A 115,343-nucleotide genomic window follows, 5' to 3' on the forward strand; every position below is an offset into this window, starting at 1 on the left:
CCGTAGACATGCTGGCTCACTCTGTTCGACTGTTACTTCACTACCTCAAGTTCGGCGATGTCCCAGTCCCTCCACGGTTCATCCCTTAATTCAGCAATGCCAAAATTTCTTTTAAGGTACGTTACCCCTCAGTGCTCTTATCGCGTTCATTTAGTCTGTCTGGAATGCGACTTGTAAAGCAGTAAGCCCGACCCTTACGGAGCAACTGACAGTATCGGGCTGAGTAGATCGGTAGTTAACATCAGCCCCAGCTTAAAGCAGCAGTCAAATCAGACCGTATTAATTAATTTTTGCTGCCATGTGTAGCAAAATGTCAGAAGAACGGGTGCTAATAGTTACGTCTGCGCCGTTTGCCCGTAGAAGCTTAACAATTACCTCACCCTCAGCATAAATAGCAGAGATCAAAGGAGCCCGACCATTTCGGTCTACACCGCTTACGCCTGTGCCGTTTTTGAATTAGAACCGTAACAACATCTAGATTTTTTGAACGCGATCGCTGGTGGATCTGCCGTAGTAGTAGGCGCAGAGAATCTTCTTAACGACGCGTTTCAGATCCGATTATATTCGCCAGGCTGACGTAGAGCATGGAGCACCTGTGCGATCCCCAGGCTGTTGCCGGGGAGGCAAGCCTACAATCTTACTCAGAAGTAGTCCTGCGTTTGCCAGACCTGAAACGGTAAGGGTGTGCAGAAAAGTGCAAGGTGAACAATCTAGTTTGGTGTATTATGCAGAAAGTTCCCTGCAAGCTGCTGAGTTAAGAGTATGGACGAAGTATTTTGGTCTATCATCTTGCCTCCCAAAGTTTAAAGAATATTTATCTTTGGGTGTTTCTCAGGTTAATTAAAAATCTTTGCTAAATAAAAAACTTTAGCAGCAGGCTATGCGCGAAGCCAGCTAGTTAGCTTAATGCTTCGCAATACTTTAAAGCTTTGCTCAAAAAGTTTTAGCAATGATTTTTTCAAGGTTTTTGGAGTGTTACTAGATTGATACTCCAAAAAACCTAGCGTCAATTTTTGCGATATCAAACTTTTGAATCTGAGTAGCTAACGGGAGAGTCTTCTCTAGCTAAAACTGCTGTGCGAAGCAGTGTCTTTATTAGCTACTCTCAAAAAATTAAGCTATTTCAGGTGCCAGTTCATGCAAGTAATATATTTTGCCGACCTATTGGGAACCTTTGCCTTTTGTATAACAGGCATAATGGGTGGTATTCACCACAGAATTGACGTGGTCGGGGCCTTTTTTTTGGCTCTGGCCGCCGCAATGGGCGGAGGAATCATTCGGGATATGGTGCTGGGAGTAAAATCAAGCACGTTTAATGACCCACATTATCTGGCCACAGTTTTTATTGGTGTTATTTTTACCTATTTATTTGCGAATAAGATAAAAGACAGATATCAGCTTTTTATTTGCCTTGATGCATTAGGACTAGCTGTTTTTACGGTAATTGGCGTTGAAAAGGCCATTTTACTAGAAGTTCATTTCTTGGGAGCTATTCTTGCTGGCACATTGACGGCAACAGGAGGAGGGATAATTAGAGATGCGTTAATCGGTGAAATCCCGTTTATATTTCATCGAGAAATATACGCGGCTTCATCTCTCCTGGGAGGAATAACTTTTTACCTCATACATCAATCTAATTTACTGCCTCTTTCTTTTAATATTTTTCTGTCTTCTGCATTGATTTTTGGAGTTCGGCTGTGGGGGTATAAAAACAATGTCCAGATGCCACGCTTTCGTCGCTGAATCCGTTAGGCTAAACTATTTGAAGATTTTTCGATAAATGAAACAACCCGTTATGTGGCTATCAACCTTATATCCTAATTAAGCAACTAGTTGGGATGATACCTTTTGCGCTAATCCTAAGAATGGGCAGTGACACCCTCGGTTTCTCTATCCCCCCACCCTGTAATTTTGTTTTACCTATGGCGATCGCCGCTCTCCATTCCGTTAGGTTTTGCAAATCCATCACGTGGGAGACTGTATGAACTACACTACAGTCACCGTTAAGGAGAAATCATGAAAGCGATTGTCTGTACAGAATATGGATCACCTGAAGTTCTTCAGCTCAAGGAGGTAGAGAAACCCACTCCTAAGGAAAATGAAGTACTGATCAAAATCTACGCAACAACAGTGACTTCGGCAGACGTACGTATTCGAAGGGCTGATCCATTCGGCGTCAGGCTTTTTTACGGTTTCAGAAAACCCAAAAAAAACACAATACTGGGATCTGAAGTCGCCGGAGAAATTGAGGCAATTGGCAAGAATGTCAGACAATTTAAGATTGGCGATCAGGTATTTGCTGGAGCAGGAATTAGCCTGGGTGCTAATGCCGAATACATCTGCTTACCCGAAGCAGGGGCAGTTGTATTAAAGCCGACCAACATGACGTATCAGGAAGCTGCCGCCGTACCTTTTGGGTCAACAACCGCATTAGTTTTCCTAAAAAATAAGGGAAATATTCAAAATGGACAAAAAGTTTTGATCTATGGGGCTTCTGGGTCTTTGGGGACTGCGGCTGTGCAACTTGCCAAAGTGTTTGGCGCAGACGTAACTGGGGTATGTAGTACAGCAAAATTGGGGCTGGTGAAATCTCTGGGAGCTGATGAGGTGATTGACTACACCAAAGAAGACTTTACCCAGAGCGGTAAGACCTACGATATTATTTTTGACACAACGGGCAAGAGTTCGTTTTCAGGCTGTTTAAAGTCACTGAAGCGAAATGGTATCTATCTCAGAGCTGTACATATAGACTTGCTTTCAATACTTCGAGGGTTATGGGTTTCAAAGACAACCCGTAAAAAAGTTGTGGGTGGGGTAGCGATCGAGAAAAAAGAAGACCTGATTTTTCTCAAAGAGTTGATTGAGGCGGGGAAGATGAAGACGGCTATAGATAGGCATTATGCGCTGGAACAGACTGCTGATGCCCATAGATATGTTGAACAAGGACACAAGCGGGGGAATGTGGTTATCACTGTGAAACACCGTAGCGAAACCTAACGATCGCATTGCGCCAAATCTTCACCATGTCCACCAGGATCGCTGGTTTTGTTGCGTTCGGTGATCGCAACCCCTATGCCAGGTATCAAGTCTGGGTTCAGATGAGGTGACCTATTGGGCTGCTCTCTTCTGCATCTGTCTCGCTAGTGATCATCTCTTCGCGTTCTCTGCCTCACCTCACCCGGCGGCAATAGGTGCGATCGCACTAACCCCCGTGCCCTACAGCAGATGGCTCTCCGCTAAACCCGTCCTATAACTGACCAGCTCAGCGGCCCAAACCGCCTCACGTTCAACGTCTACCTAAAGGATGATTTATATTCCCGCCAGAGTCGAGTTGAATGGATTTACCGTTTATGTATACGGTTCCATTTTCCATGAAACGCAACGCGAGCGGAAAGTTTGTGAACAATTGGGAGCAAGAGACTAAACATCGAGTCAGCCTATCTCTAACCCCCACGGCTTGGCGATCGCTCGATCAAGCGGCGCAACAACGAGGTATTTCGCGCTCTGAAGTGATTGAACAGTTTGCCCGCAGCTTAGAGGCGGCGGATGCCACCGGCTCGGACGGAGAAAATGCTCAAATCGTGCGGTTGCAAACCCAACTACTTGAGCTACAGCAGCAGAACCGGTTGCGAGAGGAGCGGTTGGCCAATTCCCCAGATCAAGCAGAGCGGGCGACGGAAGGCAAAGTCGCCGCTGTTTTAGAACGCATCACCGATGCGTTTGTGGCCTTTGACCGCCATTGGCACTACACCTATGTCAATCAGGCAGCGGCTCAAATTTTGCACAAAACCCCTGAAGACCTGGTTGGCAAACATGTTTGGAACGATGTTTTTCCTCATTTGGTGGGTGGAGCCGCCTACGAGGCCATGCAGCGGGCGATCGCTGAGCAAGTTCCGGTAGCCTGGGAAGAATTTGGCGAACCCGTTCAATGCTGGCTGGAGGCAAGAGCCTATCCCTCAGCAGAGGGACTCACGGTTTATTTTCGGGATGTGACCGATCGCAAGCAAGCCGAGGTAGAGCGAGAGCAATTACTCCGCGACTTGGAGACAGAACGGGCTCAGTTTGAAGCGGTGCTCCGCCAGATGCCAGCGGGGGTTTTGATTGCAGAGGCCTCATCTAACCGATTAGTGCTGGCCAACGAGCAGGCCAAACAAATTATCGGATACGACTTTGAGCAGTCCTACGAACTGGAGGACTATGAACCGATCACGCCGTTTACAGCGTTTCGCCCCGAAGGGCAACAGTATGCGCCGCATGAATATCCCCTGCCGCGATCGCTGAGAGCCGGTGAGGTCGTGATCCATGAGGAAATGGAACTACGCTACGAGGATGGCAAGCGTACCGTAATTACGGTCAGTTCAACCCCAATACTCGATAAGCAAGGGCAAATTTTGGCAGCCGCTGTGGTGCTTCAAGACATCACCGAACACCAGCAAACCGAAAGCTTACTCAGGCAGCAGGCCGAAGATCTCGAAAACCAGCAGAAGTGGTTAGAAGCCGTCCTCAACTTGATGCCAACGCCCACCACGTTTATTGACCCAGAAACCGCAAAAGTCATTTTTGCCAACCGCATTGCCAATGAGCTAGCCGGAGGCGATCTACCCAAACACAAATCCCTGGAGGAATACGCCAACGCCTATTACTGCACCGATGCCCAGGGCGATCGCATTGCCATTGACCAAATGCCCGCCGTGCTGCTTGCCCGTGGGGAGCGGTTACAGAGCGTTGAAATGAACTGGCATACCCCCGGCGGCGTTCGGGCCACCCTCTGCTGGGGAGAAATCATGCCCGCTATGTATGGGCATCCGGCGATCGGCATTGTCATGTTTCAAGATGTGACCCGCCTCAAGCAGATTGAGGCCAACCTGCGCCAGGCCGAAGAACGCTTACATCTGGCCCTCTCATCGGCCCAGATGGTCGCCTGGGATGTGAACTTAGAAACAGAGCAAGTCGTGTGTTCTCCCAACGCCGAAGAGGTTTGGGGCATGCAGGTGGGCACCGCAGACGAGTTTCGGGCCTGCATTCACCCAGACGATCGGCCTCTGCTGAGGCAAGCGACCGCAGAGGCTCTAATGGGAGACCGGGTTTTTGCCCAAGAATATCGCGTGATCGCGGCCAACGGTGAGGTGCGCTGGCTCAAGGGTCAGGGCCAGATTTACCTTAACGAATCTGGGCAAGCCGTCCGCATGGCCGGGGTTTCGCTCAATATTTCCGATCGCAAGCACATCGAAGCCAATCGCGAGGCCCTGCTCGCAGAACTCCAGCGCAAAGAACAGCAGCAGCAATTTTTGATCGAACTGAACGATGCCGCTCGCACCCTGCAAGACTCAGAAGAAATCGTCTGGCAAGTCGTTAGCGCCACTGGCAAACATTTCAATGTCACCCGCTGTGCCTACGGTGAAATTGATGCCGCCCAAGAACATGTGACCGTCGATCGCGACTACTGCGACGGCGTCGTCAGCGTGGTGGGTGCCCATCGGATGGATTTGTTTGGGGCTGAGATCATTGCCGAGCTCAAGCAGGGCAAAACCATTGTGGTTGATGATGTCGATCGCGACCCTCGCACCGCCGGAGCCAGTGCGGCAGCCTTTGCCGCCATTGAAACCAAATCGCTGCTCTGCGTGCCGCTGGTCAAGCGAGGGCGGTTTGTGGCCCTGTTGGTGCTGCACCATGCGATGCCACGCCCCTGGACGGCAGACAATGTGGCTATGATGGAGCGCATCGCTGAAAAAACCTGGCTGGCCGTCGAGCGATCGCGGGCCGAAGCAGACCTGCGCGAAAGTGAAGCGCGGCTACAGCTCGCCCTCAATATTGGCCGCATGGGCACCTGGGAATGGGACATGCAGACCGACAGCATCCGCTGGTCGGCCAGGCATTTCACTATCCTGGGTTTCCAGCCCGACGAATGCGTGCCGAGCTACGAGCGGTGGGCCAGCCGCGTCCATCCCGACGACCTGCCGAGCGCCAAGGCAAAGCTTCAGCAGGCGATTGATGAACGCACCGAGTACTATCAGGAATATCGGCTGCGCTGGCCCGATGGAACCATTCGCTGGGTCGAATCTAGAGGGCAGTTTGCCTACGATATTCAGGGCCACCCCAAGCAATCGATCGGGGCTGTCATCGATATTACCGAGCGCAAGCAGGCAGAACAAGCCCTGCATCAGGCGCTGCAAAAGCTCAACTTCCACGTTGAAAACACGCCGATGGCCGTCGTCGAGTGGGATAGCGACTTTCGAGTGATTCGGTGGTCAGCGGGCGCAGAGCGCATTTTAGGTTGGCAAGCTGAAGAAATACTGGGCAAAACCTTAACCGAGATTCCCTTTGTCTATGAAGACGATCTAGAATCCGTCACCGATGTCTGCCACCGCCTGGTCTATGGCAAAGAGCCCCACATTTTTTCCTACAACCGCAACTACACCAAAGATCGCGCCGTGGTTCACTGCGAGTGGTACAACTCCAGCCTTAAAGATGAATCGGGCCAGATGACCTCAGTCTTGTCGCTGGTGCTCGATGTCACCGATCGCAAGCTGGCTGAGCAGGAGCGAGAACAATTGCTTGGCCGAGAACGCGCCGCCCGCTCTCAGGCCGAAGCCGCCCAACAGCAATTGGCCACTATCGTTGACACCTCCCCAGTGGGGCTAGCGCTATTAGACAGTGAGCAGCGATTTATCGCCATCAATGACGCCCTAGCTGAAATCAATGGGTTGCCCCGTGCCTATCACCTGGGCAAGTCTATTCAAGAGCTGTTTGGTCAGACTGATCCCGCCATGGTCGAGGTTGTTCGTCAGGTCTATGCCACGGGTCAGCCATTTATCTCGCCTAACCTGCCCATCAATGTACCTGGGCGTGACGATCACCGTCCCGGCTACTACAACGTTTACTACATGCCAACGGTTGACTCAAATCAGCGGGTAGAAGGGCTTTTGGCCTCGGTTGTCGATGTCACAGAGCGCGTCAAGCTAGAGCGCGCCCAACAATATCTCGCTGAGTCAAGCGCTGTGCTGGCATCGTCTCTAGACTACCAAACGACCCTAGAGCAAGTTGCCCAGCTCACCGTACCGGAATTGGCCGACTGGTGTACCGTCCACATCGTGGAAGAGAATGGTGCCATTGACCAAATTGCCGTGGCCCATGCTGACCCGGCCAAGCTGGAATGGGCCGAGCAGATTCGAGACAAGTATCCCTTAGATAAGAATGCAGAGCGCGGTGCCGCCCTGACCCTGCGCACCGGACAACCCGACTTTATCCCTGAAATTCCCGATGAGCTGTTGATCCATGCCGCCAAAGACCCTGAGCATCTAGAGATTTTGCGGCAGGTTGGCTTTAGCTCAGCGATGACGGTGGCGCTGCGCAGCCAAGACCGCATTATCGGTGCCATCTCGTTTATCTCGGCTGAGTCGGGTCGACGCTACGCCGCCGCAGACTTGCAGCTCGCTGAAGAATTGGCGCAGCGGGCTTCATTGGCGATCGAAAATGCTCAGCTCTACCAGGCGGCTCAGCGCGATCGCACCAAAGCCGAAGCCGCCAACCGCATCAAAGATGAGTTCTTAGCGGTTTTGTCCCACGAATTGCGATCGCCTTTGAACCCAATTTTGGGCTGGGTGACAATCTTGCGCAGCAAGCAGCTAGATGCGGCCAGAGCTGACCAGGCCTTAGAAACCATCGAGCGCAACGCCAAACTCCAGGCCCAGCTGATCGAAGATCTGCTCGATGTCTCGCGCATTTTGCAGGGCAAGCTGACCCTGACCGTTGCCCCAGTCAATCTAGTCACCACCATTGAAGCGGCGGCTGAAACCGTGCGCCTGGCGGCTGAGGCCAAACGGATTCAGATGCAAACTACGCTAAATGCGATCGAGGGCCAGGTGTTAGGTGACACCAACCGGCTCCAGCAGGTGATTTGGAACTTGCTCTCCAACGCAGTCAAGTTCACCCCGGCGGGGGGGCACGTGTCCATCACCCTAGAGCAGGTGGACACCTACGCTCAAATTCGGGTAAGCGACACCGGCAAGGGCATTCACCCCGACTTTTTGCCCCACGTCTTTGACTACTTTCGGCAAGAAGATGGCACCACCACGCGACAGTTTGGCGGCCTTGGCCTCGGCCTGGCGATCGTGCGTCAGCTCACCGAACTGCACGGCGGGCTAGTGTCTGCCGACAGCCCCGGCCAAGACCTCGGCGCGACCTTCACCGTGCGGCTTCCCCTCACCCTAGTCAGGCAAAATCAACCGTCGCCCGTCAAACCCCTAGACAAAGCGACCGACTTAACCGGGCTACAGATCTTGGTGGTCGACGACGAGGCCGACATGCGAGAGCTGGCGTCATTCATTCTCACCCAGGCGGGGGCACAGGTGGCGACAGCCGCCTCAGCGATGCAAGCGCTCAGCCGACTCAATCAGTCGGTGCCCGACCTCTTGCTGTGCGATGTCGGCATGCCCGAGATGAATGGCTACGCGCTGATTCAGCAGATTCGCCAGCGACGCCCCGACCAGGGGGGCAACCTGCCCGCGATCGCCCTGACAGCCTATGCCGGAGAGATCAACCAGCAGCATGCCCTGGACGCTGGCTTTCAGCTGCATCTAGCCAAACCCATCGAACCAGACCGCTTGGTGCGAACGATCGCCACCCTGGTGAAGCCACCTCCGCCAGAATGCTAGTGTCGCGTCGGCACCGGTTGCGGGGGTGGGCGATAATACCCTCGGTTTCTTTGCCCCACCACCATGCTGCAATACGTGCGATCGCGCCTGCTGCCCTACCTGCGCACCCAGGTGCTCCCGTCTAAACCTGCCCAGCTCCTGATTCAAACCTGGCTGAAGTGGGATCGCGACAACGTGCCCGGCATGGCGGCGGCGCTGTCGTACTACGCGCTGTTTTCGCTGTTTCCGCTGCTGCTGGTGGTGCTCAGCATCATCGGAGCGCTGGTGGGGCCAAACACCGAGGTGTTTGAGGCCATCGAGGCGGTGATTGTGCGCTACCTGCCCCCCGAAGTGCATGACTTAATCAAAGACACCCTTGTATCGCTCAACGAAAACAGCGTGGGGGCGGGGCTGATTGGCTTTGGCATTTTGCTGTTTGCCGCCAGCACTATCTTTGCCATGCTCAAGCGATCGGTGAACAAAATCTGGGAAACCCCCAGCCGCGTCAGCGAAGCCGGATCGCCCGCCCGCATGGCCCTCTTTTTTGTGGTGAATAAACTCTCGGCCTTTGTGCTGGTGCTGGCTACGGCGCTGCTGCTGCTGGCCTCGCTGCTGTCAGACATTGTGATTAAAATCATTCTCACCCTAATCAATACCTTTCAAGAAACCTTCGACTTTCTCACCATTGACGAAGCGATTTTGAGCAAAACCCTGGAGGCGGGCTGGTCGTTTTTGGCGCTCGGGTTTGCGATCGCCGGTCTGTTCCGCCTCCTCCCCAGCATCAAGCTCTCCTGGCGCGATATCTGGCCCGGTGCCCTGCTCACCACTCTGCTGCTGGCCGGGTTGCAGTGGCTCGTTAGCAACAGCGTCATTAGTCTGGGCAGCCGCTTCGTCTCCTACGGCGTCATCGGCAGCGTCATGATTCTCATGCTGTGGATCTTTCTGGCCTGCCAAATCTTCTTTGCGGGCTGCGAATTTTCGTTTGTCTATGCCCACCTGTTTGGCACCAAACGCCGAGCGGCGCGGTTTGGCGAGTGAAGGGGTAGGGGGAATTCAAAGTTCAAAATTAGAAAGGCAAAATTTTGAACTTTGAACTTTGAACTTCCTAACCCCCCACTCCCCACCCTCTACCTCACAAAATCTCCGTAAAGAACGCCCAGGAGCACGCCCTATGCCATGGAAAGAACTACTCATCAGCCTCAGCCTGGGCATGCTGGCGGCCTGCGCCCCTCAGGCCCCAGCCACTAGCCCATCGCCTCCGCTCTCGGCTCAGGAGCGCTTTGGCGAACGCCCCGGCGTCACCGTTCTCGCCGCTGCTCCAGCCTCGGCTGTGCAGGGGCAAACCCTCTACGTGCCGGTGTATTCCGAAATTTTTGACTCCGAAACCAACCGCGCCTTTCAGCTGACGGTGACTTTAAGTTTGCGCAACAGCGATCGCAACCAGCCCATCGTGCTCACTACGCTGGATTACTACAACTCGGGGGGCGATCGCCTCGTCACCTACCTCGATGCCCCCATTCAGCTCGGCCCCCTCGCCTCCACCGAAGTGGTGGTTGACCGCTCCAACACAACCGGCGGCGTCGGGGCTAACTTCATTGTCGAATGGCAATCCGCTGCCCCCGTCAGCGCCCCCGTCGTCGAAGCGGTGATGATCAGCACCGCCTCCCAACAGGGCATGTCCTTTGTCAGCCCCGCCCGCGTAATTGAAGACTTGCCAGCGCAGTAACCTGAGCTAGCCCACCACCGACCCTAACACCAAGATCTCTAGCCATGCTAACCATACGGTGCCAACTCACTGCCGACGACTACGTTAAAGCTCAGTATTTACACATTCGACCTAGCCCCTGGGTTAAGTACCTGGCCCTTGGTTTGCTGGGGCTGAGTCTTGTCGTGTTAGTCAGTGGCACCCTTTCCCCCTTTCTACTCACTAATCTTTTAATTGCGGCTTTACCCATTTTGTTTTTCGCAATTATCTATGGGTTTATCTTGGTGGTCATTGTGCCTAGCAAAACTCGTCGGGTCTTTGCCCAGCAAAAGTCTCTCCAGGCTCAGTACGAGATTGTGATTTCTCCAGACACCATTGAAACGACTTCAGAACAGGGCACCTCCAGGATGGCGATCGCCGATTTTTACAAATACAAAGTCGGCAAAGATTTAGTGCTTTTGTATCAATCTCAGGCGCTCTTTCACATGTTTCCGCGTCGTGTTTTTGACTCCGAGACAGACTTCAAGCAGTTTCTAACCTATCTCGAAGCCAACCTAGGTCATCCCCGCAATTAAGTCAGCGCAATTTAGTCAAGGAGCGGCCCGGCATAATAGGTCTAGCTCTACTCCTACCCCATTTCCCGCCATGGCTACTATTCACCCCTCCATTGACTTTCGCTCCGACACCGTCACCTGGCCCACCCCCGCCATGGTCGAGGCCATGGCCACCGCCGAACTGGGGGATGACGTCTACGGCGAAGACCCCACCGTCAACGAGCTAGAGGCCCTGGCCGCCAGTCTGCTGGGCAAAGAGGCGGGGCTGTTTGTCACCAGCGGCACCCAAGGCAACCTGATCGCCGCCCTCACCCACGCCCAGCGCGGCGACGAAGCCATCCTCGGCGAAGACGCCCACACCTTCTGCTGGGAGGCCGGGGGCATCACCGTACTGGGCGGCATCACCCCTCGCCCGCTACCCACCGACAGCCGGGGCCGCATGGCGATCGATCAGATCAAATCGGCCATTCGCGTGGATAATCCACACCTGCCCCATAGCCGCCTGGTGCTGCTCGAAAACAGCTCCGGCGGCAACAACGGCGCGGCGATCGAGCCTGAGTATTTCGCGGCGATCGGCACCCTGGCCCAGACGCATCAGCTCAAGGTGCATCTGGATGGGGCGCGCCTATTCAACGCTGTCACCGCCCTGGGGGTTGACCCAACTGCCGTTACCACCCATGTCGATTCGGTGAGCGTGTGCCTCAGCAAGGGGCTGTGCGCCCCGGTCGGCTCTCTCCTGGTGGGCAGCGAGGCGTTTATTCACCAGGCTCGCCGCCACCGCAAGCTGCTGGGCGGCGGCATGCGCCAGGCGGGTGGGCTAGCGGCAGCGGGCATCATTGCCCTCAAGACCATGACCCAGCGGTTGCAGACCGACCACGACAACGCCCAGGCTCTGGCCCAGGGGTTAGCGACCATCCCTGGCATTGAGCTTGACCCGATGCTGGTCGAAACCAACATGGTGTTTTTTGATCTGGCCGAGGGGATGGCGATTTCTCCAGAAGACTTGATCAAAGCGCTGAAGCTCGAGTACGGGTTACACATTGGCGGCTATGGCGATCGCCGTCTGCGGGCCGTCACCCACTATTGGATTGAGCCAGCCCAGGTCGAGCGGCTGATAGCGGCCCTGCGCACCATTCTGACCCGGCATTAATTTCAACCGCAGGACAATAGGCAGCGAGGGTGTAGGGTTTAAGGAGCGTAACGCAGCCACCCGCTGACTTTGGCTCTGGAGGAATCTAGCTACGGCGATCGCGCTGCTGGTTGCGCTACACCCCAGACCTGGCTAAACTTAGCCCAGCAAACTGACCCACCCCTCTTAACCGGCCCCCTATGGAATGGCATGTGACCGATGCCCAAAGCCTGCGCGTGATTGACTCCGAAATTGGCGACCACAGCTTCTCGCCGTCGGAATACGAAATTGTGCGCCGGGTAATCTATGCCACCGCCGACTTTGCCTTCAAAGATCTCATTCATTTCTCTGACCAGGCGTTGCAGTCAGGGGCCGCAGCCCTGGCGGCCCGCACCACCATCATTGTCGATGTGCCCATGGTGCAGGTGGGCATTACGCCCTGCATTCAAAACACCTTTGCCAACCCAGTCTATTGCAGTATGGACGCCCTGACCCGCCCCCAGAAAGGCAAAAGCCAGGCTTCATGGGGGGTAGAAACCCTGGCCCAGCGCTACCCCGAAGGCATTTTTGTGATCGGAGCTTCTGAAGCGGCCCTGTCTACCCTAGTAGATCTAATCGACGCCGAAAAGGTGCGTCCAGCCCTAGTGGTAGCCACCCCCGCCGGATTCATCGAAACCGCCGTGCTCAAAGCCCGTCTGCAAGACACTATGGTGCCCCACGTCAGCATCAATGGTCGCAAAGGCAGCGCTGTGGTGGCCGCTGCGATCGTTAATGGCCTAGTGGACTTAGCCTGGCAGGCCTACGGCAAAGAGAATCCTTAGGGGTCTGTAGTAGCTTTTGGGCCTAAGGTATAGGGTTCAAGGTGCAAAGGAATAAGCTTAGACCCGACACCTTGAACCCCATACCCTACCTACTCAACTTTCCTAAACACCGCCATTTAACAGTCGCGGTTTTCGATCGCCCCATCGGGCATAGTGGTATTGCAAAATCGCACCATGCTGCGATTGACGCCGCGCAGATTAGCGCCCTTGAGGTTGGCCCCCTCCATATTGGCGGTACCGAGGATAACGCTGAGCATGACGGCACCGCTCAGATTGGCATCGGTGAGGTCAGCGTCGGTGAGGTTAGCCTGGGTCATCTCCACGTTAGACAGATCGGCCCCGGAGAGGTTGGCATCGGGCAAGTTGGCCCCGTTCATTTGAGCCCCAGCTAGGTTGGCACCGCTGAGATTAGCCCCTTCCATGTCGCTGAGCATGAGGTTGGCGTTGCTCAGGTCGGCTCCGGCCAAGTTGGCTCCAGTGAGCACCGCAATTTTGAGGTTGGCCCCGGCCAGGTCGGCATTGCTCAGCTCGGCCTCATTGAGAATGCACACCTGGCACTTTTTGGTGTCGAGCAGCTTTTGCACATCGTCGGGAATGGCGGCTTCGGCGGGGGCAAAGCTCAGGCTCCAGAACATGAGGGCAAGGGCCAGCATGGCTGTCAAGCGTTTCATAGTCAGCAACAATCCTGTAAGGCGGGTCTTGGTTATTCTCCCATTCAATGGGATACCTGAGGGGGATACCTGGGGGCAACCGGAGCGGCTAAGCGATCGCCCTTTAAAGGGCTGATTCCCCCGAGGGAACGCCTTGCGATCGCCCCAGCCAAAACAGCTCGGGCTCAGGGTTGTGGCGGCAGGGGGGCCAGTAGCGCAGCGCGTCGGCATCGAGCTGGGGGGGCGGCATCGGCAGGTCTTGGGCCAAGCAGAGATGGGCGATCGCGCGGCTAAACTCAACGCCGTGTCCTGGCATTCTCGCAATGCCGTGGGCCAGCTCGTGGGCCACCAGCCCCGGCCAGTCGGCGGGCACAATGCGGCCCGCGTCAACCATCAGCGTAATGGGGGCGGGGCGATTCTCCCCCAGAGCTTGGCTTGGCTTATCACAACAAAACCCATCGACCCCGGCCTGGGGCGCGATCGGGGCCGCAAAAACTTGCATGTCAGGGCACAAGACTGGCTCAAAACACCCCAGCAGATCGTTCAAAATGGCGTTGAGCTGCTGGTTGACCCGGTGAATGTGCTGACCAATCCAGGTGAGGGCTTCGCCAGGGGGGTCGGCTACATGGGCTAGGGCAATCCAGCGGGGTTCGACCGACAGATCGCGCAGCATGCCTAGGTATCGTATAGCGCGCACCACGGGGTCAGCGCCGCTGGCAGGGGCCTGCTGCCAATAGGTAGCCTGGTGCTGTCGATCAAAGAAAGCATCGTTGGAACCTGGCTGGAACGGAGGATCGCTCCGATTCGGTTCCCGCTCGCGTTGCGAATCGCTGACCATGGGGAATAATTGAAGACCGAAGCAGTAGGCAAAATTTTCCCACAGGATCTCGGCGATCGGTCAGCGACGAACACTTTAAAACCGCTATTTTAGTTAGGCTAAATAAGAATCCGAAGCAATAGTTTCGGCGTTGCTATCCCCCTGACAGACCGGCTCTAGACCCAAAATCTATCCGAATAGCAGCCTTCGAAGCACAAAAATTTCCTCCGTCAACGGGGCAAAGTTATATATTTAATAAAGAACCTTTGGTAAAACGCAGCACTCCTCCCCACGATTCATGGTTGCCACTCCCAGTCTCAGCACCTTTAGCCAGCGCCCCCGCAACGGGGATGCGGAATCGCTGAGAAAAATTTTTGCCGCTGTAGACGCAACCAGTTGCCCCTATACCTACAACTTTCACATGCACACCGCTTGCTCCGACGGCAAGCTCACCCCCGCTGGCCTGATGGAGCAGGTGGTCGATATTGGCCTCAGCGCCTTTGCCATCACCGATCACCACACCGTCAAGGGCTACCAACAGGCCAAAGCCTGGCTGGAAGATTGGCAGTGGCGTCACCCCACGTCTCTCCGCAGCCGTCAGCGAGGCAAGGGCGGAGCGGTGCCCCGGCTGTTTACCGGCGTAGAAATTACCGCCATCTTGGCAGACACCGAAGTGCATGTTTTGGGCTACGGCTTTACGCCCAGCCACGATGCGATCGAACCCTATTTGCGGGGCTATGCACCCCGAGGTGAAACCAAACTCGCGGCGGCGGTCATTGCGGCGATTCAGGCGGCGGGGGGCATTGCGGTGCTGGCCCACCCCGCCCGCTACCGCACCTCGGCTAAAACCCTGGTGCCCATCGCGGCGGCCCTCGGCATAGACGGGGTCGAAACCTACTACGCCTACGCCAACCCCGAACACTGGACACCCTGCCCTCGCCACACGCCCACCGTCGAGCAACTGGCCCAAGACCACAGCCTGCTGACGACCTGCGGCACCGACACCCACGGGCCTAGTCTGCTGCGGCGACTGTAGCGTTCTAGGGTCACCTACTTTCGTGGCGCAACGGCAACTGGCGGTCACAGCCTGGGGAATGCTCTCTGGGCGCTCGCCAACTACCGCCGAAACACAAACAAGTTACCTGTAGCACCACGCCCAAACCGCAGATCTTCGTCCAGATAGGACGTGATCCACAGCGCCTCTTGGCGAAGAAATTCGAGCACCGGCACAGTAATTTGGGGCAGGTGCAGCCCGGCGATGCCCAGCAAGCGGGTAGCTTGCACCGTAAAGGCCCCAAAGCTAACGCGGGCGCTCTCGCCTTCTTCGTAGGGATTCCAAACCCCCTGGGCGGTGGCGGTGAGTTCGCCAAACAAGGGTAGCGATAGCACAGCGCCATTTTCGGTGGCGATGCCAGCCCCGGTGCCCTCGGAGTCGGTCAGCCGCTGCCAGACGCGCTGAATGCTGACCGGCAAGGGAAACTGCCGCCCCAGCCGTCGCGTGACCACGGTACCCCGCGAGGCATAGACCAACGCCCATGAGCCCAGGAGCATGGGCCAGTGTTCCTGACGTAGGGGCTGGTCAATGGGGTTCAGGGTTTCCAGTTCGCAGATGATTTGGTCAATGGCGGGATGCTCTACGGGCAAGATAGCATCTTCGATTTCTAAAGCATTGATGCTCTGGAGCAGCTGAGTTTTAAGCTGATGGCGGCGAGTCTGAAGAGGAGTCATTGCAGCAGGAACATGAAGGGAGCGGGGAACCTAACCTAGGCTGAGCTTAGGATACCCGGTGAAGTCAAACAGGCTTCTCCAACGGTAGCGGCAGATTGCGAATTGAGAAATCGAGCAGCTCCATGGGGTGAAAGAGCGGCACCGCTCTTGCCTGCCCAGCCATGTGCTGCTGAATTTGCAGCGAGCAGCCAGGATTGGAAGAGGCCACCAAAGTCGCGCCAGTGTTCAACAAATTTTTTACCTTCATCTGGCCTAGCTCTGCCGCCACGTCGGGGTGCAGCATGTTGTAGACTCCGGCACTGCCGCAGCAGAGGGCCGCATCAATGGGTTCCCGCAGGATGACGCCGGGGATTTGCTTGAGCAGTTGGCGGGGCTGAAGGCTGATTTTTTGGCCGTGGAGCAGGTGGCAGGCATCTTGATAGACGATGGGCAGAGCACCTGAGGTGATGGGGTGCAGTGGCGTTGTCAGCCCCACCTGAGCGAGAAATTCCTGCACGTCGCGGACTTTGGCTACAAAGGCTTGGGCGCGATCGCGATACTCCGGGTCATCCTGCAAGATGTGGTGGTACTCCTTCAGGGTATGGCCGCAGCCCGCCGCGTTGATCACCACGTAATCGACCTCGGCCGCCTCAAAGCAGTCGATCATGCGGCGGGCCAGCGCCTGGGCCTGGGCCGCTTGCCCCTGGTGGGCGGGCAGCGCCGCACAGCACCCCTGCTCGTGGGGAATCACCACCTCGCAACCGTTGGCGCTGAGCACTCGCGCCGTCGCCGCATTCACGTCTGAGAAAAATACGCGCTGCACACAGCCCAGCACCATACCCACCCGGTAGCGCTGAGTGCCCACCGCCGGAATCAGTTCGGGCAGGTCATCTTGAAAGCTCTCCGCGGTGATTGGGGGCAGCAGCGATTCCATGGCCGCCAGGCTGGGGGACAGTTTGGCCAGCAGCCCGGTTTTCTGCACCAGCTGAGAAATCCCCAGCTTTTGGTAAAGGTACAGGGGACCGGCCATTGCCCGCAGCCGGGTGGGGTAGGGGAAGAGGCTGAAGATCAGCAATCGCACCAACCGTTCTGGCAGCGATCGCTCATGGTTGCGCTCCACCTGGGGTCGCACCGCCGCAATCAGCTGGTCATATTGCACCCCGGAAGGGCAGGCGGTGGTGCAGGCCAGGCAGCCCAGGCAGGAGTCAAAATGCTTCGCCGAGGTGGCCGACAGAGGCGCTTCGCCCGTGTTGATGGCGTCCATTAAATAAATGCGGCCTCGGGGGGAGTCCATTTCGGTGCCGAGCACGCGGTAGCTGGGGCAGGTGGTGAGGCAAAACCCGCAGTGCACACAGGCATCAATCAGCTTGGGGTCAGGGGGGTGTTGGGCATCAAACCCGTCAGCAACACTGGCAGCGGTGGGCCAAGCGGCGGGCGCTGAAGACTCTGAGGTCGGCATGGAAACGTGGGTAAGGGGTGCTTTCAGCCTAGCGCGATTGCCCACCGAATAACCCTAGGGCAGCGAAGATCCCGCAATGATGAGCGTAGGGATAGGCTTAGGATATCGGGTGAGAGATCTCTCAGATTTCTTCTAGGGAAATTGCCTTAAAAAGCCCTTTCAAAAAGGGGCAGACCTTTGGAGATCCACCAGATTTCTGCTACAGGAATTGCCTTGAAAAGCCCCCTAGAGCGGGGGCAAGCATGGTAACTAGAAGCCTAGGCTTAATCCACCCCGCGCAGTTTGCGGGTGTTATCGTAGAGACTCTGGGCAAGGCCGTCCAACCGTTGAGAAAGTTTTTCATCAACGATCTTGCCCTGATCGTCAAAGGCTTGCCAAGCCTGGCCGATCGCCACCTGTTCGGGCACTACCCAGGTGTGCACCCAGCGCAGAATGGTACGCAGGTCGTTGAGGGCGTTGTTGTTGGACTGACCGCCGAGAATGCTGACTGCCCCAGCTACTTTGCCGTCGAGCTGGTCAAAACTCATCAGGTCTAGGGCGTTCTTGAGCACGCCGCTGACGCTGCCGTGGTACTCGGGGGTAACCAGCACAAAGCCGTCAGCTTCGAGAAACGCCTGGCGCAGACGCTCTACGTCAGGGTGGTCAGGATAATCTTTGCCGCCGTGACAGAGGGGCAGGTTCATCTCGCGTAGGTCGAGTTGCTCAACGTCAGCTCCGAGGGCGCCAAGGCGATCGCACACCAGCCCCAGCGCCAGCTGACTATAGGAGTTGGGCCGCAAACTCCCGGCGATACCGACAAACTTCACCACTGCATACCTCCTGCTCGCTTAAGCATAATCGTAATGACTTCAGGTTAATAAGGATTGTCACGATTTGTCAACTAGTCCACGCTCTCTCGATCAGCTTTGCTAAAGCTCTTCTCAATAAAACGTCCTCCAACAAAACGGCCATGCCCCACGGTTAATCGGCTATAGTGACGGCAAATTACCCCGCCGGTTGCCTTGGGTAAACCCTCACCAAACTCCCTCGAATGCGTTCGAGCCGTTGGCCCGCCGCTGGCGACCCCGGCTGCCGTTCCCTTGAGCCCGCTCACCATTGGGGGCGAAATGATTCCATTGGGTAAGCGGGTGCGGCTCGACCTGCCAGTGGCTCGCCTGACTACCGGCACCATGATGTCGCTGCCGGTGACGGTGATCAGCGGCAAAAAGCCGGGGCCACGCCTCTGGCTCAGTGCCGCCATTCACGGCGACGAGCTCAACGGAGTCGACGTCATTCGCCGGATTGCTAAGTCGCTTAGGCCCAATCGCCTGGCTGGATCAGTGATTGCGGTGCCGGTGGTGAACATTTTTGGCCTGCTAGAACAATCCCGCTACCTGCCCGATCGCCGCGATCTCAACCGCGCCTTCCCCGGCTCGGCGCGGGGCTCAATGGCCAGTCGCCTAGCGAATTTGTTTATGAAAGAGGTGGTCAGCCAGTGTACCCACGGCATTGACCTGCATACGGCTGCGATTCACCGAGTTAACCTGCCCCAGGTGCGGGCCGACCTCAACAATCCGGCCACCTATGACTTCGCCAGAGCCTTTGGAGCACCGGTGATCATCCACTCCTCCCACCGCGATGGCTCGCTGCGCCAGGCGGCGGCAAAGCGGAAAATCCCGACCCTGCTCTACGAAGGGGGCGAAGCGCTGCGGTTTGACGAAGCCGCCATTCAAACCGGGGTAGACGGCATTTACCGGGTGATGGCCTACCTGGGCATGTATACGCCACCGGCCATGGACCAGCCATCAACGTTAGAAGTGCGCGAGACTCGCTGGGTCCGGGCCTCTCGCGGCGGCATCTGGCACCGATCGGTTTCCCTGGGCGATGAAGTCAAGCAGCGCCAGCCCCTGGGCTTTATCAGCGATACCTTTGGCGACAAGCCAATGCAGGTGCGCAGCCCCATGGCCGGTATTGTGATTGGCCACGGCCAAAACCCGTTGGTCAATCAGGGCGATGCTCTGGTTCACGTCGCCAGCGTCAAGGCAGCGATCGAGCAAGAACAGTAGGATGAGCACAGCGACGCCCGCCCATCCCGCTAGACCATGCAGCGATTTACCCAGCTTTTTTCGGATATAGATGCGACCACCTCGACCAATGAGAAGGTGCGATCGCTGCAAGCCTACTTTCAAGAAGCCGAACCCGCCGACAAAGTCTGGGCGCTCTATCTGCTGCTGGGCAAAACCCGCCGCCGCATGGTGACCTCGCGGACGCTGCGGGACGTATTCTTGCAGATTTCCGACATTCCCGAATGGTTGTTTAAGGACTGCTACGCCCAGGTGGGCGACTCAGCGGAGGTGATTGCGCTGCTGCTGCGGGATGTGGATCTGCCCAGCCAGTCCTTGGCGGCTGGGGTTTCTAAAGGAGAGGGCAGCCAAACTAGCGACGTTTCCGCTAGGGGCGCACAGCCCTCTCAGGCAGATCGCCCCCCCTCTATTTCGCTGCACCAGTGGATGGAGGACGTTATTCCCATGTATAAAGCCATGGAGACCGACGATGAACGGCGCGATTTGATTGTCTCCTGGTGGGCGGCACTGGACAATACCGGGATCTTTGTACTCAACAAGATTCTCACTGGAGCCTTTCGGGTCGGTGCATCGGCAAAGCTGGTGATCAAGGGCCTCGCTGCTGCCACGGGTGTTTCTGAAGCCGTGCTGGCTCACCGGCTGATGGGCGATTTTAGCCCCACGGTCGAGTTCTACACCAGCCTGACTAGTGAAGCGGCCACGCAAAATGCTCCCAGCCAGCCCTACCCGTTCTTTTTGGCCACCTCTCTGGACGAAGAAAAATTTCAGGGCGAAGACTGCTCCCGCTGGCGGGCGGAGTGGAAGTGGGACGGCATTCGCGCCCAGGTGATTAAGCGGGCCGACCAGGTATTTGTCTGGTCGCGGGGCGAGGACCTGGTTACAGACCAGTTTCCGGAAGTGGAGGCGATGATGGCCACCTTCCCCAACGGCATTGTGATGGATGGGGAAATTCTCTGTTGGCAAGACGGCATGCCGCTGTCGTTTAACCACCTGCAAAAGCGCCTAGGCCGCAAGAAAGTCAGCAAAAAGGTAATGGAAGATAGCCCTGTCCACTTCATCGCCTACGACCTGCTGGAGTACGGCGGCATTGATATTCGAGAGAAAAGCTGGAGCGATCGCACCCAGTCTCTCTCTACCCTGCTGGCTGTGCACACTGCCCCCAACCTGCATCAGTCTGTGCCCCTTGAGTTTCAGTCCTTTGCCGAACTGGCAACCCTGCGCCAAAATTCCCGCCAGCAGGGGGCCGAGGGGCTGGTGGTGAAGGCGATCGACAGCCCCTACCTGGTGGGCCGCAAGCGCGGCTACTGGTGGAAGTACAAGGTCGACCCGATGAGCCTGGATGCGGTGCTGATCTACGCCCAGGCGGGCAGCGGCAAGCGGGCCAACCTCTTCACCGACTATACCTTTGCCCTCTGGCAGGGCGATACGCTGGTACCCTTCGCCAAAGCCTACAGCGGGCTGGACAATGCCGAGATTGACGCGCTGGATAAGTGGATTCGCCGCCACACGACGGAGCGGTTTGGGCCAGTGCGATCGGTCGAGCCGATTCACGTCTTCGAGATTGGCTTTGAAGGCATCGCCGCATCGACCCGCCACAAGTCGGGCATTTCGGTGCGCTTTCCCCGCATTCTGCGCTGGCGTAAGGACAAACCTGCGATCGAAGCCGATACGTTAGAGACTGCTAAAGATATGCTGACAGCTTTTCGCTGATAAGCATTGGTCTAGACATCTGTTTATCTATAGTGCTCAGGTTCTGCTCAGATCTTTGAAATATCAAAATGGCGTGGTGAGTTAGTGTCAACTCACCACACCGACGATCTTCAAATAGAATTTACAGACTAGATACGCCCACGGTCTCTAAACACCCAAGCTTCGCCTCCTCCAAATGTCAATTCTCCCAGTCCAATTCCGTCTATGGACTCTCCACGAGAGAGTCTTGCTGTAGAGCCTACTATTTCATGAAAGCCAGGACTGGTGCTTGTCGCCGCTAGAGAACCACAGAAGGTCAAATCATTGGCAAAACCCGATCCAAGATTATGGAAATTGCGCTCATTGCCAATTTCGACAAACTGTATAACTGATCGCCTAGAGTTTCCAGCATTAATATTCCCAAGCCCGAAAACATCAAGGCGCTCATGATCCCAAGCAACGGCTGCTAGGGTGTCATTATCGCTAAGTCGAAAGAATCTTGCTGACTCAGGCCCACGTCCAAGATTGGAAGCTTGCCAGCGATTTCGCCATGAAAACCTAAGGAGATTATTTGATCGGTCAAGCCCGAAAATATCAATTTCATTATGCTTTCGGGAAGCCGCTGTTATTGTTGATGGGATGATTCTAGTACTCGAGCCCCACGGATTTCCTAGATTAAACCAGCGCCACCCACCATTATGGGATATTTGTAAGAGGTTACCACTCCCATCAACACCGAAGATATGGAAGACGTCCTCACTCCAAGCACAACCACATAAATGGCCTGTTGGAAGCGCATTTCCAGGAAACTGACGGATAAGCCTTTCCCACCGCCATCCTACATTGTTGATGTGCCACTGACGGATAATATTTCCTGTATTGTTTTCAACAAAAAAGTTGTTTATCAAATACTTGCCAGCACCTCTGTTATGAGTGATCGAGGCTGGTCTGTGCCAACTTGGAATATCGGTGTCGAACGGCGGTGAATGGGTTAAAACGTCGACTCGCCCAGTCACTTTATCTCCAGATCTCTTATACTCAAGGATGTTACCTGTCAGCCCAACGCTAAATGTGTGAATAGAGTTGGGTGATGGAGCTACTGCAGCCATTTGGTTTACAACGACTTCTGACAACTCCCAAGAGAAAGTGAGCCTGTATGTCCCCTTAATTTTTTTCCTTTCGGAGATCTCAATGACAAATCTTTGCTCTGCAGGCGTAGGATTAGCGTCAAATGACGCGATCGCAATTGCCGTATCAGTTACAGGAAAGTAATCATTTCCCATATCTGCTAGTGCGCTCGCGAAGAGAGGCTCTATAACACTTGCAACCTTACCAATTGCTGAAGCTATCTTAAATGCAGGCCCTAGAGCACCAAACACAGAACTAAGAGCAGAATGAATCTTTGCAGACTGCTCACCATAAGTACGAATTACAGGCTCAAATTCTTTAATGTCATCATGGAGGTAGTCCTCTTCTATCAAGAAGAGATTAACACTTACACTCACTGGAAAAACAGCATCAGATCTAATAAACTTTGAGAAAAGAACTCGATTTTGCCGAAAGCTCCGTCCATCCTCATAGTTGCTTCCAAGATCTATCTTGGGAATATTAGTAATGGTCGGATTGCTTTCTCCATGTTGATCTGCAGCAATAGCTCGAAGGCGAATCGCATCGTTTGCAACCCATTCATTTTCAAGAGGCCAAACACCTTCGTGATCAGTTTCATCAACACATGTTACATCAAGTAGTCTAAGGGACAGTAGCTTGGTAGGAGCCCCAGGTTGCGTCACAGCGAAGCCAGTTGTCATCGTTCTTTTCTCCAATATACGTTGATACGCTTGCGAAATCTAAAAGCAGAACAATCTGAGTAAAATCTCTCTGAAAAAAACAAGCAAACTTCAGAGCTTTAGATAGTTACTGTCTCCTCTTAATCTTTCTTAGCCATGACCTATATTGCAGGAAACATCTTTTCAAGAAGGGTTCGGTATTAGAGTGCCAGAGTTTATTTCCAAAGACAATGCGACGATCGCCGTACCCGATTGTTAAGCTACCTCTCCTTCTGGGGAAAGTATAAAAGTCTACCAACTTTGGGTAGAAGCACTTAAGTGAATTTCTAAAATCGCTGTATCTCCTATGGGTAAACAAACGGTTGGTTGACGTGATGGTGCTAAGAATGCCAAAATCTGTTTGCAGAGACAATACGACGATCGCCGTACTCGAATGTTAAGCAGTCCTACTTTTTGAAAAAAGTGTGGAAACCCTAACAAGTGCAGACTGGCAACGCCTTAATGAGTTCTTGAAATCGCTCTACACCCTTTGCAGTCTGGAGGCTTTTCCAGCGCATCTTATGGCAGCCTTGTTAGAGATTGTTCGTGCAGATACCGCTGGAGTCACCAGTTTCAGCCTGCGTGAAAAAAACTTGCCACGCATTGTCACCTTTCCCGATCCGTCGGTGGGTGTGGCGGCGACAGCGTTTACTGCGCAGCCTGAAAACTTTTTCTCCCATCCGGTCGCCACTAACTATATTCAGACTTTGGATGGCTCAGCTTTAGCGATCTCAGATTTTTTGAGCGCGGCAGAACTGTATGTTCAAGCGCCTCTATATTCAGAGTTTCTTCGGCCCGTTGGGATAGAAGACCAGATGGGCATTTACTTTGAACTTCCATCTGGGCTAAAAACCTGCCAAAAGCTCGACTTGTTTCACCACAGGCAGGAGCATATTAGCCTTATACTCAGCCGCGATCGCCGCAATTTCACCGAGCGCGAGCGCCTCATTCTCAACCTCATTCGCCCCCACATTAAGCAGGCTTACGACACCTTGGTTGCCTTTCACCAATTGCATGACCACCTGACCCAGCAGCAATCTGCTACCGACCAAACGGCCCTTATTGCCCTATCTGCCTGCGGCACTGTGCAGTGGATCACTCAAAAAGCGGGGGAAATTTTACACCGCTACTTTCCGCCATCCAAAGCTGCGATCGCTCTGCCCGATTTGTTGCAGCAGTGGGTCGGTCGTCAGTTAGCTATGGTTGCTCAACTAGAGGAGGTTTGTAAATTAGCGCGCCCCTTGAGACTTCAGCTAGAGGGACGACGGTTGGCCATTCGTTTTAGCTTTTGCCCTAGGGCTGGGCAGCTTTATCTACTGCTCGAAGAGACTGAGCAAGAACAGTTCTCGATTGAGGCTCTACAACTTTTGGGCTTAACCAAGCGAGAGTCAGAGGTCTTGTTTTGGGTCGCAAAAGATAAAAGTATGGTGGAGGTAGCCAAGCTGTTGGGGATGAGCGATCGCACTGCCAAAAAGCACCTAGAACACATCTACGAAAAGTTGGACGTTTCAACCCGCCTCTCTGCTGTTATGTATGCCTTAGAGCATCTGGGTATTTTTGTCTGAGCAAAAATATTTCCTTTTAGAGGTTTATGGAAATCCTTACAAATGCAGATTGGCATTGTCTGAACAAATTCTTTAAATCGCTCTACATTCCTTGCGATCTGGAGACTTTTCCAAAGCGGATCATGGAAGAATTGCCAGAAATTGTCGGTACGGAAGGGACTGGGTTTGTTAGTTTTAGTACTCGCGATGTAACTTTAAATATTAGTCCTCACAATATAATCTTGCCTCAAATTATTACTTTTCCAGATCCTTCAATTGGCGTGGCAGCAACAGCATTTACTACACAGCCTGGAAATTCTTCCTCACATCCTGTAGCAACTAACTACCTTCAGACTCTAGATGGTCAGGCTAAAGCGATTTCTGATTTTTCAATTAAGTCAGAGTTTTATCGTCAAGAATCTTTGTATAAAAGCTTTCTTGAGAACTTTGGAATACAAGATCAAATGGGAATTTATATTGCTCTTTCCCATGAGCTTAAGACCTTGCCCACAGTTGATTTATTCTATCGTCAGCAAGAGCATTTAGGTCTAGTAATCAGTCGTGACCGCCGCAACTTCACTGAGCGCGATCGTCTAGTCCTAAATCTGATACGCCCTCACCTCAAACAAGCTTACGAAACTCTCGTTGCCTTTGGCCAAGTACATCACCAGCTTTCTGAGCAACAATCTGCTATGGACCAAGCCGCACTCATTGCCCTATCTGCCAGTGGTGCCGTGCAATGGATGACCCGACAGGCTGGGATGATCTTGCACCGCTACTTTCCGCCATCTAAAGCCCACATCGCAATGCCTGACCTACTGCAACAGTGGGTCAGTCGTCAGCTTTCCATGTTCGCTCAGTCAAAGGAAGTTTGTCGGTTGGCACGCCCCCTGAGATTTCAGCTAGAGGGGCGGCGGTTGGTTGTTCGCTTTAGCTACTGCCCAAAGGCCGAGCAGCTTTATCTGCTGCTTGAAGAAACTGAAACAGAGCAATTGTCGGTAGAGTCGTTGCAATTTTTGGGTTTGACTAAGCGAGAGTCAGAAGTCTTGTTTTGGACAACCAAAGATAAAAGCCCGTTGGAGGTCGCCAAACTGCTGGGCATGAGCGATCGCACTGTCAAAAAGCACTTTGAGCACATCTACGAGAAATTTGGCGTTCAAACCCGCCTCTCCGCAGTCATGTATGCCCTAGAGCATCTGGGCATTTTTAGCTAAACCAGGTTCATTGGGGACAACGCTCCGGTTCGGGTTGAGTCTACAGTTGAACTCCCATTAAGATGCTGCTCATAATGAAATCGGCGATCGCCTGGACCAAGAAGTAGTCGCATTAATTCAGGCTTGATGCAGTTGGTGAGCAGCTTTGGCAACTAGATAGACCAGGGGCGATCGCCACTGCACGGTTTTTCCTTGCAACTGCCGCTGGCAACTCTGCTGAATCGTGGCAATATCCTTGTCAGATAAGTGCTCTGCCAGCTGATCTCGGTAGCTAGGCGGAGTGCCCCCCATTGCAAACCACCGCTGTAGCAGCGCAGAAGACACATAGATACTGCTGTGCAAAACATCTTCGGTGAGCTGAACAGTAAAACCTGCTTTGAGAAAGAGGGTTTCTAGAGTGTCGGCCTGCCAATTAAAGCGAGGGTCACTGGTAGAGTGGGCGATCGCATCCTCCGCCTGGTGCCAGCGCTTGACCAAAGCCTTACTCAAGCTCGCAACATCCACCAGGGCCGAAATCCGCTGGCTGTGGCGGGGAATAGTTTCGGCCAGTACCACCACGCCATCGGGAGCTAGCAGGTGTTGCACAATCTCGATAAATCGGTCTCGGTTCACCACTTGGCCAAAGGCATTGCGGCCCACAATCCGCTCAAAGCTAATCCCTGGCGTATGGGCGGCGAGGTAAGCCGCCAGCGCTTCGTAGTCAGCATGCACAAACACGGGACGGATCAATTCGGGCAGCTGGGCAGCCTGTTCCTCTAGAGCGGCCTGGTCTTGGGCGGTGTGCACGCGGGCATAGACGCCGCCCTCGGGCACCTGACGCAGAGCCTCCCAGGTGAGCAGCCCCGTGCGGGCGTTGAGGTCGAGAATGCGGTGATGGCGCTGAGGTGAGGCCAGGGCAAAGATGCGATCGCGCACTGCCCCCAGCTGCTCGCCCGCCTGGCTGAGGGTGCGCTGTAGCCAGCGATCGCGAGCCGGGTCGTCGGGGCTGTAGGTGAGCGCTTCGGGCAGCGTACCACCGCCGTCAACCATCGCCGCCAACTGGGCCTCGCGCCGCTGGGCCACCTGGGTCTGAATAGTCGCCTCATAGCCCTGGGCCGACGGCTGGTAAAACACCTGCCCCTGCAAGCCGCTGGGCAAATACTGCTGCTCGACCCAGTGGTCGCGGTAGGCGTGGGGGTACAGGTAGCCTTTGCCGTGGCCAAAGCCTTTGCTGTCGCGATTGCCGTCTCGCATGGGATTGGGCACCTCGCGCTCGCGCTCCTGCTCGATGGCGGATAGGGCATCGAAAAAGCCCATGGTGCTGTTGGACTTGGGAGCGGTGGCCAAATACAGTGTTGCCTGGGCTAGGGGATAGCGGCCCTCGGGCATGCCTACCCGGTCAAAGGCGGCGGCGCAGCTGGTCACAACCGTCACAGCGTGGGGGTCGCCTAGGCCAACGTCTTCACTGGCCAAAATCACCAGGCGACGAAAGATAAACCGGGGGTCTTCGCCAGCGTAGACCATGCGGGCCAGCCAGTAGAGCGCCGCATCGGGGTCAGAGCCGCGCACGCTCTTGATAAAGGCGCTGATGGTGTCGAAGTGGGCGTCGCCCTCTTTGTCGTAGAGCACCGCCCGCTGCTGAATCGATTCTTCCGCCACATCCAGGGTGATTTGGATCTGGCCCTGCCCGTCGGGGGGCGTGGTTTCGACCGCTAGCTCCAGGGCGTTGAGTAGGGCGCGAGCGTCACCGTTAGCCACGTTTACTAAATGATCCAACGCAGCTGGTTCAAGCTGAATGAGGCGATCGCCGTAGCCCCGCTCCTTATCTGCCAGCGCCTGCTCCACCACCCGATACAGATCCGCCGACTCCAGCGGTTTTAGCTGAAAAATGCGCGATCGGCTGACCAGCGCCTTGTTGACCTCGAAGTAGGGGTTCTCCGTCGTCGCCCCAATCAAAATCACCGTGCCGTTCTCCACCCAGGGCAGCAGCGCATCCTGCTGGGCCTTATTGAAGCGGTGCACTTCATCGATAAACAAAATTGTGCGTCTGCCGTACTGGCCGCGCAGGTCTTGAGCCGAGGCGATCGCCTCGCGAATATCCTTCACCCCTGCCAGCACCGCATTTAGCGCAATAAAGTGGGCGCTAGTCGTGTTGGCAATGATCTGGGCTAAGGTAGTTTTGCCCGTGCCCGGCGGCCCAAAAAAAATCAGCGACGACAGCTGGTCGGCCTGAATTGCACGGCGCAGCAGTCGCCCCGGCCCCACCACGGCATCCTGACCAATAAATTCGTCCAGCGTTCTAGGCCGCAGCCGTGCCGCCAGGGGGGCATCCTGGCCAATCTGCTCCTGGCGGCTGTGGTCAAAGAGATCCATGCGAGGCAGGGCTAGCGAAACACCCCGGACGGCGATCGCGCCGCACCGTTGCTCTATGGTACCGCTGGGACTATGGGCTAGGACTCAAATCGGTGGGCAGTGCATTGCCGCTCGGTAAATTTTTTGTTTTTGCAGCGCGTCACTTGGGCCGAATAGGCAGAGCTGCGCCCTTGACGCTATGCGCCCTACGGCTGATTCGATGGGGCGGCGTGTAGCTGAAGCTCAATGCCGAATTTGCTACCCAACTCGATGACTTCGTCGGCAAAGGTGTTAGCTGCTGCTACTCCCCCAGCAATCATTGAGGCCGCTGTTAGAAGGGCCGTCAATCGCTTTTTTAGTCGAGGTATGCTGCGCTGGTCTGCGGGCTTTTGGATTTCGGCTTCAACATCGTCAATGTCAATGATGATGTCTTCTTGCACAGCGGGGGGCAACTGAACGGCGGTGTCGCGCAGGCTAGCAATGAGTTGTAGCAGCTCGGCGGTGGTAGTGCCAGTGGTTTGGGTAAAGCCGGTGGCGGTGACTTGGGCATTGCCACTGGCTTCGTTGACCACATTGCCAATATTGCCACCGTTGACCTGGGTGCCAATTTTTTGACCCATTACTTTGTCGCCTGCAATGTTGTCGCCGCTGCCGTGCTGGTAAATGGTGTTTGCCATGGTCAAAGCCTCTAAAGAAATGCGATCGGGAGCGTAATGGAGCTTGAGCAGTTGGCTGGTGTGTAGAGGCACCATGGCATAGGTTTGGCCGTCATCGTCGCTAAAGTCTACTTCGTAGACATCGGGGGCCAAGCTCTCGACTAAGGTGCCGACTTGGCCCGCAGCTAGGTTATTAGCAGGCAAGTCTTCTTTGAGAGCAACTACATCTAGCAGTTGAAATTTCGTTAGATCGCTGACCATGGGCATCACCTCAAAATGTAGCAACTCACAAGCCGAGGAAAGGTCTCGTCGGGGCGAATGATCCAAGCGGTACGAACAATCGCGGTGTTTTGGTTCCGGGTGAGTGGGAAATCAACAATGTAGCGCTGGCCATACTCGTCGGCCATACCGAGAACCGCATCGTACTGCTGAAGTGAACGGAGAATAAAAACCCTGAGCACCTCTACATCGCTGGTGGTTAACCCTAAGATAGCGGCAAAAAGGTGGGCCTTGTGTTTGCCCCGAGAGTGAGTGGGGTTAAGGCTGTAGTCTCGCAGCTTCTCCAGATCGATGTAGACTGCACCAGCATTGGGGAGTTTCATTCAGAGGCAGGGGTGTTTTTGTCGCCCTGCACCAGGTCGCCTGCTACATTGTCGCCGCTACCATGCTGATGGGTAGTGCGGCTGCCCTGGTAAATGTGAATATCTCCATAGCGTTCTTCCATATCGAGGCCGCGTTCTTTAAGGTCGGGCTGACGGCGGGCTTCTACAGGTTCGTAGCCGTCGAGGATCTGTCGCAGGTTGAGGCGCAGACGTAGTTTGCCGATAGTGACGGTCTGTTCACCCATGCCCTCCAGTCCCAATAGTTCTTGGTAGTCAAGGGGGGGATGGTCGGGGTGGTCGGGGACGGGCACCCATTCGGTGACTTCTAAATCGGCAAAGCTTTTGTGGATTTTGGTGAAGGTGTCGCGGATGAGGGCCAGAAAAACGCGGCGGGTGGTTTCGCGACCATTGATAGAGATGAAGATCTTTTTGTCTTCGGGGTCGGCTTTGACGCGGGCAATGTTGCAAACTTCGTCGCCTTCGTAGTAGGCCAACATAACGCCGCTGCGCCAGCAAGTTTGGCTGTGGATCTTCTCGTAGCTGAGCACGATAAACCGCGACAGCACGCTCTCGGGCAGAATGCGGTAGTGGTACTGAAACTCTAGGGTGTCGCCCTCTAGCCCGATATCTTCTGGTTCGTCTTTGGGTAGCAGGCCGGGGATGAGAAAGCGGGGGCAGGGGCAGTCGGGCAGCTCGAAGCAGAGCTGAAATTCCTGCATGAGTTCGGTGAGGTAGCGGTGGCGATCGCCGGGGTAGCGCTGGGGGTTAAGCACCCGGCTAAGATCGTCGTAGGTGAGAATACCTTTGCTTTTGGTTTTAAGGGTTTCGTCGCTGAGCAGAGCGTAAATGCCCTCGGTAACCCAGGCGGGGTTGAGGACGTTGGTATTTTGCAAAAAAGAATGGTCGCGAAAGTTGAGCACCAGGCCCAGGTTGTGGAGCAGGTCGATGAGTTGGGTCTGGTTGTGCTCTTCTGGAATTTGGTTTTGGTAGCAAATGCCAATGTATTCGCTGTAGCTAATAAAGTCTTTGTCGAGGGCTTCGAGCTGTTCTTTGACCTCGAACCAGGAAAGAGGCAACAGGTTGTAAACATCGTGGAGCTGGCCGACTTCTTTGGTGATCGCTTCCTGTAGCTCCTCAATGCCGTCGCCGCTCTGGCAAGAGGTTTCGAGAATGGCGCGAATGTTGGGGTATTTCTCTCGCAAGGCTTTGCGGTTGATGTCGAAAGGTTGCTCGTCTTTTTTGTTGCCGACAATGATGACTGGCGACTCGCTGCCAAAGCTCTGGATCAGCTTTAGCCAATATTCAATGCGGTTTTCGTCTTCGCTGGTGCGACAGTTGCAGACCAGCAAGTAGAGGCTGCGCTTGGTGAGAAAGAACTGGTGTGTGGCGTGGTAGATCTCCTGTCCGCCAAAGTCCCACACGTTGAGGCGTACATCTTTGCTGTTGACGTGGATACCCCAGGTACAAACGGTGAGGCCATCGGTTTGGGGCTCGCTGGGGTTATAGGTGCCTTCCATTAGCTGTTTGACTAAGGAAGTTTTGCCGACGCTGCCCTGGCCTACCAGTAACAGCTTGGCTTCGTTGAGGGATTTGACCTCGCCGCTGTAAAGTCGTTTTAGATAGTTGAAAAGATCTTCAATGTTGCCCGGATCTTCGTTGGACTCTGCGAAACCAAGCACCTCTGGAGAGATGGGTAGGGGATTGCGGCGCAGATCAAGACTTTTCAGCTTTGGGAGCGTTGCCAACCACTCGGGACAGCGTTCGATACGATTACCTTCTAAATCCAATACCTCTAGATTAGTGAGTTTCTCAATTGACTTTGAAATCCTTGCGATTTGATTTTCGTTAAGCCAAAGTGTTGTCAGACTAACAAGTTTACCTACGCACTCTGGAATTACCTTTATCTGATTTTTCATCAGGTCAAGGTGTGTTAGATTGACAAGATTTCCGATCTTACTAGGAACCGTCATAAGTCGATTATCACCAAGCCGAAGTATCGTAAGGTTTGAAAGTTGACAAACGCACTCCGGTATGGCCGTAATTTGGTTTCTAGAGAGAGCAAGTATTGTTAATTTTTTGAGCTGCCCAATGCACTCCGTTATGGTTGTAATTTGATTGTCACTAAGCCAAAGTGTTTCCAGGTTTTCGAGTTGGCCAATGCACTCTGGAATGGTCTTGATTTGATTATTAGCAAGCATAACTTCGGTCAAGTCAGAGAGCTGTCCAATACAATCCGGAATAGCCGTTATTTGATTGCTATGGAGCCACAGCTTAGCCAGGTTTTTGAGTTCGCCAATGCAATCTGGGATAGCCGTAATTTGATTGTCATAGAGCCCTAGTACCGTCAGGTTTTTGAGTTCACCAATGCAATCCGGAATAGCCATGATTTGATTGCTATAGAGTCCGAGCACCGTCAGATTTTTGAGTTCGCCGATGCAATCCGGAATGGTCGTGATCTGATTGCCAGAAAGACCCAATTTAGTCAGATTTTTGAGTTCGCTGATGCAATCCGGAATGGTCGTGATCTGATTGCTATAGAGCCATAGTGCCGTCAAGCCTTTGAGTTCGCCAATGCAATTCGGAATGGTCGTGATTTGATTGCTAGAGAGCCCTAGCACTGTCAAATTTTTAAGTTCGCCAATGTATTCCGGAATGGTCGTGATCTGATTGCAAGAGAGCCACAGTTTTGTCAGATTTTTCAGTTTGCCGATACAATCCGGAACTTCGGTTAAATTGATTGCAGCCGCCCAAAGTTCCCTCAAGCTTTGAAGTTGAGGTAGCCATTCTGGCAAGACTCCTAGGGGATTTCCGCTAACATTAAGTTCTTTGAGCTGTTGTAGATTTGAAATTATCTCCGGCAACTCGGTTAAGTGATTGGTAGAGAGCTGTAGTATGGGTGTGTCAACGTCGTCCGAGGATTCCCACTTTGTCACCTTTCCCAAAATCAGCGTTTCTAGCTGGGTGAGTTTGCCAATTTCGGGGGGCAGCTCTGTCAACCCTTGGCCGGAGAGGTCTAGCTCTGTCCAGCCCTCGGCGGCGGCCTGGTCGATGAGTTGCAGCAGCTCGTCTTGGGTCATGGCGATTTTAGATTGGCGATTTTAGATTTTGGATTGAGTGGGCGGGGGTCTCCCCTTTTATAGCCGCCATTTGGGTGGAGTGGACAAGTCACAAGGTTGTTGTTAGAAAGTTGGATATCCGTAGGGTGGGTTAGGCAGCCGCCTTACCATGCCACCACCCTTAAACGTTTTGCCCTGCCGTAACCCACCACCTACCCGCATAAAGCAGCCTGGCAACCACGGGTAAATAAGTCAACTATGTCGATGGTCAATAAACTGCCGCTGAACCGCAACGCACCCACCCACAACGAGAACCTCGTTGTGGGTGGGTGCGTGCGTTAATTGAACCCATTGATGGCTAAAGCCTTAACCGCGAGCCCGTTCTAGCAAAATCATCATGATTAGGCTGAGCAACACCTGGGTTTCTTCCTGGGGCGACAGTTGATCGATTGGCTTAACAATGAACTTGCGAGACAAAAACGATGGCTGCTTTTCGAGGCGCATCACTACGGTGCCATCGCTGCGTTTTACCAGGTATTTAGGATTGAGCACATAGCCACTCAAGGCTCCTAGAATGGGCACTTCTTGAAACAGCGAATCTAGCACTTTCACCCAGGGATTTTCTTCCTCGATGTGCAGGTTGCTGCTGGCATGATCAAACACATCGTAGTGGGCTTTCCAGAGCGATCGCATGCCCTTCCGCTTGACGCCGCCGATTACTGCACCATTGCTATCGGTGAAGTTGTAGCGAGCCGAAAAATCAATAATGCGATCGGCTTTGATGTCATAGAGCCTTCGAGTTTGGGCTTCATCCGCAAAAACACCGATCGCTTCTTTTAGCTTAAATAACTTCTGCTTAACAAAGAACACAACTTTGCCGTCAGCATTGGTAACGGTGATCTTAGGCGCAATTGTCCAAACCTTAAAATTAATCTCTAAGGGATATTGCATACCTGATAACAGCTCCGGATTTTAGACAGTAGTGCTCTCTAGTAATCCCCTGGTTAGGATGCAAATATCAACCCCAAAAGAGCAGTGGCGTAAAGTTAGTATTTCTTAAGTGTTTGATCTAAATGAGTTGGCAGCCACCTGAGATGGGGTATGCCGTGCGATCGCAAAAATGGGCAAGAGATTTTCTCCCCTTGCCCATCGGTCAGTCAATTGTCTTGCTCGCTCCTAACCAGCCAGATACGCCTTTAAATCATGGCGGGCGTAGCGGAGTTTCTTAATCGCGTCGCGCTCGATCTGGCGCACTCGTTCACGGCTAACGTTGAGCTGCTGGCCCACCTTCGAGAGCGACAGACCTTCCCCAGTGCCCAGGCCGAAGCGCAGCACTAGCACCTCTCGCTGCTGCGGCGTTAGACGATCGAGAATGCGAAAGATGTCCTGCTTGAGGCTATTTTGAGCCGCGTATTCTTCAGGCGATCGCCCCTGCTCATCCTCTAACATGTCGGCCAGCTCGGTGTCGCCCTTGTCGCCCACCAAAGCGTTTAACGACATGGGCTGCTGCGACTGCGACAGAAACTGACGCACCTGCACCAGAGGCATATCGAGGTAGTTGGCTACTTCTTCAAGGTTAGCGGTGCGCCCCAGCTCCTGGGCTAGATGGCGCTGGGCACGCTTGATCTTAGTCAGCTTCTCAAAAATGTGGATAGGCAGGCGAATGGCGCGGCTTTTCTCTGCGATCGCCCGAGTTACCGCCTGGCGAATCCACCAATAAGCATAGGTTGAGAACCGAAAACCCTTGGTGGGGTCAAACTTTTCGACGCCCCGCTGAAGACCCATGGTGCCTTCCTGCACCAAATCCATCAGATCCAGGTTGCGTTTGGTGTACTTTTTGGCAATCGAAACCACTAGGCGCAGGTTGGCTTCCACCATGCGGCGACGAGCGGCCTCTCCAGCAGCGATCTGCTGATGCAAATCAGCAACCGATATCTGAGCCGCCGAGGCCCACTCGTCTTCCGAAGGCTCACGCCCCAAAGTGTCTGTCAGTTGAGTCGATATATCAGTGAGATGATTTAGCTGCTGCACATGCTTACCCAACGAAATCTCTTCGTCGCGGGTCAGGCGGGGAATGCGGCCAATTTCCTTCAGGTATGCCTGAACGGAATTGCTAGAGGTAGAGATAGCTTGAGCCATGGGGAAATCACTAGTGGCAATCGACTTACCTGCCACTATGACAAGGGTTGCTATTCCATGCCTCTACCCAAGGGGAGGAAGGCTAAGAATACCTTAAGAGCTACAGTTAGCGCCGTCGTACTGCACCTGCACCGGCAGCCAATGGGCCCGAGGGTTGGGCCTTGGGTCAGTCTGAGGTTCAAAGCGCTGCTGCAACGCCAGCTCTAGAGCTTTTTCGTCTAGCACTGTATATCCTGTGCTATCTAGCAGTTCTGGATCCTCAACGAGTTCACCCGTAGGCCCCACAACCACTACAACCACTCCTTCAGCGGGCGGTGGCACTAGGCAGGTAGTAATGGGATAAGTGACTCGTATAGGGGCAAGTTTGCCTCCCAGTTCGGGAATCTCATCACTGCTTAACCCCTGGCTAGCCTCATCTAGCCAATTTGACAGTTCATTGAAGTAAAAGGACTGTTCGTTAGATGTCAGTGACTTAGCCAGGGCGTTGAACTGATACTGCTCTGGATCACGCAGGCGATCGTCAAGGGTCGCGGGCAGTGGTTCTGGGGGTACCGGCTCTAGATTCGCAACCTCGGTGGGTGGGGCAGGCGGCGTAGCCTCTGCGGGCTCCACCGGAGTTGGCAAGGGGGCCGGAGGTGGAGAAACCGGCGGGACGGAGCGGACAACGGGCGGCGCTTTGGGCGGGGGTGATTGGGACGGCGGAGGGGCTGGGGCAACCGCAACAGTTTCGGCAGGTTTAACAGCCGCTGGTAGCCGCAGCACACCCACAGTCGCTGCCGGAGCGGTAATTTCGGTCAAACTCTCTGGCAAACTCTCTGGGGCCTCTGGGCTAGACTCGGGCATCGGCCAAGCCAGCAGCACGCCGTGCAGCCCGATGGAGAGCAGCGCCAGCAATCCACCCCCCGACCACCGGAGAGAGCGCTTACCCACCCTGAGTTTGAAAGGAAACGTTATGCCCATGCCCGTTTTTCTGCGCCGGTAAATATTAGCGTTTGACGTTCTAAAGGTGGCACATGTTTTAGATAGTGTTATCAGTGGGCAGACAGTTTTTATATTGTCGTGATTTGCCACTACGCTAGGGCTGTCGAGGCTCTGCCCACAAAGGCTCAAAACAATGCGCCGAAAAGACTTGACCCTACTCACGGCTAGCCTGCTGCTGGTGATAACGGCCATCCTTTTAATCGCCCTGGAGCCCCGTCAGTTATCCGCTGCTCCATCCCCCGAGGCCAGTGCTGTGACCACCCGACTTTTGACCGATCCATTTTTGCAGTACCCTATCCCCGGTGCGGTGCGAGTGGTGTGGTTTACCGAGTTTGAGGGGCAGGACCACCAGGTGCGGTGGGGTTCCCCCGGTCAATCACCCGAAGCTAATTTACCCAATCGAGCCCTGGCCACTACCACCCAGCTGGCCCAAACCCGAGAAGACACTCAGTCTCGAATTGATCACCCCAATTTTGCTGAGCTACAGCAAACTGTCATACGCCCGATTTGGCGGCACGAGGCCACTGCAACAGGGTTGCCCCCAGGGCAACGGTTGCCCTATCGGGTAGCCAGCACTGGCCCCGATGGCACCGTGGTCGAAAGCCGCACGTTTACCCTGGCTGGAGCCCCCGCAGTTGGTCAGCCCACCAGGATTTTGCTCACCTCCGATCACCAAAACTTGCCGATGGTTGCCGCCAATCTGCAAAAGGTGGCAGAAACCCTGGGTCAAGTAGATGCAGTGTTTTTTGCGGGCGATCTGGTCAACATTCCCGATCGCGCCTCCGAGTGGTTTGACGACAGCCGGGGCTGCGGCTTTTTCCCTTGTTTGCAGGGCAATACTTCCTACGCGCTAGAGCGCAATGGCCGCACCACCCGCTATCGGGGCGGCGAAATCATTCAGCACGCGCCGCTGTTTCCGATTTTGGGCAACCACGAGGTGATGGGCCGCTTTGCCGCCACTGCTCCCCTGGGAGAGCAGTTTAATCAGGCCATACCGCGATCGACTGCGGTAGAGCTTTATGAGGCCAATGCCGACCTGTTTAACCCCGCTGGCGACCCCGCTCTGCGTCACCAGTGGATTGTCGACAATTCCTTCAACAGCGACACCTACGAGGCTCTGTTTAGCCTGCCGGTTACCCCGGTGCCCAACCGCGATCGCCCCGAAACCACCAGCCGCTACTATGCCGTCACCTTTGGCGATATTCGCCTGGTGTCGCTCTATGTCACGCAGATTTGGCGACCTTACAACATCAACAACACTACCCGAGGCCGCTACCAAGAGCGTGAGGCCGATCTGGGCACGCCGCAGAACTGGGGCCACGGCCAGCATATCTTTGAGCCGATTGAGCGGGGCAGCTTGCAGTATCAGTGGCTAGAGCAGGAATTGGCCAGCGAGGCCTTTCGTCAGGCGAAATATAAGGTGGTGATGCTGCACCACCCGCCCCACACCCTGGGCGACAACATTGTGCCCGCTTTCACCAACCCGGTGCGCCGCTACGATCGCGACGATGCTGGCCGTCTCACCGCCGTGCGCTATGAGTATCCCCGCGCCGACGACTACATTGCCCGCGACCTGGTGCCCCTGCTAGAGCAGGCCGGGGTAGACCTGGTGTTCTATGGCCACTCGCACCTCTGGAACCGCTTTGTGTCGCCCCAGGGCACCCACTACCTCGAAACCTCGAACGTGGGCAATTCCTACGGCGCGTTTTGGAAGGATAAATCTCGCCCGGTACCCCCCGAGGCGCTCGAGGGTTCGGCTGTGACCTATTCCTCCAGCGACTATTTAGCCCAGGGCGACCCCAATGGCCTGGAGCCCGTGGTGCCCACGATCGCCCCCCTGCGGGACGATAGCGGCAATCCGCTGCCCTACCTGGCCAGCAATGACCTCACGGCCTTTAGCGTGTTTGACACGGGCACAGGAACGATAAGCAGCTACTACTTTGATACGCGGGAGCCGAACTCAGCGGTGGTGAAGTTTGACGAGTTTGTCGTAGGTAGGTGAGTGGGTGGGTAGGTGAGTAGGCCGGTGGGATTGTCTATCTTATAAAGTGTTGGCGGCGTCAACATCTCGGTAAGGTTCAGTGGCGAGAAAGTGGCCAATGAGGTAGAGCGAGCCGCAGAGCACCTTGAGCTGAGCTGGGGACTGGGCGATCGCCATCAACCCATCCCTAAGAGAATTGTGGATTTCGCACTGGGCCAGCTCAGGGCAGACCGATCGCGCGATCGCCGCCAGATCCTCCGGTGCTGCCGTCTCGTGCCCCGGCACCGGCACCAGATGCAGGGCATCCCCTGGCCGCAGCAGAGCGGCAAAAATATCGCTGTGATCCTTGGTCGAGAGCATTCCCATCAGCCACGCTGTACCGACTGGGTTCCCCGGCTGGTCTGCCCACCAACTATCCACATACTGACGCAGTACCTTGGCGGCGGCGGGGTTGTGGGCACCGTCAATCAGCAGCAGGCATCCTAGCGAGTCCTCTCCCCAGGTCACCCACTGCAAGCGTCCGGGCCAGCGAGCATTGGCCATGCCCTGGGCGATCGCATCGTCAGAAATGTGCCAGCCCTGGGTGCGCAGGGTGAGTAGGGTGGCGATCGCGATCGCCGAATTAGTTAGCTGGTGCTCGCCCAAAAGCGCGAGGGGATAAGAAATTGCTTCATCACCATTCCCATAACGGACTGTCCCAGCCTCCAAGGGAACCGCCGGTACAGCCCACACTGCCGGGCAACTCAATTCTGCCAACCGGGCCTGCACCACAGCTTCCGCTTCGCTAGGCAGCGGCCCCACCACAGCGGGACGCCCCGGCTTTAGCACCCCCGCCTTTTCGCGGGCAATGTCGGCCAGGGTGGGGCCGAGGCGCTGCCAGTGCTCGCGGCTGAGGGAGGTAATCACGCTCACCAGGGGCGCATCCACCACGTTGGTCGCATCCAGCCTGCCCCCCAGGCCCACCTCCATCACCGCCACATCTACCCCGGCCTCCGCAAAGTGCAGCCAGGCGGCGGCGGTAAACACCTCAAACTGCGTCGGTGAGGGTTGGGCTGGATCAATAGCCACCACCACCTGCTTGAGCCGAGTGACCAAATCCTCAGCTGCAATAGGTTCCCCGTTGACCTCAATGCGCTCGCGCCAGCTCACCAGGTGCGGCGAGGTGTAGCGCCCCACCCGATACCCCGCTGCCCCCAACACCGCCGCCAGGTAGGCGCACACCGACCCTTTGCCGTTGGTGCCCGCCACATGCACTAGCGGCACCCGCTGCTGAGGACTGCCCAACGCCTCCAGCAGCCGCTGAATGCGCTCTAGCCCTAGCTCTACCCCAAACCGCCCAAAGGGGGCCAGAAGGCTCTCAATCTGTTGCTCTTGCTCGATCTGAGGCTGATACACAGGCAGTTCTCTCCGCCAGCGAGGGATAGGGTAGCTGGGCCATTAAGCATCTTAATGGAACATCTCATGAAACATATCAAGGGCGATCGGATTCTCAATCGGTTACCCAGCAATGAGCGGGCATAAAAAAGGCGCAGCCTAAGCTGCGCCGAATCGAGGCATTGGCGTCTAGGCCGGGGCTACACGGCCTCGGTGTTTTTCTCGCCGGTGCGGATGCGGATGATCTCATCTACGGGGCTGACAAAGATTTTGCCGTCGCCGATTTCGCCAGTGCGGGCGGCAGAAATAATCTTGTCAACCACGGTATCGACCTGGGCCTCTTCGACCACAATTTCAATCTTGAGCTTCTGGAGGAATTCAACGGTGTACTCTGAGCCTCGGTAGCGCTCGGTCTGTCCTTTTTGGCGACCAAAGCCGCGCACCTCCGAAACGGTCATACCCACAATACCGGCATTGACCAGGGCAATCTTGACCTCGTCAAGCTTAAAGGGGCGGATAATAGCTTCTATTTTTTTCATAGATCAAACCAGGGTGCTTCAGCGGATATCTCTTAGCTTCGGTCTATGTGTATCGGGCTTGACCCCTACAATACTGTATCGCCAGCTACAAAAAGTCAGGTAAGCAAAGTCAAAGCGGCTAGAAAAGCAAGCTATAGACGGTAATTCAGCGTTCTAACGAGAATTGCTCAGCAGCGGCTTCATAATCAAGAAACCGGCCCCAAAAGCACTGATCACGATGAGCAGGATGGTTGCAGCCAGCCACAGCCCGCTCAAGTCTGACGACTTCTGGCTGAGCTGCCCAGGACGGCTAGCATCAATGCGCTCTTCGGTGTAAAAGCGCTGGGGGGCTGCCTGGGGGCGCTTGGGCGGCATTTTGGGCGCTTTTTTCGCCTTTGGCTTCACCATTTGGGTGAGCTGGCTGGCCAGGGTCGAAACCCCTTCGCCCACCGACTCTGACAGCCGTTCTGGCAGAGAAGCCGAAGGCTCTTCAGCCATGGGGTAAGTCGCGGCCATTATTGAGGTCTCAATGCCCAGAGAGGTCGGGACAGGGCGGACGATGCTCTCTGGCTCGATCGCCTGGGGTTGACTGACCTCGATCGCCTGCTTGAGTCGGGCCGCCGAGTCCGCAAAGCGAATCATTTCCTGGCGCAGCACCTGGTTTTGCTGGGTGAGCTGCTGATTTTGCTGGGTCAGTGAATCGACCATGCCCTGGGTGGCGCGCAGTTCGGTGGCCAGCTCGCGGTACACCGAAATCGGCACCGAAGGAGCCTGACGGCTGCCCTGGGGTGCTTCTGGGGCCACGGCTCCAGAGTAAGCAGATTCGGGAGAATAAGGTACGTTCATGATGACGGTAGAAGGGGCGTTTAAGAACGAAAAAGAAGCCTGAAAATTGGTCTGCCCAAGGGTAGTTCACATTAGAGCAATTGCACCAGTTTTAGTCAAGAAAAGTTTTGGCGCTAACAAATTGGCAGGGCTGAAGGGTAGCCTGGATTGGGCTAGGGGTGAATGACTGTTTGCCCTTACGAGAGGTGTTGAATTTTGGGTTCACACCTGTATCCAGCAGTCCTATAAGTTCCATTGTGGACAGCGGATTTTAGCAACTGTCTCACCCTAGCAGTAGATTCAACTGCCCGAGGGTGCAGGAATTTGAGCCAGACTCGGAGTTCGACTGGCAAAACCTCCCGCTTGAAGCCGATACTTTACAGGTATAGCTTTTCCTAGGCTAGGCCGCTACAGAAGGCTCCAGGGCGGCGGCTAGGGCAGCGCTGTCGGCCACAAAGCCAAAGCACTGGTTGACGTTATAGACCGTGGCCTGGGCGCAGTAGTCGGGCGAGGTGGTGGCGCTACAGTCGCTCAGCAAAACGCAGTCGTAGCCGAGAAAATTGGCGTCTTGCAGGGTGGCCATAACGCACTGATCCACATTCACTCCAGCGAAGAGGAGAGTGGTTTTACCTAAATTGCGCAAGATGCTGTCTAGGGGCGTGTCCCAAAATCCGCTCATACGGTACTTATCGACCCAAATGTCTTGGGGCTGAGCTTCTAGCTCATCGACCACAGCCGCCGCCCAGCTGCCTTTGGTAAGCACGGGGGCACCGTTGGCGGGGAGCGGGTCGCCAAGTCCCACACCGGCCCCGCTGGGGTTATAGACGTGGTGGAGGCCAGCGCTCAGGTTGAGGCGATCGCGGCGGTTGCCCCAGTTGACCCACACCACCGGCACCTGAGCCGATCGCAGTTTAGGCAGCAGAGTTTGCAAGGGCTGAATTGCCTGGCGGGCCGGGTTAACGTCAACGCCAATGCTGGCTAGCCAGCCGTTGGGATGGCAGAAATCGTTTTGCATGTCGATGACCAGGCAGGCGGTTTTGGTCAGGTCAAACTGCACCTGTTTAGTCTGGGTGACGAGGGTGGTCAGCCGAAGCGGGAACGCTTGACGGCTAATGTCAGCCACCTGCTCGTTGACCCACCAGGCGTTGGGTGGGTGACCTAAAGGACGCAGCTTTGAGACATCCATGGGGTGACGCTGAGAGAAGTGGGATGCAACCTTATCTCACCTGGAGGGCCAGCACCGCTAGCACCGCTGTTACCGCATAGGCCACCGCGACAACTTGAATCTCAGACCAGCCCGATAGCTCAAAGTGGTGGTGGAGTGGAGCCATCTTAAAGAAACGCTTGCCGACGCCGTCGGGGCCTTTAGTAGCTTTGAAGTAGCCCACCTGAATGATCACCGACAGGGTTTCGGCAAAGAACAGGAGAGTTAGCACCAGCAAGGCAAACAGGTTGCCGCTGAGAATGCCCACGGCTCCTAAGGCCGCACCCAGAGCTAGAGAACCCGTGTCGCCCATAAACACGCGAGCGGGGTTGTGGTTGTGCAGCAAAAAGCCCAAGCAGGCACCGGCCATGGCGGCGCAAAACACCATCAGGTCGGGATGGGTGGGGGCAACAATGGCGGCTAGGCCCATGAAGGCGATCGCCCCAGTGCCGCCCATCAGCCCGTCGAGACCGTCGGTGAGGTTGGTGGCGTTGCTCTCGGCCACCAGCACAAACCCAGCCAGGGGCCAAAATAAGAAGCTGAGGGGTAGCCCTAGGCCCAGGGGCAGCGCCACGGTTGTAATGCTGGCGGGTTGACTGGTGAGCACCCAAAGGCAAAACAGCACTGCAACGGCAATCTGAAGCGCTAGCTTGGCGCGGGGCGAAATGCCCTTGTTAGAGCGCCGCTGAATCACCTGCCAGTCGTCAACCCAGCCGATCGCCCCGTAGGCCAGGGTGAGCAGCGATACGGCTACCGCATCGCGGGCAAAGCCGGTAGCCACTAAGGCAACCATGACCGCTACCGGCACAAAAAAAGCGCCACCCATGGTTGGAGTGCCCGCTTTTTTGAGATGGCCCTGGGGGCCTTCTTCACGAATAAATTGACCAGTTTTGAGCGCCCGCAGCAGGGGAACCGCCGAAAACCCGAGCAGGCTGCTGCCCAGAGCGGCCACAATAAAGGGAACAGTAATTGAGGCACCCAGGCTGACGGCGTTGCCTAGGGTTCCATCTAGCCCGACGGCAGCGGCGCTGAGCCCCAGACCCAGCAGCCAAAACAGCGTTTGGCCATTCAGGGATAGCCGCCCCGAGGCTAAAAACTTCGCATCCACAAACAATTCCTCACTTGCTTCACACCGCACACCATCAGGAGTCTACTGGATGATCTTCCAATTGACTACATTTAGCGCCCGGAAATAGTCAGGAAGCTTAAATGAATAGTCTCGTTTGGGAACGAAGTTTTACAACACTTAATGGCGTATTGATGCGACCTCCAGTTTTGCGGCCTCAGCCGATAGGGGCCGGCGTGTTCTCGCTAAAACCCCTTCGAGTTTCGCTACGCCCAGCGGCCAGATTCCCCTAATTACAGCGTTTTTTAGACGGGCTACACTTAGTCGTCGTCATCGTCGAGGGCGAGATCGGTATCGTCATCGTCCTCAAAGGCGTCGTCGTTGCCCATGAGATCGGAAATTTCCTCGTTTTCGGCCTCGTCGGGGATAGTCTCAACGACATCGCGGCTGCGCAGGCGACCGATACTTTCCAGCCAGTGCAAAATGGATGAGTCACCGTTGGAGGGCAAAATCGGTGCCTTGGCGTTGCGGGGCACCTGACGCAAGGACGGGTTGTAATACTTGTTAGACATAGCGGTGGTCTTGTACCGGTAACGAGGCAATATACAGACATTCCATCGTAGCAGAGACACTATTCTGCGGTGCCCGAAGTTTTGCCGTATTATGCCGGTACTGCTGTGGAGACTGGGCCATGTTGGGCAAAGCTGAGCTATTGGAGGCCGTGGCCCCCGTCAATCGGGGCATTAGCAGCAGCCCCAGCGATCGCACCGCAATTCAGGCGGCAGCCGCAACCCTAGAGGGCCGCAACCCTACCCCTAACCCGCTTCAGGCAACCGATCGCCTCAATGGTGACTGGCTACTGCTCTACACCACTAGCCGCGAACTGCTGAATATCGATCGCCTGCCTCTGGCCTCCCTTGGACCCATTTACCAGTGCATTCGCCTGGCCGAAAACCGGATTTATAACATTGCTGAGGTGAACGGGCCACCCCTGCTGTCAGGGCTAGTGGCGGTGGCCGCGACATTAGAGGCGGTATCTACCCAGCGAGTGAATGTGGGCTTTGAGCGAGGCGTGATTGGCCTGCGGCAGGCTTTGGGATACCAATCTCCGGCTCAGTTCATTGGGGCGATGCAAACTACGCCAAAATTCTCGCTCTTCCAGGGCATTGACTTTAGAATTAACCGCGATCGCCAGGCGGGCTGGCTCGAAGTCACCTACCTTGACGATGACCTGCGAATTGGGCGCGGCAACCAGGGCAGTTTGTTTGTGCTGCAAAAGGTTTAGGCGGGGCTAGGCCGCAGCTTCTACCGAGGCGCGGTTCGCTTCAACAATGGCGCAGCAGTCTGCTACCGGGGCGCGATCGCCCATGGCGGTCACCAGGGCGTCAAAGGTGTCGCGGTGCTTTTCAAGCAAAGTTTTGGCCTGGAGGGTGGCCCAGCGCTGTTTGAGGGGGGCTTCGGCGGGCGATCGCCCCAGCACCGTCCAAAACTTGCCTAGGGAGGCAGTATCGTCGCCGCCCCCCTGGGCATCGCCGTAGACCATCTGCTCGGCGGCAATGCCCGCCATACACACCTGGCAGTAGCGGTCAATGGTCTGGGGCGTGAGCCGGGCTAGGGCGGCTGGGTCACTGGGGCCAAACACCACGCCCCCCTGGCCAGGAATCCCCTGTTTCCAGGCCTCCCAGGTGTTAAGGGTGTAGGCTTCCACCGGAATATCGAGCAGCACCGCTGCCAGAAAGTGCCCGGCCTCGTGGTGCAGCACTCGCTGGCGGTGCTCAGGGGAAGCCCAGGCCACCGTATCCATCAAAATGTCGCCGATGCGGCCACTCAAGCCCAGCTGATCGACCGCAAACACCCCCAGCCCCACGGCGGCGAACACCGCCACTACGGCAGGCGACAGGTTGATCAGCGGCCCCAGCAGGCTGGCCATGGTCACCCCAAAGATGACGACAGCAATGGTGTTGAGGGTGGTGTCGCGCATGCGGTCTCTCAGCGGTTGAATAATCACTCAAAAGCTCAGGCTGCCTTCGGTAGCCGGGGGCAAAAGCTCTGCTTTATGGTAGCGAGGATAGGGAGCGAGGGCTAGGTCTCAAAATATCCCCGCTTCTAACCGTTTGGCCGTTTGCAAACTGTCTTGCAGACGATCGCGCCCCGCCTCAGAGTGCTCAATGGGCACGCTTTCCAACAGCGCTGGGAAAAACAGCGCCGTCCAGTCCTCCGGCAGCGGGCAGCGAGTGCGGCCTCGCCTCAGTACCACGCGCTGGGCTTCGGCATCCCAAACGAAGGCCGTGGCGGCCCCTAGGGCGATCGCCGCCACGTAGGGTTCACTGGGGCAACTGGCCGCATCGGCCCCATTTAGCGCCGGGGCGCGATAGCCGGGTCGGGCTACGGGCTGAAAATTTACCCGATGGTCGTGGGCCTGAATGCCTAGCCGGGTCGCCTCCACCTGGATGCCTTCAACCCCCACTACAAACAGCAGGTCGCGGCGAAACTGGGCGCTGGGAAAGCCCACATTCTGGAGCGCCGGAGGCAAGTCAGGCCGCTCTACCCCAGCAGCCAGCAGCGCGCCGGTAAGCAAAATGCGCTGAAACCCGGCCCCATCCCACTCGGTGATCAGGCCGCTGGCTAAAGCTTCGTGATACAGCCGCACCATGGCTCGAATGCGTGGGGCATCGGCGACATCGACGGCAATTAGCTCCTGCACGTTGAGGGTTTCTTGGCCATAGGCGCGCAGGGCAGCCTCAGTGCCGCCGTAGACCGAAATATCAGGGGCTTCTCTGAGGTACATGGCCAGGCTGCGGCGAAAGGCAAGGTAGCGTGGGTCAGCCGGGTCAGTGGGGGCAAAGGCCTGATCGAGCAGACGCGCCAGATGAGCCTGAAACCCTACCGCTTGCTTAAGCGTGGCGCTGACGCCAATATCCTGATCGGTGGTGACCAGGGTGCTGTAAAACGATTCGTGCAGGGTGGCTCCCTGCTGGGCCAGGTGTTGATAGGTGATGGCGTCGGCGGCGATCGCCCCAAAATGCGTCGCCAACAGCGGCTCATTTTTAGCCAAAAGTTGCCAAAAGCGGGGGCTAAAGGCGTGGTCTTTGAGCAGGGCAAACACAATGCGATCGCCCCCAGCCTGGTCTGCCCCCGCCAGCAATTCCAGCAGCAGCAGGCGGCTGTTTTGGTAGGCCGATTCCAGGCCGTAGCCCGCCTTCTCCTGGCGAGAGATCATCACCGAGAGCGTGTTGCCGCCGGTGAGGTGGGCCGCCCCACCGGGAAACAGGTGCTTGCCCATGCCCACCTGCGCCCAGTCGCGATCGCTAAACCGCAGCAGCGCAAAGCTCAGGGCCGCTCTGTGCTCGGTTGCTAAGTCCTGCATTCTGCCCGTAATCGTGGTGCGCAGGGCGTGCTTGTCGAACTCGTTTTGTTCAATTGAGGCAGCCAGCGATCGCAGTGACTCGGGATAAAGCCCCTCGCCCTCAAACCTCATCATGCCAAGGGCTAGAGCGATCGCTCCCTCCTCGGCCCCAAAGGTGACATTGGGAATTTTTGACATCAGCTCTGGGGTGCTCGACAGCCGTCGACTCTCTAGGGCGGTGGAGGCGTCGAGCTGCTTGAGCACAGCTAGACGGGCTAGCTGTCCGGTTTGCCCTGGCCCAGCCAGCAGAGGGCGAGTGAGTAACTGCTGCATCGAGAGCTGCTGCTCGCCCGTCCAAAACGAGCCCACGGTGCCTGCCCCCGAGGTAATTGGTCGAGCGTCGGGGTGGCGCAGCAGCGGGTCGTGTAGGGTGCGCAGAGAATGGTCGAGCATCCACAGGGCTTCGCCGGGGTCGAGCCCGGCTGCCCGGCTGGTCTCGGCGTAGACCGGCACAAAATACTCTAAAAAGAAGCGATCGGTGTCGAAACGCCCTCCCTCGCGATACTCCAGCAGCCTGCCCTTGGCCAGATCGGCGGCGATCGCCGTGACGTAGGGGTTAGTCTGCAAAAACCAAAAAAACTTGCGATCGAGGGCGGGGCGCAGACGGCTATCCAGTCCGCCGCTGGCCCGCTGGTAGGCGGATTCTGACAGGGGCGGCACCACGGTGCTATCGCTGAGGGTAAACCAGGCCCCGTTGCCGCGAAACCCGTAGGTTGCCCCCTCAATCGGCCCAATCCAATCGCGGGGGGGAAGCATTTGGGCTTGTAGCCCCAGAAACAGAGCTAGTCGGCTGAGATCCAGCGTGAAGCGCCCTGGAGGGGCCAAAGCCTCATCGGGGTGCAGCGCGATCGTAGGTTCTTGCAGTGCCCCAGTAATCTGCGCTTCTCCCCGCCAGGGTTGAGAGTCATCCAAAGGAACGCGATCGCCCACCAGTGACCGCAGATCGACCCCAGCGACCGGGGCCACTGTGGCCATCAGGTTGTAGCCAGCCCGGCGATCGAGGGTGCCAGCCGCATCGAGGGTGAGGGGGCCAATTTGCAGACGCGTGTCGCTCAAAGCCAGTTGCTGGCTGTCAAAAGCCCAACTGCCCTTGAGATGGTCGATGGATAGGGCCGCCTGCCCCAACTGCCCCTGGCCACTGTGGATCATTGCCGACCCTGTCACATCCCAGGCGTTGGCTCTGGGGATGCGGGTTACCGTCAGGGTGCTATTGAGGGCTCCAGTCTGAAACGCGATCGCCGACGGCAGCATGATATTAAGACTAGCTAGCGGTAAATCGTGGGTTTGCGTCGTCATATACAGCGATCGCTGCGGCCCATCCACAGTGCCCTTAGCCTCTAGCCGTGACTGCTCAACTTGCCCCTGCACCGTGAACACGAGGGGCGATTGCTCACTAGGGCGATGTAATTCAGCTTGGATGTTTTGCACCGTCAGACTAGAGCGGGGCATCGGGCTGGTCGAGACCGCGGGGGCGACCCGCACCGTGAGGACGCCCTCCTCAATGTGAATCCGGGAGAGGGCGGAAAACGAAGACTGGGACGCAGAATCGACCAGAGTGGCATCTCCCACTAGACCACCGGCTTCATCGGGCCAAACCATCACAAAGTCTGGCCGCACCAGGGTTACCGCTGCCCTCAGCGATCGCTGTTGCCAGAGCGTTGACCAGTCAATCCCCACCGCAATAGCGTCAATCTGTCCGCCAATCATGCCGGTATCGGTTGGAGAAATCACGGTTCGCCCCAGCCATATTCCTTTAGGTGAGAGGCCGCGCAATCCTCCTAATTGAACCGATCGCCCCAGGGATTCTGAGAGCGTTTGTTCTACTTTTTCATGGAAGCTTTGAAAGGCTAGTACGCCGAACAGTACGCTCCCCATAAGCACGCTAGCCATAGCCATTTTTGCCGTGATTCTTGACCATTGGATCGGTTGATGGCCAGGCAAATTAGGGGAGGCAAGAGACATGGCGCAGACACGAAAGAGCAGCCGACAAGGGTATCAGAAACATCTCAATAAAACCGTAAAGTTATTTGGATTCTTGCTTGATCAGCCTAAATTCCCAGAACAAATGATCTAGGGCGCTCCATGGGATTTTTAAATTTTCCTTAAAAATAATAGCGTCTGCTGCTGGCCTATTGCAGAGGTATAGAACTCGTTGACTTAACTTGTTAAACCCTCATTCCCTTGCTAGCCAAGGTCTTGATCGATAGCCTCTAGTCAAAATTGGGCGTTGATACCGCTTGAAATGTCAATTTTGGCCTCAGTTTGAAGCAGTTCTGAACTTTTCAAAACAGCAATTTGGAAGGTAGCTCAAACCCTAAGTCTAAAATCTAATCTATTAGAAAATGATATTGTTTACCGCAAAAAAGTAGATCATGCCTTACCTGCGTTGCAGAAACGTAGTTTTCTAGAGAGAAAAATTCGTGTAGTCTTAGCACAGTGGTTTGTTCCCTGAACCAGAGATGTTTGTCAAAACAATCTGGAGACTTCTCTGTAAGATTCAAAACTCAACACTGAGGCAAGTATGAAGCTCTTGTTTTCAAAACGATCAGGGTATTTAGCGGTAGGTTGTCTGGCTGGGTTTATGGCCTCTATGGCATTTACCCCAATTCTCTCGGGCTTTGCCCAAATTAGTGAACTTAAATCGCCTGAGGCTTTGTCTGAAGTGCAGGCGTACATCCGGCAATGCCGACGAGTCATTCCGGTCAATGGCTCTGTCGAGGTCTACGATAATACTGACCTCGAAACTAAGAAAGCAAATCGTATAGGCACTATCAATGTGGGGACAGATATGATGCTGACCGGAGTCGTACGAGAAGCGAAGGGAAACCGTCCTACCGCTGTCCAAATTTACATGCGCGATCGCAGGTTCCCGAAGCAGCAGCCAGTAGGCTGGGTGGATGCTAGCAAGATCACAAAGCCTATGCGCTGCCCCTGAATACTTAGCCGCGTCCCGCTCAATAGCAGAAGCATCTGCGTGGTTTAAGCCACTGTAGGGTGGGCAGTGCCCACCATTTGGAAACCATTTTCCACAAGTCGAATTAGGCTATGGTTGCCCCTACTTTTCCGAATGGGTCGGCTATGACTTAGTTCGATGCAAAAAGCCCATATACCGCTGCTTGGAGCGGTATATGGGCCTTTCTGGCCTATTCGCTATAAAAGGTCTCTAGGCTGATGCGATCGCCCACAAACCGCCAGTGCCAAGGCTCAAAAGCCACCCCCTGAAAATTGTCGGGCGGAAAGGACAGCTCATAGCCGTAGCGCACTGCGTTGGCGTCCATCCACTGGTAGGCGCGGGTATCGGCAAAATCGGTGTTGAGGTTAGCACCCGCCTGGTTGCCATCACCGATATCAATGGCATAGCCGGTGTGGTGCTCGCTGTAGCCCGGTGGGGCGCTGACCTCGGCGCGGGTTTCAGCATCTTGGCCGCGATCGGCCTTGAGGCTAAAGAAAATCGTCTCCTGCTCCGCCTGGGAACGAAAGCCCGACAGCGGCACCAGTCTCACCCCTTCGCGACGGGCGGCCTGGGCCATGGCCTCATACTGGCTGGCCGCAGCGGTGCGCAGACGAATGGCAGCATTGGCATTCAGCGTCACCAGCTCTTCGTCAGGGGCCTCATCGTAGGCGCGGTGGTTAAGCAGGGTGCGGCTGGAGGGAGCTAATTGCACGGCGACGTCGCGATCGCTGGTGGCCGGTTCCCCCTCGGTCTCAACAGCGGAGCGGTTGACCATGGTCTCAAAGGGCTGAGCGAACTCGACCGCAGAAAACCCATTCGTCTGGTACCAGGCCACCAGCCCGCCCGCTGCCAGGGCCAGCATCGCCAAACCTAAAAAACGCCGCAGCACACGCGTGCGCCGCAGCCAGGGGTGCTGTTCTGCGCCCGTCGAATAGACAGGGACATCGCGGGCCGCTTGGGGAATATCGTCGATAGGAGGCATGATCACTCGCTTCCGGCAAAGCTCTACCCATTATGGCCCTTGGCGGCGATGCCGTTACAACTTCTCGGCTGTAGGGGCGATGGCTATACGCAACTCCGGTCTCGCCTGTCACAATCGCAGTGCAGGGTATGGGAGGGCTGCTGTTTTGCCACCGTTTGAGGTATTGATGCGCCTGTATGGGCCGATTGGCGCTGGCATCTGCGCTGGCGCTGGTCTGGGGGCGTTGCTGTGCCGGTTTGCTCCCCACCGAGAGTCATCCCACGGGCTGTATCACCAGGTGCCTTTGCGCCTGGGGCGGTTTTTGTTTTGGCTGGGCATTCCCCTCAGCATTGTGGGGTTTATGCGCCGCGCCGACCTGTCGGGCAACTTGTACCTGGCTCCGGTGGTGGCCTGGGCCGCAATTTTGCTGGGGCTGCTGTGCAGCCGCCTGTGGATTCGCGCTGACCAGGAGGCCTGGGCGCGGCCCACCCAGGGCAGCTTTTCGTTGGCGGCGATGCTGGGCAACACCGGCTACATTGGCTACCCTGTGGTGCTGCTGTTGCCCCAGCTGGGGGTGGGGGTGTTTGGCTGGGCGCTGTTCTACGATGCCCTGGGCACGCTGCTGGGCTCCTACGGGCTGGGGGCAATTTTGGCGTCAGAAATGGGAGGACAAAGCCCCACCTCGTCGCCGCCTTGGCGGCAGCAATGGTCAACCCGGTTACGGGCGGTGGGGCAAAATCCGATTATTCTGGCCTTTGGTCTGGGGCTGGGTCTGAAGGCGATCGCCCTCCCCGCCTGGCTCGACCTGGGTCTCTACCAGTTTGCCTGGGCAATTGTCATGCTGTCGCTGCTGCTGATGGGGCTGCGTATTCAGCAGCTCAGCTCGTGGCAACACCTGCACCGAGCCACCGTCGCCGTGGCGATTAAGATGCTGGTGCTGCCCCTGGCCGTGGGGCTGGGCCTCACCGCCCTGGGCATAGACGGCCCGCCCCGGCTGGTGATGATTTTGCAGGCGGGCATGCCCTGCGCCTTTTCTAACCTGGTGCTGGCTGAGGCCTACGACCTCGACCGCGATCTGTCGGTCACCTGCGTCGGGCTCAGTTCGATCAGTTTGTTGTTCACCCTGCCCCTCTGGCTGTGGGCATTTTCTGGGGAGTGACGACCAATGATTACCCAATGGATCGCAACGTTGCGCCACAGCCGCTGCCTATTGCTAGCCAGCCTACTGGCCCTAGGCGGATTCGCCCCCCTCGCCTCTGTTGCAGCTCAGCCTGGTCTATCTACCCCGCAGAGCGTCGCCGCGACTCCCCTATTGCGAACCGAAGACCGTGGCCCCTTGGTCAATGAGCTTCAGACGGAGCTGGCGAATATAGGGCTGTTTGCAGGCGTGGTTGACGGTCACTATGGCACTGATACTGCGGCAGCGGTGCGATCGCTCCAAGCGCAGCAAGGCCTGGTCGTCGATGGCATCGCTGGTCCGCAAACCTGGCTCGCTTTGGAGAATGCTCGTCGGGCGATCGCCCTACCACCGCCGCCGCTGACCGCCAATCTAGTCACCTTTAGCCCCCTAGTGGTGGCCCAGCCCGACCCGCCGCCCCCCGCCTTTTGGCTCGCCATGATGCCCCTGGTGCCCATCACGGGTGGTGCGCTCACCTGCCTTCACCGCCGCCGCCAGCGAGGGCAGCCGCCACGCCCACTGCCCTTTAAGCCAAAACTCTAACGATCTGTAACTGACAGACCCTGCAATCTAAAGAAAAGCTACAAATACAACCCGTGATCCCAGCTGTAGAGGTCACCATAGGAGAGATTGCTGCAAACCGAATCGCAGCGCTGAGGAAGCTTCCCCAGCAGCCAGATTTTTGATCTTTCAAGCCGGAACTTGTCAGCCGGTTTATGGGTTCAGACCGAGGCCTGCCCGTGGCGCGCAGGTTTCTGGAATGCGCGGTTGTAGCCCTTAACCCACTAATGTTTCCTGGAGAGTCCTATGCTGACTGTGGCCGATATCATGACCCCCAACGTCACCACCATCGCCAGCGGTGCCACCGTCGCCGAAGCCATTGACCTGATGCAGCAGCGCCAGATTCGGGCGCTACTGGTCGAGCACCGCAGCCAAGACATGCCCTTTGGCATGGTGACCGAGCGCGATATTGTCTACACCGTGGTGGCGCGAGGCCACAATCCTGAAAAGGTGCTGGTGCAGGACATCATGCGCCAGCCCTGCATTTCTCTAGCGCCTCATCTCACGATTCAAGAAGCCTCTCAGGTGCTGTCTGACACCAGCATGCAGCGCGCCCCCGTAGTTCAAGACGGGCGTTTGTTGGGGGTGATCTCGGTCACTGATATTTTTATGCGGGGTATATCGGAGCCAGCGTTGAGTCATTAGAGAAATAGGGAAGATGAGGGAGAGATTGGTCGAACAGACGCTGAGCATCCCTACCTTCCTCACCTTCCCTATCTTCCTCACCCCCCGGTTCCCTCCCCCGCGCCTCCCGCTAATCCATTGAGGCTGTGGCCCGGTTAGAGAGTTCGGTGAGCGATCGCAGGCGATCGCTCACCTCATCTGTCAAAACTTTAGCCTCGTAGCGCCAGCCCCAGTTGCCGTCAGACAGGCCGGGGGTGTTCATGCGGCAGTCGCTGCCGTAGCCCAGCAGGTCTTGCAACGGAATAATTGCCTGGTTAGAGACCGACAGCAGCGCTAGACGAATCAGCGACCAGTGAATGCCCTCGGGGCTGATGCAGCCGAGGTACTGCTGGAGGCGATCGCGCTCGTAGTCGGGCATTTTTTCAAACCAGCCCACGGTGGTGTCGTTGTCGTGGGTGCCGGTGTAGACCACGCTGTTCTCGACATAGTTGAAGGGCAGGTAAGGGTTATCGCTGCCGCCGCCAAAGGCGAAGTGCAGAATTTTCATGCCGGGAAACTCAAACTCGTCCCGCAACGCCTCGACCTCTGGGGTAATCATCCCCAGATCCTCAGCCATGACGGGCAGTTTGCCAAAGGTTTGGCGGATGGCCTCAAACAGTTCTGTGCCTGGGGCTTCAACCCATTGGCCGTGGATGGCGGTGGTTTCGCCAGCGGGCACGCTCCAGTAGGCCTGTAACCCCCGGAAATGATCGACCCGAATAATATCGACGTAGCCCAGCAGCGCGTTGATGCGCTGAATCCACCAGTTAAAGCCGCTTTTTTTCAGCACTTCCCAGTTGTAGGTGGGGTTGCCCCAGAGCTGCCCCGTTTCGCTGAAATAGTCGGGCGGCACCCCGGCCATCTGCGCCGGAGCCAGGGTTTCTTCGTCAAGCATGAAATTTTCGGGATAGGCCCACACGTCGACACTGTCGTGGGCCACGTAGATGGGTATATCGCCGATGATCTGAATCTGGCGATCGCGGGCGTACTGCCGCAGCGCCTGCCACTGGCGGTGAAACTCAAACTGCAAAAACTTGTGGCAAAAAATATCGCTAGCCAGCTTTTCCCGCCACTCGGCCATTGCTTCGGGTTCGCGCCGGGCGATGTCACGAGGCCATTCCGTCCAGCCCGCGCCGCCGTGGGCATTTTTGAGCGCCATAAAAAAGGCAAACTCATCTACCCAAAAGTGGCACTCTTCGCTAAACTGCGCCAGCGCGGCCCGGTCTTCTGCCGAGGCCACATCGTCAAACCGAGTCGCAGCCCGCTCTAACAGCCGCATCTTAATCGGCATCACCTGATCAAAATCGACCTGGTGCGGCGAGAAATGCTCTAGCTCGTGCAGTTCATCAGGGTAGAGTAAAGAATGCTCGCACAGCTCTTCCAGGCTGATCAGCAGCGGGTTGCCCGCCATCGCCGAGTAGCAGAGGTATGGCGAGTTGCCGTGACCGGTCGGCCCTAGGGGCAGCACCTGCCAGAGATGTTGGCGAGTCGCCGCCAAAAAATCTACAAATCGGTAGGCTTCTGGCCCCAGGTCGCCAATACCAAACCGACTGGGCAGCGACGTAGGATGCAGCAAAATGCCGCTGGCTCTGGGAAAGGGCATAGCATAGCTCGGCTTAAATTCCAGTTGACTTTAACATGGCCAATGGGAGCGAGTCGGCTGTCCTAAGAGTTATTTTTGTTCCAGAAAATTTCCTTCAAGTCTCCCCCATGACCACCTATCGCAATCCCACCCCGACCGTTGACATTATTATTGAACTGCTGCACCAACCCCACCGCCCCATCGTGCTGATCGAGCGCCACCACGAGCCCCTGGGCTGGGCGCTGCCCGGCGGCTTTGTCGACTACGGCGAAAGCGTTGAAACCGCCGCCCGCCGCGAAGCCCAGGAAGAAACCGGCCTCACCATCACCCTGATCGAACAGCTCGCTGTCTACTCCGACCCCGATCGCGACCCTCGCCAGCACACCCTTAGCGTTGTATTTTTGGCCACTGCCACTGCCGACCCCGTTGCCGGTGATGACGCCAAAACTGCTGCGATCGTCAACCCCTGGGAAGTGCCGCCAAATCTTTGCTTTGATCACGATCGCATTTTGCGAGATTATTGGCAGTACCGCTTTTACGGCCAGCGACCCCGCTTTGGCAGCGACTTAGAGAAGTAGGGAGTGAGGAGTGGGGAGTACGAATACAGCCCTACCCCTCACCCATCCACCCCCTACCCCTCACCCCCTACCCCATCACCCCCAACTTCCCATGCAGCGCACCATCATCAACACCCCCACTGCCCCTGCCCCCGTCGGCCCCTACAACCAGGCCGTGGCCGTCAGCGGACAAATGCTCTTTGTCTCTGGCCAAATTGCCCTCGACCCGGCCACCGGCAAACTGGTGGGCGAGGGCGATGTAGTCGCCCAGACCGAGCAAGTGATCGCCAATTTAGAAGCTATTTTGACCGCCGCTGGGGCCAGCTTTGACAATGTGGTCAAAACCTCGGTGTTTCTCAAAGACATGAACGACTTCGCCGCCGTCAATGAGGTCTATGCTAAGTATTTTGGCGGTGACCACGCCCCGGCGCGGGCCTGTGTTGAGGTGTCGCGCCTGCCTAAAGATGTCGATGTTGAGATTGAATGCATTGCGGTGCTGTAGCCTTACTCAGCGCTACCTCATCCTTAACCGGGCCGTGGGATGCTAGAACTCTACTTGGAGTATTGAGCATCGCCTGTGAAAGTTGCCTTCATTATCGACCCGATCAACCGCCTTGACCCCGGCCACGACACCAGCGTTGCCCTTATGGAGGCGGCCCAACAGCGCGGCCACGAGGTGTGGATTACAGCGGCTAATGCCCTCAGCGTAGTGGCGGGCAAAGCCCTGGCGCTCATGCAGCCGGTGAAGCTCACCCCCGTAAACCTGGTGGATGGGCTTTGGGCGGCAGCTAACCCTTGGTTTGAGGTGGGCGCAGCGGTGCAGCTGCCGCTGGAAGAGATGGATGCGGTATTTATGCGCACCGACCCGCCCGTTACCGTACCCTACCTCTATGCCACCTACATTCTCGACTACATCGACCCGGCCAAAACCCGCGTGATCAATTCGCCCAAGGGACTGCGAGCGGCGAACGAGAAAATGTATGCCCTGCAATTTACCGAGGCGATTCCTGAAACGATTGTCACCCAGAGCAAGGCGGTAATTCGTGAAACCGTGGAGCGGTGGGGTTCGGCGGTGCTCAAGCCCTTGGGGGGCAAGGCTGGGGAAGGGATTTTGTTTTTGCAGGCGGGCGATCGCAACCTCAACTCGATGGTTGAAATTAGTACCCAGCAGGGCAAAGAGCCGGTGATGGTGCAGACTTACCTGCCCGCCGCCAAAGACGGCGACAAGCGAATTATTTTGCTCAACGGCGAACCCATTGGCGCGGTCAACCGCATCCCCACCGGCAGCGAGTTTCGCGGCAACATGGCGGTGGGGGGTCGGGTCGCTCAGGTAGACATCACCGATCGCGAACTCGACATCTGCCGCCAGCTCGCCCCTACCCTGATTCGCGACGGCCTCTACTTTGTGGGCATTGATGTGATCGGCGGCTACCTCACCGAGGTCAATGTCACCAGCCCCACAGGCATTCGCGAAATCGATCGCCTTAATAACGTGCGCCTGGGCGACCAGGTGATCGCCTGGGTCGAGCAGGGATAAAGTGCCTGCGGGTGCGAGGTTACACTAGTAACATCATGCGTTAGACCCGTAAACAACGCGATGGGGGAGCCTATGCAAGTGTTGTCAGAGCAGGAGCTACAAATCATTGACAAAATTCGGCAGTTCTCCCCTCCACAAGTTGCTGAGATAGAAGATTTTATTGACTTTCTCAGTCAGCGCTATTCAGATAGGCAGTTTGTGACGGCGGCGGCCCAGGCGGCTGAGCCTTCGTTGGCTCAGGTCTGGGAAAACCCGGAAGATGCTGCCTACGATGAACTTTGATTTTGGCCAGGTTGTGCTGGTGCCGTTTCCTTTTACCAACCAAAACGCCCAAAAGAAAAGACCTTCAGTTGTCATCAGTTCGCAAGACTACAACACAGCTCGCCCCGATCTCATTCTCATCGCGGTAACTAGCCAAGTGAGAACCCCTTTATTGTTCGGTGAGATGATGATTGCTGACTGGCAGGCAGCAGGGCTGCTTAAGCTTTCAGTTATTAAGCCTGTGATTACAACAATTCAAAAAGATTTGGTGATTCGGCAGCTAGGCGAGCTTGCCCCATCAGACAGACAGTCTCTGAATAACTTGCTGCTGCTTTTGCTTGCAGAGTCAGGTGACAACGGCTAGCCAAAGTACCGCTGGTGTTCTTCTGAGGCGAGCCAGTAGGCGCCAGCGGGTTCGATTTGAGTGACGATGGGCTTGGGGTAGTGGCCTGAGTCTTGCAGTTTGATTTTGGCCTGACGGGCGGCTTTGCCCTGCTCGGGAGTGTGGTAAAAAATCACGGAGCGGTATTGCTCACCGCGATCGCCCCCCTGGCGATTGAGGCTGGTGGGGTCATGGATGCGCCAAAATGTGTCGAGCAGAGCGTCGTAGGAAATCTCGGCGGGGTTGAACTGCACCTGACAGACTTCGGCGTGGCCGGTGATGCGCGAGAGCACGTCGAGGTAGCAGGGGTTTTCGAAGTGGCCGCCCATGTAGCCGACGGAGGTATCGATCACGCCGTCGAGTTTGCGAAAGGCGGCTTCTACACCCCAGAAGCATCCGGCCCCAAAGGTGGCAAGTTCAGCAGTAGCGGTCATTGGCTTGAAACCCTTAGGAAAACGCCCACCTCTAATTGTAGAAGGTGGCTAGATACTCATAATTTGATGCCTAGAAGCTCTCAGTAATTTTTAGGTGAAGTACTTAACTTGTTTTGGGAACACTCAATCTGACTGATGTAAGTTTTTATCTGTCAGAGTTTTGAGCGTTTGAATCACATTCGCAAGTGCAACCCCCCTCACATACGTTATGACTACAATTAGCCCCAGCATTGTTGACAACTATATAGGTTTTACGTCCTGCGACGACTGCAAGACCAGGTTTAGGGTTAAGAGCGAATACCAGAATCAGATTGGCAAACCTGTTAGATGTCCAAAGTGCAGAAACGTATTTGTGATGGAGTTGGTAGAGCCAACCCCGCTTGAAGTCGTTTCTATTCAAGCTGCTAATACTGAGGAAGAGTCAGACAATAAGAGCAATCCAAAGACAATTAGGCGGCGAACAAAGGCGGAAATTCGACAAGAAACTATAGACTCCATTCGTGATGGATTTCGCCGCCTTCACCCTCGACTAGTTGAAATTTCCAACTCACCAAAAGCCTCCGAAGAAGAAGTGAGGAGATGGTGCATTGAAGCCCTAGAGAATGTGCTGGGATACAGCAAAAATGAACTTGATACAGAGGTTAGAACACTGGGAGGGAAAGTTGACATAGCCCTCAAACGCGGTGATCATATCTTTTTGGTAATTGAGTGTAAGAATATTAGGGCGAAACTAAATAACAATGTAAGAGACCAAGCTGCTGGCTACGCTACAAGCCTTTCAGCAGAATGGGCTGTTGTCACAAATGGCCAAATCTGGCGACTTTACCGTGTTATTCCTCAGCCGGGAAGAGATCCTCGCTTTATTGAGATATTCGATGTTTCTTTACTTGATGAAGATGGAGTTAGCGAAGTTGACGCAGAAAAATTGTATCTGCTGACTTCTAAGGCTGTCTTTGGAGGTGATCTTGAGAATGAGAGCCACCTAGTGGCTTGCATCAGCAAAAAGCGCATGTTGAAAGCGCTTGATTCCGAGCGAGTCATCAAAGCATTGAGATTAGAACTTGCTACAACATACAAAGATGAGCAGGATAAAAATGTACCTTTAAATGATGAAGATGTGCAGAGGGCTCTTCAAAATGTGTTAGGTCTAGGCGATTTGTAGTATTTGTCTCCACAATACGGGATTTACAAGCTTATTTTCTCGTAGCGATCGCTAACTCATCCAACGTACAGTTAAGTATCTCCAATAGCTTTTGAACCTGAGAAACCGTCATTTTGGGCGGATTGTCGCTGGTTTCCCATACATAGACCGTTTTTTCGGTAATTCCTAGGGTATTTGCTACCTCGCGGCGGGTCAAACCTACACGAGTACGCAAATCCATCAGCGTGACTTGCTGACTTTGGCCAGACATACTATACTGCTCAGTAATTACCGTTCGGTATAGAAAGAACGGTATAGTTCTCTCATCGCGTTGAAGTTTTCTTCAAGGCGACTCGATTTCACAGTGTCGCATTCTGCGATGGGTTTCGCACCCTTCGTGCAGTTTCTTGCGGCGAAAGCACCTAAGGTTTTGCAAAACCCTAGGTGCTGGATCCCTTCCACATACACTTATTAACCGATCGCCATGTCAGACTTCATCCCCAACAGCGAAATCTATAGCCAGCCGCCCGCCAGCAACCCACCCAGCGCAGAGCCAGCCGACCCGCGCGAACCCGTGCGTGTCATGCTCATCGGCACCGCCACCAACATGGAACTCATCATCGCCCATCTCCACAGCATCGGCTTCGCCGAACCCCGCGCCTGGAGCAAACCCCAGCTCGACCCCACCACCGGCCAACCCATGCGCATCCTCACTAAATGGATTCGCCACTAGCGCTCTGGGCAATCTACCAATCCAGCGGTTTGCGATCGCGAAAGAACCCGCCCGTGGGGCCATCATCAGGCAGAGTCGCGGCCCACACAACCCCCGCTGCGCCCTCAGCCACCGGGCGACCGCCGCTGCCGCCCATATCGGTGGCGACCCAGCCAGGGCACACCGCATTCACCAAAATGCCCGTACCCTGTAGCTCAGCGCCCAGCAGTCGGGTAAACGCATTCAGGGCCGCTTTAGAGGTGCTATAGGCTGGGGTGCCTGCCCCCATGCGGCTCAAAGCTCCCGCCCCGCTAGAGACATTGACAATGCGACCGCGCGAGCTGCGTTTGAGCAAAGGCAAAAACGCCTGGGCCATGCGCCAGGGGCCGAGGGTGTTGGTATTCCAAGCCTCCTGCACCACCGCCAGGTCTGCATTGCTGGCCTGCTGCCACGTGTCGTAAAGAATGCCTGCATTGTTAATCAGCACATCCAGGCGGCCAAACCGCTGCTCTACAAACTCGGTCAGGCGGGCAATGCTTGCCGGGTCAGTCACATCTAAGGGCTGGGGCAAAACCGCCAAATCGGCCTGAACTATCGGCGCGGCGGCTTCTCCCTTGGCCAGGTCTCGGCTGCCCAAAATTACCGTCATCCCTACCTGGGCGAGCTGGCGGGTAACTTCCAGGCCAATGCCCCGGTTGGCCCCGGTGACCAGGGCAACGGTCGGCATCGTGTCGGGGGGCAAAGACTGCGGCATAGAGGCATTACCAACCCTTTTCACTTAACAGAGCATCTAGCTCGGTGCTCCCCGGCCAGCGATCGGGAAACACCGTCTGGGGATAGTCTTCTCGCACAGTTGCCAATGCCTCAGCCCAACATTTGGGGAACAGCGGTTCGACCTCATTGCGTAAACTGGGTGATTGCTCAAGTAAATCGAGCAGCTGTCGCCGCTGTTCTCGAATCGTAATTTCCCAGCCCCGGTAGTCGTCTGGGGCATCGACATAAAGCCGCTTCAGGAGGTGAGCTAACAAGACTCGCAAGCGACTTTTCAACTCTCGGCGATCGCGTCCTGCCAACCCTTCAATTTCCTCAATTAATCCTTCGATATCCAGTGCTGCAAAATCGCCTGCCCTGAGCTTGGCCACGGTGTCGTCATACCAGGCCACCAAGTCTTGCTGGTAGAGGGTTGGGGGGGAGGTTGCTTTAACCATCAGCAGTACTCACAGGGAGAATCTTACGACTGTGTTTTTGTCGCCTGCCCTTATTCTACCGATCGCGTCACGCCGCCGCTGAGGCAGCGCGATGGCCAGTGAGCACCATGAGCGAAACCGAATTCACGGTTCGAGGTATTTTTGCAACCCCCCTTAGTTTGGTAGAATCAAGAGCTTGCACAGAAAACACCGCAGCCCGTCAAGTTCAAGGAGAACCCCATGGCCCGCATGTATTACGACAGTGACGCAAACTTAGATTTGCTCAACGGCAAGACCGTGGCCATCATCGGCTATGGCTCCCAGGGTCATGCCCACGCCCTCAACCTCAAAGACAGCGGCGTCAACGTCATTGTGGGTCTCTACGAAGGCAGCCGCTCCACCGCCAAGGCCGAAGCCGAAGGGCTCACCGTTAAGCCCGTCGCCGACGCCGTCAAGCTAGCCGACTGGATCATGATTTTGCTGCCCGACGAAGTGCAGCGCACTATTTATAAAGAGGCGATCGAGCCCAACCTAGAAGCGGGCAACGTGCTGCTGTTTGCCCACGGCTTTAACATCAACTTTGGTCAGATCGTGCCCCCCGCCGATGTGGACGTGGTGATGGTCGCCCCCAAAGGCCCCGGCCACCTGGTGCGCCGCACCTACCAAGAGGGCCAAGGCGTGCCCTGCCTGTTTGCTGTCTATCAAGATGCCACGGGTCAGGCTCGCGATCGCGCCATGGCCTACGCTAAAGGCATCGGCGGCACCCGCGCTGGCGTGCTCGAAACCACCTTCCGCGAAGAGACCGAGACCGACCTGTTTGGTGAGCAAGTGGTGCTCTGCGGCGGCCTCAGCGAGCTGATCAAAGCCGGGTTTGAAACCCTAGTGAATGCTGGCTACCAGCCCGAGTTGGCCTACTTCGAGTGCCTCCACGAAGTGAAGCTAATTGTCGACCTCGTTGTAGAAGGCGGTCTCGCCAAGATGCGCGACAGCATCTCCAACACCGCTGAGTACGGCGACTACACCCGTGGCCCCCGCATCATCACCGACGAAACCCGCGCCGAAATGCGCAAGGTGCTGAAGGAAATTCAGACCGGCCAGTTTGCCCGCGAGTTTGTACTTGAGAGCCAGTCAGGCAACGCCGGCTTCACCGCCATGCGCCGCCGCGAAGCCGAGCACCCCATTGAAGAAGTGGGTAAGGATCTGCGGGCCATGTTTAGCTGGCTGAAGAAAGCGTAGGGGTATGAGGAGTAAGGGGTGGGGAGTAGGGTAGGAATCTGCAACCCCTCACCCCCTACTCCCTACCCCTCACTCCTAGGCTTCCACCTTTACCTTGTTGCTATAAAACGCCACGTAGCCCTTGATGTTGCTCGCGGCGGGCTTGGGTTCGGCGTAGTACCAGGCGGCTCCAGAGTTGACATTGTTATCAACAACGATGTCGTAGTAGCTGGCGGTACCTTTCCACGGGCAGCTGGTGGTTTTGCTGATGGGCTTGAAGTAGTCCATATTCAGCGAGTCGGGGGGGAAGTATTGGTTGCCTTCGACCACTTCGCAGGCGTCGCTTTCAGCCAGCACAACGCCATTCCAGGTAACTTTAGCCATGGGATACTCTCCAGATTTTCCTTTCAGACTATAGCGAATCTGGTGTGAGACAGCCGGGGCGGCTATCCCACAAGCACAATCTCAGAGACCCCCCAGACTCTAAATGGCCATCCTCTTGAGGGATGGGTCTCTGGCCCGTGCTGCCATATTGCCTTGATCGATTAATAATCCAGGCTATCGAGTTACACCGCTATGCTCGATCAATCGCAGACTCCTATTCTCACGGCATTGCAGGCAAGCAGTCAGCGACCCCATGCAGCGTTTTATGCGCCAGGCCACAAGCAAGGGCAGGGGGCATCTCCTCGGCTGCGGGATCTGCTGGGAGCAGCGGCGCTAGCAGCGGATCTGCCGGAACTGCCGGAGCTGGATAATTTATTTGCCCCGGAGGGCGTGATTCTTGAAGCCCAAGAGCTTGCTGTCGAGGCCTTTGGAGCTGGGCAAACTTACTTTCTCGCCAACGGCTCGACCTGTGGCATTGAGGCAGCCATTCTCGCCACCTGTGGCCCTGGCGAAAAGATTATCGTGCCGCGCAATGCCCATCGCTCGGTGATCGCGGGGCTGGTGCTGTCGGGGGCGATGCCGGTTTTTGTGGCTCCAGAGTACAGCGCAGAGCTGGGGTTAGCTCTGGGGGTCAAGGCTGAGGCGATCGCCTCAGCCCTTGTCCACCACCCCGACACCCGCGCTATTTTGCTGGTGTCGCCCACATACCACGGCATATGTTCGAATGTAGGGGCGATCGCCTCCCTCGCCCACCACCACAACATTCCCCTACTGATAGACGAAGCCCACGGACCGCACTTTGCCTTTCACCCAGACCTGCCCACCCCGGCATTGGCGCTGGGCGCTGACCTGGTGGTGCAGTCAACCCATAAGGTGCTGGGGGCATTGAGTCAGGCAGCGATGCTGCATACCAGGGGCGTTGGCAATGCCTCTCCTCAGGAGAATCGCATCGATCGCGATCGCCTGCAAGCAGCCCTACAGCTCACCCAGTCTACCAGCCCCAATTCTTTGCTGCTGGCATCGTTGGATGCGGCTCGTCACCAGATGGCGACGGAGGGCAAGGCACTTTTGTCAGATACATTGGCCCTGGCGCAGCACATGCGTACGGAACTGGCTACGGTTCCTGGCCTGCGGACGATCGATAAACCGGCAGTAACAGCATTCTCCAGCGTTAGCGATTTGGATCTAACTCGGCTAACGGTGGATATCTCGGGCTTAGAGCTGACGGGGCTAGAGGCCGACGAAATTCTCCACAAAGAGCTAGGCGTTACGGTCGAACTGCCGGAACTGCGGCATCTGACCTTAATTATTAGCCTTGGCAATACAGATGAGGATCGGCAGCGGTGTGTGGCTGGTTTTCGTTTGCTGGCAGAGAGATATGCCAAACAGACCGCTTCCGCCGAGGCATGGCCTCAGCCCACCCCAGCCTTTGCCGATTCCTTATTTACGCTGCCGGTGGTGTCGCCCCGCGAGGCGTTCTTTGCGGCTACGGAAACCGTTGGAGCTAAAGCTGCTGTTGGCCGCATTAGTGCCGATACAGTTTCGGCCTATCCTCCTGGCATACCGGCCATTGTGGCAGGTGAGGTGATTGGTGAGGGGGCGATCGCCCATCTCACCACAATCAAACAACAGGGTGGCTACGTGACCGGCGGCAATGCGCCAGAAGCATTCCGGGTTCTAGCCTAACACCAACAACCATCGCTCTCGACCTCTAGGTTAGGATGGTTTGGGTTTTTGTTCGCTCTATTCCTTAACCGTTTCTTGCCCCCATGGATGCTGTGTTTAGTTCCGTTGATCCTCAACTGGTGCTGCTGATTGCGGCGATCGCGGTCGTCGTTTTAGCTGCCCAGCTGTTTTTCAGAATTTTAAGCGTAGGACTTGTTCCGCTCATTGGTCTAGTTGCGATTGTTGTGGCGCTGCAATACCTGTTTGGCATTAGCCCTAAACAGCTGTGGCTTGAGGTCAGCAATCTGCCTCAGATGGCGATGGAGTTCTTTAATAGCTTGGCCTGAGGATCAGGTTTAGGGGCGATCGCCTGTGAATTTTAGGCAGAAGCGGCTCATGGACAAACGGCGTAGGGGCGAGCGGGTGTCTGACCGCTGCAAAGTCCCAATTCTAAGTAGAGCCGTTAAGTTCAAAACTGATGCGATCGCGCCCCAGCGCCAGCACCCCATTCTGCCCGCCAAAGCCAAAGCTCAGGCACAGCGCCACATCTAGATCATTGACCACAGGCTCAGTCACTAGTTTGGGATAAATACTCTCGCCCCCATCGCCCCCATTCGGCGGGAGCACGTGATGGCGCAGGGCCATTAGGCAAACAGCCGCCCCGATCGCCCCCGAAGCCCCCAGCGTATGCCCGGTTGCCCCCTTAGTCGAACTCATCCACGGCAGCGGCGAAAACCCCTCAGTCAGTAGCTGCACCTCATGATCATCGTTAAGCCTGGTTCCAGTGCCGTGGGCATGCACATAGCTCACCTGCTGCGGGCTTAACCCGCTGTAGTAAAGACAGTTTTTGAGCGCCAGACGACTGCCCCCCAGGGTTGGATCTGGCGCGGTGCGGTGGTAGGCATCGACGCTAAAGCCGCCGCCGAGGATGCAGCCGTAGGCTTCTGGCCCCGATCGCTCCCGCCAGACAGCTTCTGACTCCAGCACCAGTACCGCCGCCCCCTCTCCCAGCACCAGTCCTTCTCGATGGGCGTCAAAGGGATAGCAGCCCGTCGTGGCGAGGGCACCCAGTTGCTCAAAGCCTACCAGGGTGAGGGGAGTAATGGGCGCTTCGGCGGCCCCGACGATGACGCGATCGCATTGCCCCCGCCGCACCAGCTCGTAGCCCTGAAAAATTGCCGTCAGCCCGGTGGCACAGGCCGCCATTGGAGCCAGCACCGGCCCTTGGGATTGAATCTGGCGGGCAACGGCGATCGCCCCCATGTGCGGCAGCGCCTCCAGCCAAGGGTTGTCTACCCAGGACTCAGCACGAGCCATCCGTTCCCAGCGGCCCTGAAAGCTGCGGCTGGAACCAACCACTACGCCGCAGTCGGCTAGGGGCAGCGTGAGCTGGGCATCGGCGATCGCCTCAGCCACCGCCAACTTCAGCAAATCCTCAAGGTCAGCGGGCGTATCGCTCACCATAGCTAGAGGCCGAGGCGGCAGTTCCGAGAATGGCTGTCCGATCCGAATGCCCGATTTCCCGGCCAAAAGATTGTTCCAGGTGGCCGTTGCTGTGGTTCCCAAGGCTGTGATCAGCCCCATACCGGTGACAACAACGGCCTGATTCTTAGTTCCTGGCCTACTCAGTCTTCAGATTCTCCAGACCGGCTGTGACCCGCGCCGACTCAATGCGATCGCCCTGCTGAATAGCATCCACCACCTCCATGCCGCTGGTGACATAGCCAAACACCGCATAGCTACCGTCCAAAAAGGGCAGCTCTGCCAGAGTGATGTAAAACTGGGCCGAGGCCGAGTCTACTGCCTGCGATCGCGCCATGGCTACGGCGCCCCGAGTGTGAGGCAGTTCCGGAGCCTCGCTGATGCGGGCTTCTTCAAGGGTTTGGCTATAGATCGGCTCTGCTGCCCCAGCGGGCTTAATTTCTAAAGGAACGTAGCGAGGAGCCTGGGTCTCGGGGTCAATAAAGCTCCCCGTACCCAACTGCTGCGCTGGCACGCTGGGGTCTTTGCTCTGGGGGTCACCACCTTGAGCGACAAAGGGCTCTGGGTCACGCACTACCCGGTGAAACACCAAGCCATCGTATACGCCACGGTTCACCAAATCTACGAAGTTACCAGCGGTGATTGGGGCATTAGCGCCGTCTAGCTCCATCACAATGGGGCTGCCGTTTACTACCATCTCCACCGTTGCCGTCCCCTCCAGAATAGGCAACCCGGTTGGGGCCACTGCTACTGACTCAGTCAGGCCGGGGTCTGTGGGAGCCTCACTGGTCGAGTCTAAGCTGGGAGCACTGGTGCAAGCGCCCAGCCAGAGGGTTAGCAGGGTAGCTAGGGCCAGGGTAAACGGGCGAGTCGAGAGAGCCATCAATACGTCAATTCCTAATAGTTCAACCGACCCCCCATGTTATCGTACGGGCTCAACGCCGGGAGCCTGCTGCTCAGCATTAGACCTTAAAACGGCCTACAACCCCTCTAGTGGCACCTGCAAAAACCGCGCCAGTTCTGCCCCCTGATTTTCTAAATCAGATAAGGGAATCGGTTGGCCCACCCGAGTCAGCGGAATGTCGGGGCGACCCTTGATACGCAGGTAAAGGGTGCGCTTGGGGTTGAGCCCTTCTTTAATCGCCACCCGCACCGCCGTCACCTCTTCTAGGGGGTGATCGATCTCAATGCGGCGGTTTTCGCCCCAAAACCCTTTGCGGACAATTTGCAGGCGATTGCTGACTTTGTCGAAGCTGTTGTATCCACCGCCCACGTCCAAACTAATGACAACCCAAAGGAACGTGGCTAGACCCAGGGCCGCTACCCCATAAAAGCCCATGGCAATGCCCTGGGGAATAAATACCAGCTGAGTCGGGTCAGCGAAGGGCAGCAGATTTTGTTTCAGGTAGCTGGAAGCCCCAGCCAGGGCAAACCCCAGCCCGCCTAGGGTGAGCACCACGGCCCAAAAAATATTGCTCAGACGACGGGCCCCCAGCACGGTGCGCTTAAGGGTTTGAGATTGAGTAGACGACAGGGAGGCAGTCATAGATCTTAACAAGCGATAGTGATAGATGAAGAGCGATGAAAACCTAGGAAAAAGTCTGGACAGGGCGGCTTCAACGCCACCGTTTTCTTCAAATCAGACTGAGCAGACTGGGCATACCACCCGCTATTACTCTATATAAACACTGAATCAGCCCAGTCTAAACCCCATTGGGTTTAAGCCGGTCGGCCCCTGCGACTGACACCGGCTTGAGGCAGCTAGGCCCCTGGCACCGTACAGCCTGAGAAATTACGTGTCAGATTGTAAAAAAATAGAACACTCTCTATCATAAATAGAAACCCGGTCTTTAGAGGCTTGTCCTCTGAGGCTGCTGGTGCGATTCAGGCAGAGGTATCGATGATTGGAGCAGGAATATTATTCTCTCTGGCTCTAATATCTGGAATACTTAGTAGTTACTAACCCCTGCTTTGAGGTATTGCTCTGCCAGGCTATTCTGGATCCACAGAGCTGCGACCTTATGGATTGGATGTCATATAAAGAGGATTTGACATGACCATAGCAATGGGACGCGCGCAAGCCGAGCGAGGATGGTTCGACGTCCTCGACGACTGGCTAAAGCGCGATCGCTTTGTGTTTATCGGGTGGTCGGGCATCCTGCTGTTCCCCTGCGCCTTCATGGCCGTGGGCGGCTGGCTGACCGGCACCACCTTTGTCACCTCCTGGTACACCCACGGCCTCGCGTCGTCGTACCTGGAAGGGTGCAACTTTTTGACCGTTGCCGTCTCCACCCCCGCCAATAGCCTGGGTCACTCCCTGCTACTGCTGTGGGGCCCTGAGGCCCAGGGTGACTTTGTGCGCTGGTGCCAGTTGGGCGGCCTGTGGAGCTTCGTTGCCCTACACGGCACCTTCGGCCTGATCGGCTTCATGCTGCGTCAGTTCGAAGTGGCTCGTCTCGTCGGTCTGCGACCCTACAACGCCATTGCCTTTTCGGCACCGATTGCGGTATTTGTCAGCGTCTTTCTGATGTACCCCCTCGGTCAGTCGAGCTGGTTCTTTGCCCCCAGTTTTGGCGTCGCCGCCATCTTCCGCTTCCTGCTGTTCTTGCAAGGCTTCCACAACTGGACGCTGAACCCCTTCCACATGATGGGTGTAGCGGGTGTGCTGGGTGGAGCGCTGCTGTGCGCCATCCACGGTGCCACCGTCGAGAACACGCTGTTCAAAGATAGCGATAACGCCAACACCTTCCGTGCGTTTGAGCCGACCCAGGCCGAAGAGACCTACTCGATGGTGACCGCCAACCGATTCTGGTCTCAGATTTTTGGGATTGCGTTTTCGAACAAGCGTTGGCTGCACTTCTTCATGCTGTTTGTGCCGGTCACCGGCTTGTGGATGAGTGCGGTGGGCATTGTGGGTCTCGGGTTGAACCTGCGGGCCTACGACTTTGTGTCCCAGGAGATTCGGGCGGCAGAAGACCCTGAGTTTGAGACCTTCTACACCAAGAACATCTTGCTGAACGAAGGCATTCGGGCTTGGATGGCACCGACTGACCAGCCCCATGAGAAGTTTGTATTCCCCGAAGAGGTACTCCCCCGTGGTAACGCTCTCTAGCAACTCGTATATTGCTGGGCGCGACCAAGAATCCACCGGCTTTGCCTGGTGGTCTGGTAACGCTCGTTTGATTAACCTATCCGGCAAGCTGTTGGGTGCCCACGTGGCCCACGCTGGTCTGATTGTGTTCTGGGCCGGGGCTATGACCCTGTTTGAAGTAGCCCACTTCGTTCCCGATAAGCCTCTGTATGAGCAGGGCTTCATTCTGCTACCTCACCTAGCCACTCTGGGCTGGGGTGTAGGGCCCGGTGGTGAAGTCATCAACACCTTCCCCTATTTCGTTGTCGGTGTGCTGCACCTGATTTCGTCGGCAGTGCTGGGTCTCGGTGGTATTTACCACGCCCTGCGCGGCCCCGAGGTGCTGGAAGAGTACTCTTCCTTCTTTGGCTACGACTGGAAAGACAAGAACCAGATGACCAACATCATCGGCTACCACCTCATCCTGCTGGGTTGCGGTGCGCTGCTGCTGGTTCTGAAGGCTTGCGTGTTTGGTGGTGTCTATGACACTTGGGCACCGGGCGGTGGCGATGTCCGCATCATCACCAACCCGACTCTGAACCCCGCCGTTATTTTCGGCTACCTGGCAGGTTCTCCCTTTGGTGGCGACGGCTGGATTGTCGGCGTCAACAACATGGAAGACATCATCGGCGGCCACATTTGGGTCGGCCTGATCTGCATCGCTGGCGGCATCTGGCACATTCTCACCAAGCCCTTCGGCTGGGCCCGTCGTGCTCTGATCTGGTCTGGTGAGGCCTACCTGTCGTACAGCCTGGGCGCTCTGTCCCTGATGGGCTTTATCGCCTCCTGCTACGTGTGGTTTAACAACACCGCCTATCCCTCTGAGTTCTACGGTCCCACCAACGCCGAGTCTTCTCAGGCTCAGGCGATGACCTTCCTGGTGCGCGACATGCGCCTGGGTGCCAACATCGGTGCGGCCCAAGGCCCCACTGGTCTAGGTAAGTACCTGATGCGCTCCCCCACTGGTGAGATCATCTTTGGTGGTGAAACCATGCGCTTTTGGGACTTCCAGGGTCCTTGGTTGGAGCCCCTGCGTGGCCCCAACGGCCTTGATCTCGATAAACTGACCAACGATATCCAAGATTGGCAGGTGCGTCGCGCGGCTGAGTACATGACTCACGCGCCCAACGCCTCGATCAACTCGGTGGGTGGTGTGATCACGGAAATCAACTCCGTGAACTTCGTTAACCCTCGCCAGTGGTTGTCGACCTCTCACTTTGTACTGGGCTTCTTTTTCCTGATTGGCCACCTCTGGCATGCTGGTCGCGCTCGCGCGGCTGAGGCAGGCTTCGAGAAGGGTATCGATCGCGAAACTGAACCCGTGCTCGCTATGGGCGACCTCGACTAAAGTTGAGGCTTAGCCCTCTTGGGCTGAACTAAAAAGCTCCTGCCCTAGGGCAGGAGCTTTTTTTTGCTGATTTGATGGGAGTTCTGAGGTTTTGCGAGCGCTCTTTTTTGAAAACAGAGGGTTGGGCTAGCGATCGCTTAGGTCATAATCACCGCAATGATGATGGCAGCCAGCGCCACAATCACGGCTGCCAGTAAAATGCCGGCAGCAATGTTGCCCCGACGGATTTCGGTTTGGTAGTCGATGGGGTCGAGGAGATCGAACAGCCGCACTCCACCATAAAACAGGAGCACGGCAAGAAATGTCCACCCGACTGTGGCAAGGGCGTCCTGAATAATGGGCACGGGTACAAGCTCCTACAAAAATTTTCCCTTAGCCTACCGAATTGCTTAGTCTAGCAACGACCCAGTAAAGAATATTAAAGCTCAGTGGTTAATTGTCCCTCTGATTGCGAGGGTATAATTTGAGCCCTGTCCGATTGCATCTATTTTGATTGAGGCAATTCTTTAGAAGACAATGCCCAAACCCAAACAAAACCTAAGCCGAGCGATTAGCGGCAAACTAAAGGGTAGGCGCGTTCATGCCCAGTAAGATTCAACCGTTGGTGACATCGCAATTTACTGAGCGATCGCCGTTGGTGGCGCTAGGGGCTTTGGGACTGTTGGGAATGGCGTTGCTGATCTCTCCCCTATTTCACCGGCAGCTATTGAGTGCTGGCGTCTACGTGGGGCCAGAAGAGACTGTTCAGTTGGACCCGGTGCAGCCCCGCGAAGGGGCGATCGGGGCGTTGCGGATCGATGCCGTGGCCCAATTGCCTAGCAATGCCTGGAGCGTCTTTGAAGTGCAGGTACTTGACAGCCAAGGCAATGTGCTGGCCTCGGCTATCAAGCAGGCGTGGAATGAGTCGGGCACCTGGCAAGAGGAGGGAGAATCGGGCGTCTGGCAGGAGCAGGACCAGGCTGGGCGGTTTGATATTCGCCAGGCCGCAATCGATGGGCCAGTGGTAGTGGCCATTTCGGTGCTGGAGCAGGGCAGCAGTACCGGGCAGCCCCTAGATAGCCCGGTGGTCTATCGCGTCACTGTGGCGGAGGGCGTGATCGACACCCGGTTTTTGTGGAGCGGGGCAATTGGGGTACTGCTGGTGGCGGCTTTGACGGCGATCGCCGTCAAAGCCGCCGGGCAGACAGTCATTAACGAGCAGATTAACGATAGCGATCTGGTGGGTCGCGGCACCCTGGGCGGCCCTAGTAAGCTGGTGCGAGTCATCATTACGGTTAAATCCGATGAGACTTCGCCGCCAAAGCTTACTGCTAACCTGGCCATCAACGACAGCTATGGCGAGTCTGTGTATCGTCGCGAAGTCGTCATACCGCTGTCAATGGAGCAGGAAGAGGGCAAAGTAGAGAGTGCCAGTGGTTCTGCTACCGTCGATTTGGTTTTGGAACCGAGGGGTTCCTATGGATTCTCGGTGGAGATTACCCCGGATGGCCCGGTCGATCACACGTTTCTAACGGTAAAGGAAGGCATTCGCACCTTCACCCCCACCGAAATTACTCACATTCAGTTGTCTACGGAACCTGCCTAATGTTGCCAAAACTCGCTGCCTTGGGTGCCTTTGCGATCGCAATTTTGGCGATCGTCGGTAGCTACAGTCAAATGTCGGCCCTACGCTTGGGTCAGCAGGGCCAGCCGCTATATTGGCCCCACCGCAGCACCCGTCTGTCTGGCCTGCGCACCAACAATACCTGGCAGCCCTCGCCCAACCGCAGCGCCTACGAGAGCTTCCAGGGGGGAGGCATCGGAGTCGGTAAGTGATTGCCACCCCCCTTACTCCGCACCAAGTGCGCTGGCTGCTGGCGGCGGCAGCAGTGTCGTCAAGCTGTGCCCTAGCGGCGGAGCTGTTGTTGGGCACCCTGACCAGTTACCTAGTCGGCAACCAAGCGCTAGCCTACGGGGTGGCGATCGGGGGATTTTTGGCCGCGATGGGAGTAGGTGCTTACCTAAGCCGCTTTATTGCCCCCGAAGCCTCTTCAGATAGAGTGCAGACCATTTTGCTGACCCGTTTTTTTCAGGTAGAGCTGATTGTCGCCCCGCTGACGGCCCTACTGCCCCTAGGGTTGTTTGCGCTCTTTGCCGTGGATGGCCCGCTGTGGCTAGGGCTGCTGCTGGCCACGCTGCTGCTGGGCGTGCTGGCCGGTATGGAGGTGCCCCTGCTGACCAGGCTGATCGAACTCGACAATGGGGTGCGGGAGGCGCTAGCGCAGGTACTAGCCTTGGACTATCTAGGTGCGCTGGTGGGTTCGCTGCTATTTCCGATCCTGATGCTGCCGCTGCTAGGGCTGTTTCCCTCAGCGGTGCTCATTGGGGCGGCTCCGGCCTGGATGGTGTACGGCATGGGAGGCAGTTTTCCGCAGATGCGCCCCTGGCGACGGCGGGGGCTGGGGGTGGGGCTAGCGCTGCTGTTGTTTACGCCTTTGGCCCTGCCCCTGAGTAACCGGCTTGAAAACAGCCTCTACGCAGCTCCGATCATCAATCGGCAGCAATCGCCCTACCAGCGCATTGTGCTGACTCGGTTTGGGCCAGATGTGCGGCTGTTTCTCAATGGCGACTTGCAGATGTCGACCCTAGACGAGTACCGCTACCACGAGTCTCTGGTGCATCCGGCCCTGGCGACCCAGGTCAACCCCCGGCACATTTTGCTGCTGGGGGCGGGCGATGGCATGGCTCTGCGGGAAATTCTTAAGTGGCCTCAGCTAGAATCGGTGCTGGTGATTGAGCTAGATTCACAACTGCTGGATCTGGCGCGGCGCTACCCGGCCCTGGCTTTGGCCAATGACCACGCCTTTGACGACCCCCGGGTGACGGTGCGCTACGGCGATGCCTTTAAGCTGGTGGCGGCCCTCGATCAAACCTTTGATGTGATTGTGGCGGATTTTCCTGATCCGGACGTGGATGCGATCGCCAAACTCTACAGCCTGGGGTTTTACCAGCAAATTCGCCAGCACCTCAGCCCGACGGGGGTCTTTGTCACCCAGGCCTCTAGCCCGTTTTTTGCCCCAAAGGCCTTCGCCTGCATCGCCACCACCCTAGCCGCCGCCGCCTTCAAAACCTACCCCTACACCGTGAGCGTGCCCAGCTTTGGCCCCTGGGGGTTTGTGCTGGCCAGCCAAGTCGAGATTGCCCCAGCAACACTGGCCCTGCCTGTAGCCACCCGCTTTCTCACACCCCAACTGTTGCCAACGCTGTTTGTGTTGCCAGGAGATATTCGCCTCAATGCCGTGCAGGTAAATCGATTGAGTCACCCGGTAATTGTGCGCTACCAAAATGACCCTCGATGGACTTTGTATGATTGAGCTGAGTCTGAGGCACGCGACTAGATCGGCCAGGTTAAACGTTAAACGTTCCACCTATTTGGCAAGCAACCCTTTGCTTGCTTGTTTCAGTCCCCAAGTTCCTGTTTAATCCAGATCTCAAAAGTGTGTAGGGCGTTGCTGCGATGTCGCTTTCTGTTCTGTGGATTCTCATTTTTCTAGTTCTTCTGGTGGCGGCAGCAGGACTGTGGATTGCTGCTCAGCGGCGATCGCAGCCCACCCGCGAGACCTCACGCCACCTAACTGAGCAGCCCTCTATCTTTGAGCTGCAAATTGGCGATATTGTGCAGCACATGGGCCAAGACTGGGTGGTGGAGGGCAAGCTGATTTACCAAGAGGGAGGTTTCTCTTGGCTGGAGTACATGCTGCAGGATGGTGACGAAATTCGCTGGCTGGCTGTCGAAGAAGACGACTGGGTGACGGTGGCGCTGCTGGCTCCAGTGAACTCTCTAGAGGTCAGTGCTGCACCCCCGCCAGAATTGGTCTACAACGGTGACACCTATCAGCGCAAAGAAACAGGCCTGGCCACCATGCGCCGCGAGGGCAACCTCCGCCGCCCCGAGGCAGAGACCTGTCGCTACTTTGATTACGAAGGCCCCGATCAAAAGGTGCTCTCGGTTGAAGATTGGGACGGCAATGTGGAGGTGACAGCGGGTGTCGTCATTGCACCGCGATCGCTCATCATCTTGCCCGGCGAAGGGCGCAGTGTTTACCAATAAGCTAGCTTGCTCCCTTACTTTTGGCCCCATGGCTTGTGGCGATTGCCAAAGAGCGCGAAGCCGAGAAGCTGGCGATCGCTGGAGCGTTCCGGTTTAGAGTGCTATGGGGCGATATCGAAAATCAGTAAATTTCGGGCTCTGGGAGAGGAACAACAAAATTAGAGGGGTCGTTGAGATAGCGAATGGTGTCTTCTTCGAGGCGGTGGATCAGATAGGGTTCGAGGGCATCGGAGTGGCGGAGGGCCGCCAAATAGCCTTCAAGGTAAAGCCGCAGCTCGCTGGTGCGATAGCCTCGGTTCCACTGGTCGACGAAGGCATCGGTAATGCGTTGATAGTACCGAACAGCTTTGGCATCCTGAAGCATGGGAGGTAGACCTATAAACTCGGCGGTGGTTAGGGGTAGATCTCGCTCTGTAGTTAAATTTTCCCCTAAAGGGTGAAAAACCTGAGGTGTTTCTTAACGTAGCGTTATACGTATCTTTATACACCGTTTCCCTCAGGGGCAAGAGTGCGGGTTATGACACTCTCTAATGTCGGTTACTCAAGGAACAGAGCTTTGGCGTTGACCAGTGGCTTAGTCAGAACGGTGTGGTAGGCCGCTAGGGTTTGATGGGCGATCGCATTCCAGTCGTAATATTCTCCAGCATAGGCCTTAGCGCGCTGCCCCCGCAGCCGCCGTTGGGCAGAATCTTTTAGCGCCTCAGCTAAAGCTTGGGTGACCCCGTCTAAACTCAAGTCGCACACCCAGCCGCTGCCGCTGGCGACAATATCGGGCCAGATGTAGACCCCCTTAGACACGACCACCGGCACCCCCGCCGCCATAGCCTCAGCTACGGCAATGCCGAAGTTCTCGTAGTAGGAGGGCAGCACAAATAGATCGGCAGCTTGCAGCAGAGCGGCTTTGGCGTTGCCGGTAATAAACCCCGTCAGGGTGGTGCGATCGCCCAAAGGCATTGCCCGCAGGCGATCGCCAACGGCCTGCTCATAGGCCGGGTCTTGAGGATTTCCCCCCGCTAGCACCAGATGGAACTCTACACCCTGGGCCGTGAGCTGTTCCAGGGCTGGCAACAGCAAATCGAGCCCCTTTTTGGGGTCTAAGCGAGAGAGGTAGAGCAGGAGGGGACGATCCTGAGGGATCTTCATCTGCGCCAGCATTCTTTGGCATTCATCCTCTGGCAAGGCTTTTGGCGGCTGCACTCCCAGCGGGATCACCCAATCTTCAGCGCTGGCCCCAAACCGGTAGGAGACTTCTGCCTCAATCGGGCTGGTGAAGTGCAGCGCTGCTGCCCCGGCAATATTGGGGGCCTCAAACAGTCGGCCATAGATCTGCTTGAGGCACTTTTTTTTCTGTAAATCTGCTGGGTCGAGGGTGCCTAAGGGCCGCAGCACGTAGGGCAGATTGCGATCGCGCACCACCGTTGCCGCCGCCGTACTCAGGGGCGAAAACAACGCGTGAATGTGGGCCAGGTCAAATTCATGAGCATGTTGGTAGAGCCAAGCCAACAGCCCCGCTGAGAACTTATACCGCCGCCAGGGCGAACAGGCAAAGTAGCGCACCGTATAGTTTTCTTCCGGTACCGGCACGCCTAGGGGAACCGCCAGCGGTGACTGGCCTGAATCGCCATTGGAGTTGGTGGTGAGAATTGTCACCTCCGCCCCCGCCGCTGCTAACCCCTGGGCAAAGCCACGCACCATCTGGCTGGGGCCACCGTAGATGAGGGAGATGGAGGGGACGATTTGAAGAACGCGCATGGGGGGAGGGAGTGGAGATTGGAGGGTAGGGGAGCGAGGGGATGAATTCAAAATTCAAAGTGCAAAATTTTGAATTTTGCACTTTGTCACCTATCTCCCATTTCACCTCCCTTCCTCTTCACCCGCGCCAATCTCCCGGTAAAACTCCAGTAGCTGCTTCGCCAGCGCTCGGTTCGTATAGTGGCTCATGGCGCGGTGATAGCCTGCCTCTGCGAGGGACTGTCGCTGTTCGGGCTGCTCGATCAGCAGGCGCATATGGTCAGCGAGGGCAGGGGCGTTGCCTTCGGGAAAGACGAGGCCAGCTTGGTCAATCACGTGGGGAATTTCGCCGGAGTCGGAGCCGATCACCGGGACGGCGCAGGCCATGGCTTCGATCAGCACGTGGCCGAATTGTTCTTTCCAGCCTTTGGCGGTGAGAGTTTGAAACTTGTCGGTGGTTTCGGAGGGCAGCACTAGGGTGTGCATGAGGTTGATGTAGTCGGGTACCTGGTCGTGGGGAATGCCGGTCACCCAGCGAAGGCGATCGCCGATGCCCAACCCATCAGCCTTAGCCTGAATGGCATCGCGCAGCTCTCCCCGACCCACCAGCAGCCACACCCAGGGCTGAGGATGGTCTCGCAAAGTTGCTAAGGCGTTGCAGAGAGTCAGCAGCCCTTTTTCTTCGACAAAGCGACCACAATAGCCCACCACAAAGGCATCGCTAGCAATGCCAAGGGACTGAGCTAGCTCGGGCTGGGGCTGAGGACGGAACAGGGTTTCATCGACACCGAGCTGAGGCATCACCTGGTAGGGGGCGGTGTAGCCGCGATCGCGCAAAACATCAGCCCCGTCCTGGTTGCCCACCACTAGACCGTGGGTATGGCGCAGGTTGTAGGCTTCGAGGGCAGAGACAGGAAATTTGAGCTGGTAGGGCAGATTCCACCAGGTAAAAAAGACGTTTTGGGCCTTGAGGCCCAGCAGGCGGTTGAGAGTGATGGTTTGGGCGTAGGCCAGTGCTTTAGCCCCCTGCTCCACCTGAATGACCTGGGGCCGAAATTCTCGCAGCAAGCTAATCAGATCGGGTCCAAAGGTGAGCAACCCCTGGTTGTTTTGGCTGAGATTGCTGAGGGGCTGCACCCGAAAATTACCCGATTGGAGGGGTTCAGAGACAATCAGCCGGTTTTGCACGCCACCGGGCTGCCAGCGGCGGGGAACACCCACCACCACCTCCATCTCTGGAGAAAGCTGGGCCAGGGCACGCAGCTTTTCGCGGTTGAGGTCAACGATATAGGTGTGGCTGAGCACAAGCACGCGCATGGCAGCGGCACTCCGTAGCAGGGCGGTTCTAGAATGCCCAAATCCCTCGATATTGACTCCCCTACGACTTCCTCGGCCCCGCTCCCTCACCCACCCAAAAACTCGGCCATCAGCGTGTTAACCCGCTCAGGTTGCTCCTGCTGCACCCAGTGGCTGCACTGGGGAATGTAGCGCAGCCGCAGATGGCGCACGTAGTCTTCGGTGCCAACGGAGAGCTCTTTGCCCAGGGCCGCATCGGCTTCGCCCCAAATCAGCAGAGTGGGCACTTCAAGAATGCCCCAGGGTTGCCACTGGGGGCCGCTAAAACTCAAAGCCCGGTAGTAGTTGACCATGGCGGTGAGGGCACCGGGTTTGGCGGCGGCGGTTTTGTAGGCTTGCAGATCGGCGTCGCTAAAGGTGCTTTTATCGATCGCCATGCCCCGCAGCATTTGCTCGATCGCCCAGTAGTCGCCCGCCTGCAACAGCAGTTCGGGCAGCAGCGGTAGTTGAAAGGCTCCGATATACCAACTGCGCAATAGCTGCTGAGGATGGCGCAGCCCCTCGGCAAACTTAGCGGGGTGAGGAATATTCATCACAATCAGCGACTGGAGCAGCTCGGGGTGGGCGTAGGCAAAGGCCCAGGCGATCGCGCCCCCCCAGTCGTGCCCCACTAACACCGCTCGGTCATAGCCTAAGGCGGCGATCGCCCCCCGCACATCCTCTACTAAAACATCTAGACGATAGGCATTGATACCTGAGGGCTTGTCGCTGTCGTTGTAGCCCCGCAGGTCTAGGGCAACGCAGGTATATTGAGCCGCAAAATGGTCGAGCTGGTGCCGCCAAGAGTACCAAAATTCAGGAAAGCCGTGCAAAAACAGCATCAGCGGCCCTTGCCCCTGGCGGACGTAGTGCAGGTGTAGGCCGTTGGTTTGCAGAAATCCGTGCTGTCTGCTGACGGTTGCGGTCATTGCACCACCGGGTTCAACATCTCCTTCACTATACCGAGAGCCCCCATCAGCAGAGGCACCCCCTGACTCAGATCGGGTTCCCATTACGTAAATATATTTATCCGATTTCCCCACCGCCCCGGATGCTAATTGCCACCGTCTGTAAACGATAGGGAGCACAGCAGAAACTGACGTTGTGTGGGTGTCCGTCACAACACCTAACCGGATCACAGCCCAGAGTTGTTGGCTCACCTGCCAGACCTAATGGGGTTAACTGGCTTGCGAAGGCTCATTCTCTACGTGCTGGCCTTGGGGAGCCGGTTGCTGACCATCGCGATCTGGAACGACCTGGGAGGGTTTGGCCCTCGTCACGTTCCTTGCGACCGTTCCTGATATGACCTCACTAGACGACTTGACCCTATTGCAGTGGTTTGTCTCGGGAGATGCCACCCTAGAAGCAAATCAGTCCCTCCGTATTCAGCCCGCTAACAATCTGCGCCAGCTCTTGGGTCGTAAAGGCTCGCTGCTGGCCACCGCCTACGATGCCGCCCTGCCGCCCCGCATTGAGGTGCGTCGCTACACCGACTATGCTGACGTGTTACACCAGATTTTGGTCGACCATCACTTTGTGCCCGTTGGGCAGGGGTTAGACAGCCAGGTCTTGTGCTACACCCACTACCCGATTCCTGCGGGCTACCGCATTGTCTATAGCCAGGCTCGCCAGTTGTGGAAACAGTGGTGGACCCATGCCAGTCGCCTCAGCGATCGCCACCTACAGCTCGACCTGTTTGTGCTGGCCAGTAACCAGTGGTACCCCATCCGCGACATTGCTATCAACAGCGGCACGCTCTACATTGGCACGCTGCGAGGCGAGACCGTTCACCACGGCGATGACATGATGGTGTGGCTCGAACAGGATCGCTGCGATGAGGCCGATAAAACCTGTTTTTGGGCACCGCCCCCAGGCCAGCTAGTGCCCTCCCAAAGCCCAGAGCAGCTACCCGCCGCCGCGTCTAGCTCGCCCCACCGGCCTCAGCCCCCCGCACTGCCACCTTTAGATGGTGCACCGGCTACTGTAGACCCCACCCTGGCCCCGGTTGTTTATGCCCTAGACGGCAAGGTCTATGTGCAGACCGCTCTGGGGGTTATCGTCGTCGAAGGCGAAAAATTGAGGGCCTACAAACCTACGCTCCCGCTAGCGACCCCGAGGGCTCGCTCTACGACCGTCACCACCGTTCGGCAGCGCCCCAGATAACCTGTAGTTCCAGCCGTCGGCCCCGCCAGTTTTGCCCAGGGTTTGCTAGGCAAAACTGGCGGTTGTGACGCCCTCAGCCACCGAGAAACTGTATAAGAATTTACAGAATCTTGTTGATACCACGGAGAAAACATCCGGATTCCTGACAGCAAATTTCATAACATGGGATTGTGCCAATCCGATACAGGGCATTGAGCAGCCTCTATGTGGGTTAGGCGTTAGTGGCTCCTTTGCTAGACCTAGTGGGCTTAATAAGTCTGCGCTGGTGAAAGCTGATCGGCGATCGCGGCCTAGATAGCTTCTCAGGGTCTAGCCCCCATCCCGTTCCTGAAACTGTGCTGCCCATGACCTCACTAGACGACTTAACTCTGTTGCAGTGGTTTGTTTCGGGGGATGCCACCCTAGAGGCAAACCAGTCGCTGCGCATTCAGCCCGCCAACAAGGCGCGCCAGCTTTTAGGCCGCAAAGGAGCGCTGCTAGCGATCGCCTACGATGCCAGCACACCACCTTGCATTGAGGTGCGCCGCCACACCGACTACACCGATGTGCTGCACCAGGTCTTAGTCGATCATCACTTTTTGCCCATTGGCCAGGGATTAGATAGCCAGGTGTTGTGCTACGCTCACCACCCTATTCCCCAGGGCTACCGGGTCAATTATGCCGCCGCCCGGCAGCTTTGGAAGCAGTGGTGGCTCCACTCTAGCCGCCGTGGCAACCGCCCGTTGCAGCTTGACCTGCTGGTGCTGGCGAGCGGCCAGTGGTACCCCATCCGCGACATTGCCATCAACAGCGGCACCCTCTACGTCGATACCCTGCGCGGCGAGAACGTTTACCACGGCGATGACCTGGTGGCCTGGCTCGAAAAAGAGCCCTGCGAGGAGGGCGACAAAACCTGTTTTTGGGCACCGCCACCGGCTCAAGCTGCACCAACTCCGACCGCTAAGCCACCCCTTGCTGTGGGGACTGTGCCGGTCAGGGTGCCCGCTCCAGCCCCGCCGCCGCCGCCCCCGATGCCGGTTGCTCCAGCCCCTCAGGCTAGCGTAGACCCCACTCTGGCCCCCGTGGTCTATGCCCTAGATGGCAAGGTCTACATCCAGACCGCTGTGGGGGTGGTCGTGGTTGAGGGCAAAGAGCTAAAGGCTTATAAATCTTTGCGCCAGGCGGCGATCGCCCCTGACCGGCCTGCAACCGTGGCAATCGTCGGGCAGCGCCCTAGGTAAACAGCCTGGGGGGCAACAGCCACAGCAGAGTGCCCCGGCCATAGTCAATCTGAGCCCAGGTGGCGATCTCAAACTCAAGGCAGACCATGGCTGCCGTAGGCATGGCCACGGTACCGCCGCCCAAAAAAAACGAAACGGCGTCAGACCAGGTCGGCTGGTGACCCACCAGCATGAGGGAGTGGTGGTGGTTTGGCACTGCGTGAATCACCTCTAGCACCTGATCGATCGAGGCTTCGTAGAGGTCGTCGGTGACGCTCATGGGGCAGGGCCACTGGCCAGCCGACCTGGCGATCTCTAGCGTGGTGCGGGCGCGCACTGCTGAGGAGGTAATGGCCAGATCGGGGACTTTGCCCGCCGCCGCCAGCAATTTACCCATGGTTTTGGCGGCGACGATGCCGCGCTCAGCGACGGGGCGATCGCGATCGCGACCGTTACCCACATTCCAGTCAGATTTGCCGTGGCGAAAGAGAATTAGCTGCTTGGTCATGGTGATGGGTCAATCGTGGCTCCAGGGGCGGTGTGCCCTTGATCACCTTAGGGGATCGCCTGGGAGGAATCAACGTTGCCCCGTTTTTCTCCAGCTTTAGGATGAGGCCCGCATCGATAGGCCAATGCGCTTGAGCTTGGTATCGACCTCCATCACCCGCACCGTCACCACCTGACCCACCTTGACAATCTCGTTGGGGTCGCTGACAAAGCGATCGGCCATCTGCGAAATATGCACCAGCCCGTCCTGGTGCACCCCCACATCCACAAATGCGCCAAAGTTAGTGACATTGGTGACCACTCCCTCCAGCGTCATCCCCGGCTTCAGGTCGGTGATTTCGTTGATGCCCTCCTGAAAGCGGGCGTAGGCAAACTGCTCGCGGGGGTCGCGACCGGGCTTTTCTAGCTCCTGCAAGATATCGCGCAGGGTGAGTTCTCCGGCCTCGGCGGTGGTGTATTTTTTGATGTCGAGCCGCTTCAGGCGATCAGCAGCTTTAGAAATTTGCGCCAGGGGAAGGGCGAGATCGGCGGCGATCGCATCCACAATGCCGTAGCTCTCGGGATGCACCGCTGTGTTATCCAAAGGATTCTTACCGTTGCGAATGCGCAGAAACCCCGCCGCCTGCTCAAAGGCCTTCGGCCCCAGCTTCTTCACCTTCAGCAGCTCCCGACGCGACTGAAACGCGCCGTTGGCATCGCGAAATTCCACAATATTGTTGGCCACCGCCGGGGTCAGCCCCGACACGTAGGTGAGCAGCTCGCGGGAGGCCATATTTAGATCCACCCCGACATAGTTGACGCAGCTCTCGATGGTGTCATCCAGCTTCTGCTTCAGCCGCTTTTGGTCAACATCGTGCTGATACTGGCCCACGCCGATCGATTTGGGGTCAATCTTCACCAGCTCTGCCAGGGGGTCTTGCAGCCGCCGAGCAATGCTAATCGCCCCCCGCACCGTCACATCCAGGTCGGGGAATTCTGCCGCCGCCACCTCGCTAGCGGAGTAAATCGAGGCCCCCGACTCATTCACCAAAACTTTCACCGGAGGATTTGGCAGCGTTTTTAGGACTTCCCCCACAAAGGCGTCAGTCTCGCGGCTGGCGGTGCCGTTGCCGATCGCAATCAGCTCGATCTTGTGCTTGCGAATCATCCCTGCCAGGGTCTGAGCCGCGTGCTGCCGCTGGTTTTGGGATTGGTGGGGAAACACCGCCTGATATTCCAAAAATTTGCCAGTGCTATCCACCGCCGCCACTTTGCAACCGGTGCGAAAGCCAGGGTCAACCCCCAGGGTTGGCTTCATCCCCGCCGGGGGCGACAGCAGCAGATTCTTTAGGTTGGCCTCAAAGTTTTGAATCGACACCTCATCGGCCCAGGCTTTTTTTTCGGCCATCACCTCGCTGGTCAGCGACGGCTTCATCAACCGGCTGTAAGCATCCTGAATCACTTCCCGGTAGAACTGGCACACCTCGGCAACCGGAGTTTTTACCATCCGCTTTTCCAGGGTTTGCAGAATGGGGTCGGGTTCTACCTCTAGTCCCACCTTGAGAATGCCTTCGCGATCGCCCCGCAAAATCGCCAGCAGATTGTGGGAGGCGATGGAGCGCACCGGGGACTGGTAGGCGCGATACATCTCGTACTTGGTGCTGCCCTCAGGGTGGCCTTTTTTGATGCTGGCGGTGACCTGGCCGTGGGTCAGGAGGCGATCGCGCACATACCGCCGCAGCTCTGCCCGTTCCGCCACCTGCTCTGCCAAAATGTCCGCCGCCCCCTGAAGGGCTTCATCGGTAGACTGAACCCCTTTGTCCGGGTTCACAAACGCCTGCGCTTCCTGAACTAGAATCGCGCGTTTGCCCGTTTTATTTAGCTCCTCAATTTTCTGGGCCAGCGGCTCCAGTCCCTTTTCCTTCGCCATAGTGGCGCGGGTGCGGCGCTTGGGTCGGTAGGGCAGATAGAGATCCTCTAGCTCCGTCTTTTGCTGGCAGGCGAGAATCGCGGTCTTTAGTGCATCCGTGAGCTTGCCCTGAGATTGAATCTCGCCCAGCACCGTCTGCCGCCGATCCTCAAGCTCCGTTAGGTACTGGTGGCGCTCGGCAATCTGCCGCAGCTGTACCTCGTCTAGATCCCCCGTGCGCTCCTTGCGGTAGCGAGCCACAAAGGGCACTGTCGCCCCTTCGGCAAACAGCACTAAGGTGGCCTCTACTTGGGCAGGACGGATCTCAAGTTCGGCAGCAATGGTGGTCGCGAGCGGAGTCATGGGGCGGCTACTGAGGCAATAACAGTCCTCCATTGTAGATGTGGCCTGAACAGCTCAGAGAACGTAACTAGCATTCGTTGCGATAGCTAGCTCAACCCCTTGGGTAGATATTAGTAACTGACGATCGCCCCCAGGGACTTCAGCATGCGTTCTTCGGTGTCAGAGAGGCCCGTGGCCCCACGGATATTGACACCTTCGTAGGGGCGATTGGGGCGGAGGGTCTGCTGGCACAGGCCCGTCGCTAGATCCCACACGCGAATTTCGTCGTCCTGGCTGGCGGTGAGCAGATGGGCACCGCTGGAGCAACCCAAGACTTGCCAAATATCCTGGCTGTGGCCTTTGAGGGTATAGCGGCGTTGGTTGGTTTCAACCTCCCACACCTCGACCTGGGCATTTTGGCTAGTCAGCGCCAGCAGGTTGCCCGTAGGGCCGAGGGTAACCCCTTGCAGCCATTGCTCAGTAGGGTGCTGCCACTGGCCGAGACAGCTATTGTCCTGTCCCAGGTTCCACCAGCGCACGGTGCCGTCATGGCTGGCGCTGGCCAGTCTCTCACCTTGAACCGTAAGACTGTGTACCTGACTTTGATGGCCAGTTAGAACGCGGCGATCGGTGCCTAGGGTTCGCTGCTGCCAGGGCCAGAGGCCAATGGTGCCATCCCTAGCGCCTACCACAATCCAGTCGTCGCCGGGGCTAAACAATAGAGCGGTTGGGCTGTCAGGGGTGTCTTCTAACTCGCCTACGACACTGCCCGTGGTGCAATCCCACACCAAAATGCTGCTGCCGGGGGTGGCACTGGCCAACCATTGACTATCGAGGCTAAAGCGCAGCAGGGTAGCCGGGGTTGGTGTAACCCCCACCCACTGGCTCTGCCCCGCAGCGGTAGACCAAAGCCGTAGGGTTTGATCATCGGCGCTGCTCGCCAACCACTGACCATCGGCGCTAAGGGCGACGGTGCGCACCGAGCCGCTGTGGCCTGCCAGGGCCCGAGGGCCGATGGCGTAGGGGCTGTGGGCGTTGACCTGCCACAGCCGCAGGTGGGTGTCGTCGTGGCCAGTGAGAATGGTGCCGCTGTCAGCGCTAGCGCTAAAGGCTAGGCAACGCACCGGATGGGCCTGGCTGAGAAAGCTGCGCCAGCACTGGCCTCGCTTGACGCTCCAGAGCTTGATGGTGTAGTTGCTGCCGGTGACGAAATAGCGGCTGTCGGCGCTAAAGGCTAGGGTCCACACCGGCGCTTTCAGCGACGGCAGAGCGTAGCAGAGGCAGCGGTTCGGAATATCCCACACCGTAACGGTGAAGTCTTGGCCGCTAGATACCAGGTAGCGTCCGTTGGGGCTGAGGGCCAGGGCGGGCAGAGCCTGCACATCGGCGGGTAAAATCCAGCAGGGCAGACCGGTGGCTAAATTCCAAATCGTCAAGCAGTGGTCGTCGTAGCCCGCTGCGAAGGGAATGGGCGGGCAGTCGGGGTCGTTGGGGTCGGGTAAAAACCCAACAGTGCGGATGGCAGCGGTCGATCGCGCCTGGAGATCTTTGAGCAAGGTGCGATCGCCCACATGCCACAGGCAGGCGCGCTGGTCATCGCCGCCGCTCACCAGTTGGTCGCCCAAAGCACTGTAGCCCAAGCTGTGAATTGCCCCAGTGTGGCCCTTTAGACAGCCCTGTCGAAAGCCCGAAGCGACTTCCCACAGGCACAGCCGACCGCTGTCATCGCCGGAGGCCAACTGGCTGCCGTCGGGGCTAAAGGCCAGGGCCCGCACTGGGGCCTGGTGATCGTCTAGAATATCGGCCTGGTAGGTGGATCCCACTGACCACAGCCAGATTTGCCCGCTTTCGGTGCCCATGGCCAGCAGATCGCCCTGGGGGCTAAAGGCTAGCGATCGAATGCTCTGGCCCTCGTCAAACATCCAGACCAGCTTGCCCCGCTTCAAATCCCACAGCAACAGCCGACCCTCGTGGTCGCCCGTGGCCAGGTGCCACCCATTCTCCTCGGCTGCCGCGCCCCGTTGGCCCTGCCTATCGGTAGAACCAACAGGGCTAAAGGCGGCCACCGGATCGCGCCCCAGGGCGGTGGCAAAGGTAGTGTCGCTAAACTGGGCCTGGCTAAAACTGGCTCCCTGCACGCTCACCCGCCGCAGGTCGCCTTGCCAAATAGCCAGATGAGAAAAATCGACACCGCTGATGCCCAGACCCAGGTGCTGGCAGAGGTGAATTAAGTTGCCGGCCCCGTAGCCCGGCTGACCGACGAGGGGCTGAAGGGCCTTGAGCAGGCGATCGCCCTTAGCAGCCAGAGCCTCATCGGTAGCGTATTGTTGCCGCAGCTCTTCTGCTAGGGGAATTAGCATAGCCGTCCGCTGACGTTCCTGCACGACCTCTCGGGCGGTCATGGTGACGAGGGGCAACCGCTGGAGCCAGTCGAAGGTTTCGGCCTCTATTTCAGCAGCCAGCACACCTTGCAGTCGCTCTAGGACTAAGACCTGCACCACGGGGCCTAGGCTCAACACCAGCCCCCGGCTCCCGGTAGCCTGGGCCTGAACCCAGCCCCGCCCCAAGACCGACTGCACCACTATGTCGGGTAGGGGCGGCTGCATGGCTCCGTTGAAGTCGTCGAGGGTGACCGGTTCCTGGGCCAGGGCTAGCCAGTAGAGCAAGCCCCATTCCTCGGGCGGCATTCGATGCAGGGCTTGGGTAAAGGTGCGATGTACGACGACAGGCACGATCGCCTTAGTCGCCTGGAGCAACATTCGGGGCTGACCTTGGTAGACCTCTCGCAGCGTCGCCCCTAGCCCCCGCAGCACCAGAGGATGGCTACCGTAGCGATCGACCAGTGCGGCCCAGTCGTCGGGGGCATTCAGGGCAGCCGGGGCCTGGAGCAGAGACCGGGCCGCCTCGGCGGACAGATCGCCGAGGACATAATCTCGCACCCGTGGCCCCTGTAGCTGGGAAAAATCGGCGGGCTTTTCGCGGCTAACCCAAACTAGACAACTCTGGTGATGGCGCTCGGCACCCTGGTGAAAAAGGTGCTGTAGGGCGTCGGCATGGGGGCGGTAGCTGCCCGCTGGCTGCTGAGTCTCAAAGAACTGCTCCAAACCATCAATGATCAGCAGGGCATGGCGCTGGCTCAGCTGATCGAGCACCCAGTCTACTTGGGCCAGGGGGGCGATCGCCGCCTGCGGGTCAAGCCAGTGGACGATCGCCCCCAGCACATCTTGCTCGGTAGCTTCGGCAGTCAGGGCTAGATAGCCGCACTGATCGACCTGGGAGGCAACGGTGGCGGCGATCGCTGCCGCCACCGTCGTCTTCCCCACCCCTGGCAGCCCCCATAGCACTACCGTGCGGCAACGTTCCGCCAAAATCCACTCAGTCAGGGTTGCTAGTTCGGCTTGGCGACCCGCGCAGTCGGCCAGATCGAGGCGGGGGGATTCGCGCACCACTAGGGTGGGGTGGGGCAGGGGCGATCGCGGCTCCACCACAAGATTCAGAGGCGGGGCCGGTTCAGTCGCCACTAGCCCCTGCATCATCCAGGTGTGCAGCACATTCTGAATGTTGCGCTTCGTCACCCGAACACCCTGAAGATCAGCATCCACCAGCTCGGTGAGCAGTTGCCAGAGCTTGGGGCCAACGTCTTTTTTGAGATAGTCTTCGGTGTAGCCAACGGTGGGGGTGGCCATCGCTGCATAGGTCTTATTTTCCCAAGCCCCCTGTAGCACCAGACGCTCGACATCCTTCAGCGGTCGCCCCTTGCGCTCCACAGCAACTTGGTTGATGTGTACAGCAATTTTTTCAAAATCCATTGGCAAAACCGCCGAGATGCCCCAAATCTGGCCTCAGTCTAACCTGAATTTTCCAGAACTTCTCAGCCCCAGGGTTTAGGGAATTTGAGCCCAGGGAATTGGCAAAAAAATTCCCCGACCCAAGGGCCAGGGAATTATCAGGGTGCATCTACCTGTTCATATTTCTGGGCCAGTCGGGTGAATCAGGATGGTTTGGGAGGGATTTTGTTAGAGTGCCTGGGGAGGTGGGGACTAAGGGGGTAGGGCGTAGGGGGTAGATGGGTGGGGAGTACCTGCCACGAACTCGGCTCTAAGTTAGGTAATGGGTACTTTCCCTTGGGGCAGCAGACGGTGGGCGATAGCGTGACGTCATCGCCTTATAACTCGAAATGTTTAAAGACTTAATCTCGAAATGTTTAAAGACTTAATTAGGAGCAAATTTTGTCGGATGCACTGACCTTAAAGGCCTACGACCTTTGGAAAACCTATGGCGATGAGGCGGTGGTGCAGGGCGTCAGCTTCTCCCTGGCACCGGGTGAGATTGTCGGGCTGCTGGGGCCAAATGGGGCAGGCAAAACCACCACGGTGGGCATGCTGTTTGGCACTGTTATTCCCACCAAGGGGTTTGTGCAGTTTGGGCCCTGGCAGCTACCGGGGCAGGGGCAGCTGGCCCGCGCCCAGATGGGCATTGTCACCCAGGAAGACAACCTCGACCCCGACTTTACGGTGTTTAAAAACCTCACCCACTTTGCCCACCACTACCGCATTACCGGGGCGGCGGCGCGGCAGCGGGCGGGGGAACTGCTGGCCCTAGTCAATTTAGAGCACCGGGCCGAGGCCCAGGTCGATGAGCTGTCGGGCGGCATGAAGCGCAAGCTGGTGCTGGCCCGCGCGCTGTTGAATCGGCCCAAGATCGTGTTTTTAGATGAGCCCACCACCGGCCTCGACCCCGACGCCCGCCAGGATTTTTGGCGGCTGGTGCAGGATCTCAAGGCCAGCGGCTGCGGCATTTTGCTGACCACCCACTATATGGATGAGGCTCAAAGGCTGTGCGATCGCCTGCTTCTCCTCCAGCAGGGCAAAGTGATCGACGAGGGCACCCCCACCGATCTGGTGGCGCGGGTGATTGGCCGCGAGGTGGCCGAGATCGAAGGGGTTGAGGCCCAGATTCTCCAGGATCTAGCGGCCCGCTACGAAACCTGGTATCGGGCCTTTGGCAGCGGTCACTTGATATCGCTGCCCGATCGCGACCCTGAGGTGGTTTGGGGTGCGATCGCTGCTCACCACCCTAACCACCTCCTGCGGCGACCCGCCAACTTAGAAGACGTGTTTTTGCGACTCACTGGGAGCGTGCTGGAATGAAGCTGATTACCGCAACCCCTTGGGGGGTGTATTCGGTTTGGTGGCGACACTTTCAGGTGTACCGCAGCACCTGGTTGGTGAACTGCCTGCCGCCGATTTCTGAGCCAGTGGTGTATCTGCTGGCCTTTGGCTACGGCCTTTCCCCGCTGATTGGCGAGGTGGACTACCTGGGGCAGATGATTCCCTACGCGCGGTTTTTAGCGCCGGGAATGATTGCGATCGGGGTGCTGTTTCAGTCGTTTTTTGAGGGGGCCTACAGCAGCTTCATTCGGCTGAACTTTCAAAAGACCTGGCAAGCGTTGCTGACCGCGCCGCTGAGCTATGCCGATGTGTTTTTGGGTGACTGGGTTTGGGCGGCCACTAAGGGCACCATTGCTGGCACCATCACCGGGCTGGTCGCAGTGCTGGCCAACCTCTACGACCTCTCTAGTCTGGTGCTATCGCTGCCGCTGATTGTGCTGGGCAGCCTGCTGTTTGGGGCCTTTGGCCTGCTGGTGGCCGGAGCTGTAAATAAAGTTGACCAGGTGAATGTGCCGATTTTTCTGGTGATCATCCCCATGTTCACCCTCTGCGGCACCTATTTCCCGCGCGATACGCTGCCGCCGCTACTGGCCAAGTTTGCCGCGCTTTTGCCCCTAGCCTCCCTAGTCGATCTGCTGCGTTGGCCACTGGGCCTGCCCCCCTGGTGGCCCCTGCTGCTGCTCTGGCTAATTGTATGGATGGTGGTGATGGCCAGGCTGGCCGCCCTGCGGATTTATCCCAGGTTGTTTAGCTAGCAGAATATTGCAGGGGCGCTTTTACCTCGCTCTTCCAGCGGTTGGCGATGGGCATGCGCCAGCCCAGGCCAAAGGCGCGATCGGTCACCTTGAGAACGGGCGGGGTCTGCCGCCGCTTAAATTCGGCCCGCGACACCAGCCGCAAAACTTTGTCTACCACCGCTGCATCGTGGCCAGCCGCAACCATCTCAGCTACCGACTCGTGGCGTTGCACCAGGCGATCGAGAATGTCATCCAGCACCTCGTAGGGCGGCAGCGAATCTTGATCGACCTGACCAGGCTTGAGTTCGGCACTGGGCGGTTTTTCGAGAATGTTTTGCGGAATCAGGGCGTCAGTCAGGTAGCTGACTCGCTCCGACAATTCACCCAGAGCCACTGGAGCTACAGAACCAGTGCCGCTGCCCACCTGCCGATTGAGCCACTGACAGAGGGCGTAAACTCGCGTTTTGGGCACATCAGCAATCACCGCCAAGCCACCGTTCATATCGCCGTAGAGGGTGCAGTAGCCCACCGCCATTTCCGACTTGTTGCCAGTTGATAGCAGCAGGTGACCAAACTTATTCGAAACCGCCATCAGCAGGTTGCCGCGAATGCGCGACTGGATGTTTTCTTCGGCAATACCGGAGCTGGTGCCCGCAAAGAGGGGGTCGAGCACCTGGTCGTAGTCGGCCATCAGCGGGCCGATCGCCAGGGTTTGGTGGGCAATACCTAGGGTTTGGGCCAGGGCCAGCGCGTCGGTCACCGAGTGGTCGGAGCTATAGGGGGAGGGCATGAGAATGCCGAGCACGTTAGCTGGGCCGAGGGCTGCCGCTGCGATCGCCGCCACCAGCGCCGAGTCAATGCCGCCACTGAGGCCAATCACCGCCTTAGAAAAGCCACACTTGTGGGTGTAGTCGCGCACCCCCAGCACCAGGGCCGACCAGATCGCCTCGTTTTCGTCGGCGGGCAGGGGGGCAATGTCGCCAGGACACAGGTCGCGCTGGATAGGGTCATATTCCACCACCGCTAGCCCGGCCTGGTAGGAGGGCAGACGAGCCACCAGCTCGCCTTGGCGGTTGAAGGCCATACTGGTGCCGTCGAAGATTAAGTCGTCGTTGGCCCCCACCTGGTTAGCGTAGAGAATGGGGCAACGAAACCGAGTGGCGCTGTGGGCCAGCATGGAGGCTCGCAACTGCGCTTTGTTGACCGAGTAGGGCGATGCGGAGAGGTTGATCACCACATCAACGTGGTCATCGGCTAGGTCGGCGATCGGGTTGCGGGGGTAGCTGCGCCCGCCCCAAAACTCCTCGTCGTTCCACAGGTCTTCGCAGATGGTGACACCCACGCGCAGGCCCCAATCGCCCAGGGGAATGGTGAAACTGCTCGGCCCCTGGCCGGGGGCAAAGTAGCGGTGTTCGTCAAAGACATCGTAGGTGGGCAATAGCTGCTTGTGAAAGACCTGCTGCACCTTGCCACCCTGAAGCAGAGCGGTGCTGTTGAATAGGGGCTTTTCGCCGTGGTAGCGGGCCTTGGGGTTGGCGGCGGCATAGCCCACCAGCACAGCGATGTGGGGGGGCACCTCGGCGGACAAGGCATCGAGCTGTTGAGCCATAGCCTGAATAAAACTGGGCTGAAGCAGCAGGTCGCGGGGCGGGTAGCCGCACAGCACCAGCTCGGTGGTGATGAGCACCTGGGCACCCAAGCGATCGGCCTGACGGGCGGCATCGAGCACCTGTTGAGCATTGTGGGCCAGGTCGCCAATGGTGGGATTGAGCTGGGCGATCGCAAATTTCATAGGAGTTAATAGATAAAAAGGATTTTGACCAAAACGCTGGCTGTAATCGTCTTCAGCTACCGACAATCAGCGGGGAAATAATCAGGCTTCCGAGGAAATGGACTTTTTGGGGCGACTGCGCTGGGCCGCCAGGGTGTTGCGCTCCCAAAAGACGCCATCGGTGTATCCCTGAATGGTGGGGTCTTCGTTGGCTAAGGCCAAACGCTTTTCGGCTAGGCAGCAGTAGTCGGGGTCTTGTTCAATGCCTACATACTGCCGCCCGAGCTTTTTGGCGACCACAGCGGTCGTACCACTACCAAGAAAGGGATCGAGTACCACATCGCCAGAATTGGAACTGGCCAGCAGCAGTTTGGCCACCAGTTTCTCAGGTTTTTGGGTGGGATGATCGGTGTTTTCGGTCATTGACCAAAAGGGCACGGTAATGTCGGTCCACAGGTTAGAAGGGTGGGTGAGACGGTAGTTTTTCGAACCCTTATCATCCCAATCTTTGGGTTGTCCAGCCGGATTTCTGTAGGGAGCCATCACCTGGCGTTTGAGCTTTACGGCATTCACATTAAAGGTGTAGGTTTCCGAGACGGTGCAGAACCAAATATCTTCACTGGCGTTTTTCCAATTGGCTTGGGCACCGCGGCCTTTCTCACGCTCCCAGGTGATTCTATTTCTGACGGTAAAGTATTTTTCTAGCACGGGATACATGACGGTTGAGGTAGCCCAGTCGGCGCAAAAATAAGCGGAAGCATGGGGCTTGAGCATGGGTTTAAGCTGAGAGATCCAGCTATCGAGCCAAGCACTGTAGGTAGGGCGATCGCACTGCTTAAACTTGCTGCCATTGAAATCTTTGGTGAGGTTGTAGGGCGGGTCAACAATCAGCAAATCCACAAAGTTTTTGGGTAGGTAGGGCAACGCCCCAAACACATCCTGACAAATAGTTCGATTGAGAATTTCGTTGGGGAATTTCTCACAATCCAGGCTGATCAACTGCTGCAAAAACACAGCTCGCTCTTCAGAATTGAGATCAAGAGTTCGGTTTTGAGGTGCCCTAGCTTTCATCCCCTAACCCCCATGTTCTAGAACTCCCATCTCACCCCATCACCCTAATCTTCCCCATCCCCCCTACCCCTTACTCCCCTCTTCGTCAAATAAACACCATCGCCTTCTCCTTCAGCGGTTCAAAGGCAGCGGCATCAAACCGATACAGGCTGGCAGGCCGCCCGGCACCCCGGGAGGTTTTTTGGCCGGTATCCTGCAAAAAACCCAGCTTGAGCAGCCGAGCCCGAAAGTTGGAATAATCCGAAAACCCTTCCCCCAGAACGGTGACGTAGAGCTGGTAGAGATCGCCCAGGGTAAAGACCTCGGGCAGCACGTCGAAGGCGATCGGGCTGTATTCCAGCTTGTTGCGCAGCCGCCGGTAGCCGTAGGTGAGAATTTCGTTGTGGTCGAAGGCAAGCTGGGGCACTTGGGCCAGGGGATACCAGGCGATGCCGCTGACACCGTCGGCGATCAGTTCGGCATCCTCAAAGCGCACCAGGGCAAAGTGGCTGACCGACAGATAGCGCACGTTAAAAGCCTGGGGCGACTCGCGGGGGTCGCGATCGGGGCCACCAAAGGTGTAGAGCTGCTCTAAATAGAGGGTGTTGACGCGAATTTTTTCGGCCAGCACCCGGTAGGCGGCGGCTTCTAAGGATTCGCCCTGGCGCACCAGGGTGCCGGGCAGACTCCAGTAGCCCGCGAAGGGCTCGTCGTGGCGCATCACCACCAGCACCAGCAGCCGGTTTTGCTGGGTATCTACGGAGAAAATTACGTTGTCGACGCCTACTTTGAAGTCGGCCAGGGGCACCGGGCTTAGGGGGTGGTCAGAGGTGCGGTGGAGTTTTGCGGACATGGGTAGAGGTGGTGTTGGGCAATGTAGGACTGCACCGCCGGGGGAATTTCGGGGGCGGTGGCAGCGGGAATGCCATCGCACTGGCGATAGCGGGACGACGACACATCGATCGCAGGCATCTCGGCCACGGTGACGGTCGTATATTGGCGCAGATTGGCCAGGCTGGCCTCCGTGAGGTCGTAGCCGGGGCGCGGTATCACCAGAATGCTCGCTGCCGCAAAGATTTCGGTCGCTCGGTGCCAGGTGGGCAGCTGCTCCACCAGGTCGGCCCCCACCACCAGGGAAAACTCGGCCTGGGGCCAGACCTGCCGCGATCGCTCCAAAGTAACCACCGTGCGCATGTGGCTGAGTTCGGGGTGTACCTGCACCCGCTGGGGCGGCACGGCGAGGTCGTCGATCAGCAATTCCAGCATGCGAAAGCGATCGCCCAGGGGGGTCTGATGCTCCTTAAACGGGTTGTTAGCCGTCCATACCGCCACGTGGTCAAACTGGGTGGCCAGCCAGGCGAGAATGGCGGCGTGACCCTGGTGGGGCGGGTCGGCGCTGGTGCCAAACAGAGCGATGCGAAGCGCCGGAGAATTGGTTGCAGTCATGGAAGCCATCCTCAGGGCTGAGATTGGGAATGCTGGCGGGTGCGGGCCGCCAGATCCACCAGGGCATCGGACAATGCTACGCCATAGTTAGCTGGGTGCTCTAGCTGGCGCACGGCGGCGGGCAGACTGGCTACCGAGGCGGCGGTGCGGGCGGCGATCGCATCCAGCGATTCTAACTCCTGCATGGCCTGGCCCTGCTTGACTACTAGCTGTAGCAGGGGCGTTTCATCGGGGGCGGCGGGTTCTTCGAGCAGGCCGAGACGATCGCCCACCGCCTTCCCACCCTCGTAACGCCGAAAGATTTGCTTACGTCCAGGGAGGGTGGTTTTGCCGCTGGCCTCTTTCATCACGGGCGTACCGTCGATATCGACTAGTTTATACACCCCATTCACCGGTTCGCCCGTCACCAGTTTGGTGCCCAAGCCGTAGCCGTCGAGCACTGCCCCGGCCTGCTTAAGGCGAGCGATCTCGTACTCATCCAGGTCACCGCTGGCCATGATTTTGGTGTTGGGCAGATGCGATCGCACCGCCTGCGACAATTCCACCAAATTGCCAGAGTCAAGCCGCACCGTGGCCACCTGGGTTTCCCCCCGCTGCACCTGGGCCGCCAGCCGCTCGGCCGCTGCCACCGTGTCGTAGGTATCAATCAGCAACGCTGCCTCCGGAAAGTAGCGCTGAAAGGCCGCAAAGGCCTCATCCTCACTGCCTTCTAGCGCCGTAAACACCATCACTAGGGCGTGGGCCATGGTGCCCGCGGGCTTGCGTCCCAGCGCTAGCGCTGCCAGCACGTTAGAGGTTTCGTCGAGGCCCGCCGCCAGGGCCGCCCGCGCTGCCCACAGTGCTCCCTGGGGGCTAAAAGCTCGACGGGTACCAAACTCCAGCAGCTTTGCCTCAGGCCCGGCCACATCACGTAGGCGGGCGGCGCGGGTGGCCACCAGGGTTTGGTAGTTGAGCGTGTTGAGCAGGTAGGTTTCAGCAATCTGGGCCTGCCACAGGGGCGCTTCTACCCGCAGCAGCGGTTCGTTGGCAAACACCGCTGTGCCCTCGGGTACGGCCCACACATCCCCAGTAAAGCCCCCTTCGCCCAATCGCTGCCAGAAGTCGTCGGGGGCATGATCGAACAGCCCCGTCTGCCGCAGGGCCTCTAAATGGCGTTCTGAAAACCGCAGATTGTTTAAGTAGTCGATCGCCTGGGCTAGCCCCATGGCAATTAGATAGCTGTAGCCAGGGGGGAGCCGCCGGGTAAACAGCTCAAAACTGGCCCGGCGATCGGCCAAGCCCTCGCTCGCATAGCAGCTCACCATGGTGAGCTGGTACAGATCCGTCAGCAGACCGTAGTTGTCAGGGGTAGCCAAAAGGGTGGGATAGGGCATTGAGGTAGCGGCGATGTTTTGGTTGTTTACACCATAACTAATTCTATTAAGACACGCAACAGTTTGGAAAAAGAAGGGCAGTTGCCCTCAGGGCTAGCTATAATTTTGGTATATTTCACCTATAAAGACTGCCAAAGGGGAGACACAATAGCCATAGATTGGCCCCCTCTGTCTTTAGACGGCTAACGCTTCAATATCTGTCACAGGGATGACGTTTAGCCAGGGCTGTGCCCTCTATCGTCCATCATTACTGGTTTAGAGCGGCCCTGGTTCAAAACCCTTGTTGGCATCAGGGGCCGCTCTACAGCCTATGGCCACTGGTTTGGAGCACCGTACTTTGAATACTGGCCCTGGAGTACCGCTACGCACATTTACGCCCATTGGGCTGTCACACCCTACGCCCAACCATCACTTACGAGTAAGCACACACCCCATCTGAGACATCACCGGGAGGATAGCGATGAATCTGACCCACACTCTGGAACTTTTTGAAACCCCCAAAACCGCACGGGTAGAGCGCCCCATTACGGCCCAGCTAGAAGGGCGGGTCTACTACGAAGGCACCTACTGGCCCGCCCGCGTCTATGAAGGCGTCGTTGACGCCGGTATTGCCCTAGCGCCGTCGAGCTGGGTGACGGTAGTGGGCCGCTACGGGCTCACCCTGCTGATTGTGCCGCCGCTGGGGCCAGCCTATGCCTAAGCGAGGGGAATTGCTGGGGTGAAAATCTGTGGCGAGCCCTGACCTAACTTGGGGCGATCGCCCCAGCAATCCCTCATTTTCTGTAAAAATCCCTGAGGAATAGGCAAAAACCACTATGATTAAGGTGGTTTTGCCTATTCCTTCCGCCGCCACCGTTGACCTATGGATAGCCTGGCCCAAAGCCTTCTTTGGCTGCTCTGGGAAACGCACCCAGATGTTGATCCTGTCCCAGCGGGTTCCGCCTCAGCCCTGCCGCTAGCACCCAAGCAGGGCAAAACACAAGTAGCGCCAGTGGGCACCATGCCTCTGTGGAATCGGTCGTTGGCGATCGCGGCGGGGGCAATTGTTCTCAGTAGCGGCTTTGGGGCACCGGCCTTGGCCAACGGGCACCTTTGGGGCAGTACTGTCTACGTCAACACTCCCGAAGGCTACGCCCTCAACGTGCGCTGGGGGCCAAGCACCAACAATGGCGTTTACCGTCGTGTGCGCCGAGGCAGTGCCCTGCAACTGTCTGGTGCCCGCCGCAATGGTTGGGTGCAGCTAGTCGATGCCACCTGGGTCGCAGGCAACCTGGTCAGCCGGTCTCCTATCCCCGGCGCTGACGTAACTCCCCCTACCGGCAACCCAGAGAACCTGGCCACGGTGGTCACGCCGCAAAACTTTGCCCTTAACATTCGCAATGGCCCCGGTTTCAACTATCAAATTGTCGGGCAATACATCAATGGCAGCCGCATTCCGGTAACCGGACGGTTCACCAACGGCTGGGCCCAGCTCACCAACGGCAACTGGGTTGATAGTGGCCACATTCAGTACAGCGGCCCCATTTATGGCGACAACCAGCCTAACCCGAATCCAAACCCAACTCCTGGCCCAACCCCTAACGCCGACGTAACAGAATTGCAGCGACTGCTGCGCCAGGCTGGTTTTTTGCCGTCTAACTTTATTGCCTCCGGCATTTACGACCAGACCACTCAAAATGCCGTGCGTGAATTTCAGCGGGTAAACGGGCTGCCCGTCACCGGCATTGTGGACGCCGCCACCTGGCAGGCTCTTTACCGGGCTACCGCGCCACCAACGCCGCTCCCTTCCCCCAAACCCGATCCTAGCCCAGACCCCACTGACCCACCGCCCAGCGGAACCAGTCAGCAGCGGGTAGTTACCGATGGCGACTCGACCTCTGTGTTTGACGGCCCTGGCACTGAGTTTGGCGTTGTTAGAAACGTACCCAATGGCTCAATTGTGACCATCACCGGGCGCACCTCCGGTAACTGGTCAGAACTGCTCGACGGCGGCTGGATCTTCTCCCTTTGGCTAGAACCCATTTAAGCTTAAGAACCCCTCCGTAGCAGGGCACAACAGAGAAGCCATCTAGCTAAGGGAATAGATCAACCCCTAGAAGTTTTTCTATGGTTCATAAAAGTTTATTCCCAGCGGTCATAAAGAGCATTAACCCTATGTGCCGCAAGGATTTGAGCATGATCGAAACTCTTTGCCGCAGTTTTGGGGCGATCGCAACAACTTGTGACTTAGTGACATTATGTGTATAACAATACTTAAGCAAAACTATTGAGTAGTCCACGAAACGCACCGGATGCCTCAGTAGAAGCCCTGAAAGGTTAGTCAATGCGTCGGTATACCGGTCTTGGCGAATCCTTACACCGGTCACTGGCATTTCGAGGAGCTTAACCTTGTTTAACGACACTAAGTCATCTCCCACCCTTTGGGCCTATGTTCAAAATGCAGCCTTTTGGGTGCTGCAAATTGTTGATATTCGCCTAGCCTTGGTGATCGGTCTAGCGGCCTTTATGCTAGCCGTTGGGTTTGACTCCTCGGGCAATCAGGCTGAGGCCGCTGACTTAGTGACAGGCCCATCGCTAGTCCCCGTCTCCGTCAGCGGGGCTGCTGCACCCAGCTATGGCTTTGAAGAGCAGCCCCTAAGTAGCAACCCTCAGCTCGCCACTGCCCGTCGGCTGCGTCACGGCAGTCTGACTAGCGCGATCATGACTAGCAATCGCTTGACAGGTGCCCACTTCTTCACTGACCTTCCCTTAGAGCAAAAATAGGCTACCGGTTGCCCTAATACACAGGGACTCATGACAACCAAATATACTGACTGCGCTGAGGGCTAAAATATTATGTTGGCCCCCAGCGCTGTTTAGTTTAAGCATCTCCTGGTGTGGTCTTTGTTGCCCAGTTCGTTTGTTTGGTTTGATTCTCTTCACGTCGGCACATTCCTATGACATCCTCCATTCGCTTTCTCATGTGCGCCCCTCACCACTACGAGGTGGATTACGTCATCAACCCTTGGATGGAGGGCAACATTCACCGCTCGTCTTTAGAGACCGCCCAAGAGCAGTGGCAAAGCCTTTACCAAATTATTAGCGATCGCGCCGATGTCGACTTGGTCAAGCCCCAGCAGGGCTGGCCCGACATGGTGTTTACCGCCAATGCCGGGTTGATCCTAGGTAGCCAGGTGGTGCTCAGTCGCTTTCTGCACCCCGAGCGTCAGGGCGAAGAGCCCTTCTTTAAGGAATGGTTTGAGGCCCAGGGCCACCAGGTGTTTACCCTGCCCCCCGAGCTACCCTTTGAAGGCGCAGGCGACGCCCTGCTCGATCGCGAAGGGCGCTGGCTGTGGGCGGGCTACGGCTTTCGCACCGAGCTAGACTCCCACGGGCTGGTGGCCGAGTGGCTCAACATCGAAGTGCTGTCGCTGCACCTGATGGATGAGCGTTTTTACCATTTGGATACCTGCTTTTGCCCGCTGACCGGCGGCTATCTGCTCTACTACCCCCCCGCCTTTGACGCCTACTCGAACCGGCTGATTGAGCTGCGGGTGCCCCCCGAAAAGCGCATCGCCATCGATGAGCCCGACGCCATCAATTTCGCCTGCAACTCGGTGAATATCGATCGCACCGTGATTATGAACAAGGCCAGCGATGAGCTAAAGGCGCGCCTGGCCGACGCGGGCTTTGAGGTGGTAGAAACGCCGCTGACTGAGTTTCTCAAGGCTGGGGGTGCCGCTAAGTGCCTCACCCTGCGGGTGACTGAACCCCTACACCCCGAACCTGCCGGAGAAAAAGGAATCATTGCTCGCACCGTCACCATGACCGGCCACCTGCTCGACTCGGGCCTGGTCAGCCGGGCGCTGGATTTGGTGATGGAGGGCGGCGGCAGCTTCCAGGTGCTGAATTTTGACCTGGGCGAGCAGCGCCAAAGCACTTCATCGGCCGAAATTCGCGTCTCGGCCCCCGATCGCGAGGTGATGGACGAGATCATGGCCCAGCTGATCGACCTGGGCGCGGTAGCTCTGCCCGAAGAACAGCAGGATGCTCACCTGGTGACCATTACCCAGGCCGGGGTCGCCCCAGACGACTTCTACAGCTCCACCATTTACCCCACCGAGGTGCGGGTGCGGGGGCAGTGGGTGCGGGTACAGGGCCAGCGCATGGATGGCGTGATTGTGGTGTCGGAGTCAGAGCCGGTGGCCAGCTGCAAGCTACTGCGCGACCTGTCGGTGGGCGACCAGGTCATTGTCGGCTACGACGGCATTCGCAGCGTGCGCAGCACCAAGGACCGTAGCCGCGCCGCCGCCACCGTCACCGAAGAGTTTAGCTTTATGGGCTCGGGGGTTTCTAGCGAGCGCCGCGTGGAGCTAATTGTTGAACAGGTGGCGTGGGACCTGCGCCGCCTGCGCGACCAGGGCGGCAAAGTGGCTGTGGTGGCTGGTCCGGTGGTGATTCATACCGGCGGCGGCGACCACCTGGGGCGGCTGATTCGCGAGGGCTATGTGCAGGCGCTGCTGGGGGGCAATGCGATCGCCGTCCACGACATTGAGCAGGCCATGCTCGGCACCTCCCTAGGCGTTGATATGAAGCAGGGCACTTCGGTGCGCGGCGGACACCGCCACCACCTGCGGGCGATCAACAGCATTCGCCGCTGCGGCAGCATCGCCAATGCGGTCGAGCAGGGCGTGCTAACTCGCGGCGTGCTCTACGAGTGCGTTAAGAACGACGTGCCTTTCTCTTTGGCAGGTTCCATTCGCGACGACGGCCCCCTGCCCGACACCAAAATGGATCTGCTCACCGCCCAGGCGGAGTACGCCCGCTTAATCGAAGGCTGCGACCTGATTCTGATGCTGTCCACGATGCTGCATGCGATCGGCGTCGGCAACATGACCCCTGCTGGGGTGAAAATGGTCTGCGTTGACATCAACCCCGCCGTGGTGACAAAGCTAGCCGATCGCGGTTCGCTGGAGTCTACCGGGGTAGTGACCGATGTAGGCCTGTTCCTCAGTCTGCTCGTGAAGCAGCTCGACAAGCTCACCCAGCGTCACGTTATGGCTTAGCTGTAGAGGGCTATACAATCAGCGTCCTAAATCCGAAATAGGTTTGGGACGCTGAAAAGTTTCTTTCAAACCAGATAATCCAGTTGTCAGTTCAGCCTGAATTTCTAGGAGGCTGTCAGGAAAATGTTAATGCTTAAGAAATCTTCGAGTTGACTTTTTAAGTACTCGAAAGTATGTCCCAAACAGCACAAATGACAGCGCCAAATAAATCAGAGCATAGGTAACACTAAGCGAAATCAGGATTAAGAAAGGTATAAACGTCGTCGCCAGGGCAAAAACCGAAAGGAAGGCAGCAAAAGTAGATCGGTAGCTTTGCAGAAGTTTTGCTTCTTTTTCAAGGTTAAGGCCAAAAACCCCTGACCCTTCAGTCACGCTTAGTTCTTTTCTAATTTCTTCTTCGTAGCTCTGAAGATTATCTGCGAAAAAGATAATGAAAGATTGCTTAATCAGATTCCAAAATCCAATAATGGCAATGATCAGCAGCAGGCAGAGAAAGCCTAAAAACAGCAGCCCACTGGCATCAAACTCCGGTTTTGCCAGCACAATAAAATCGACGATGGGTTTCCAAAGAGCGATGGTGGCTCCAATCACGCCCATCAGCTTGAGGTCTTCAAAGGCGCTTTGAATATACTCTTCTGCCTGCTGGCTTAACCGCACGTACTCTTTGTAGAGATAGTCCAATCGTTGTTCAGGTTCCATGGGCGTGCTTAGAGCAATAGTTACTCGACTATATTCAATATTGCCCATCAACCGGCCTATTAATCTGCAAACCAGAGATTAGACGCCAACAAACCTGCCGCTTTTAGAGAGGCACAAATCGCAAGTAATTTTGAAAAGCTCAACCACTCACCAGAGCTTCGACAAACTCGTAGCTGGAGAAAGGCCGCAGGTCTTCGATGCCTTCCCCCGCACCGATAAAGCGAATGGGTAGCCCCAGTTGCTCGACCACCGCCAGAGCAACGCCGCCTTTGGCGGTGCCGTCGAGCTTGGTAAGCACCACGCCGCTGAGGTTGGCGGCTTCAGCAAAGACTTCCGCTTGGCGCAGGCCGTTTTGACCCAGGGTGGCATCGAGCACCAGCAGCGCTTCGACATGGGCATCGGGGGCTTTTTTGTCAACGATGCGGCGAATTTTCGCCAGCTCGTCCATCAGGTTCTTTTTGTTTTGCAGGCGACCGGCGGTATCGACTAGCAGCAGCTCAATGTTGCGAGACTGGGAGGCGGCGATCGCATCGTACACCACCGCCGCCGGGTCGGTGTTTTGCCCTGGGTTGGCAATTACTTCCACATCGCTGCGGGCACCCCAGGTTTTGACCTGTTCTACGGCAGCGGCGCGGAAGGTGTCGGCGGCGGCAATCAGCGTGTTGTAGCCCGATTTTTTGGCGATGTGGGCCAGCTTACCGATGGTGGTGGTTTTGCCCGCACCGTTCACCCCGGTCATTAGCCAGATGTTGAAGCTGCCCTTTTCGGGGGTAAACGCCAGGTTGTGGGAGTCAGCCAGGGGCGCATCGAGCATATCCCGGAGAATAGATTTGAGGTAGGCGATCGCCTGATCGGGCGGCAGCACCTGCTCACGCATCCGCGCTTGCAGAGCAGCAATCACCTTATCAGTGGCGGCGACCCCCACATCGGCCTGCAACAGCAGCGCCTCGATTTCCATTACCGCGTCGTCGTTGAGCGGCCCCTGGCCGACGATGGCCTTGAGCTGGTTGACCAGGCTGAGGCGGGTTTTGTTCAGCCCCTGGCGCAGCTTGTTGAGCCAGGTAATTTCTTCGGCGGAGATGTCGTCGGGGCGGCGACCCTGGGCAGCGAGGACTTCTGCCGACCAGAGAAAGGCTTCGTCGAGGTCAATATCGGGCAGAACGGGGGTAAGCGGTGCAGTGACGGCGGCCACGGGGGCAGGCTCGGGCTCGGGTTCTGCGATCGCCGTTGCCTCTAGCTGGGCCAGACGCTGCAGGCGCTCTTCCTCCGTCTGCGCCCAGAAGGGTCGTGGGGCAGCGGGTTCAAGTTCGGGTTCGGGCTCAGGTTCGAGTTCCCCCGCAGCCGGTTCCGCAGCGGTGGCTTCAGCCTCGGCAACAGGTTCGACAACGGCGGATTCCACGACAGGCTCAGCAATTTCTAAGGATTCTGAACTGGCCGCATCTGCTTCAGCGTCAACTGTTTTCGCTGGTTCTGCAACTTCAGTTTCAACGACTGACTCAATGGCCTCAGGCGCTTCAACGGCCTCAACCTCGGTCTCGGTCACCGTAGCGGCAGTCTCTTGCGTCGCTTCAGCGGGTGTGGCGGCGGTATCTTCAGGCTTGGCTTCAGCCTGCTGTTTCTGAATGTTTTGGTAGGCTGCCTTGGCCCACTTCAGATAGTCTTCTGAGGAGAGCTGCGGGGTAGCCGGGGTCGGAGCTTGAGCCGGTTCTGGGGCCTTAGCCTCAGCCTGTTTAGCATCAGCATCGGCGCTGTCAGACTTGTCAAAACTGCGCTGAAACCAATTGAACCCAGCCATATCAGAGCTACCTTGGACGTTGTTACTGTTGTTAATAGTATCGTTCTCAGGGCGAACCACGGGTACGTTCATCCACACCCGAGCAGAGCTTGAGACCCACCGGCAGAATGAACGGAACCAGGCTTCAGCCCGCTCACCCCGCTGCTAGCTCCCTTAACCCATCCCCCCTCTACCCACCCACTCCCTACACCACGGGACTATCGGCCTCTACTTCCACCTCACCCTCATCCACTCGGCTCACCACTCGGCGCAACACGCCGTTGATAAAGCGGAAGCCGTCGTCGTCGCTGTAGCGTTTGGCCAGTTCCACCGCTTCGTTGATGGCGACTCGGTCAGGAGTACCCAGGTAGTTCATTTCGACTACGGCCAGGCGCAGAATGTCGCGATCGATGCGGGGCAGGCGCTTGAGGTTCCAGGCCACCATCGCTTCGTCAAGAATGCTGTCGACCTGGCTCTGATATTTAGCAGTGTTGGTGAGCAGTTCTAGGGCAAAAGCTTCGATCTCAGACTGGTTGCTGAGGCGAATAAACTCGGGCAGTTCTACCGCATGGGCTAAGCGATTGATGGCGGTTTGGGTGAGGGCGATCGCATCTTCGACCATGGCCCGGCCCTTCTCAACATCGCTGGCGCGGGTGCCGCTATCGACCAGGTGTTGGTTGCCTCGCTTCAGCTCGTCAGCGGCGGTTTCGAGGGCGTCTTTGGCTTCGGCGGTCAGGGTTTGAATGGCCGCCAGCAAAAGTTTTTCGAAGTCTGGGGGCGCTAGTCTGCCGGGCTTGTCAGAAAGCTGGCTGAGGCCCAGTAGGGCCAACTCGCGGGCCATACGGCGAGCTTGCATAGGTCATGTCTCCCAGGAGCGGCGGTGCAGGATCTTCCCAGGGCAAACCTGACCCGGCGAAGTTTTACGCACACCGACGGCCAACCTCACCTTAGGGCTAGAACCAGGCTATATCTTAGCAATCTTCGTCTACCGGCAAGACGGAAAGTTGCTGGGGATAGTCGGCTAGGTCGGGGGTGAGTTCAGAGATGCCTAGATCGAGCGCAATGGGGGCCGTAGTCTGACCGTCATTGGCTATGGATACGACGCGATCGGGTGGTACTGCCGCCGCCAGATTTGGCCCCACAATGCCGCCGGAAAGAATCAGCTTGAAGGCGTCTTCGATGGAGATTGACAGGTTAACCACATCGTTCTCAGGCACGATGGCGTACCAGCCGCTGGTAGGGTTAGGGGTCGTGGGCACAAAAATGCTCAGCATTTTAGGGGTCGCCGTAGCCGTAGCCGTCATGGCCCCAGTGACAAAGGCAACGGCCCAAATACCCCGACGGGGATACTCCACCAACACGGCGCGCCGAAACCGCGTACTAGAGTCTTGAAAAACAGTTTGCAGCAGCTGTTGCAGAGTTTTGTAAACCGACCCCGCCAGAGGAATTGACTGCACCACCTTTTCGCCCACATCTAGCAGCCAGCGACCGGCAATGTTGCGGGCCATCAGGCCAATAATCAAAATGGCCAGCAGGGGCACCGATAGGCCAATCAGCAGGTTGATCAGGTCGACCAAGAAAGGGTTGAGGCCATCAAAGGGGGTGAGCTGCTTGGGAAATCGAGTCAGCAGCCGCACTACCCAGGCCGAAATGGTGATCGCCAGCCAGATGGTAGTTGCCAGGGGAATGACCACCACCAGGCCGGCAATGAGATCGTTTTTGAGGTCTTGCTTGATCTTTTGCAGCACAGGGGGCTCGGGGTGATCGGGGCTGGAGAGCGGAGGTTTGTTGAGGGCAGGCGAACCGTTTAAGTCCATAATCCCAAAATACTAGCTAGGGACGGCTGAGGCTGAGCAGGCGGAATAATAGACTGAGCTAGCTTGAAACGAACCTATTTAAGTATGGGCAGTCAGCTGATCTGATCTGCAATGACCTTTAGGGATATTGTAAACATTTGTATAGAGAACCGGGCAAAAGATGGCCCGATCGACTCAAGTCTGGCGTTTATGTTTTTCTATCCTAAAGCAAATGAGTAGCGTGGCTAACACAATGGCCCTACCCGTGAACTCCATATCCCTAGGCTAGCCCCAGCATGTGGCGGGCCAGGGTCAGGTAGAGCAGCACCCCTAGTACATCGACAATAGTAGTGATGAAGGGGGCCGACATCAGGGCCGGGTCAAATTTTAGGGCGTCAAACAGCAGGGGCAACGCCCCCCCAGCCGTAGAGGCCAAAATCGAAATGGCGACTAGGCTAATGCCTACGGTCACGGCTACGGGTAGGTTGCCCTGAAGCACGTAGGCCCAGACGGTAACGACCGCCCCCAGCATGAGACCCAGCACAGTACCGGCGATCGCCTCCCGTCGAATCACCGAGAGCGCCTGTTTAGAGCTAATTTCTTGGGTGTTGAGGCCGCGAATCACTACCGTAGACGACTGCGCCCCCACGTTGCCGCCGCTGCCAATCAGCAGGGGAATAAAGGCCGCTAGGGCTACCACCTGCTGCAAAATGTCTTCCTGGCTGCGAATGACGGCGGTGGTGACGGTATTGGTGATTAGCAAAATTGAGAGCCACACCACTCGCTTGCGGGCCACGTCAAACAGGTTTGACTGAAAATAGCTATCACCGCCGCTCTGGACACCGCCCAGGGCGTAGATGTCTTCGGTAGTTTCGGCTTCGATCACATCGATCAGGTCATCGACGGTGATGATGCCCACCAGTCGCTCTTCGGTATCGACCACGGGCACCGCCAGAAAGTCGTAGCGCTGCACCAGGCGAGCCACCTCTTCCTGGTCGGTGTCGGTGCGTACTGAGATCACGTCGCGGGTCATCAAGTCGCCGATGGTCTGCTCAGGCTGTCCGGTAACCAGGTGGCGCAGCGACAGAATGCCGACCATGCGGCGGGCGGCATCGGTGACAAATAGGTAATAGATAGTTTCGCTGACGAAGGCGCGGCTGCGGATGTAGTCGAGGGCGCGCAGAATCGTCCAGCCTTCCTTGAGGGCGACGTACTCGGGGGTCATGATGCGCCCGGCGGTACCAGCCTCGTAGCCCAGCAGTTGGGCGGTGGCCTCGCGCTCCTGGGGGCTGAGCTGGGACAGCAGACTGCGCACAAACTTGGCGGGCAGCTCGTCGAACAGCCTGGCTCGGTCGTCGGGCGACATTTTGTCGACAATGTCGAGCACGTCCTGGCGCTTGAAGTCTTCAATTAGGGCCTGCTGCACGCTGGTGTCGAGGTTTTCGTAGACCTCGATCGCCTCACCTTTGCCCAGGAGCCGAAAGGCGATCGCCTGCATGGCCTCGGGCAAGTCTTCAATAGCTTCGGCAATATCGGCAGGCTGCACCGGCACCAGCAGCGCTTTGGCCCCTGGCAAATTGCCCTGCTCTAGCAGCACTTGTAGCTGCGATCGCACTAGCTCTTGCAGCTCCCTGCGGTCTACGGCAAGGGTACTTGGTGTATTTTGCGTTTCACTCAACGCCTGTGCCCTAGCTACAACATTGCCTCTAGTCTAGTGGCCTCTGGGCTCGCAGAGAAGTCAAACCGTCAGGATTATTCTCTTAACTCCGGCAAAGACAAATCTTAGGGCTACAACTGGCTCAATTCAGCGGACTCAGATGTCGGATCAGCCATTGGGATTTGGTCTCAGCCGGATTTTGTCAGAGGCATAATAGGGAAGCACAGGCCACAAATCTTACCGCTGCTATGGAACCGACCCAGGCTACTAGCGCCATCATCGACGGTCGCTATCGAATTTTGCGCCGCCTGGGCCAGGGCAGCAGCGGCACCACCTACGCTGCTGAAGTGTTAGCGAGCGGGCATGTGATTGCCCTCAAAGAACTCTCCCTGCGCGGCCTGCAAGACTGGAAAAAGATTGAGCTATTCGAGCGCGAGGCCCGCATTCTCAAGACCCTCAATCATCCCGCTATTCCTCAATACATCGACTTTTTTCAGGTTGATACCGCCGATAATCGCTGGTTTTATCTGGCCCAAGACCTGGCCGAGGGCACCTCTTTGGCCGACTGGATCGATGCGGGTGGCCGAGTTGATGAAGCCGAAGCCAGGCGCATCGCGATCGCCGTTCTCGACGTGCTGACCTACCTGCACAGCCTCAACCCACCCGTCATTCACCGCGACCTGAAGCCGCAGAACCTCATTCGCCGCGACGATGGCCACATTTACCTGGTTGATTTTGGCGCGGTGCAGACGGTCTACCGCGACAGCCTCCGCCAGGGCAGCACGGTGGTCGGCACCTACGGCTACATGGCTCCTGAGCAGTTTCGCGGCCAGGCGGTGCCCGCTACCGATCTCTATAGTTTGGGGGCAACCCTGCTGTTTTTGCTCACCCACCAGTCGCCCGCCGACCTGCCCCAGGAGCGGCTGCGCATCAACTTTCGCCCCTACGTGGGGGTATCTGCCGCCTTTGCCGACTGGCTGGAGCAGCTGCTTGACCCGCTTGTGGAGGATCGCTCTACCTCCGCTGAGGTGGCGCTGGCGGTGCTAAATACCCCCAGGTCACTGGCCGCTGCGGTTCATCCCCTGGCTCCGCGCCCGCCAGCGGGTACGAGGGTGCAGGTGTTTAAATCTCCCACCGAATTGGTGGTTACTATTCCACCGCCGGGGCTGCGGGGCAAAACCGCTGGCCTAGCTCTGCTCAGCCTGTTTTGGAACGGGTTTGTGCTGCTGGTTTTAGTGGCGCTGATGCTAGAGGGAGAAGGCTTTGTGCTGCTGCTGCTGGCCCCCTTTGGGATCTTTGGCTTTAGCCTGATTGCCGCCGCTGTGAATTCTCTGCTGGCCCACGTCCGCCTGAGCATTGACCAGCACCGATTCTCCCTCACCCGGCGCATCTGGAACTGGCGTCACCAGAGGACGGGCAACACCGCCGACCTGGTCAAGGTAGAAGTGAGAACGGGTGACTCTGGCGCTAGGGTGGCTGGCGGGGGCGATCGCCCCACTTATACTATCGCCCTGCTAGACGACCTCAACCAGCACCGGTTTGGCACTCCCCTAACAGCGGCAGAAAAAGCCTGGCTGGTGGACGAAATTGAGGCGTTTATCCAAAGGGTCGGATCTTGACAACCAACCACCGCATTTCCCTAGTTACCGGCCCGGCGCGATCGGGCAAGAGCGAGTGGGCCGAAGCGTTGGCCACCAACTCTGGCCAAGCGGTGATTTACATCGCCACCTCTAACGTCGATCCGGCGGATTTGGACTGGCAAAAGCGGGTCGACTTGCACCGCGATCGCCGCCCCGCCCACTGGCAGCTCCAAGAAGTCCCGATCGCCCTACCCGAAGCCATCCGCTCCGCCACCGCCCAGGACTGTCTGCTGATCGATTCCCTCGGCACCTGGCTGGCCAACCTGCTGGAGCAAGACGATGCCACCTGGCAAACCACTGTAAATTCCCTAGTCGAAAGCCTGTGGCAAACTCCTAGCACTGTGATTCTGGTTTCCGAAGAAACCGGCTGGGGTGTGGTGCCCGCCTACCCGATCGGGCGACTGTTTCGCGATCGCCTCGGCAGCCTGACCCGCCAGGTCGGCACCGTCGCTGGCGCGGTGTATTTGGTCGTCGCAGGATACGCGGTGGATGTGAAGGCGTTGGGTAAGGGGTTAGGGAGTAGGGAGTAGGGAGTAGACCGATTCACTTACTCTTTCACCCCCCACCCCATCACCCCCTACACCTCAAACCCCTCCATCTCATACCCCGTCCAATCGCCGTCGTACTTCTCGGCCACCAGGGGGGTGATCGTCAACTTAGGTGGGGTGCCTGCGGCGACATCGACCCGCAGCCCGGAGTAGGGGCGCTTCAGGTGGCTGCGGCTGCCGGTGCGGCCCAGGTAGAGGTGAGATTTGGCGACGGGGTGGGGGCTGCTACTGTCGTCTTCTATTAGCTCGGGGCCTTCTCGGCGCTGGCGACGCAGGCTGTAGCCGCTGCCGCCGCAGATCACCCAGGGAATATTGGCATCGCCGTGGCCAGTGTCGCCGGTGCGCACGTAGTCGAGGCAGTGGGCATGGCCGTTGAGCACCAGATCAACTAAGGGGCGATCTTGGGAAATATCGGCCACTTCGGCCACGACGGCATCGAGCACCTGACGGAGATGATGCCGCACCGCCAGGGTCTGCCCCTGATCCCACTTAGTGGCTTCGGTGACGTAGGGCGGGTGGTGAAAGAACAGCACCCGCCCGCGCACCTCTGGGTTTTGCCAGGAGGCAATCAGGCGATCGCGCAGCCAGTAGAGCTGGGCCGTATCCACCGTTTGCAGGCGAGAGCTGTTGAGCTGCTTAGTGATGTCGTTGATCTGCTCATCAATGGCTTCGATGCGCTCGGTGATTTCTTCCTGCTCGTCCTCATCGCTGGGGGTAAACACCTTCATGCCCGCCTGGCGCAGCAGGTCGGCTTTTTTCACCTCTAGCCGCTGGCACTGCTGCTGCAATTCCTGACGACCGGCTTCGCCATTGGCGATCGGCAGCGGCTGGTTAAAGGTGTTGGAGTCAAGGGCAAAGAAGTCGATGCCGCCGTAGCGAAAGGTGTAGTAGCGGTTGGGCAACCGGGTAAACTCGCCTGGGCGGTAGGTCAGCGCCCGCGCGTCGTCGAGCTTGCTGCTGTAGTGGGCATCTAAATGCATACCCAGCTCAGCCTCGGGCACCACCTTTAGGTAGTCTAAGAAGGCTTTGGCATAGGCATCTCCCTTGTGAGACCCGCGCCAGCTCACATCGAGATCGAGGTAAGAGCGCAGAGCATAGCGCAGCGGCCCGCTAATGCCCGACAGCAGACCCACCAGGGGAATCAGGTCGTAGTAGTCGTGGTTGCCCAGCACCGGCAAAATTGGGTGCCTAAAGACCATGCGATCGTAGGCGATGTGTCGGTAGTCGTCGCCTCCCACCAGCCACTCCTGGTAGGGCTTGATGAAGTTGGATCGATACTGATCGCGCGACCCTACCAGGTAGACCACATCGCCGGTGTGCAGGGTAAACCGGGCTGAGTCGATGTGTTTCAACAGCTGCTCAGCCACCTGCCGCTGGGGGCTGCTGCTGCGGTGCCGCCCGGTGCCGCTATCGCCCACCACCAAAAATGAGAACCCATCATCCGCTGCGCCCGGCTCGTCGATCACCAGGCTGGTTTGGTCAATGCCTCGCTCGACGATCTGGCGGTGCTGCCACCGCACCCGCTGCTGCATCCGTTCAATTTTGGTTTCGATGGAAGGCTCAGTGACCAGTTTTGAAGACATAGCGCTTTGGTGCGGTGGGTGGGCGATGTGTAGAATAACCCCGTAGCCTAAATTTCGCTAGACCAGCGAAACGCAGCCACTATGGGACTTTATAACGACAGAATTCTGCCTTACCTGATTGAGCTTTCCATGGCCGATTCTATCCTGGGTTCCTATCGGCGAGAGGTCTTGGCCGATGTGAGCGGCGACGTGCTCGAAATTGGCTTTGGCACGGGGTTAAATTTGCCATACTATCCCGACCCGGTACGCCAGATCGTCACCGTAGACCCCAACCCAGGGGTGCATCGCCTGGCCCAACAGCGCATTGATGCCTCACCTATCACGGTAGACCATCGCATGCTCAGCGGCGAAGCCCTGCCCATGGCCGACCACAGCTTCGACAGCGTCGTCAGCACCTTCACCCTGTGCAGCATTCCCAACATTGAGCAAGCGCTGGCCGAGATCTATCGGGTGCTGCGGCCCGGGGGGCGGTTCTTTTTTGTCGAGCACGGCCTCAGCGATGAACCCTCGGTGCAAGTCTGGCAGCATCGCCTGACGCCGCTGCAAAAGCGCATCGCCGGAGGCTGTCACTTTGACCGCGACATGGGTCAGCTAATCGAGCAGCAGTTTGACCAGGTGGAGCTAAAAGCGGCCTATGCCCAAAAGGTGCCTAAGTTCGCCGGATATTTTTATCGGGGTGTTGCGGTTAAGGATTAGCGATCGCAGGGGTCTGCCTCGCCCTAGGCACTATCTATTCGCCGTAGGTGCCGTTAGGCTAATAGGCACACCCAGACCATTTTCAACCGCCCCCGCCCGAAGCTATCCCCTAGAAGATTCTGCCCGCTATGGCCACCCGCCTCTGGAACTTTCTCACCACCGACCCCGATCTGGCTGCGCTGGAGAGCGTTGATCGGGTGGCCGATGCCGCCGATGCCGTGCTGGGCCTGGCCGAGGCGCTGAAGGAAGACAATCCTAACCTGGGGCGAGTCGCTGCTTTGGTCAGCCAGCTTGACTCGCTACTGGCGGCGATCAATGCGCCCCTGGGCAAGCTGATCGGCGCAACGCTACCGTTTGTTTCGATCAGTACTGGGCTACTCAGGGTCTATGGCGAGACTGCAAAAAAAGAGCCGACCCTGGCCCAGGCGGTGGCCCTCATGAGTCAGGCGGCCTATCTGGAAAGTTTGCGAGAATTCGTCAAACAGCACCCCAAAATTGAGCAGTGGCTGATTGCTAAAGACAGCACCCCCCAGGCTAGGACGATCACTCTCCCCGTCAAGGCGCTGGGCATCTTTGAGCTCACGGATCAAGAGGCTCGCCTCGCTACTCTGCATTTTCAACAATCGGCTTTGGCTGGAGCGTTTAACAGTGCGCTCCAGGCACGCTTGGTACAGTTAGGGACAACCCCTGAGCAAGCCGATCGCATTACCCAAGTTGTGGCCAAAAACACCAATCGCCATATGAAAACGGCGATCGCCGCCGCTGGCGACTCACTTAAACATCAGCTTGAGGGCGATCGCCTGTAGGCGGCTGGGCTGCGGGTCAATACTTCGAGCAAAGCTGTGCAACCCTGCGCTCAGCCAACGCACCGCCGCTGCTAATTAAACGTTTTTCTGCTGCTAGCGACCCAAGCGAGGGCCACCGATTGATCATTTATCTCAAGCTTTTGGCCACCATGGTGCTCTGGGGCGGCACCTTTATTGCCGGGCGGCTGGTAGTGCAGGATATGGGGGCCTTTGCGGCGGCCTTCTGTCGTTTTGCGATCGCCTCCCTCGCCCTCCTGCTGCTCACCTACACTACTGAGGGCCGCCTCGCTAAACCGCCCCGAAAGCTCCGGCTGCCGATCGCGCTACTGGGCCTGACGGGCATCTTTGCCTACAACGTGTTTTTCTTCTCGGGGCTCAAAACCGTCGAGGCGGGGCGAGCGGCGCTGATTATTGCGCTCAATCCAGTGGCGATCGCCCTCGGAGCCACCCTTTTCTTCAAAGATCCGCTCAGCCGCACCAAGTTCTTGGGCATTGGCCTCTCGCTGCTGGGGGCAGCGGTGGTGATTAGCGACGGCGATCCAATTCGGCTGCTGCGGGGAGATGTGGGCATCGGTGAACTGTTTATGCTGGGCTGCGTGGTGAGCTGGATGGGCTACAGCCTGCTGGGCAAAACCGTAATGCAAGACCTTTCGCCCTTGGCGGCGACCACCTACGCCTGCGGGGTTGGGGCACTGCTGCTGCTGGGGCCAGCGCTGGCGGAGGGGCTGGGGGACGCGATCGCCACGGCTTCTCCCACCACCTGGGGCAGCCTGCTGTATTTGGGCCTGCTCGGCTCGGCGGTGGGGTTTACCTGGTACTACGACGGCGTGCGACAGCTCGGCCCGGCCCGAGCCGGGGTGTTTATCAACTTGGTGCCGGTGTTTGCGATCGCCCTGGCCGCCCTCTTGCTGCAAGAAACCCCTACCTCATCGCTGCTGCTGGGGGGCAGCCTAGTGATCGTTGGCGTGGTGATCACCAACCGCTAGGCGGCTGGGCACTATTGCCGCCGGGCCTCTTCTAGCCGCGCGTACAGAATGTCGAAGGCAAACTCGTCAATCTGCCAGCTCAGCCAATCGATCAGGGCTGTTTGATCGGGGGGAATCTGGGTTAGCAGCTGGGTGAGCCGGTCGCCGTCGAGTTGAACCGTGGCCTGTTGGAGCTGGGTCAGCAGCGGCAGCGGCAGGGCGCGTAGCTGGGCGATCGCTGCTGCTGCGGACAGCCCCACCGCATTGCCCGGCGGGGCGAAGGCCGGGCCATAGCTATACTCGACCCCCAGATGCTCGGTCAGCTTGGTTAGCACCTGGTCGAACTGAAAGGGCTTGCGCACAAAGTCATCACAGCCTGCTGCCAGGGCGCGGGCGCGATCGTCTTCAAAGGCGTTGGCGGTAAGGGCAATAATTTTGGTGGGAGCTGTGCCCGTGCCCTGCTCCTGGCTGCGCAGGGCACGGGCGGTCTCGGGGCCGCTGAGGGTGGGCATGCGCATGTCGAGCCAGATTAGCTGGGGTCGCCATTGCTGCCAGAGGTCGAGGGCCGCCTGGCCATTGTCGGCCTCACGCACCTCAAAGCCCACCGCCCGCAAGAGTTCGCCCAGCAGATGCCGGTGCGTGCCATCGTCGTCGACTACCAAAATCCGGTAGCTGGGCTGCCCGGTCGCCAAGCCAGTGACGGGACTGGTCGGTGACGGCGTTTCACCATCTACCCCGTCAGCCACCCGCATGGTCAGGGTAAAGGCAAAGGTAGATCCTTGGCCGAGCTGGCTTTCGACTACAATATCGCCACCCAACATCTGCACAAACTGACGGCTAATCGAGAGGCCGAGACCAGTGCCTGCCCCCTGTCCCACCTGCACAAACGGCTCAAACAGGCAATCGCGATCGGCAGCGGTAATGCCAATGCCCGTATCGACGACGGCAAAGGTCACCGCCAGTAGGGCATCGGACGGGGAGGCCGGGGTCAGGGGGGCCGGAGTGACTCGCAGCGTGACCTGACCAGCCGGGGTAAATTTAATGGCATTGCCCAGCAGGTTGATCAACACCTGGCGCAGTTTGGGTTCGTCGGTAACCAGGTGGCGAGGCAGGGTCGGATGGCAGTCTAAGACTAGCTCCAGCCCTTTGTCTTGGGCTCGCAGGTAGAGCATATCGCCCAGGGACTTGAGTAAGGCGTGGAGATCGAAACGGACGGCGTTGAGGCTGACCTGGCCCGCCTCGATTTTGGCCATTTCTAAAATGTCGTTGATCAGCATCAGCAGGTGCTCGCCGCTGCGGTTAATAATGCTGAGGGCCTGACCGTGGTCGTCGCTGAGGGTGGCGTCGCGGGCCATCAGCTGAGCGAAACCCAAAATGGCGTTGAGGGGGGTGCGCAGCTCGTGGCTCATGGTGGCCAAAAAGGTGCTCTTGGCCTGGTTGGCTGCCTCCGAGATCGCGACCGCCTGTTCTAGCGCTCGGGTGCGCTCCTGCACGCGCTGCTCCAGCTCCTGGTTGAGCCGCAACAGCGACGCTTCCACCTGTTTGCGGGCGGTGATATCTTCGTAGCAGCCCAGCACGCCGATCACCTGACCTTGGGTGTTAGTCAGGGGAATTTTGCTGGTGCGAAGCCACACCAGGTCGCCGTCAGCGTTTTGGGTCAGCTCTTCGTAGCCCAGCTTGGGGGTTTGAGTGGCCATTACTGCGGCATCATCGGCGCGGTAGCCATCGGCGTAGAGCGCCCAGGGCAGGTCTAAATCGGTTTTGCCGATCACCTGCTCCGAGGTAAGGTGATAGTCGTCCGCAAAGGCTGGGTTACAGCCCAAAAACCGCGACTCTCGGTCTTTCCAAAACACCCGCTGGGGAATGGTGTCGAGCACCAGCTTGAGCATATTGCGAGACTCTTGCAGAGCCAGCTCAGCCTGCTTGCGATCGGTAATGTCTTGCCCAATGCCAATGCTCTGCACCGCCCGGCCCTGATCATTGCGCTTGAATACAGCGACGCGGTCGTACAGCCAGCGCCAGCTGCCGTCGGCGTGGCGCATGCGATACTCCATCTCCACCACCTCGTCGGCGGCGGCGGCCCTCACTCGGTCAAACAGTCCTTCAAACTTGCCAAAATCGCTGGGATGCACCAGGGTGGCCAGCAGATCTTTGCCCAGGGTCTGAATGTAGTCTAGGGGGTAGCCCAGAATGTGAGTCAGCTCGCGGTTGGCGTAGAGATTGGTGTGGGCCTCTAGATCGTAGATATAGATGATGTAGGGGGTGCTTTCGGTGATGCGCTGGTTAAACTGCTGGCTTTCGCGCAGGGCCAGCTCTGCCCTTTTGCGCTGGGTCAGGTCGTTGATAACGCCAATAAAATACTGGGGCTGACCCGCCCCGTCGCGTACCAGCGCCACAGCCAAGTTGACCCAGACGACGGTGCGATCGCGGCACAGGTAGCGCTTTTCCATGGTGAAGCTGGTGGCATCTCCAGCGAGCAGTCGCTTCACATGGGCAAAATCCTCCTGTAGATCGGCAGGATGGGTAATGTCAACATAGGACTTAGAACCCAGCTCGGCGGGCGAGTAGCCCACCAGATCGCAGAATGTCTGGTTGACCTCGACAAAGCGGCCCTCTAGATCGACTTGCACCATACCTACGGCGGCCTGCTCAAAGGTGGCCCGAAACCGTTTTTCGCTGGCCTGAACGGCCAATTCAGCCAGCCTATGTTCGGCTTCGCTGCGTTTGCGATCGCGAATATCGCGACAAATAGTAGCCATGCTCAAGGGGGTACGGGTATCGGGATCTTTGACCAAAAACATCACCTGCTCGACGGCGATCGCCGCCCCCGTCTGGGCATGGCAAAAGGTAGACTCTCCCTGCCACACCCCCTCGGCCATCAGGGTGGGCAGCGCCTCCTGCTCAAACTGAGGCAGGGTAGCGGCGCTCAAAAGGCCTTTGATCGAGCGACCGGCAATGGGTGCGTCCTCTAGCCCCATCAGGCGCTGACCGGCTCGGTTGAGGTAGAGCGCCACCCCGTCTAGGCTCGCCGTGCCGATCAAGTCGGTGCTGTTTTCGACCACGGCGGCCAGGGTTTGTAGAGCCTGGGTGCGCTGCTGCACTCGCTGCTCTAGCTCTTCGTTGAGCTGTTTGAGGGCCAGCTCGACCTGCTTGAGGGGAGTGATGTCGGTGGTGGTGCCAAAAAAGGTCTCGGGCTGGCCCTGGGCGTTGCGGCGCAGCTGGCCCCGCGACAGCACCCAGATCACCGATCCGTCGCGGTGCAGCATGCGGTACTCAACGACAAATTCTGCTGTTTCGCCCCGCAGATATGCTTGAATCGCCGCCTCCAGCGGGTTTCGATCCTCGGCGTGAATCAGGCCGAGCCACTGGTCTAGGTTGTCGTCAATGGCCTCGGGTCGATACCCCACCAGGGCTTTGATCGTAGGGTCGAGGTAGCCTGTGTAGGTGGCGAGGTGGAGTTCCCACACCCCGGCTCTGGCGGCCTGGGTAGCGCGGCGGTAGCGCTCTTCGGCTTGCTCTAGGGCCAGCTCAGTGCGCTTGCGCTCGGTAATATCGGTCACCCGCACCAGCAGCATAGGGGCGTCGGCCACCGAGATGGGCTTGGCGGCCAGGTTGCCCCAAAATCGCTGCCCTTTGAGGGTCAAGTACTCTACTTCGGTGCTCCAAAAGCCGCGCTCGGCCATTTCCTGGCGGGCTGATTCAATCTCGGTCTCGCTAAACGGCTGGCTTTGGAGGTGGTTGCCCCGCCGCTGGCAGAGGCGATCGCCGCTGTCGGCCTCAAACAGAGCCACCGCCCGCTGGTTGCAGTCGAGAATCAGATCGGTCTTGAGATCGACAATAAACAGGGCATCGGTCGATTCGTTAAAAATCGCCTCCCGCAGGTCGCGGTTGCGGCGCATTTCGATCTCAATGACCTTGCGATCGCTGATGTCGCGCACCAGCACCAGCACCTGATCGGCCTGGTAGGGCACCATGCGCACCACCTCGTACTGAATGCGATCGCCAAAGCTCAGCTGCTGCTCAAAAAACTGGGGAATGCCCGTGGCCAG

98 protein-coding genes and 4 pseudogenes (1 of these 102 running past the window's edge) are annotated in these 115,343 nt (G+C 57.3%); 49 read left to right on the top strand and 53 right to left on the bottom strand.

Features of this window, described 5'->3' with window-relative positions; genetic code table 11:
- Positions 1-279: 279 nt before the first annotated feature.
- Positions 280-408 (bottom strand): annotated as a pseudogene (locus H6G07_RS27255) (hypothetical protein); the annotation flags it as partial.
- A 729-nt stretch (positions 409-1,137) separates the two neighbouring features.
- On the opposite strand from H6G07_RS27255, the gene H6G07_RS16345 reads away from it, so the two are divergent.
- The 8 genes from H6G07_RS16345 (at position 1,138) to H6G07_RS16380 (ending at position 12,842) form a co-directional block, all read left to right on the top strand.
- A complete protein-coding gene (locus tag H6G07_RS16345) occupies positions 1,138-1,743 on the top strand; it encodes a trimeric intracellular cation channel family protein (RefSeq protein ID WP_073609506.1) in 606 nt (201 codons plus the stop codon).
- 273 nt (positions 1,744-2,016) lie between these two features.
- The gene (locus tag H6G07_RS16350; RefSeq protein WP_073609505.1) at positions 2,017-2,997 is read left to right on the top strand and encodes an NAD(P)-dependent alcohol dehydrogenase; all 981 of its coding nucleotides are present in this window, start codon (positions 2,017-2,019) and stop codon (positions 2,995-2,997) included.
- Positions 2,998-3,371: 374 nt separating this feature from the next.
- Positions 3,372-8,654 carry a PAS domain S-box protein gene (locus H6G07_RS16355; RefSeq protein WP_073609504.1) on the top strand — a complete coding sequence of 1,761 codons (5,283 nt, stop codon included), beginning with the start codon at positions 3,372-3,374 and terminating at the stop codon, positions 8,652-8,654.
- Positions 8,655-8,717: 63 nt separating this feature from the next.
- On the top strand, positions 8,718-9,671 hold the full coding sequence (locus H6G07_RS16360) for a YihY/virulence factor BrkB family protein (RefSeq protein WP_171973047.1): 954 nt from the start codon (positions 8,718-8,720) through the stop codon (positions 9,669-9,671).
- Positions 9,672-9,804: 133 nt separating this feature from the next.
- Entirely contained in the window at positions 9,805-10,359 is a 555-nt protein-coding gene (locus tag H6G07_RS16365) for a DUF3124 domain-containing protein (protein ID WP_073609503.1), read from the top strand.
- A 44-nt stretch (positions 10,360-10,403) separates the two neighbouring features.
- On the top strand, positions 10,404-10,913 hold the full coding sequence (locus H6G07_RS16370) for a YcxB family protein (protein ID WP_073609502.1): 510 nt from the start codon (positions 10,404-10,406) through the stop codon (positions 10,911-10,913).
- A 70-nt stretch (positions 10,914-10,983) separates the two neighbouring features.
- Complete coding sequence (gene ltaE / locus H6G07_RS16375) at positions 10,984-12,042, top strand: low-specificity L-threonine aldolase (protein WP_073609501.1); 1,059 nt, start codon at positions 10,984-10,986, stop codon at positions 12,040-12,042.
- Positions 12,043-12,221: 179 nt separating this feature from the next.
- Complete coding sequence (locus tag H6G07_RS16380; RefSeq protein ID WP_073609500.1) at positions 12,222-12,842, top strand: precorrin-8X methylmutase; 621 nt, start codon at positions 12,222-12,224, stop codon at positions 12,840-12,842.
- 116 nt (positions 12,843-12,958) lie between these two features.
- Here the strand turns inward: H6G07_RS16380 and H6G07_RS16385 are convergent, their stop codons facing one another.
- Together H6G07_RS16385 and H6G07_RS16390 are read right to left on the bottom strand one after the other, a co-directional pair.
- Positions 12,959-13,513, bottom strand: coding sequence for a pentapeptide repeat-containing protein (locus H6G07_RS16385; RefSeq protein WP_073609499.1), 555 nt, complete (start codon positions 13,511-13,513; stop codon positions 12,959-12,961).
- Positions 13,514-13,616: 103 nt separating this feature from the next.
- Positions 13,617-14,330: a hypothetical protein gene (locus H6G07_RS16390; RefSeq protein WP_084173312.1), complete on the bottom strand. Its 714-nt coding sequence runs from the start codon at positions 14,328-14,330 to the stop codon at positions 13,617-13,619.
- Between the two features lie 277 nt (positions 14,331-14,607).
- Here H6G07_RS16390 and H6G07_RS16395 point away from each other — a divergent pair, with 277 nt between their 5' ends.
- Positions 14,608-15,345, top strand: a complete 738-nt coding sequence (locus H6G07_RS16395) for a PHP domain-containing protein (protein ID WP_073609498.1) — start codon at positions 14,608-14,610, stop codon at positions 15,343-15,345.
- Between the two features lie 80 nt (positions 15,346-15,425).
- Here the strand turns inward: H6G07_RS16395 and H6G07_RS16400 are convergent, their stop codons facing one another.
- From H6G07_RS16400 to H6G07_RS16410, 3 genes are all read right to left on the bottom strand, one after another.
- Positions 15,426-16,037 carry a PAP/fibrillin family protein gene (locus H6G07_RS16400; RefSeq protein ID WP_073609497.1) on the bottom strand — a complete coding sequence of 204 codons (612 nt, stop codon included), beginning with the start codon at positions 16,035-16,037 and terminating at the stop codon, positions 15,426-15,428.
- A gap of 64 nt (positions 16,038-16,101) precedes the next feature.
- Entirely contained in the window at positions 16,102-17,475 is a 1,374-nt protein-coding gene (locus H6G07_RS16405) for a (Fe-S)-binding protein (RefSeq protein WP_073609496.1), read from the bottom strand.
- Positions 17,476-17,738: 263 nt separating this feature from the next.
- Positions 17,739-18,284 (bottom strand): NADPH-dependent FMN reductase, encoded by a 546-nt coding sequence (locus H6G07_RS16410; protein WP_073609495.1) that lies wholly within the window; start codon positions 18,282-18,284, stop codon positions 17,739-17,741.
- Positions 18,285-18,476: 192 nt separating this feature from the next.
- Between H6G07_RS16410 and H6G07_RS16415 the strand changes: the two genes are divergently transcribed.
- Positions 18,477-19,520 (top strand): succinylglutamate desuccinylase/aspartoacylase family protein, encoded by a 1,044-nt coding sequence (locus tag H6G07_RS16415; RefSeq protein ID WP_338420708.1) that lies wholly within the window; start codon positions 18,477-18,479, stop codon positions 19,518-19,520.
- 36 nt (positions 19,521-19,556) lie between these two features.
- Positions 19,557-21,248 (top strand): ATP-dependent DNA ligase, encoded by a 1,692-nt coding sequence (locus H6G07_RS16420; RefSeq protein WP_073609494.1) that lies wholly within the window; start codon positions 19,557-19,559, stop codon positions 21,246-21,248.
- A 128-nt stretch (positions 21,249-21,376) separates the two neighbouring features.
- Here the strand turns inward: H6G07_RS16420 and H6G07_RS16425 are convergent, their stop codons facing one another.
- A complete protein-coding gene (locus H6G07_RS16425; RefSeq protein WP_139297095.1) occupies positions 21,377-23,035 on the bottom strand; it encodes a PLL family lectin in 1,659 nt (552 codons plus the stop codon).
- Positions 23,036-23,574: 539 nt separating this feature from the next.
- Between H6G07_RS16425 and H6G07_RS16430 the strand changes: the two genes are divergently transcribed.
- Entirely contained in the window at positions 23,575-24,618 is a 1,044-nt protein-coding gene (locus H6G07_RS16430) for a helix-turn-helix transcriptional regulator (RefSeq protein ID WP_084173310.1), read from the top strand.
- Positions 24,619-24,644: 26 nt separating this feature from the next.
- A complete protein-coding gene (locus tag H6G07_RS16435; RefSeq protein ID WP_084173308.1) occupies positions 24,645-25,811 on the top strand; it encodes a helix-turn-helix transcriptional regulator in 1,167 nt (388 codons plus the stop codon).
- A 117-nt stretch (positions 25,812-25,928) separates the two neighbouring features.
- Here H6G07_RS16435 and H6G07_RS16440 read toward each other — a convergent pair whose 3' ends face one another.
- The 8 genes and pseudogenes from H6G07_RS16440 to H6G07_RS16470 all read right to left on the bottom strand — a co-directional run bounded on the left by H6G07_RS16440 (position 25,929) and on the right by H6G07_RS16470 (position 35,555).
- A complete protein-coding gene (locus tag H6G07_RS16440) occupies positions 25,929-28,163 on the bottom strand; it encodes an AAA family ATPase (RefSeq protein WP_073609493.1) in 2,235 nt (744 codons plus the stop codon).
- 185 nt (positions 28,164-28,348) lie between these two features.
- The gene (locus H6G07_RS26940) at positions 28,349-29,059 is read right to left on the bottom strand and encodes a DUF4926 domain-containing protein (protein ID WP_084173316.1); all 711 of its coding nucleotides are present in this window, start codon (positions 29,057-29,059) and stop codon (positions 28,349-28,351) included.
- A 5-nt stretch (positions 29,060-29,064) separates the two neighbouring features.
- Positions 29,065-29,400, bottom strand: a complete 336-nt coding sequence (locus H6G07_RS16450) for a DUF6883 domain-containing protein (RefSeq protein ID WP_073609491.1) — start codon at positions 29,398-29,400, stop codon at positions 29,065-29,067.
- Positions 29,397-31,079 carry a COR domain-containing protein gene (locus H6G07_RS26945; RefSeq protein ID WP_244901942.1) on the bottom strand — a complete coding sequence of 561 codons (1,683 nt, stop codon included), beginning with the start codon at positions 31,077-31,079 and terminating at the stop codon, positions 29,397-29,399. The genes H6G07_RS16450 and H6G07_RS26945 overlap by 4 nt, the downstream gene beginning before the upstream one ends.
- 27 nt (positions 31,080-31,106) lie before the next feature.
- Positions 31,107-32,477 (bottom strand): annotated as a pseudogene (locus tag H6G07_RS27120) (leucine-rich repeat domain-containing protein); the annotation flags it as partial.
- 345 nt (positions 32,478-32,822) lie between these two features.
- Positions 32,823-33,407 (bottom strand): LURP-one-related family protein, encoded by a 585-nt coding sequence (locus H6G07_RS16460; RefSeq protein ID WP_073609489.1) that lies wholly within the window; start codon positions 33,405-33,407, stop codon positions 32,823-32,825.
- Between the two features lie 225 nt (positions 33,408-33,632).
- Positions 33,633-34,595: an RpoD/SigA family RNA polymerase sigma factor gene (locus H6G07_RS16465; protein WP_073609488.1), complete on the bottom strand. Its 963-nt coding sequence runs from the start codon at positions 34,593-34,595 to the stop codon at positions 33,633-33,635.
- A 93-nt stretch (positions 34,596-34,688) separates the two neighbouring features.
- Entirely contained in the window at positions 34,689-35,555 is an 867-nt protein-coding gene (locus tag H6G07_RS16470; protein WP_139297094.1) for an energy transducer TonB, read from the bottom strand.
- A 154-nt stretch (positions 35,556-35,709) separates the two neighbouring features.
- Between H6G07_RS16470 and H6G07_RS16475 the strand changes: the two genes are divergently transcribed.
- A complete protein-coding gene (locus tag H6G07_RS16475; protein WP_073609486.1) occupies positions 35,710-37,578 on the top strand; it encodes a metallophosphoesterase family protein in 1,869 nt (622 codons plus the stop codon).
- A 39-nt stretch (positions 37,579-37,617) separates the two neighbouring features.
- Here H6G07_RS16475 and H6G07_RS16480 read toward each other — a convergent pair whose 3' ends face one another.
- From H6G07_RS16480 to H6G07_RS16505, 6 genes are all read right to left on the bottom strand, one after another.
- Positions 37,618-38,952, bottom strand: a complete 1,335-nt coding sequence (locus tag H6G07_RS16480; RefSeq protein ID WP_244901940.1) for a bifunctional folylpolyglutamate synthase/dihydrofolate synthase — start codon at positions 38,950-38,952, stop codon at positions 37,618-37,620.
- 179 nt (positions 38,953-39,131) lie between these two features.
- Positions 39,132-39,470 carry a P-II family nitrogen regulator gene (locus H6G07_RS16485; protein WP_073609484.1) on the bottom strand — a complete coding sequence of 113 codons (339 nt, stop codon included), beginning with the start codon at positions 39,468-39,470 and terminating at the stop codon, positions 39,132-39,134.
- A 153-nt stretch (positions 39,471-39,623) separates the two neighbouring features.
- On the bottom strand, positions 39,624-40,295 hold the full coding sequence (locus H6G07_RS16490; protein ID WP_073609483.1) for a hypothetical protein: 672 nt from the start codon (positions 40,293-40,295) through the stop codon (positions 39,624-39,626).
- Between the two features lie 379 nt (positions 40,296-40,674).
- The gene (locus H6G07_RS16495) at positions 40,675-41,460 is read right to left on the bottom strand and encodes a cysteine hydrolase family protein (RefSeq protein WP_073609482.1); all 786 of its coding nucleotides are present in this window, start codon (positions 41,458-41,460) and stop codon (positions 40,675-40,677) included.
- Between the two features lie 31 nt (positions 41,461-41,491).
- Positions 41,492-42,586: a phospho-N-acetylmuramoyl-pentapeptide-transferase gene (gene mraY / locus H6G07_RS16500; protein WP_073609519.1), complete on the bottom strand. Its 1,095-nt coding sequence runs from the start codon at positions 42,584-42,586 to the stop codon at positions 41,492-41,494.
- A 278-nt stretch (positions 42,587-42,864) separates the two neighbouring features.
- Positions 42,865-43,116: a DUF3134 domain-containing protein gene (locus H6G07_RS16505; protein WP_073609481.1), complete on the bottom strand. Its 252-nt coding sequence runs from the start codon at positions 43,114-43,116 to the stop codon at positions 42,865-42,867.
- Between the two features lie 119 nt (positions 43,117-43,235).
- Between H6G07_RS16505 and H6G07_RS16510 the strand changes: the two genes are divergently transcribed.
- Positions 43,236-43,829, top strand: coding sequence for a PAP/fibrillin family protein (locus H6G07_RS16510; RefSeq protein WP_073609480.1), 594 nt, complete (start codon positions 43,236-43,238; stop codon positions 43,827-43,829).
- 6 nt (positions 43,830-43,835) lie between these two features.
- Here H6G07_RS16510 and H6G07_RS16515 read toward each other — a convergent pair whose 3' ends face one another.
- Positions 43,836-44,552, bottom strand: a complete 717-nt coding sequence (locus H6G07_RS16515; protein ID WP_244901939.1) for a M41 family metallopeptidase — start codon at positions 44,550-44,552, stop codon at positions 43,836-43,838.
- Between the two features lie 81 nt (positions 44,553-44,633).
- On the bottom strand, positions 44,634-47,681 hold the full coding sequence (locus H6G07_RS16520) for an AsmA family protein (protein WP_073609478.1): 3,048 nt from the start codon (positions 47,679-47,681) through the stop codon (positions 44,634-44,636).
- An 850-nt stretch (positions 47,682-48,531) separates the two neighbouring features.
- Between H6G07_RS16520 and H6G07_RS16525 the strand changes: the two genes are divergently transcribed.
- A complete protein-coding gene (locus tag H6G07_RS16525) occupies positions 48,532-48,885 on the top strand; it encodes a hypothetical protein (RefSeq protein WP_073609477.1) in 354 nt (117 codons plus the stop codon).
- A 208-nt stretch (positions 48,886-49,093) separates the two neighbouring features.
- Here the strand turns inward: H6G07_RS16525 and H6G07_RS16530 are convergent, their stop codons facing one another.
- Entirely contained in the window at positions 49,094-49,885 is a 792-nt protein-coding gene (locus tag H6G07_RS16530; RefSeq protein ID WP_073609476.1) for a M15 family metallopeptidase, read from the bottom strand.
- Between the two features lie 166 nt (positions 49,886-50,051).
- Between H6G07_RS16530 and H6G07_RS16535 the strand changes: the two genes are divergently transcribed.
- From H6G07_RS16535 to H6G07_RS16545, 3 genes are all read left to right on the top strand, one after another.
- On the top strand, positions 50,052-51,023 hold the full coding sequence (locus H6G07_RS16535; RefSeq protein WP_073609475.1) for an AEC family transporter: 972 nt from the start codon (positions 50,052-50,054) through the stop codon (positions 51,021-51,023).
- Positions 51,024-51,029: 6 nt separating this feature from the next.
- Entirely contained in the window at positions 51,030-51,584 is a 555-nt protein-coding gene (locus H6G07_RS16540; RefSeq protein ID WP_073609474.1) for a peptidoglycan-binding domain-containing protein, read from the top strand.
- A 264-nt stretch (positions 51,585-51,848) separates the two neighbouring features.
- Positions 51,849-52,247, top strand: coding sequence for a CBS domain-containing protein (locus H6G07_RS16545; protein ID WP_073609473.1), 399 nt, complete (start codon positions 51,849-51,851; stop codon positions 52,245-52,247).
- Between the two features lie 109 nt (positions 52,248-52,356).
- On the opposite strand, the pseudogene malQ reads toward H6G07_RS16545, so the two are convergent.
- A pseudogene (gene malQ, locus H6G07_RS16550) lies at positions 52,357-53,880 on the bottom strand (4-alpha-glucanotransferase); the annotation flags it as partial.
- Between the two features lie 95 nt (positions 53,881-53,975).
- On the opposite strand from malQ, the gene H6G07_RS16555 reads away from it, so the two are divergent.
- The 5 genes from H6G07_RS16555 (at position 53,976) to H6G07_RS16575 (ending at position 56,566) form a co-directional block, all read left to right on the top strand.
- Positions 53,976-54,425, top strand: coding sequence for an NUDIX domain-containing protein (locus H6G07_RS16555; protein WP_073609471.1), 450 nt, complete (start codon positions 53,976-53,978; stop codon positions 54,423-54,425).
- A gap of 91 nt (positions 54,426-54,516) precedes the next feature.
- On the top strand, positions 54,517-54,906 hold the full coding sequence (locus H6G07_RS16560) for a RidA family protein (RefSeq protein ID WP_073609470.1): 390 nt from the start codon (positions 54,517-54,519) through the stop codon (positions 54,904-54,906).
- Between the two features lie 75 nt (positions 54,907-54,981).
- The gene (gene gshB / locus H6G07_RS16565) at positions 54,982-55,941 is read left to right on the top strand and encodes a glutathione synthase (protein WP_073609469.1); all 960 of its coding nucleotides are present in this window, start codon (positions 54,982-54,984) and stop codon (positions 55,939-55,941) included.
- A 72-nt stretch (positions 55,942-56,013) separates the two neighbouring features.
- Positions 56,014-56,223 (top strand): toxin-antitoxin system, antitoxin component, Xre family protein, encoded by a 210-nt coding sequence (locus H6G07_RS16570; RefSeq protein ID WP_073609468.1) that lies wholly within the window; start codon positions 56,014-56,016, stop codon positions 56,221-56,223.
- Positions 56,213-56,566 (top strand): type II toxin-antitoxin system PemK/MazF family toxin, encoded by a 354-nt coding sequence (locus H6G07_RS16575; protein WP_199312162.1) that lies wholly within the window; start codon positions 56,213-56,215, stop codon positions 56,564-56,566. Before H6G07_RS16570 ends, H6G07_RS16575 begins: the two co-directional genes overlap by 11 nt.
- On the opposite strand, the gene msrA is transcribed toward H6G07_RS16575, so the two are convergent.
- Complete coding sequence (gene msrA, locus H6G07_RS16580; protein WP_073609466.1) at positions 56,563-57,018, bottom strand: peptide-methionine (S)-S-oxide reductase MsrA; 456 nt, start codon at positions 57,016-57,018, stop codon at positions 56,563-56,565. The genes H6G07_RS16575 and msrA overlap by 4 nt on opposite strands.
- Positions 57,019-57,226: 208 nt before the next feature.
- On the opposite strand from msrA, the pseudogene H6G07_RS27125 reads away from it, so the two are divergent.
- Together H6G07_RS27125 and H6G07_RS16585 are read left to right on the top strand one after the other, a co-directional pair.
- A pseudogene (locus H6G07_RS27125) lies at positions 57,227-57,361 on the top strand (zinc-ribbon domain-containing protein); the annotation flags it as partial.
- Positions 57,362-57,373: 12 nt separating this feature from the next.
- Positions 57,374-58,180 carry a type I restriction enzyme HsdR N-terminal domain-containing protein gene (locus H6G07_RS16585; RefSeq protein WP_242026843.1) on the top strand — a complete coding sequence of 269 codons (807 nt, stop codon included), beginning with the start codon at positions 57,374-57,376 and terminating at the stop codon, positions 58,178-58,180.
- Positions 58,181-58,211: 31 nt separating this feature from the next.
- Here the strand turns inward: H6G07_RS16585 and H6G07_RS16590 are convergent, their stop codons facing one another.
- A complete protein-coding gene (locus tag H6G07_RS16590) occupies positions 58,212-58,430 on the bottom strand; it encodes a helix-turn-helix domain-containing protein (protein WP_073609464.1) in 219 nt (72 codons plus the stop codon).
- A gap of 213 nt (positions 58,431-58,643) precedes the next feature.
- Between H6G07_RS16590 and H6G07_RS16595 the strand changes: the two genes are divergently transcribed.
- Positions 58,644-58,892 carry a hypothetical protein gene (locus H6G07_RS16595; protein ID WP_073609463.1) on the top strand — a complete coding sequence of 83 codons (249 nt, stop codon included), beginning with the start codon at positions 58,644-58,646 and terminating at the stop codon, positions 58,890-58,892.
- 13 nt (positions 58,893-58,905) lie between these two features.
- Here the strand turns inward: H6G07_RS16595 and H6G07_RS16600 are convergent, their stop codons facing one another.
- Together H6G07_RS16600 and H6G07_RS16605 are read right to left on the bottom strand one after the other, a co-directional pair.
- Positions 58,906-59,625 (bottom strand): SDR family oxidoreductase, encoded by a 720-nt coding sequence (locus H6G07_RS16600; RefSeq protein ID WP_073609462.1) that lies wholly within the window; start codon positions 59,623-59,625, stop codon positions 58,906-58,908.
- Between the two features lie 7 nt (positions 59,626-59,632).
- The gene (locus tag H6G07_RS16605) at positions 59,633-60,079 is read right to left on the bottom strand and encodes a DUF29 domain-containing protein (RefSeq protein WP_073609461.1); all 447 of its coding nucleotides are present in this window, start codon (positions 60,077-60,079) and stop codon (positions 59,633-59,635) included.
- Between the two features lie 219 nt (positions 60,080-60,298).
- Here H6G07_RS16605 and ilvC point away from each other — a divergent pair, with 219 nt between their 5' ends.
- Entirely contained in the window at positions 60,299-61,294 is a 996-nt protein-coding gene (gene ilvC, locus H6G07_RS16610; RefSeq protein ID WP_073609460.1) for a ketol-acid reductoisomerase, read from the top strand.
- Between the two features lie 75 nt (positions 61,295-61,369).
- On the opposite strand, the gene H6G07_RS16615 is transcribed toward ilvC, so the two are convergent.
- Positions 61,370-61,657, bottom strand: a complete 288-nt coding sequence (locus H6G07_RS16615) for a DUF427 domain-containing protein (protein WP_073609459.1) — start codon at positions 61,655-61,657, stop codon at positions 61,370-61,372.
- 192 nt (positions 61,658-61,849) lie between these two features.
- Here H6G07_RS16615 and H6G07_RS16620 point away from each other — a divergent pair, with 192 nt between their 5' ends.
- Together H6G07_RS16620 and H6G07_RS16625 are read left to right on the top strand one after the other, a co-directional pair.
- A complete protein-coding gene (locus tag H6G07_RS16620; protein WP_073609458.1) occupies positions 61,850-63,343 on the top strand; it encodes an aminotransferase class I/II-fold pyridoxal phosphate-dependent enzyme in 1,494 nt (497 codons plus the stop codon).
- An 83-nt stretch (positions 63,344-63,426) separates the two neighbouring features.
- Complete coding sequence (locus H6G07_RS16625; RefSeq protein WP_073609457.1) at positions 63,427-63,669, top strand: hypothetical protein; 243 nt, start codon at positions 63,427-63,429, stop codon at positions 63,667-63,669.
- Between the two features lie 103 nt (positions 63,670-63,772).
- On the opposite strand, the gene H6G07_RS16630 is transcribed toward H6G07_RS16625, so the two are convergent.
- From H6G07_RS16630 to H6G07_RS16640, 3 genes are all read right to left on the bottom strand, one after another.
- On the bottom strand, positions 63,773-64,951 hold the full coding sequence (locus H6G07_RS16630; protein WP_277882082.1) for a beta-ketoacyl-ACP synthase: 1,179 nt from the start codon (positions 64,949-64,951) through the stop codon (positions 63,773-63,775).
- Positions 64,944-65,687: a peptidylprolyl isomerase gene (locus tag H6G07_RS16635; RefSeq protein WP_073609455.1), complete on the bottom strand. Its 744-nt coding sequence runs from the start codon at positions 65,685-65,687 to the stop codon at positions 64,944-64,946. Before H6G07_RS16635 ends, H6G07_RS16630 begins: the two co-directional genes overlap by 8 nt.
- 96 nt (positions 65,688-65,783) lie before the next feature.
- Complete coding sequence (locus H6G07_RS16640; protein ID WP_073609454.1) at positions 65,784-66,350, bottom strand: photosystem I assembly protein Ycf4; 567 nt, start codon at positions 66,348-66,350, stop codon at positions 65,784-65,786.
- 507 nt (positions 66,351-66,857) lie between these two features.
- On the opposite strand from H6G07_RS16640, the gene psbD reads away from it, so the two are divergent.
- Positions 66,858-67,916 carry a photosystem II reaction center subunit D2 gene (gene psbD, locus H6G07_RS16645; RefSeq protein WP_073609453.1) on the top strand — a complete coding sequence of 353 codons (1,059 nt, stop codon included), beginning with the start codon at positions 66,858-66,860 and terminating at the stop codon, positions 67,914-67,916.
- Complete coding sequence (gene psbC / locus H6G07_RS16650; RefSeq protein ID WP_199312164.1) at positions 67,864-69,282, top strand: photosystem II reaction center protein CP43; 1,419 nt, start codon at positions 67,864-67,866, stop codon at positions 69,280-69,282. Before psbD ends, psbC begins: the two co-directional genes overlap by 53 nt.
- A gap of 137 nt (positions 69,283-69,419) precedes the next feature.
- Here the strand turns inward: psbC and H6G07_RS16655 are convergent, their stop codons facing one another.
- On the bottom strand, positions 69,420-69,626 hold the full coding sequence (locus H6G07_RS16655) for a DUF350 domain-containing protein (protein WP_073609451.1): 207 nt from the start codon (positions 69,624-69,626) through the stop codon (positions 69,420-69,422).
- A 236-nt stretch (positions 69,627-69,862) separates the two neighbouring features.
- Here H6G07_RS16655 and H6G07_RS16660 point away from each other — a divergent pair, with 236 nt between their 5' ends.
- The 4 genes from H6G07_RS16660 (at position 69,863) to H6G07_RS16675 (ending at position 73,372) form a co-directional block, all read left to right on the top strand.
- Positions 69,863-70,867 carry a hypothetical protein gene (locus H6G07_RS16660; RefSeq protein WP_073609450.1) on the top strand — a complete coding sequence of 335 codons (1,005 nt, stop codon included), beginning with the start codon at positions 69,863-69,865 and terminating at the stop codon, positions 70,865-70,867.
- Positions 70,867-71,097, top strand: a complete 231-nt coding sequence (locus H6G07_RS16665; protein ID WP_073609449.1) for a hypothetical protein — start codon at positions 70,867-70,869, stop codon at positions 71,095-71,097. The genes H6G07_RS16660 and H6G07_RS16665 overlap by 1 nt, the downstream gene beginning before the upstream one ends.
- Entirely contained in the window at positions 71,094-72,635 is a 1,542-nt protein-coding gene (locus H6G07_RS16670) for a polyamine aminopropyltransferase (protein WP_073609448.1), read from the top strand. The genes H6G07_RS16665 and H6G07_RS16670 overlap by 4 nt, the downstream gene beginning before the upstream one ends.
- A gap of 143 nt (positions 72,636-72,778) precedes the next feature.
- Positions 72,779-73,372: a DUF4178 domain-containing protein gene (locus H6G07_RS16675; RefSeq protein ID WP_073609447.1), complete on the top strand. Its 594-nt coding sequence runs from the start codon at positions 72,779-72,781 to the stop codon at positions 73,370-73,372.
- Positions 73,373-73,493: 121 nt separating this feature from the next.
- On the opposite strand, the gene H6G07_RS16680 is transcribed toward H6G07_RS16675, so the two are convergent.
- The 4 genes from H6G07_RS16680 to H6G07_RS16695 all read right to left on the bottom strand — a co-directional run bounded on the left by H6G07_RS16680 (position 73,494) and on the right by H6G07_RS16695 (position 77,367).
- On the bottom strand, positions 73,494-73,736 hold the full coding sequence (locus H6G07_RS16680; protein WP_073609446.1) for a DUF6761 family protein: 243 nt from the start codon (positions 73,734-73,736) through the stop codon (positions 73,494-73,496).
- 173 nt (positions 73,737-73,909) lie between these two features.
- Positions 73,910-75,124, bottom strand: coding sequence for a hormogonium polysaccharide biosynthesis glycosyltransferase HpsP (gene hpsP / locus H6G07_RS16685; protein WP_073609445.1), 1,215 nt, complete (start codon positions 75,122-75,124; stop codon positions 73,910-73,912).
- 102 nt (positions 75,125-75,226) lie between these two features.
- The gene (gene hpsO, locus H6G07_RS16690; RefSeq protein WP_073609444.1) at positions 75,227-76,420 is read right to left on the bottom strand and encodes a hormogonium polysaccharide biosynthesis glycosyltransferase HpsO; all 1,194 of its coding nucleotides are present in this window, start codon (positions 76,418-76,420) and stop codon (positions 75,227-75,229) included.
- 86 nt (positions 76,421-76,506) lie between these two features.
- Complete coding sequence (locus H6G07_RS16695) at positions 76,507-77,367, bottom strand: alpha/beta fold hydrolase (protein WP_073609443.1); 861 nt, start codon at positions 77,365-77,367, stop codon at positions 76,507-76,509.
- A 373-nt stretch (positions 77,368-77,740) separates the two neighbouring features.
- On the opposite strand from H6G07_RS16695, the gene H6G07_RS16700 reads away from it, so the two are divergent.
- Entirely contained in the window at positions 77,741-78,601 is an 861-nt protein-coding gene (locus H6G07_RS16700) for a hypothetical protein (RefSeq protein ID WP_199312167.1), read from the top strand.
- Between the two features lie 344 nt (positions 78,602-78,945).
- Entirely contained in the window at positions 78,946-79,821 is an 876-nt protein-coding gene (locus H6G07_RS16705; RefSeq protein WP_073609442.1) for a hypothetical protein, read from the top strand.
- Here H6G07_RS16705 and H6G07_RS16710 read toward each other — a convergent pair.
- From H6G07_RS16710 to H6G07_RS16720, 3 genes are all read right to left on the bottom strand, one after another.
- Complete coding sequence (locus H6G07_RS16710; RefSeq protein ID WP_073609441.1) at positions 79,814-80,308, bottom strand: SixA phosphatase family protein; 495 nt, start codon at positions 80,306-80,308, stop codon at positions 79,814-79,816. The two genes, H6G07_RS16705 and H6G07_RS16710, sit on opposite strands and share 8 nt — an antisense overlap.
- Positions 80,309-80,404: 96 nt before the next feature.
- Positions 80,405-82,558 (bottom strand): Tex family protein, encoded by a 2,154-nt coding sequence (locus H6G07_RS16715; RefSeq protein ID WP_073609440.1) that lies wholly within the window; start codon positions 82,556-82,558, stop codon positions 80,405-80,407.
- Positions 82,559-82,668: 110 nt separating this feature from the next.
- The gene (locus tag H6G07_RS16720) at positions 82,669-86,346 is read right to left on the bottom strand and encodes a WD40 repeat domain-containing protein (RefSeq protein ID WP_073609439.1); all 3,678 of its coding nucleotides are present in this window, start codon (positions 86,344-86,346) and stop codon (positions 82,669-82,671) included.
- Between the two features lie 420 nt (positions 86,347-86,766).
- Between H6G07_RS16720 and H6G07_RS16725 the strand changes: the two genes are divergently transcribed.
- Positions 86,767-87,687 (top strand): ATP-binding cassette domain-containing protein, encoded by a 921-nt coding sequence (locus H6G07_RS16725; RefSeq protein WP_084173302.1) that lies wholly within the window; start codon positions 86,767-86,769, stop codon positions 87,685-87,687.
- Entirely contained in the window at positions 87,684-88,463 is a 780-nt protein-coding gene (locus H6G07_RS16730) for an ABC transporter permease (RefSeq protein WP_073609438.1), read from the top strand. Before H6G07_RS16725 ends, H6G07_RS16730 begins: the two co-directional genes overlap by 4 nt.
- Here H6G07_RS16730 and H6G07_RS16735 read toward each other — a convergent pair.
- The 5 genes from H6G07_RS16735 to H6G07_RS16755 form a co-directional block, all read right to left on the bottom strand.
- Complete coding sequence (locus H6G07_RS16735) at positions 88,456-90,237, bottom strand: NAD+ synthase (RefSeq protein WP_073609437.1); 1,782 nt, start codon at positions 90,235-90,237, stop codon at positions 88,456-88,458. The two genes, H6G07_RS16730 and H6G07_RS16735, sit on opposite strands and share 8 nt — an antisense overlap.
- Before the next feature lie 81 nt (positions 90,238-90,318).
- On the bottom strand, positions 90,319-91,230 hold the full coding sequence (locus H6G07_RS16740; protein WP_338420709.1) for a DNA-methyltransferase: 912 nt from the start codon (positions 91,228-91,230) through the stop codon (positions 90,319-90,321).
- A gap of 142 nt (positions 91,231-91,372) precedes the next feature.
- The gene (locus tag H6G07_RS16745; RefSeq protein WP_073609517.1) at positions 91,373-92,119 is read right to left on the bottom strand and encodes an NUDIX hydrolase; all 747 of its coding nucleotides are present in this window, start codon (positions 92,117-92,119) and stop codon (positions 91,373-91,375) included.
- Positions 92,080-92,712: a nicotinate-nucleotide adenylyltransferase gene (locus H6G07_RS16750; RefSeq protein ID WP_073609435.1), complete on the bottom strand. Its 633-nt coding sequence runs from the start codon at positions 92,710-92,712 to the stop codon at positions 92,080-92,082. The genes H6G07_RS16745 and H6G07_RS16750 overlap by 40 nt, the downstream gene beginning before the upstream one ends.
- An 11-nt stretch (positions 92,713-92,723) precedes the next feature.
- Positions 92,724-94,085 carry a nicotinate phosphoribosyltransferase gene (locus H6G07_RS16755; protein WP_073609434.1) on the bottom strand — a complete coding sequence of 454 codons (1,362 nt, stop codon included), beginning with the start codon at positions 94,083-94,085 and terminating at the stop codon, positions 92,724-92,726.
- A gap of 460 nt (positions 94,086-94,545) precedes the next feature.
- Between H6G07_RS16755 and H6G07_RS16760 the strand changes: the two genes are divergently transcribed.
- The 4 genes from H6G07_RS16760 to argZ all read left to right on the top strand — a co-directional run bounded on the left by H6G07_RS16760 (position 94,546) and on the right by argZ (position 99,130).
- Positions 94,546-94,785, top strand: a complete 240-nt coding sequence (locus H6G07_RS16760) for an NfeD family protein (protein WP_073609433.1) — start codon at positions 94,546-94,548, stop codon at positions 94,783-94,785.
- Between the two features lie 162 nt (positions 94,786-94,947).
- Positions 94,948-96,111 carry a peptidoglycan-binding protein gene (locus H6G07_RS16765; RefSeq protein ID WP_073609432.1) on the top strand — a complete coding sequence of 388 codons (1,164 nt, stop codon included), beginning with the start codon at positions 94,948-94,950 and terminating at the stop codon, positions 96,109-96,111.
- Positions 96,112-96,473: 362 nt separating this feature from the next.
- Positions 96,474-96,848, top strand: coding sequence for a hypothetical protein (locus H6G07_RS16770; RefSeq protein ID WP_073609431.1), 375 nt, complete (start codon positions 96,474-96,476; stop codon positions 96,846-96,848).
- A 173-nt stretch (positions 96,849-97,021) separates the two neighbouring features.
- Positions 97,022-99,130 carry a bifunctional arginine dihydrolase/ornithine cyclodeaminase gene (gene argZ / locus H6G07_RS16775; protein WP_073609430.1) on the top strand — a complete coding sequence of 703 codons (2,109 nt, stop codon included), beginning with the start codon at positions 97,022-97,024 and terminating at the stop codon, positions 99,128-99,130.
- 126 nt (positions 99,131-99,256) lie between these two features.
- Here the strand turns inward: argZ and H6G07_RS16780 are convergent, their stop codons facing one another.
- From H6G07_RS16780 to mgtE, 5 genes are all read right to left on the bottom strand, one after another.
- Positions 99,257-99,829 (bottom strand): hypothetical protein, encoded by a 573-nt coding sequence (locus H6G07_RS16780; RefSeq protein WP_073609429.1) that lies wholly within the window; start codon positions 99,827-99,829, stop codon positions 99,257-99,259.
- A gap of 139 nt (positions 99,830-99,968) precedes the next feature.
- Positions 99,969-101,624: a signal recognition particle-docking protein FtsY gene (ftsY, locus tag H6G07_RS16785; RefSeq protein ID WP_073609516.1), complete on the bottom strand. Its 1,656-nt coding sequence runs from the start codon at positions 101,622-101,624 to the stop codon at positions 99,969-99,971.
- A 184-nt stretch (positions 101,625-101,808) separates the two neighbouring features.
- A complete protein-coding gene (nusB, locus tag H6G07_RS16790) occupies positions 101,809-102,459 on the bottom strand; it encodes a transcription antitermination factor NusB (protein ID WP_073609428.1) in 651 nt (216 codons plus the stop codon).
- A gap of 115 nt (positions 102,460-102,574) precedes the next feature.
- The gene (locus tag H6G07_RS16795; protein ID WP_073609515.1) at positions 102,575-103,351 is read right to left on the bottom strand and encodes a DUF502 domain-containing protein; all 777 of its coding nucleotides are present in this window, start codon (positions 103,349-103,351) and stop codon (positions 102,575-102,577) included.
- Positions 103,352-103,679: 328 nt separating this feature from the next.
- A complete protein-coding gene (gene mgtE, locus H6G07_RS16800; protein ID WP_073609427.1) occupies positions 103,680-105,077 on the bottom strand; it encodes a magnesium transporter in 1,398 nt (465 codons plus the stop codon).
- A gap of 227 nt (positions 105,078-105,304) precedes the next feature.
- On the opposite strand from mgtE, the gene H6G07_RS16805 reads away from it, so the two are divergent.
- Together H6G07_RS16805 and cobU are read left to right on the top strand one after the other, a co-directional pair.
- Positions 105,305-106,675 carry a serine/threonine protein kinase gene (locus H6G07_RS16805; protein WP_073609426.1) on the top strand — a complete coding sequence of 457 codons (1,371 nt, stop codon included), beginning with the start codon at positions 105,305-105,307 and terminating at the stop codon, positions 106,673-106,675.
- A complete protein-coding gene (gene cobU / locus H6G07_RS16810; protein WP_073609425.1) occupies positions 106,672-107,226 on the top strand; it encodes a bifunctional adenosylcobinamide kinase/adenosylcobinamide-phosphate guanylyltransferase in 555 nt (184 codons plus the stop codon). Before H6G07_RS16805 ends, cobU begins: the two co-directional genes overlap by 4 nt.
- 47 nt (positions 107,227-107,273) lie before the next feature.
- Here the strand turns inward: cobU and H6G07_RS16815 are convergent, their stop codons facing one another.
- Positions 107,274-108,827: a metallophosphoesterase gene (locus tag H6G07_RS16815; protein ID WP_073609424.1), complete on the bottom strand. Its 1,554-nt coding sequence runs from the start codon at positions 108,825-108,827 to the stop codon at positions 107,274-107,276.
- 129 nt (positions 108,828-108,956) lie between these two features.
- On the opposite strand from H6G07_RS16815, the gene H6G07_RS16820 reads away from it, so the two are divergent.
- From H6G07_RS16820 to H6G07_RS16830, 3 genes are all read left to right on the top strand, one after another.
- Positions 108,957-109,523, top strand: a complete 567-nt coding sequence (locus H6G07_RS16820; RefSeq protein WP_242026844.1) for a class I SAM-dependent methyltransferase — start codon at positions 108,957-108,959, stop codon at positions 109,521-109,523.
- A 128-nt stretch (positions 109,524-109,651) separates the two neighbouring features.
- Positions 109,652-110,329, top strand: coding sequence for a hypothetical protein (locus H6G07_RS16825; RefSeq protein WP_073609422.1), 678 nt, complete (start codon positions 109,652-109,654; stop codon positions 110,327-110,329).
- 119 nt (positions 110,330-110,448) lie between these two features.
- Complete coding sequence (locus tag H6G07_RS16830; RefSeq protein ID WP_073609421.1) at positions 110,449-111,315, top strand: DMT family transporter; 867 nt, start codon at positions 110,449-110,451, stop codon at positions 111,313-111,315.
- Positions 111,316-111,326: 11 nt separating this feature from the next.
- On the opposite strand, the gene H6G07_RS16835 is transcribed toward H6G07_RS16830, so the two are convergent.
- Positions 111,327-115,343 carry the 3' portion of a PAS domain-containing hybrid sensor histidine kinase/response regulator gene (locus H6G07_RS16835; protein ID WP_073609420.1) on the bottom strand. Its footprint extends 1,095 nt past the window's final position, so 4,017 of the gene's 5,112 nt are visible here — the last part of the coding sequence; its start codon lies off the right edge, out of view; the stop codon is at positions 111,327-111,329.

The sequence above is a fragment of the Phormidium tenue FACHB-1052 genome (assembly GCF_014696675.1).
GTDB classification, from domain to species: Bacteria; Cyanobacteriota; Cyanobacteriia; order Phormidesmidales; family Phormidesmidaceae; genus Nodosilinea; species Nodosilinea tenuis_A.

Coding starts and splice junctions, on each gene's coding strand:
- H6G07_RS16490 (WP_073609483.1), bottom strand. CDS start 40,295: ATGAACGTACCTTATTCTCCCGAATCTGCTTACTCTGGAGCCGTGGCC.
- H6G07_RS16390 (WP_084173312.1), bottom strand. CDS start 14,330: ATGGTCAGCGATTCGCAACGCGAGCGGGAACCGAATCGGAGCGATCCT.
- H6G07_RS16530 (WP_073609476.1), bottom strand. CDS start 49,885: ATGCCTCCTATCGACGATATTCCCCAAGCGGCCCGCGATGTCCCTGTC.
- H6G07_RS16605 (WP_073609461.1), bottom strand. CDS start 60,079: ATGGTTAAAGCAACCTCCCCCCCAACCCTCTACCAGCAAGACTTGGTG.
- H6G07_RS16760 (WP_073609433.1), top strand. CDS start 94,546: ATGAATCTGACCCACACTCTGGAACTTTTTGAAACCCCCAAAACCGCA.
- H6G07_RS16750 (WP_073609435.1), bottom strand. CDS start 92,712: ATGACTGCAACCAATTCTCCGGCGCTTCGCATCGCTCTGTTTGGCACC.
- H6G07_RS16625 (WP_073609457.1), top strand. CDS start 63,427: ATGGATGCTGTGTTTAGTTCCGTTGATCCTCAACTGGTGCTGCTGATT.
- psbC (WP_199312164.1), top strand. CDS start 67,864: ATGAGAAGTTTGTATTCCCCGAAGAGGTACTCCCCCGTGGTAACGCTC.
- ltaE (WP_073609501.1), top strand. CDS start 10,984: ATGGCTACTATTCACCCCTCCATTGACTTTCGCTCCGACACCGTCACC.
- hpsP (WP_073609445.1), bottom strand. CDS start 75,124: ATGCGCGTTCTTCAAATCGTCCCCTCCATCTCCCTCATCTACGGTGGC.
- H6G07_RS16675 (WP_073609447.1), top strand. CDS start 72,779: ATGTCGCTTTCTGTTCTGTGGATTCTCATTTTTCTAGTTCTTCTGGTG.
- H6G07_RS16535 (WP_073609475.1), top strand. CDS start 50,052: ATGCGCCTGTATGGGCCGATTGGCGCTGGCATCTGCGCTGGCGCTGGT.
- H6G07_RS16765 (WP_073609432.1), top strand. CDS start 94,948: ATGGATAGCCTGGCCCAAAGCCTTCTTTGGCTGCTCTGGGAAACGCAC.
- H6G07_RS16435 (WP_084173308.1), top strand. CDS start 24,645: ATGGAAATCCTTACAAATGCAGATTGGCATTGTCTGAACAAATTCTTT.
- H6G07_RS16360 (WP_171973047.1), top strand. CDS start 8,718: ATGCTGCAATACGTGCGATCGCGCCTGCTGCCCTACCTGCGCACCCAG.
- H6G07_RS16640 (WP_073609454.1), bottom strand. CDS start 66,350: ATGACTGCCTCCCTGTCGTCTACTCAATCTCAAACCCTTAAGCGCACC.
- nusB (WP_073609428.1), bottom strand. CDS start 102,459: ATGCAAGCTCGCCGTATGGCCCGCGAGTTGGCCCTACTGGGCCTCAGC.
- H6G07_RS16755 (WP_073609434.1), bottom strand. CDS start 94,085: ATGCCCTATCCCACCCTTTTGGCTACCCCTGACAACTACGGTCTGCTG.
- H6G07_RS16405 (WP_073609496.1), bottom strand. CDS start 17,475: ATGCCGACCTCAGAGTCTTCAGCGCCCGCCGCTTGGCCCACCGCTGCC.
- H6G07_RS16450 (WP_073609491.1), bottom strand. CDS start 29,400: ATGAAACTCCCCAATGCTGGTGCAGTCTACATCGATCTGGAGAAGCTG.
- H6G07_RS16665 (WP_073609449.1), top strand. CDS start 70,867: ATGTTGCCAAAACTCGCTGCCTTGGGTGCCTTTGCGATCGCAATTTTG.
- H6G07_RS16615 (WP_073609459.1), bottom strand. CDS start 61,657: ATGGCTAAAGTTACCTGGAATGGCGTTGTGCTGGCTGAAAGCGACGCC.
- H6G07_RS16420 (WP_073609494.1), top strand. CDS start 19,557: ATGCAGCGATTTACCCAGCTTTTTTCGGATATAGATGCGACCACCTCG.
- H6G07_RS16635 (WP_073609455.1), bottom strand. CDS start 65,687: ATGGCTCTCTCGACTCGCCCGTTTACCCTGGCCCTAGCTACCCTGCTA.
- H6G07_RS26940 (WP_084173316.1), bottom strand. CDS start 29,059: ATGGTCAGCGATCTAACGAAATTTCAACTGCTAGATGTAGTTGCTCTC.
- H6G07_RS16460 (WP_073609489.1), bottom strand. CDS start 33,407: ATGCAATATCCCTTAGAGATTAATTTTAAGGTTTGGACAATTGCGCCT.
- H6G07_RS16555 (WP_073609471.1), top strand. CDS start 53,976: ATGACCACCTATCGCAATCCCACCCCGACCGTTGACATTATTATTGAA.
- ftsY (WP_073609516.1), bottom strand. CDS start 101,624: ATGGCTGGGTTCAATTGGTTTCAGCGCAGTTTTGACAAGTCTGACAGC.
- H6G07_RS16505 (WP_073609481.1), bottom strand. CDS start 43,116: ATGTCTAACAAGTATTACAACCCGTCCTTGCGTCAGGTGCCCCGCAAC.
- H6G07_RS16780 (WP_073609429.1), bottom strand. CDS start 99,829: ATGGAACCTGAACAACGATTGGACTATCTCTACAAAGAGTACGTGCGG.
- H6G07_RS16370 (WP_073609502.1), top strand. CDS start 10,404: ATGCTAACCATACGGTGCCAACTCACTGCCGACGACTACGTTAAAGCT.
- H6G07_RS16730 (WP_073609438.1), top strand. CDS start 87,684: ATGAAGCTGATTACCGCAACCCCTTGGGGGGTGTATTCGGTTTGGTGG.
- psbD (WP_073609453.1), top strand. CDS start 66,858: ATGACCATAGCAATGGGACGCGCGCAAGCCGAGCGAGGATGGTTCGAC.
- H6G07_RS16475 (WP_073609486.1), top strand. CDS start 35,710: ATGCGCCGAAAAGACTTGACCCTACTCACGGCTAGCCTGCTGCTGGTG.
- H6G07_RS16560 (WP_073609470.1), top strand. CDS start 54,517: ATGCAGCGCACCATCATCAACACCCCCACTGCCCCTGCCCCCGTCGGC.
- H6G07_RS16660 (WP_073609450.1), top strand. CDS start 69,863: ATGCCCAGTAAGATTCAACCGTTGGTGACATCGCAATTTACTGAGCGA.
- msrA (WP_073609466.1), bottom strand. CDS start 57,018: ATGACCGCTACTGCTGAACTTGCCACCTTTGGGGCCGGATGCTTCTGG.
- argZ (WP_073609430.1), top strand. CDS start 97,022: ATGACATCCTCCATTCGCTTTCTCATGTGCGCCCCTCACCACTACGAG.
- H6G07_RS16400 (WP_073609497.1), bottom strand. CDS start 16,037: ATGACTCCTCTTCAGACTCGCCGCCATCAGCTTAAAACTCAGCTGCTC.
- H6G07_RS16720 (WP_073609439.1), bottom strand. CDS start 86,346: ATGGATTTTGAAAAAATTGCTGTACACATCAACCAAGTTGCTGTGGAG.
- H6G07_RS16540 (WP_073609474.1), top strand. CDS start 51,030: ATGATTACCCAATGGATCGCAACGTTGCGCCACAGCCGCTGCCTATTG.
- H6G07_RS16820 (WP_242026844.1), top strand. CDS start 108,957: ATGGCCGATTCTATCCTGGGTTCCTATCGGCGAGAGGTCTTGGCCGAT.
- H6G07_RS16425 (WP_139297095.1), bottom strand. CDS start 23,035: ATGACAACTGGCTTCGCTGTGACGCAACCTGGGGCTCCTACCAAGCTA.
- H6G07_RS16510 (WP_073609480.1), top strand. CDS start 43,236: ATGTTGGGCAAAGCTGAGCTATTGGAGGCCGTGGCCCCCGTCAATCGG.
- H6G07_RS16365 (WP_073609503.1), top strand. CDS start 9,805: ATGCCATGGAAAGAACTACTCATCAGCCTCAGCCTGGGCATGCTGGCG.
- H6G07_RS16825 (WP_073609422.1), top strand. CDS start 109,652: ATGGCCACCCGCCTCTGGAACTTTCTCACCACCGACCCCGATCTGGCT.
- H6G07_RS16570 (WP_073609468.1), top strand. CDS start 56,014: ATGCAAGTGTTGTCAGAGCAGGAGCTACAAATCATTGACAAAATTCGG.
- H6G07_RS16355 (WP_073609504.1), top strand. CDS start 3,372: ATGAAACGCAACGCGAGCGGAAAGTTTGTGAACAATTGGGAGCAAGAG.
- H6G07_RS16395 (WP_073609498.1), top strand. CDS start 14,608: ATGGTTGCCACTCCCAGTCTCAGCACCTTTAGCCAGCGCCCCCGCAAC.
- H6G07_RS16470 (WP_139297094.1), bottom strand. CDS start 35,555: ATGGGCATAACGTTTCCTTTCAAACTCAGGGTGGGTAAGCGCTCTCTC.
- H6G07_RS16600 (WP_073609462.1), bottom strand. CDS start 59,625: ATGCCGCAGTCTTTGCCCCCCGACACGATGCCGACCGTTGCCCTGGTC.
- H6G07_RS16350 (WP_073609505.1), top strand. CDS start 2,017: ATGAAAGCGATTGTCTGTACAGAATATGGATCACCTGAAGTTCTTCAG.
- H6G07_RS16465 (WP_073609488.1), bottom strand. CDS start 34,595: ATGGCTCAAGCTATCTCTACCTCTAGCAATTCCGTTCAGGCATACCTG.
- H6G07_RS16705 (WP_073609442.1), top strand. CDS start 78,946: ATGACCTCACTAGACGACTTAACTCTGTTGCAGTGGTTTGTTTCGGGG.
- H6G07_RS16710 (WP_073609441.1), bottom strand. CDS start 80,308: ATGACCAAGCAGCTAATTCTCTTTCGCCACGGCAAATCTGACTGGAAT.
- H6G07_RS16715 (WP_073609440.1), bottom strand. CDS start 82,558: ATGACTCCGCTCGCGACCACCATTGCTGCCGAACTTGAGATCCGTCCT.
- H6G07_RS16525 (WP_073609477.1), top strand. CDS start 48,532: ATGGCCTCTATGGCATTTACCCCAATTCTCTCGGGCTTTGCCCAAATT.
- H6G07_RS16545 (WP_073609473.1), top strand. CDS start 51,849: ATGCTGACTGTGGCCGATATCATGACCCCCAACGTCACCACCATCGCC.
- H6G07_RS16680 (WP_073609446.1), bottom strand. CDS start 73,736: ATGCTTCAGGATGCCAAAGCTGTTCGGTACTATCAACGCATTACCGAT.
- H6G07_RS16695 (WP_073609443.1), bottom strand. CDS start 77,367: ATGACCGCAACCGTCAGCAGACAGCACGGATTTCTGCAAACCAACGGC.
- H6G07_RS16485 (WP_073609484.1), bottom strand. CDS start 39,470: ATGAAAAAAATAGAAGCTATTATCCGCCCCTTTAAGCTTGACGAGGTC.
- H6G07_RS16585 (WP_242026843.1), top strand. CDS start 57,374: ATGGAGTTGGTAGAGCCAACCCCGCTTGAAGTCGTTTCTATTCAAGCT.
- H6G07_RS16345 (WP_073609506.1), top strand. CDS start 1,138: ATGCAAGTAATATATTTTGCCGACCTATTGGGAACCTTTGCCTTTTGT.
- H6G07_RS16620 (WP_073609458.1), top strand. CDS start 61,850: ATGCTCGATCAATCGCAGACTCCTATTCTCACGGCATTGCAGGCAAGC.
- H6G07_RS16430 (WP_084173310.1), top strand. CDS start 23,575: ATGGCAGCCTTGTTAGAGATTGTTCGTGCAGATACCGCTGGAGTCACC.
- H6G07_RS16590 (WP_073609464.1), bottom strand. CDS start 58,430: ATGTCTGGCCAAAGTCAGCAAGTCACGCTGATGGATTTGCGTACTCGT.
- H6G07_RS16385 (WP_073609499.1), bottom strand. CDS start 13,513: ATGAAACGCTTGACAGCCATGCTGGCCCTTGCCCTCATGTTCTGGAGC.
- H6G07_RS16745 (WP_073609517.1), bottom strand. CDS start 92,119: ATGTCCGCAAAACTCCACCGCACCTCTGACCACCCCCTAAGCCCGGTG.
- H6G07_RS16815 (WP_073609424.1), bottom strand. CDS start 108,827: ATGTCTTCAAAACTGGTCACTGAGCCTTCCATCGAAACCAAAATTGAA.
- H6G07_RS16440 (WP_073609493.1), bottom strand. CDS start 28,163: ATGGATCTCTTTGACCACAGCCGCCAGGAGCAGATTGGCCAGGATGCC.
- H6G07_RS16700 (WP_199312167.1), top strand. CDS start 77,741: ATGACCTCACTAGACGACTTGACCCTATTGCAGTGGTTTGTCTCGGGA.
- H6G07_RS16495 (WP_073609482.1), bottom strand. CDS start 41,460: ATGGATGTCTCAAAGCTGCGTCCTTTAGGTCACCCACCCAACGCCTGG.
- H6G07_RS16805 (WP_073609426.1), top strand. CDS start 105,305: ATGGAACCGACCCAGGCTACTAGCGCCATCATCGACGGTCGCTATCGA.
- H6G07_RS16380 (WP_073609500.1), top strand. CDS start 12,222: ATGGAATGGCATGTGACCGATGCCCAAAGCCTGCGCGTGATTGACTCC.
- H6G07_RS16575 (WP_199312162.1), top strand. CDS start 56,213: ATGAACTTTGATTTTGGCCAGGTTGTGCTGGTGCCGTTTCCTTTTACC.
- hpsO (WP_073609444.1), bottom strand. CDS start 76,420: ATGCGCGTGCTTGTGCTCAGCCACACCTATATCGTTGACCTCAACCGC.
- H6G07_RS16595 (WP_073609463.1), top strand. CDS start 58,644: ATGTCAGACTTCATCCCCAACAGCGAAATCTATAGCCAGCCGCCCGCC.
- ilvC (WP_073609460.1), top strand. CDS start 60,299: ATGGCCCGCATGTATTACGACAGTGACGCAAACTTAGATTTGCTCAAC.
- H6G07_RS16735 (WP_073609437.1), bottom strand. CDS start 90,237: ATGAAATTTGCGATCGCCCAGCTCAATCCCACCATTGGCGACCTGGCC.